Source organism: Burkholderia sp. Bp8992, assembly GCF_003853705.1.
GTDB lineage: Bacteria > Pseudomonadota > Gammaproteobacteria > Burkholderiales > Burkholderiaceae > Burkholderia.
This window is the reverse complement of sequence record NZ_QTQI01000004.1, coordinates 278,382-393,724: the sequence shown is the minus strand read 5'-3', so window position 1 is coordinate 393,724 and position 115,343 is coordinate 278,382. Positions and strand designations below refer to the sequence as shown.

At 66.1% G+C, this 115,343-nt stretch carries 91 protein-coding genes and 1 pseudogene (2 of these 92 cut by a window edge); 45 read left to right on the top strand and 47 right to left on the bottom strand.

All coding sequences use genetic code 11. The annotated features are described in order from the left end of the window. The 6 genes from DIE03_RS08975 to DIE03_RS08945 form a co-directional block, all read right to left on the bottom strand. Positions 1-759 carry the 5' portion of a class I SAM-dependent RNA methyltransferase gene (locus DIE03_RS08975; protein ID WP_124449448.1) on the bottom strand. It extends 543 nt beyond the left edge of the window, so the window shows 759 of its 1,302 coding nt (coding positions 1-759); its start codon is at positions 757-759; its stop codon lies off the left edge, out of view. Between the two features lie 154 nt (positions 760-913). Continuing rightward, complete coding sequence (locus tag DIE03_RS08970) at positions 914-3,037, bottom strand: site-specific recombinase (protein ID WP_124449446.1); 2,124 nt, start codon at positions 3,035-3,037, stop codon at positions 914-916. Positions 3,038-3,505: 468 nt separating this feature from the next. Next, on the bottom strand, positions 3,506-4,231 hold the full coding sequence (locus DIE03_RS08960) for a membrane integrity-associated transporter subunit PqiC (protein ID WP_124449444.1): 726 nt from the start codon (positions 4,229-4,231) through the stop codon (positions 3,506-3,508). Continuing rightward, positions 4,228-5,847, bottom strand: a complete 1,620-nt coding sequence (locus DIE03_RS08955) for an intermembrane transport protein PqiB (protein WP_124449442.1) — start codon at positions 5,845-5,847, stop codon at positions 4,228-4,230. Before DIE03_RS08955 ends, DIE03_RS08960 begins: the two co-directional genes overlap by 4 nt. Next, positions 5,840-6,469: a paraquat-inducible protein A gene (locus DIE03_RS08950; protein ID WP_124449440.1), complete on the bottom strand. Its 630-nt coding sequence runs from the start codon at positions 6,467-6,469 to the stop codon at positions 5,840-5,842. The genes DIE03_RS08955 and DIE03_RS08950 overlap by 8 nt, the downstream gene beginning before the upstream one ends. Continuing rightward, positions 6,466-7,131: a paraquat-inducible protein A gene (locus tag DIE03_RS08945; RefSeq protein ID WP_124449438.1), complete on the bottom strand. Its 666-nt coding sequence runs from the start codon at positions 7,129-7,131 to the stop codon at positions 6,466-6,468. The genes DIE03_RS08950 and DIE03_RS08945 overlap by 4 nt, the downstream gene beginning before the upstream one ends. A gap of 258 nt (positions 7,132-7,389) precedes the next feature. Here DIE03_RS08945 and DIE03_RS08940 point away from each other — a divergent pair, with 258 nt between their 5' ends. From DIE03_RS08940 to DIE03_RS08925, 4 genes are all read left to right on the top strand, one after another. Beyond that, on the top strand, positions 7,390-7,950 hold the full coding sequence (locus DIE03_RS08940; protein ID WP_124449436.1) for a cytochrome b: 561 nt from the start codon (positions 7,390-7,392) through the stop codon (positions 7,948-7,950). An 8-nt stretch (positions 7,951-7,958) separates the two neighbouring features. Then, positions 7,959-8,519: a YceI family protein gene (locus DIE03_RS08935; protein ID WP_124449434.1), complete on the top strand. Its 561-nt coding sequence runs from the start codon at positions 7,959-7,961 to the stop codon at positions 8,517-8,519. Between the two features lie 71 nt (positions 8,520-8,590). Continuing rightward, on the top strand, positions 8,591-9,172 hold the full coding sequence (locus DIE03_RS08930; protein WP_006476873.1) for a YceI family protein: 582 nt from the start codon (positions 8,591-8,593) through the stop codon (positions 9,170-9,172). Between the two features lie 194 nt (positions 9,173-9,366). Next, positions 9,367-10,644 (top strand): MFS transporter, encoded by a 1,278-nt coding sequence (locus tag DIE03_RS08925; protein ID WP_124449432.1) that lies wholly within the window; start codon positions 9,367-9,369, stop codon positions 10,642-10,644. A 12-nt stretch (positions 10,645-10,656) separates the two neighbouring features. Here DIE03_RS08925 and DIE03_RS08920 read toward each other — a convergent pair whose 3' ends face one another. The 6 genes from DIE03_RS08920 to queA form a co-directional block, all read right to left on the bottom strand. Next, positions 10,657-12,201, bottom strand: a complete 1,545-nt coding sequence (locus DIE03_RS08920) for a S41 family peptidase (RefSeq protein ID WP_260434833.1) — start codon at positions 12,199-12,201, stop codon at positions 10,657-10,659. A 218-nt stretch (positions 12,202-12,419) separates the two neighbouring features. After that, positions 12,420-13,370, bottom strand: coding sequence for a protein translocase subunit SecF (gene secF / locus DIE03_RS08915; protein ID WP_124449430.1), 951 nt, complete (start codon positions 13,368-13,370; stop codon positions 12,420-12,422). A gap of 18 nt (positions 13,371-13,388) precedes the next feature. Next, complete coding sequence (secD, locus tag DIE03_RS08910) at positions 13,389-15,410, bottom strand: protein translocase subunit SecD (protein ID WP_124449428.1); 2,022 nt, start codon at positions 15,408-15,410, stop codon at positions 13,389-13,391. A gap of 106 nt (positions 15,411-15,516) precedes the next feature. Beyond that, the gene (gene yajC, locus DIE03_RS08905) at positions 15,517-15,840 is read right to left on the bottom strand and encodes a preprotein translocase subunit YajC (protein WP_006476868.1); all 324 of its coding nucleotides are present in this window, start codon (positions 15,838-15,840) and stop codon (positions 15,517-15,519) included. Positions 15,841-16,081: 241 nt separating this feature from the next. After that, positions 16,082-17,269: a tRNA guanosine(34) transglycosylase Tgt gene (gene tgt, locus DIE03_RS08900; protein ID WP_124449426.1), complete on the bottom strand. Its 1,188-nt coding sequence runs from the start codon at positions 17,267-17,269 to the stop codon at positions 16,082-16,084. 222 nt (positions 17,270-17,491) lie between these two features. Further along, a complete protein-coding gene (gene queA, locus DIE03_RS08895) occupies positions 17,492-18,559 on the bottom strand; it encodes a tRNA preQ1(34) S-adenosylmethionine ribosyltransferase-isomerase QueA (protein ID WP_124449424.1) in 1,068 nt (355 codons plus the stop codon). A gap of 167 nt (positions 18,560-18,726) precedes the next feature. Between queA and recG the strand changes: the two genes are divergently transcribed. From recG to katG, 4 genes are all read left to right on the top strand, one after another. Next, on the top strand, positions 18,727-21,036 hold the full coding sequence (gene recG, locus DIE03_RS08890; protein ID WP_124449422.1) for an ATP-dependent DNA helicase RecG: 2,310 nt from the start codon (positions 18,727-18,729) through the stop codon (positions 21,034-21,036). Positions 21,037-21,163: 127 nt separating this feature from the next. Beyond that, positions 21,164-22,123, top strand: coding sequence for a hydrogen peroxide-inducible genes activator (locus tag DIE03_RS08885; protein WP_011351000.1), 960 nt, complete (start codon positions 21,164-21,166; stop codon positions 22,121-22,123). 395 nt (positions 22,124-22,518) lie between these two features. Further along, positions 22,519-22,647, top strand: a complete 129-nt coding sequence (locus tag DIE03_RS38685; protein ID WP_260434832.1) for a hypothetical protein — start codon at positions 22,519-22,521, stop codon at positions 22,645-22,647. 101 nt (positions 22,648-22,748) lie between these two features. Further along, positions 22,749-24,935: a catalase/peroxidase HPI gene (gene katG, locus DIE03_RS08875; protein WP_124449418.1), complete on the top strand. Its 2,187-nt coding sequence runs from the start codon at positions 22,749-22,751 to the stop codon at positions 24,933-24,935. A gap of 65 nt (positions 24,936-25,000) precedes the next feature. On the opposite strand, the gene DIE03_RS38195 is transcribed toward katG, so the two are convergent. Then, entirely contained in the window at positions 25,001-25,237 is a 237-nt protein-coding gene (locus DIE03_RS38195) for a hypothetical protein (RefSeq protein ID WP_185658129.1), read from the bottom strand. Between the two features lie 414 nt (positions 25,238-25,651). Here DIE03_RS38195 and ubiA point away from each other — a divergent pair, with 414 nt between their 5' ends. Beyond that, positions 25,652-26,515 (top strand): 4-hydroxybenzoate octaprenyltransferase, encoded by an 864-nt coding sequence (ubiA, locus tag DIE03_RS08870; RefSeq protein WP_124449416.1) that lies wholly within the window; start codon positions 25,652-25,654, stop codon positions 26,513-26,515. 100 nt (positions 26,516-26,615) lie between these two features. On the opposite strand, the gene proC is transcribed toward ubiA, so the two are convergent. The 6 genes from proC to DIE03_RS08840 form a co-directional block, all read right to left on the bottom strand. Beyond that, complete coding sequence (gene proC, locus DIE03_RS08865) at positions 26,616-27,428, bottom strand: pyrroline-5-carboxylate reductase (RefSeq protein ID WP_124449414.1); 813 nt, start codon at positions 27,426-27,428, stop codon at positions 26,616-26,618. Positions 27,429-27,480: 52 nt separating this feature from the next. After that, positions 27,481-28,179, bottom strand: coding sequence for a YggS family pyridoxal phosphate-dependent enzyme (locus DIE03_RS08860; RefSeq protein ID WP_124449412.1), 699 nt, complete (start codon positions 28,177-28,179; stop codon positions 27,481-27,483). A 130-nt stretch (positions 28,180-28,309) separates the two neighbouring features. Further along, complete coding sequence (gene glcF / locus DIE03_RS08855) at positions 28,310-29,536, bottom strand: glycolate oxidase subunit GlcF (RefSeq protein ID WP_124449410.1); 1,227 nt, start codon at positions 29,534-29,536, stop codon at positions 28,310-28,312. A gap of 7 nt (positions 29,537-29,543) precedes the next feature. Next, complete coding sequence (gene glcE, locus DIE03_RS08850; RefSeq protein ID WP_124449408.1) at positions 29,544-30,632, bottom strand: glycolate oxidase subunit GlcE; 1,089 nt, start codon at positions 30,630-30,632, stop codon at positions 29,544-29,546. Positions 30,633-30,817: 185 nt separating this feature from the next. Then, positions 30,818-32,311 (bottom strand): FAD-linked oxidase C-terminal domain-containing protein, encoded by a 1,494-nt coding sequence (locus DIE03_RS08845; protein WP_124449406.1) that lies wholly within the window; start codon positions 32,309-32,311, stop codon positions 30,818-30,820. 38 nt (positions 32,312-32,349) lie between these two features. Beyond that, a complete protein-coding gene (locus DIE03_RS08840) occupies positions 32,350-33,759 on the bottom strand; it encodes an FAD-binding oxidoreductase (RefSeq protein ID WP_124449403.1) in 1,410 nt (469 codons plus the stop codon). Between the two features lie 136 nt (positions 33,760-33,895). On the opposite strand from DIE03_RS08840, the gene DIE03_RS08835 reads away from it, so the two are divergent. Beyond that, on the top strand, positions 33,896-34,447 hold the full coding sequence (locus tag DIE03_RS08835) for a cob(I)yrinic acid a,c-diamide adenosyltransferase (protein ID WP_124449401.1): 552 nt from the start codon (positions 33,896-33,898) through the stop codon (positions 34,445-34,447). 95 nt (positions 34,448-34,542) lie between these two features. Then, positions 34,543-35,751 carry an NO-inducible flavohemoprotein gene (gene hmpA, locus DIE03_RS08830; RefSeq protein WP_124449399.1) on the top strand — a complete coding sequence of 403 codons (1,209 nt, stop codon included), beginning with the start codon at positions 34,543-34,545 and terminating at the stop codon, positions 35,749-35,751. Positions 35,752-35,828: 77 nt separating this feature from the next. Here hmpA and aroG read toward each other — a convergent pair whose 3' ends face one another. Beyond that, entirely contained in the window at positions 35,829-36,902 is a 1,074-nt protein-coding gene (gene aroG, locus DIE03_RS08825) for a 3-deoxy-7-phosphoheptulonate synthase AroG (protein ID WP_124449397.1), read from the bottom strand. Here aroG and DIE03_RS38190 point away from each other — a divergent pair. Continuing rightward, positions 36,901-37,191 carry a hypothetical protein gene (locus DIE03_RS38190; protein ID WP_185658128.1) on the top strand — a complete coding sequence of 97 codons (291 nt, stop codon included), beginning with the start codon at positions 36,901-36,903 and terminating at the stop codon, positions 37,189-37,191. The two genes, aroG and DIE03_RS38190, sit on opposite strands and share 2 nt — an antisense overlap. A gap of 110 nt (positions 37,192-37,301) precedes the next feature. Here DIE03_RS38190 and tldD read toward each other — a convergent pair whose 3' ends face one another. The 3 genes from tldD to DIE03_RS08810 form a co-directional block, all read right to left on the bottom strand. After that, complete coding sequence (gene tldD, locus DIE03_RS08820; RefSeq protein WP_059528967.1) at positions 37,302-38,768, bottom strand: metalloprotease TldD; 1,467 nt, start codon at positions 38,766-38,768, stop codon at positions 37,302-37,304. 85 nt (positions 38,769-38,853) lie between these two features. Then, a complete protein-coding gene (locus DIE03_RS08815; protein ID WP_124449395.1) occupies positions 38,854-39,681 on the bottom strand; it encodes a carbon-nitrogen hydrolase family protein in 828 nt (275 codons plus the stop codon). A 51-nt stretch (positions 39,682-39,732) separates the two neighbouring features. Beyond that, the gene (locus DIE03_RS08810; RefSeq protein WP_124449393.1) at positions 39,733-43,935 is read right to left on the bottom strand and encodes a YhdP family protein; all 4,203 of its coding nucleotides are present in this window, start codon (positions 43,933-43,935) and stop codon (positions 39,733-39,735) included. Positions 43,936-44,165: 230 nt separating this feature from the next. Between DIE03_RS08810 and glnE the strand changes: the two genes are divergently transcribed. After that, positions 44,166-46,970, top strand: coding sequence for a bifunctional [glutamate--ammonia ligase]-adenylyl-L-tyrosine phosphorylase/[glutamate--ammonia-ligase] adenylyltransferase (gene glnE, locus DIE03_RS08805; protein ID WP_124449391.1), 2,805 nt, complete (start codon positions 44,166-44,168; stop codon positions 46,968-46,970). A 92-nt stretch (positions 46,971-47,062) separates the two neighbouring features. Here glnE and recN read toward each other — a convergent pair whose 3' ends face one another. Both recN and DIE03_RS08795 read right to left on the bottom strand, forming a co-directional pair. Beyond that, positions 47,063-48,712, bottom strand: coding sequence for a DNA repair protein RecN (gene recN / locus DIE03_RS08800; RefSeq protein WP_124449389.1), 1,650 nt, complete (start codon positions 48,710-48,712; stop codon positions 47,063-47,065). A gap of 19 nt (positions 48,713-48,731) precedes the next feature. Further along, complete coding sequence (locus DIE03_RS08795) at positions 48,732-49,634, bottom strand: NAD kinase (protein ID WP_124449387.1); 903 nt, start codon at positions 49,632-49,634, stop codon at positions 48,732-48,734. A 131-nt stretch (positions 49,635-49,765) separates the two neighbouring features. On the opposite strand from DIE03_RS08795, the gene hrcA reads away from it, so the two are divergent. The 3 genes from hrcA to DIE03_RS08780 all read left to right on the top strand — a co-directional run bounded on the left by hrcA (position 49,766) and on the right by DIE03_RS08780 (position 52,398). Then, positions 49,766-50,788: a heat-inducible transcriptional repressor HrcA gene (hrcA, locus tag DIE03_RS08790; RefSeq protein ID WP_011544637.1), complete on the top strand. Its 1,023-nt coding sequence runs from the start codon at positions 49,766-49,768 to the stop codon at positions 50,786-50,788. A 135-nt stretch (positions 50,789-50,923) separates the two neighbouring features. Continuing rightward, a complete protein-coding gene (hemH, locus tag DIE03_RS08785) occupies positions 50,924-51,988 on the top strand; it encodes a ferrochelatase (protein WP_124449385.1) in 1,065 nt (354 codons plus the stop codon). Positions 51,989-51,990: 2 nt separating this feature from the next. Continuing rightward, a complete protein-coding gene (locus DIE03_RS08780; protein ID WP_124449383.1) occupies positions 51,991-52,398 on the top strand; it encodes an RNA-binding S4 domain-containing protein in 408 nt (135 codons plus the stop codon). On the opposite strand, the gene DIE03_RS38185 is transcribed toward DIE03_RS08780, so the two are convergent. Continuing rightward, complete coding sequence (locus DIE03_RS38185; protein WP_185658127.1) at positions 52,370-52,531, bottom strand: hypothetical protein; 162 nt, start codon at positions 52,529-52,531, stop codon at positions 52,370-52,372. The two genes, DIE03_RS08780 and DIE03_RS38185, sit on opposite strands and share 29 nt — an antisense overlap. A gap of 354 nt (positions 52,532-52,885) precedes the next feature. On the opposite strand from DIE03_RS38185, the gene grpE reads away from it, so the two are divergent. The 5 genes from grpE (at position 52,886) to pabB (ending at position 59,239) form a co-directional block, all read left to right on the top strand. Further along, positions 52,886-53,431, top strand: a complete 546-nt coding sequence (gene grpE, locus DIE03_RS08770) for a nucleotide exchange factor GrpE (protein ID WP_124449381.1) — start codon at positions 52,886-52,888, stop codon at positions 53,429-53,431. Between the two features lie 10 nt (positions 53,432-53,441). After that, complete coding sequence (locus DIE03_RS08765) at positions 53,442-53,867, top strand: co-chaperone YbbN (protein ID WP_124449379.1); 426 nt, start codon at positions 53,442-53,444, stop codon at positions 53,865-53,867. Between the two features lie 147 nt (positions 53,868-54,014). Further along, a complete protein-coding gene (dnaK, locus tag DIE03_RS08760) occupies positions 54,015-55,967 on the top strand; it encodes a molecular chaperone DnaK (protein WP_039361356.1) in 1,953 nt (650 codons plus the stop codon). A gap of 266 nt (positions 55,968-56,233) precedes the next feature. Continuing rightward, positions 56,234-57,370, top strand: a complete 1,137-nt coding sequence (gene dnaJ / locus DIE03_RS08755; protein WP_124449377.1) for a molecular chaperone DnaJ — start codon at positions 56,234-56,236, stop codon at positions 57,368-57,370. Between the two features lie 3 nt (positions 57,371-57,373). Beyond that, positions 57,374-59,239, top strand: coding sequence for an aminodeoxychorismate synthase component I (gene pabB, locus DIE03_RS08750; protein ID WP_124449375.1), 1,866 nt, complete (start codon positions 57,374-57,376; stop codon positions 59,237-59,239). A 115-nt stretch (positions 59,240-59,354) separates the two neighbouring features. Here the strand turns inward: pabB and panB are convergent, their stop codons facing one another. Genes panB through hda form a run of 6 tightly spaced genes read right to left on the bottom strand, consistent with a single transcriptional unit; the run spans position 59,355 to position 64,443 of the window. Next, positions 59,355-60,170, bottom strand: a complete 816-nt coding sequence (gene panB, locus DIE03_RS08745) for a 3-methyl-2-oxobutanoate hydroxymethyltransferase (RefSeq protein WP_124449373.1) — start codon at positions 60,168-60,170, stop codon at positions 59,355-59,357. 44 nt (positions 60,171-60,214) lie between these two features. Further along, positions 60,215-60,901: a deoxynucleoside kinase gene (locus DIE03_RS08740; RefSeq protein WP_124449371.1), complete on the bottom strand. Its 687-nt coding sequence runs from the start codon at positions 60,899-60,901 to the stop codon at positions 60,215-60,217. Beyond that, positions 60,898-61,440: a 2-amino-4-hydroxy-6-hydroxymethyldihydropteridine diphosphokinase gene (folK, locus tag DIE03_RS08735; protein ID WP_124449369.1), complete on the bottom strand. Its 543-nt coding sequence runs from the start codon at positions 61,438-61,440 to the stop codon at positions 60,898-60,900. The genes DIE03_RS08740 and folK overlap by 4 nt, the downstream gene beginning before the upstream one ends. Positions 61,441-61,475: 35 nt before the next feature. Next, the gene (pcnB, locus tag DIE03_RS08730) at positions 61,476-63,014 is read right to left on the bottom strand and encodes a polynucleotide adenylyltransferase PcnB (RefSeq protein ID WP_124449367.1); all 1,539 of its coding nucleotides are present in this window, start codon (positions 63,012-63,014) and stop codon (positions 61,476-61,478) included. 5 nt (positions 63,015-63,019) lie between these two features. Next, entirely contained in the window at positions 63,020-63,697 is a 678-nt protein-coding gene (locus DIE03_RS08725) for an HAD family phosphatase (protein ID WP_124449365.1), read from the bottom strand. A gap of 11 nt (positions 63,698-63,708) precedes the next feature. Continuing rightward, positions 63,709-64,443, bottom strand: coding sequence for a DnaA regulatory inactivator Hda (gene hda, locus DIE03_RS08720; protein ID WP_059235994.1), 735 nt, complete (start codon positions 64,441-64,443; stop codon positions 63,709-63,711). A gap of 250 nt (positions 64,444-64,693) precedes the next feature. Between hda and purM the strand changes: the two genes are divergently transcribed. After that, complete coding sequence (gene purM / locus DIE03_RS08715) at positions 64,694-65,749, top strand: phosphoribosylformylglycinamidine cyclo-ligase (protein ID WP_006484927.1); 1,056 nt, start codon at positions 64,694-64,696, stop codon at positions 65,747-65,749. Positions 65,750-65,858: 109 nt separating this feature from the next. After that, entirely contained in the window at positions 65,859-66,254 is a 396-nt protein-coding gene (locus tag DIE03_RS08710) for an SgcJ/EcaC family oxidoreductase (RefSeq protein WP_124449362.1), read from the top strand. Positions 66,255-66,291: 37 nt separating this feature from the next. Here DIE03_RS08710 and tet(64) read toward each other — a convergent pair whose 3' ends face one another. Then, positions 66,292-67,485 carry a tetracycline efflux MFS transporter Tet(64) gene (gene tet(64) / locus DIE03_RS08705; protein WP_124449360.1) on the bottom strand — a complete coding sequence of 398 codons (1,194 nt, stop codon included), beginning with the start codon at positions 67,483-67,485 and terminating at the stop codon, positions 66,292-66,294. Positions 67,486-67,547: 62 nt separating this feature from the next. On the opposite strand from tet(64), the gene tetR reads away from it, so the two are divergent. Continuing rightward, positions 67,548-68,180 (top strand): tetracycline resistance transcriptional repressor TetR, encoded by a 633-nt coding sequence (tetR, locus tag DIE03_RS08700; protein ID WP_124449358.1) that lies wholly within the window; start codon positions 67,548-67,550, stop codon positions 68,178-68,180. Between the two features lie 5 nt (positions 68,181-68,185). On the opposite strand, the gene miaA is transcribed toward tetR, so the two are convergent. Beyond that, a complete protein-coding gene (gene miaA, locus DIE03_RS08695) occupies positions 68,186-69,163 on the bottom strand; it encodes a tRNA (adenosine(37)-N6)-dimethylallyltransferase MiaA (RefSeq protein WP_124449356.1) in 978 nt (325 codons plus the stop codon). After that, entirely contained in the window at positions 69,160-71,163 is a 2,004-nt protein-coding gene (mutL, locus tag DIE03_RS08690) for a DNA mismatch repair endonuclease MutL (RefSeq protein ID WP_124449354.1), read from the bottom strand. The genes miaA and mutL overlap by 4 nt, the downstream gene beginning before the upstream one ends. Before the next feature lie 184 nt (positions 71,164-71,347). Between mutL and DIE03_RS08685 the strand changes: the two genes are divergently transcribed. After that, positions 71,348-72,031, top strand: coding sequence for a DedA family protein (locus DIE03_RS08685; protein ID WP_124449352.1), 684 nt, complete (start codon positions 71,348-71,350; stop codon positions 72,029-72,031). A 90-nt stretch (positions 72,032-72,121) separates the two neighbouring features. On the opposite strand, the gene DIE03_RS08680 is transcribed toward DIE03_RS08685, so the two are convergent. From DIE03_RS08680 to DIE03_RS08655, 6 genes are all read right to left on the bottom strand, one after another. After that, on the bottom strand, positions 72,122-72,934 hold the full coding sequence (locus DIE03_RS08680; RefSeq protein WP_124449350.1) for a mechanosensitive ion channel family protein: 813 nt from the start codon (positions 72,932-72,934) through the stop codon (positions 72,122-72,124). 428 nt (positions 72,935-73,362) lie between these two features. Further along, positions 73,363-74,370 carry a bifunctional 2-polyprenyl-6-hydroxyphenol methylase/3-demethylubiquinol 3-O-methyltransferase UbiG gene (locus tag DIE03_RS08675; protein WP_185658126.1) on the bottom strand — a complete coding sequence of 336 codons (1,008 nt, stop codon included), beginning with the start codon at positions 74,368-74,370 and terminating at the stop codon, positions 73,363-73,365. Positions 74,371-75,189: 819 nt separating this feature from the next. Further along, complete coding sequence (locus DIE03_RS08670) at positions 75,190-75,903, bottom strand: Stf0 family sulfotransferase (RefSeq protein WP_124449346.1); 714 nt, start codon at positions 75,901-75,903, stop codon at positions 75,190-75,192. A 220-nt stretch (positions 75,904-76,123) separates the two neighbouring features. Then, on the bottom strand, positions 76,124-77,554 hold the full coding sequence (locus DIE03_RS08665; protein ID WP_124449344.1) for a mannose-1-phosphate guanylyltransferase/mannose-6-phosphate isomerase: 1,431 nt from the start codon (positions 77,552-77,554) through the stop codon (positions 76,124-76,126). A gap of 41 nt (positions 77,555-77,595) precedes the next feature. Further along, positions 77,596-79,641 (bottom strand): capsular biosynthesis protein, encoded by a 2,046-nt coding sequence (locus DIE03_RS08660; protein WP_124449342.1) that lies wholly within the window; start codon positions 79,639-79,641, stop codon positions 77,596-77,598. Then, entirely contained in the window at positions 79,642-80,793 is a 1,152-nt protein-coding gene (locus tag DIE03_RS08655; RefSeq protein WP_124449340.1) for a glycosyltransferase family 1 protein, read from the bottom strand. 143 nt (positions 80,794-80,936) lie between these two features. On the opposite strand from DIE03_RS08655, the gene DIE03_RS08650 reads away from it, so the two are divergent. From DIE03_RS08650 to DIE03_RS08625, 7 genes and pseudogenes are all read left to right on the top strand, one after another. After that, positions 80,937-82,109, top strand: coding sequence for a polysaccharide biosynthesis/export family protein (locus DIE03_RS08650; RefSeq protein ID WP_124449520.1), 1,173 nt, complete (start codon positions 80,937-80,939; stop codon positions 82,107-82,109). A 365-nt stretch (positions 82,110-82,474) separates the two neighbouring features. Then, a pseudogene (locus tag DIE03_RS39055) lies at positions 82,475-82,651 on the top strand (DUF4214 domain-containing protein); the annotation flags it as partial. Between the two features lie 33 nt (positions 82,652-82,684). Then, positions 82,685-84,532, top strand: coding sequence for a hypothetical protein (locus DIE03_RS08645; protein WP_260434831.1), 1,848 nt, complete (start codon positions 82,685-82,687; stop codon positions 84,530-84,532). Between the two features lie 3 nt (positions 84,533-84,535). Beyond that, positions 84,536-86,770: a glycosyltransferase gene (locus DIE03_RS08640; protein WP_124449336.1), complete on the top strand. Its 2,235-nt coding sequence runs from the start codon at positions 84,536-84,538 to the stop codon at positions 86,768-86,770. A gap of 245 nt (positions 86,771-87,015) precedes the next feature. Further along, positions 87,016-88,050 (top strand): GDP-mannose 4,6-dehydratase, encoded by a 1,035-nt coding sequence (gmd, locus tag DIE03_RS08635; RefSeq protein ID WP_027807947.1) that lies wholly within the window; start codon positions 87,016-87,018, stop codon positions 88,048-88,050. Positions 88,051-88,053: 3 nt separating this feature from the next. Then, a complete protein-coding gene (locus DIE03_RS08630) occupies positions 88,054-88,947 on the top strand; it encodes an NAD-dependent epimerase/dehydratase family protein (RefSeq protein WP_124449334.1) in 894 nt (297 codons plus the stop codon). Continuing rightward, positions 88,944-90,065, top strand: a complete 1,122-nt coding sequence (locus DIE03_RS08625; protein ID WP_124449332.1) for a glycosyltransferase family 1 protein — start codon at positions 88,944-88,946, stop codon at positions 90,063-90,065. Before DIE03_RS08630 ends, DIE03_RS08625 begins: the two co-directional genes overlap by 4 nt. Positions 90,066-90,089: 24 nt before the next feature. On the opposite strand, the gene DIE03_RS08620 is transcribed toward DIE03_RS08625, so the two are convergent. The 4 genes from DIE03_RS08620 to DIE03_RS08605 all read right to left on the bottom strand — a co-directional run bounded on the left by DIE03_RS08620 (position 90,090) and on the right by DIE03_RS08605 (position 93,997). After that, positions 90,090-91,274, bottom strand: coding sequence for a glycosyltransferase family 1 protein (locus tag DIE03_RS08620; protein WP_260434830.1), 1,185 nt, complete (start codon positions 91,272-91,274; stop codon positions 90,090-90,092). A 112-nt stretch (positions 91,275-91,386) separates the two neighbouring features. Next, positions 91,387-92,040: an ABC transporter ATP-binding protein gene (locus DIE03_RS08615; RefSeq protein ID WP_124449328.1), complete on the bottom strand. Its 654-nt coding sequence runs from the start codon at positions 92,038-92,040 to the stop codon at positions 91,387-91,389. After that, the gene (locus tag DIE03_RS08610; RefSeq protein WP_260434835.1) at positions 92,037-92,831 is read right to left on the bottom strand and encodes an ABC transporter permease; all 795 of its coding nucleotides are present in this window, start codon (positions 92,829-92,831) and stop codon (positions 92,037-92,039) included. The genes DIE03_RS08615 and DIE03_RS08610 overlap by 4 nt, the downstream gene beginning before the upstream one ends. Positions 92,832-92,839: 8 nt before the next feature. Next, positions 92,840-93,997, bottom strand: coding sequence for a hypothetical protein (locus DIE03_RS08605; protein WP_124449325.1), 1,158 nt, complete (start codon positions 93,995-93,997; stop codon positions 92,840-92,842). 454 nt (positions 93,998-94,451) lie between these two features. Here DIE03_RS08605 and DIE03_RS08600 point away from each other — a divergent pair, with 454 nt between their 5' ends. The 7 genes from DIE03_RS08600 (at position 94,452) to DIE03_RS08570 (ending at position 108,573) form a co-directional block, all read left to right on the top strand. Continuing rightward, positions 94,452-95,657 carry a capsule biosynthesis protein gene (locus DIE03_RS08600; protein WP_124449323.1) on the top strand — a complete coding sequence of 402 codons (1,206 nt, stop codon included), beginning with the start codon at positions 94,452-94,454 and terminating at the stop codon, positions 95,655-95,657. After that, positions 95,650-96,435 (top strand): SDR family oxidoreductase, encoded by a 786-nt coding sequence (locus DIE03_RS08595; RefSeq protein WP_124449321.1) that lies wholly within the window; start codon positions 95,650-95,652, stop codon positions 96,433-96,435. The genes DIE03_RS08600 and DIE03_RS08595 overlap by 8 nt, the downstream gene beginning before the upstream one ends. Then, positions 96,389-97,954 carry an LTA synthase family protein gene (locus DIE03_RS08590; RefSeq protein ID WP_124449319.1) on the top strand — a complete coding sequence of 522 codons (1,566 nt, stop codon included), beginning with the start codon at positions 96,389-96,391 and terminating at the stop codon, positions 97,952-97,954. Before DIE03_RS08595 ends, DIE03_RS08590 begins: the two co-directional genes overlap by 47 nt. A gap of 3 nt (positions 97,955-97,957) precedes the next feature. Further along, complete coding sequence (locus DIE03_RS08585; protein ID WP_124449317.1) at positions 97,958-105,595, top strand: type I polyketide synthase; 7,638 nt, start codon at positions 97,958-97,960, stop codon at positions 105,593-105,595. After that, positions 105,592-106,509: a UDP-3-O-acyl N-acetylglycosamine deacetylase gene (locus DIE03_RS08580; RefSeq protein ID WP_124449315.1), complete on the top strand. Its 918-nt coding sequence runs from the start codon at positions 105,592-105,594 to the stop codon at positions 106,507-106,509. Before DIE03_RS08585 ends, DIE03_RS08580 begins: the two co-directional genes overlap by 4 nt. A 64-nt stretch (positions 106,510-106,573) precedes the next feature. Further along, entirely contained in the window at positions 106,574-107,902 is a 1,329-nt protein-coding gene (locus tag DIE03_RS08575; protein ID WP_124449313.1) for an aminotransferase class I/II-fold pyridoxal phosphate-dependent enzyme, read from the top strand. Then, on the top strand, positions 107,899-108,573 hold the full coding sequence (locus DIE03_RS08570) for an N-acetyltransferase (protein ID WP_124449311.1): 675 nt from the start codon (positions 107,899-107,901) through the stop codon (positions 108,571-108,573). Before DIE03_RS08575 ends, DIE03_RS08570 begins: the two co-directional genes overlap by 4 nt. A 21-nt stretch (positions 108,574-108,594) precedes the next feature. Here DIE03_RS08570 and DIE03_RS08565 read toward each other — a convergent pair whose 3' ends face one another. Both DIE03_RS08565 and DIE03_RS08560 read right to left on the bottom strand, forming a co-directional pair. Further along, positions 108,595-109,428: a class II glutamine amidotransferase gene (locus DIE03_RS08565; protein ID WP_124449517.1), complete on the bottom strand. Its 834-nt coding sequence runs from the start codon at positions 109,426-109,428 to the stop codon at positions 108,595-108,597. A gap of 191 nt (positions 109,429-109,619) precedes the next feature. Further along, positions 109,620-109,949 carry a carboxymuconolactone decarboxylase family protein gene (locus tag DIE03_RS08560; protein WP_043189451.1) on the bottom strand — a complete coding sequence of 110 codons (330 nt, stop codon included), beginning with the start codon at positions 109,947-109,949 and terminating at the stop codon, positions 109,620-109,622. 130 nt (positions 109,950-110,079) lie between these two features. Between DIE03_RS08560 and DIE03_RS08555 the strand changes: the two genes are divergently transcribed. The 6 genes from DIE03_RS08555 to DIE03_RS08530 form a co-directional block, all read left to right on the top strand. Beyond that, positions 110,080-111,027 (top strand): AraC family transcriptional regulator, encoded by a 948-nt coding sequence (locus DIE03_RS08555; protein ID WP_124449309.1) that lies wholly within the window; start codon positions 110,080-110,082, stop codon positions 111,025-111,027. A gap of 104 nt (positions 111,028-111,131) precedes the next feature. Then, a complete protein-coding gene (gene yiaA, locus DIE03_RS08550; RefSeq protein ID WP_124449307.1) occupies positions 111,132-111,575 on the top strand; it encodes an inner membrane protein YiaA in 444 nt (147 codons plus the stop codon). Between the two features lie 138 nt (positions 111,576-111,713). After that, positions 111,714-112,778, top strand: a complete 1,065-nt coding sequence (locus DIE03_RS08545) for a glycosyltransferase family 2 protein (RefSeq protein ID WP_124449305.1) — start codon at positions 111,714-111,716, stop codon at positions 112,776-112,778. A 50-nt stretch (positions 112,779-112,828) separates the two neighbouring features. Next, the gene (locus DIE03_RS08540; RefSeq protein WP_124449303.1) at positions 112,829-113,842 is read left to right on the top strand and encodes a hypothetical protein; all 1,014 of its coding nucleotides are present in this window, start codon (positions 112,829-112,831) and stop codon (positions 113,840-113,842) included. Beyond that, positions 113,839-114,588: a ferritin-like domain-containing protein gene (locus tag DIE03_RS08535; protein WP_124449301.1), complete on the top strand. Its 750-nt coding sequence runs from the start codon at positions 113,839-113,841 to the stop codon at positions 114,586-114,588. Before DIE03_RS08540 ends, DIE03_RS08535 begins: the two co-directional genes overlap by 4 nt. Beyond that, on the top strand, positions 114,585-115,343 hold the 5' portion of the coding sequence (locus DIE03_RS08530) for a hypothetical protein (RefSeq protein ID WP_124449299.1). It continues 399 nt past the right edge of the window; 759 of the gene's 1,158 nt are visible here — the first part of the coding sequence; its start codon is at positions 114,585-114,587; its stop codon lies beyond the right edge, outside the window. The genes DIE03_RS08535 and DIE03_RS08530 overlap by 4 nt, the downstream gene beginning before the upstream one ends.

Genomic DNA, 115,343 nt, shown 5'->3' with positions numbered 1-115,343 from the left:
AACCTTCAGGCCCTGCCACGCGGTGATGTCGTACTGCTTGAGCTTCTCGAAGCCGAACCGGCGTTCGACGCCGGGCGCCACGCCGAGCGCGATTTGCGCGGCTTCCGCGAGGAACGTGCCGCTGCCGCACATCGGGTCGTACAGCGCGGTGCCGGGCGTCCAGCCGGTCAGGCGCAGGATGCCGGCCGCGAGGTTCTCGCGCAGCGGTGCCGCACCCTTGTCGAGGCGCCAGCCGCGCTTGAACAGCGGCTCGCCCGACGTATCGAGGTACAGCGTGCACTCGTTGACGGTCAGGAACGCAAAAACGCGCACGTCCGGCGCACCGGTGTCGATGCTCGGGCGCGAGCCGGTTTTCTCGCGCATCCGGTCGCAGATCGCATCTTTCACGCGCAGCGTCGTGAATTCCAGGCTTTTCAGCGGCGACTTGATCGCGGTGATGTCGATGCGCAGCGTCTGCGTCGACGCGAACCAGCGTTCCCACGGCTGCTCGAGCGCGAGCGCGTAGACGTCCTGTTCGTTGCGGTACGCGCCGTGCGCGATCTTGAGCAGGATCCGGCTCGCGATCCGCGAATGGAGGTTCGCGGCCATGCCGGCGGCCCAGCCGCCGCTGAAATGGACGCCGCCCGGCACCTGCGCGCCCGCGGTGAACGGCGCGCCGTTCAGGTGGCGGCCGGCGATTTCGGCCAGCTCGGCGGCAAGCGCCGCTTCGAGGCCGCGCGGGCAGGGGGCGAAGAATTCGAACAGGGTGGGCGAGGACATAAGGCGGTGAGGACGTGCAAAAGTCCACTATTGTACGCGGCGCGGGCGGCCGGGGCCGGCGTTTCGGCGCAGCGACGCCGGCGCCGCGGCCGATTTCGCGCGCCGGGCGACGATGCGGCGGCGTCCGGCCAAGCACCGCCGCGCCGCCGCGGGCTCAGTGCGAGCCGGACTGGCCGGCGCGCGCGGGCTGGCCGCCGGCCGGCCAGAACAGCGCGAGCGGGTTCGACAGCACCGTGCGGACGATCGCGGCGACGAGCGCGCGCACCTTGGTCGGGCGCAGGCTGCGCGAGCGCACGGCCATCGTGAAGGCGAGCGCGAAGCTCACGAGCACGTTGAGGATCGCCATGCTGAGCACGCCGGCGGCGGCCCACCACAGTTCGGGCGTACTCAGCGCCCCCTTGCCGAGCACGCCGAGCGCGACCCCGATCGAGCCGGCCGACAGCGTCACGTGACGCACCTCGAACGGGAACATGAACACGCTGACGATCGCGGGGATCAGGCCGAGCATCAGGCCGAGGCCGACGTTCGCGACCACGCCGGCGACGTTCGACCGGCAGAAGTGCGCGAGCTTCGCGGCGCCGGCCGCGCCGAGCGTGATGCGCAGGCGGCGGTTGTACGTGAGCGCGTCGCCCACGCGGTGCAGCACGAACCAGTTGTCGGCCCAGCCCGCGAGCAGGCTCGACGCCCACAGCAGCACGCCCGTCAGCGCCGCGTAGAACGGCGTCGGGCCGAGCAGCGAGAACGAGTGCAGCGTCGCATGCGCCTTCTCGGGCGAGATCAGGTTCGCGTGCAGCACGTTGCCCGCGAACAGTTGCACGAGCAGGCACACGGGCAGCACGACGAGCACGTTGCCGGAAATCGCGGCCGCCTGCGTACGGATCAGCGCGATCACCGACGACACGAACGCCTTCACGCCTTCGTCGTGGCCGGTGTCGTCGAGTTCGCGCGCGAGCGTCGGCGCGGTCATCGCGGGCTGCTTGGTCGCGAGCGTGAAGTGCAGGAAGTGCATCAGCATGAAGCTGGCCGCGTAGTTGACGCCTGCGAGCAGCCCTTCGAGCATCGATTGCAGGTGCGCGCCCGTGATCGCGAACTTCACGCAGACGGTCACGACGGTGACGAGGCCGCCGCCCGCGGCCATCCGCAGCATCTTCAGGTACTCGGCGCGGCCGCGCGAGATGTAGTGCTCGCCGGTGTCCGCATTGGTCTCGACGAGCTTGCGCGCGAACAGCGAAAAGTTGCTGCGCACGAGGTGCGTGACGCTCTGGCTGTTCTGGTTCGCATCGACGAGCTCGGCCGTCAGGTGTGCCATCCCGCGCAGGTCGTCGCGCGCCATCCACGCGTTCAGCAGCGTTTCCGCACGCAGGATGCGCATGCGCATCCGCTCGACCTGGAACACGATGTCGACCGACACGCCGTTGCGGTACAGGTGCGAGAACACGTCGTCGACGGCGATCCGGCATTCGTCGAGCAGCACGCGCAGGTAGTTCACCTCGTGCAGCAGCTTGCTCGGGTCGCCGCCGTCCTCGACGGCCGCGTGCGCGGTCTCGACCGCGAGCATCGCGCGCGTGAGGCGGTAGAACGGCTGCGATTCGAGCGGCTTGCGCGCGTCGTCGTCGGACAGCCGGCTGCGCACCGTCTGCGACAGGCCGGTCGAGCTGACCTGGCAGGTCAGGTTGTGCAGTGCGGCCAGCAGGTCGCGCGAGAACGAGCCGGGCTCGTGACGCTCTTCCTCGGTGACGTCGAACGAGATCAGTTCGGCGAGGCGTGCGAGCAGGTCGTCGGGCAGCGCGTCGATCCACTTCGCGTCTTCCGGCGTCGGGAACATCAGCGTGAACAGCGCCGACAGCTCGCGGCGGTTCGGCGCGGGCGGGATCAGCGACGAATCGATCCGCTCGAACAGCGCGCCGAAGAAGCCCGAGTGCACGGGCATGCCGGCGTCGCACAGCAGCGAGATGCCGTCGCACTCGCGCAGGATGCCGCGCAGGATGCGCGCGGCGTGCGCTTTCCAGGCGGGGTTGCGGTCGAGCACGTGGAACAGGTAACGCAGCCGCGCATGGGCCGGATACGCGCGCGTGTCGGCGTCGCGCTCGGCCGGGGTGTCCTGCGCGGCCTGCATCGTGCCGTTGCGGCGCAGCCAGTGCGCGAGCTCGATCAGCCATTCGCTGCGCTCGGCGTACGACGCGTCGGCGTCGGCGTGCGCGAGCAGCGCATCGAGCTGGTGACCGGCATTGCGCGACGCGCGCCACTTCTTGATCAGGGTCGTCAGGGAACGAAACATAAACGGAATAGCGAAAGCCCTGGGCGGGCGGGTTCGGGATGCCGGCCGGGGAAGCGGCACGGCGCCGGGAGAACGGGTGAGACGGGGCCGGTAGCCGGACGATACGCGGCGACCCGCGATGCGGCTGCCCGCTGCGCTGCACGCCGATCGCGTGCGGGCGCCGGGAGGCACGGCGGTCGGGCCGAACGCGGCCCGGCGCCGCTGGCTGCGCGCATGACGAACGGCGCGGGCCGGAAAGTGCGTAGGATCGTCAATCGGGCCGGAAAACGCAAGCCGACCGCGTCGATTGGCGCCGGTTCCGGTCGACTTTGACAAACAATGCAAACTCGCCGTTCGGCCGATGACGGCGATGCACGGGGCCGGTCGCGGCGGCGCGATGCCGCCGGTAACGGCCGGCGATCGCGACCGGATGCGCCACGCAGGAGCGCGCTGCTTCGAACGCTCGCCTGCGCGCTGCCTGCTGCCCGCTTACGCGCCGGACTTGCCCGTCGCGCCGGCGTCGCCGCCCGACGTCGGGTTGGCCGGGCACGGCACGACCGGCGCAGCGGCCGCCTTGCTGCCGGATGCGGGCGTCGTCGCGGCTGCCGCGCCACGGCGCGCCGCCATCGCGCGCACGCCGGCCGCGGCCTGCGTCGCGATCACGTCGAGCGCGTGCCGGTGGCCGGCGACGAGCGCGTCGTAGCCGTCGGCGACCGGTTCCGCGACGCTCGTGCGGCAGGTCATCACGGCCTGCGTGGCGAGCGAGCGCACGCTCCACACGGCATCGACCGCCGCGCGCTTGCCGGGCCACGATTCGAAGCGCTGCACGTTCACGCTGATCCGATACACCGGCACGCCGGGCGGGTATGCGGAATTCGCGACGTCGATCGTGCCGAGCTGCGCGGCGAGATCGTCCGACAGCGCGCGGCGGATCTCGTCGGCGGGCGGTGCCGCCCAGCGTTCCTGCTCGAGCACGTCGACCTGCGCGGCGTTTTTCTGCACGACCAGCTGGTTCTTCGCGACCTGCTCGGGTACGCCGACCGGCGGCACCTCGATCAGGAACGCCGGGTTGGCCGGCGCGGTGCGCACGGGCGCCGCGGCGTCGGCCGGGCTGAGCGTGTAGAACCGCGCGGGCGGCGAGCTGCACGCGGCGAGCGCGAGTGCGGCGAAGGCCGCCGCCGCGCCGCTCGCGAAACCGTTCACGCGTGTCGTCATTGTTTATCTCCTGGCTTGCCCTTGAGCAGCGATTCGGGGTGGCGCTCCAGATAGTCGGCGAGCGCGTTCAGCGACTGCAGCGTGCGCGTGAGCTCCTTCAGCGCGCCGCGCACGTCGGACTGCAACGGCGAATCCTGCTGCAGCGTCGCCTCGGCGGTCGAGAAGGTCTGCTTCGCGGCCGACAGCGTGTCGCGCGCTTCCGGCGCGACCTGCGTGTCGAGCTGCTTGAACAGCTTGTCGGCGTTCGACAGCGCGCTGTTCAGGTTCGCGCCGATCTGGTCGAACGGCACCTTGTCGAGCTTCTTCGCGATGTCGGCGACCTGCAGCTGCAACTCGTCGAGCGTGTTCGGCACGGTCGGCAGCTCGAACGGCAGGTGGGCGGTGTCGATCTTCACGGGCGGCGCCTTCGGGAAGAAGTCGAGCGCGACGTACAGCTGGCTCGTCAGCAGGTTGCCGGTGCGCAGCTGGCCGCGCAGCCCGTGCTGGACGAGCCGCTCGACGATCTCGCGGCGCGCCGGTTCGCCCTTGCTTTCGATCGTCTCGCGGAAGCGGCGGCCGAGGCGTTCCGGATATACGTTCATCGTCACCGGCATCAGGAAGTTCTTCGTCTTCGGATCGAAGTCGATGCCGATGTTCGTCACTTCGCCGAGCACGATGCCGCGGAAGTCGACCGGCGCGCCGACGGCGAGCCCGCGCAGCGACTGGTTGAAGTTCATCACGACCTGCAGCGGCTGGCCGTCCGGGTCGCGCATCGCGTCGCCCTCGTCGGAGCCGAGGCGGAACGTCGTGTTGTTCGGCGCGGTCGTGCCGCTGCCCTGGTTCGGCGGCGTCTGGAACGCGATGCCGCCGAGGATCACCGTCGCGAGCGACTGCGTGTTCAGCTTCAGGCCGCTCGAATCGAGCCGCAGGTCGACGCCGCTCGCCTGCCACCAGCGCGTGTTCATGCCGACGTACTGGTCGTACGGCGCATTGACGAACACGTTGAACGTGACGCCCGTGCCGTCCTTGTCGAGCGAGAAGCCGACCACCTGGCCGACCTGGACGCGGCGGTAGTAGACCGGCGAGCCGATGTCGACCGAGCCGAGCGAATCGCCGCGCAGCACGTACTGCGTGCCTTTCTGGTCGCCCGTGACGGCCGGCGGCGTCTCGAGGCCCGTGAAGTCGGTCAGCGAGTCCTGACCGTGGCCGGCGTCGACGCCGATGTACGCGCCCGACAGCAGCGTGCCGAGCCCCGACACGCCGGTCGCGCCGATGCGCGGCCGCACGATCCAGAAGCGCGAGCCCTTGACCGCGAAATCCTCGGCTTCCTTCTTCAACTGCACCTGGACGAGCACGCGCGACAGGTCTTTCGACAGCTTGATCGTCTTGACCGTGCCGATCTCGACGTCCTTGTACTTGACCTGGGTCTTGCCGGGCTCGAGCCCTTCGGCGCTGTGGAAGCTGATCGTGATTTCCGGGCCGCGCTCGCGCACGGACTTGATCACGAGGCCGATGCCGATCAGCGCGGCAATCAGCGGCACGAGCCAGACGAGCGACGGCAGCCAGCCGCTTTTCGTCGAGATCGCCGGATCGGGCGGTCGGGGCGCGTCTTGCTGCGGGCCTTGTGGACTATTCATGGTGATTCCCTGAGGTTTCGACTGGATCCCAGATCAGGCGGGGATCGAACTGCATCGACGCGAGCATCGTCAGGATCACGACCGAACCGAACGCGAGTGCGCCGGGGCCGGCCGTGATGACGGCGAGCGAACGGAAATGGACGAGCGCGACGGTCAGCGTCACGACGAAGATGTCGAGCATCGACCAGCGGCCGATGCGTTCGACGATCCGGAACAGGCGCGTGCGCTGCAGCGGCCGCCATGTGGCGCGGCGCTGCGCGCTGATCACGAGGATCAGCAGCACGCCGAGCTTGAGCATCGGCACGAGGATGCTCGCGACGAACACGACGACGGCGAGCGGCCAGTCGCCGGAGATCCAGAAATAGATGACGCCGCTCATGATCGTGTCTTCCTGCGCGCCGACGATCGACGCCGTGCGCATGATCGGCAGCAGGTTCGCGGGAATGTACAGGATCGCGGCCGCGAGCAGCAGCGCCCACGTGCGCATCAGGCTGTTCGGCGTCCTGACATGGAGTGCGGCGCCGCAACGTGCGCAGTGCGCGTGCGGGTGGTCGAGCGTCTGCACGAGCCCGCACGTGTGGCAGCTGACATAGCCCTCGCGGGCGGCGGTCGGGATCGTCATCGGCGGGGGGCTTCCGGCAGCGGCGCGGCCGGGTCGGGCTGCCCGGGCGAGCGCCCGGCGCGCAGGTCGTCGGCGAGGTCCCACAGCGTACGGGGATCGAACATCAGCACGACGGCGATCATCAACGTGAGCGCGCCGAACGCGAACAGCGCAGCGTCGGGAACGACCCTTGCGAGACTCACCATCTTCACGATCGTGACGACGATCCCGAGCATGAACACCTCGATCATGCTCCACGGCCGCGCGAGCTCGATCGCGCGCAGCACGAGGTTGAACCCGGGCGGCACGACGCCGCGCCGCATCGGCAGCAGCAGGTACAGCAGCGCGGCCATCTCGACGAGCGGAAACAGCACGGTCGAGCAGAACACCATCACGCCGACGACGGCCATGTCCTGGCGCCACAGCGCGTCGATCGCGCCGATCAGCGTCGTCTGCACGCGGTTGCCGTTCAAGTCCATTTCGAGGATCGGAAACGCCTGCGCGATCGAAAACGTGATCAGCGCGGCGAGCGCGAGCGCGCAGATCCGCTCGATCTGAGCAGCGCTGTTGCGATACAGCAGCGCGTCGCAGCGCGGACAGCGCGCGATTTCGCGGCCGCTGAGGCGCGGTTTGTGCAACAGTGCGTCGCACTCGTGACAGGCAATCAGGTCGTTTCGTTGCATGGAAAAGGCGGTTGTGCGACGGCCGGGGGAACGCGTCGACGGGGCCGGAACCCGCGCCAATCTTACCAAAAGGCCTTTTTCGGTGCGTCAAGGATCGTGAGATTTGTGACCGGTCAGTAACATGACGGGAAGCCGTCAGCCCGCTGACGCGCCTGTTCTCGGAGTCCGCGCGCGTCAAAAGGTTGCGGTAGCATGGCGCCCTTGACAAGCGTCGGACGAATGCCCGGCGCAGCTGTTCGCTGAACTGAGGAATCCAAGATGGCATCGAAATCGCCGCCGGCCGCGCCGGCACGCTACGCGCATACCGCGATCGCGCTGCACTGGCTGATCGCGCTGCTGATCATCTGCGGCTTCGCGCTCGGCTGGGTGATGACCGACATCCCCGGCTTCACGCCGACGAAGCTGAAGTACTTCTCGTGGCACAAGTGGATCGGCGTGACGGTGTTCGCGCTGGCCGTCGTCCGTGTGCTGTGGCGCGCGACGCACGTGCCGCCGCCGCTGCCGGCCGATACGCCGGCCTGGCAGCGCGCGGTATCGCACGGCGTGCACATGCTGCTGTACGTGCTGATGATCGCGATCCCCGTGACGGGCTACCTGTACAGCTCAGCGTCGAACATCCCGGTCGTCTACCTGGGCATCGTGCCGCTGCCGCGGCTGATCGACCCCGATCCGGCGCTCAAGGAAACCTTCAAGACGCTCCACGTGTCCTTGAATTACATTCTGCTTGCACTCGTCGCGATGCACGTGCTCGCGGCGCTCAAGCACCAGTTGTTGGACCGCGACGGCCTGCTGTCGCGGATGCTTCCCTCTGCCAAATGAAGGATCCCATGAAAGTGTCTTTCTCCCGCTCCATGCTGACCGCGTTCGCCGCGGCGGCACTTGTCGCGTCGGGCGCGGCGCACGCCGATGTCGATCTCGCGAAGAGCAAGGTGTCTGCCGTGTCGAAGCAGATGAACGTGCCGACCGAAGGCGCGTTCAAGAAGTTTTCCGCGCAGGTGAAGTTCGACCCGGCGAAGGCCGCGCAGGGCAGCGCGCAAATGACGATCGACGTCGCGAGCTTCGACCTCGGCGACAAGATGTACAACGACCAGGTCGCCGGCAAGGACTGGTTCGACGCCAAGGCGTATCCGCAGGCGACGTTCGTGTCGTCGGCGATCGCGCCGGCCGGCGGCAACAAGTACAACGTGACCGGCAAGCTGACGATCAAGGGCAAGTCCGAGACCGTCACGGTGCCCGTCACGGTCGCGCAAAGCGGCGCGACGCAGACGTTCGACGGCGTGCTGCCGATCAAGCGTTCGGCCTTCAACGTCGGCACCGGCGAATGGAAGGACACGTCGATCGTCGCCGACGAAGTGCAGATCAAGTTCCATCTCGTTGCCACGAAGTAAGCGGCGGGTTGCCGCCTGAACTTCAACTGAATGCCGCGCGAGGGCGCGGCGCCGTTCCCAGGAGAAAAAGTTTGAAAAAGCATCTGATCATCGCCGCCGGCGCGCTGGCCGCTTCGCTGTCGTTCTCGGCCTTCGCCGAAAGCGCGACCTACCAGTTCGACCCGAGCCACACGTACCCGAGCTTCGAGGCCGACCATTTCGGCGGCCTGTCGGTCTGGCGCGGCAAGTTCGACAAGTCGAGCGGCACCGTGACGCTCGACCGCGCGGCGAAGACCGGCACGGTCGACGTGACGACCGACATCGCGTCGATCCACACGGGCAGCGCGAAGCTCGACGAGCACCTGCAGACGGCCGAGTTCTTCGATGCGGCGAAGTTCCCGCAGGCGAACTACAAGGGCACGATCAAGTTCGACGGCGACAAGCCGGTGTCGGTGGTCGGCAACCTGACGCTGCACGGCGTCACGAAGCCGCTCACGCTGAAGATCGATTCGTTCAAGTGCATGCCGCACCCGATGCTCAAGCGTGAAGTGTGCGGCGTCGACGCAGTCGGCGAATTCAGCCGCGACGACTTCGGTCTCGACTACGGCAAGCAGTACGGCTTCAAGATGAAGACGAAGCTGCTGATCACGGCCGAAGCGGTCAAGCAGCAGTAAGGCTCCCCGACGCGGCCGGCCATCGTGCCGGCCGCGCGGACACACCGCCGCGCTCCCGTTACCGGGGGGCGCGGCGGTTTTTTTTGCGCGCCTATAATCGCCCGAGCGCAGCATGCGGCCATGCGGCGCCGGGCAGGCCGACGGCGCGAGCACGGCCGCCTCGAACAGAACGTACAACGACAAGGAGATCGCCGATGCATGCCGCCACGCAGTCCCGTTCCATTGCCTCGTCGCCGCGCGTCTGGCGCGCGGTGGTCGCCGCGTCGATCGGCAATGCGCTCGAGTGGTTCGATCTCGTCGTCTACGGCTTCTTCGCGGTCACGATCGCGAAGCTGTTCTTCCCGGCCGGCAACGACACCGTGTCGCTGCTGCTCACGCTCGGCACGTTCGGCGTGTCGTTCTTCATGCGGCCGCTCGGCGCGATCGTGCTCGGCGCGTATGCCGACCGCGCGGGCCGCAAGGCCGCGCTCACGCTGTCGATCCTGCTGATGATGGCTGGCACGCTGATCATCGCGGTGCTGCCGACCTACGAGACGATCGGTGTCGCCGCGCCGGTGATCCTCGTCGCCGCGCGGCTGATGCAGGGCTTCTCGGCCGGCGGCGAGTTCGGCAGCGCGACCGCGTTCCTCGCCGAACACGTGCCGGGCCGGCGCGGCTTCTTCGCGAGCTGGCAGGTCGCGAGCCAGGGGCTCACGACGCTGCTCGCCGCCGGCTTCGGCACCGTGCTGAACGCGCAGCTCTCGGCCGCGCAGATGGCATCGTGGGGCTGGCGCGTGCCGTTCTTCTTCGGGCTGCTGCTCGGGCCCGTCGCCTATTACATCCGCACGAAGGTCGACGAGACGCCCGAATTCCTCGCGTCCGAAGGCACCGCGAACCCGCTGCGCGACACGTTCGCGTCGCACAAGGCGCGCCTGGTTGCCGCGATGGGCGTGGTCGTGCTCGGCACCGTCGCCACCTATCTCGTGCTGTTCATGCCGACCTACGGCGTGAAGCAGCTCGGCCTCGCGCCGTCGGCCGCGTTCGCGGCGATCCTCGTCGTCGGCGTGATCCAGATGGCGTTCGCGCCGCTCGTCGGCCACTGGTCGGATCAATACGGCCGCGTGCGCGTGATGATCGCGCCGGCCATCGGCATCCTCGTGCTGATCTACCCGGCGTTCGCGTACCTCGTCGCGCATCCGGGCTTCGGCGCGCTGATCGCGCTGCAGGTGCTGCTCGCCTTCCTGATGACCGGTTACTTCGCGGCGCTGCCGGGCCTGTTGTCGGAGGTGTTCCCGGTGCAGACGCGCACGACCGGGATGTCGCTCGCGTATAACGTCGCGGTGACGATCTTCGGCGGCTTCGGGCCGTTCATCATCGCGTGGCTGATCCGCGCGACCGGGATGAAGACCGCGCCGAGCTTCTACCTGATGTTCGCGGCCGTGCTGAGCCTCGCGGCGCTGGTCGTGCTGCGCAAGCGATTCGGTTTTCGATAGACAGGCGGCGCGTCAGCGGTCGGCGCGCTCGCATACCGGCTGCGCCGGCATCAGTTGCGCCGGCGCGTCGATGGTCCGCACCGGGCGCCCCGCGAGTGCGGCGAGCGCCTGCTGAAGCTGCCAGTCGGCGGCGGTGCCGAACGCGCGCTGCGGCAGTGCCGTGCTCCTCGCCGTATCGACCTTCGCGCGCACGCGCGCGTCGCGCAGCTTCTGCCGCGCCTTGCGCACCTGCGCGAACGGGTCGGGCGCCAGCCGGTCCGCATACGGCGCCCGCGCGAGATCGACTTCGCGGTACCACAGCAGCACGCCGTCGACGTCCGAGTCGCGGCGCGGCGGCACGAGCCAGTCCGGCACGACACCGTAGCCGTCCATCGGGCAGCCGTTCGGCCGCAGGTTGCGCGCGTACGTGAAGTTCAGGCGCGTGCCGTCGATCAGGTCGACGCCCGTCTGTGCGAGCCCCTTCCCGTAGGTCGGCATGCCGAGCAGTTTCGCGCGGCCGAGATCCTTCAGCGCGGCCGCGGTCGCCTCGGCGGCCGACGCGCTCTGTCCGTCGACGAGCACGACGAGCGGCACGGTGCGCCACCAGTCGTCGGCCTGCAGCGGCGCGAGCGGATCCTGCCCGTGCATGACGGGCAGTTCGTAGTCGGGCCAGTTGGTCGTGTAGCGGCGGCGGTGCGCGTCGCCGCGCTCGACCGTCACCATCGCGGTGCGGTCGCGTCCCGCGAACAGCGCGGTGATGCCGATCGCCGCATTGAGCGCGCCGCCGCCGTTGATGCGCAGGTCGAGGATCAGCCCTTTCACCGGCGGGCCCGCGCGGCGCGCGGCCTGCACGGCGTCGACATAGTCGCCGACCGCCGGTTCCGGAAAGCTCGACAGCCGCGTGTACAGGAGGTCGCCGTCGAGCCGCTTCGCGATCGCCGGATGCGGCTTGACGATCGCGCGCACCGGCGCGAAGGTCAGCACTTCGTGCTTCGCGCCGCGCTGCACCGTGAGCTTCAGCGGCACGCCCGCGTCACCCTTTGCCAGTTTCAGGAGTTCGCCGCTGTCGATGCCGACGACGCTCCTGTCGTTCATCGCGACGACGAGATCGTCCGGCCGCACGCCGGCCTTCTCGGCCGGTGCGTCGGGAATCACGTCGATGATGTGCAATCCGTCGGGCCGCGTCTCGAACACGATCCCGATGCCCGGCGTGCCGTCGCGCGCCCGCCGCTCGTCGTCGCGCCGTTCCTGCTCCTCCTTCGCGTTGAAGAAACGCGCGTACGGCAACGTCTTGATGCCGTCGTGGGTCGCGGCGTCGAGCAGCGCGCCGATGTCGACGTCGGTCAGGTGCTGTTTCTTCAGTACTTCGACGGCCGCCTTCAGTTCACAGAGCTGCGGTTCCCAGTCGGGCGGGCAGAGCGAGGGCGGTTGGGCGGCGGGTACCGAAGCGGCGGATGGCGAAGTGACGGGCAGCGAGGCGGCGGCTGGTGCAGACGCCGGTTGCGCACCGGCGAGCGGCGCATACGGGAACGCGGCCGCGGCGGCTGCGCAGACGGCAAGGCGACGAACGACATGCATGGGAGGCATCATCGGGACTGCACGTTCGGACGGGTGGCGACGGTGCCTGCCCGGCCGGCGCGCGGCCGGCATGGAGCGGGGCAGGGCGGTGACGATTGTAGCCGACACCCGCGACGGTGCAGGTCGGGCCGGCCGCGGGCCGCATCGCGGCGACGCGCGCACAAAAAAAGCCGGCCCAAACGGGCCGGCCTTGCTTTGATGCCGAAGCAGCGGGGCGCTTAAACCTGCGCGCCTGCGTTCGGATCGTCCGGGTCGTGCGCGGCCTTCTTGTCCTTGATCAGGTCTTCGCGCTTGATGCCGAGCCACATCGCGAGCGAGCCCGCGACGAACACCGACGAGTAGATGCCGAACATGATGCCGACCGTCAGCGCGAGCGCGAAGTAGTGCAGCGTCGGGCCGCCGAAGAAGAACATCGACAGCACCATCATTTCCGTCGACGTGTGCGTGATGATCGTCCGCGACATCGTGGTCGTGATCGCGTGGTTGATCACTTCCTGCACGCTCATCTTGCGTTCGCGGCGGAACGTCTCGCGGATCCGGTCGAAGATGACGACCGACTCGTTGACCGAGTAGCCGAGCACCGCGAGGATGGCCGCGAGCACCGCCAGCGAGAACTCCCACTGGAAGAACGCGAAGAAGCCGAGAATGATCACGACGTCGTGCAGGTTGGCGATGATGCCGGCCACCGCGTACTTCCACTCGAAGCGGAACGACAGGTAGATCACGATGCCGATCACGACGCACGCGAGTGCGAGCAGGCCATCGGTCGCGAGCTCCCGGCCCACCTGCGGGCCGACGAACTCGACGCGCTGCAGCGTGACGTCCGGGCTCTGCGCCTTCAGCGCGCCCATCACCTGGTCGCTCTGCTGCGCGGACGTGAGGCCTTCCTTCAGCTGCAGGCGGATCAGCACGTTGCGCGACGTGCCGAAATTCTGCACCTGCGCGTCGGCATAGCCGAGCTTGCCGAGCGTTGCCCGCACGGGTTCGAGCTCCGCGGCCTGCTGGTACTGCACCTCGATCACCGTACCGCCGGTGAATTCGACGGACAGGTGCAACCCGCGGTGGAACAGGAAGAACACGGCGGCGAGGAACGTGACCAGCGAGATCACGTTGAACACCAGCGCGTGCCGCATGAACGGAATGTCTTTACGGATGCGGAAAAATTCCATGGTCTCGTCTCCGGGGCCTTATTGGGTCGAGCCCGGTTTCTTCGGCGATACGCGTTGCTGCGCGCGGTTGCGCAGCTGCGGCTTGCCGGTGCGCGGCGCGTTGCCCTGCGCCGGGGCGGCGAGCTTCGCGGCGCGCGCGGTGTCGGTCGATTCGTCCACGTCGGTGAACGACGCGGCGGCTGCGGCGCCTTCCGGCTTCCACACCTGGCCGATCGCGAGCGACTTCAGCTTCTTGCGGCCGCCGTACCAGAGGTTGACGATCCCGCGGGAGAAGAACACCGCGGAGAACATCGACGTCAGGATACCGAGGCAGTGCACGATCGCGAACGCGCGGACCGGGCCCGAGCCGAACGCGAGCAGCGCGAGGCCGGCGATCAGCGTCGTGACGTTCGAGTCGAGAATCGTCGCCCACGCATGCGCGTAGCCGGCCTGGATCGCGAGCTGCGGCGGCTGGCCGGCGCGCAGTTCTTCACGCACGCGCTCGTTGATCAGCACGTTCGAGTCGATCGCCATGCCGAGCGCGAGCGCGATTGCGGCGATACCGGGCAGCGTCAGCGTCGCCTGCATCAGCGACAGCACGGCGACGAGCAGCAGCAGGTTCACCGACAGGCCGATCACCGACACCACGCCGAACAGCATGTAGTACGCGATCATGAACACGGCGATCGCGCAGAAGCCCCAGATCACCGAGTGGACGCCCATCTTGATGTTGTCGGCGCCGAGGCTCGGGCCGATCGTGCGTTCCTCGATGATGTCCATGGGAGCGGCGAGCGAACCGGCGCGCAGCAGCAGCGCGAGGTCGGCCGCAGCCTGCGGCGTCGGCTGGCCCGTGATCTGGAAGCGGTCGCCGAGTTCGGACTGGATCGTCGCGACCGTCAGCACTTCGCCCTTGCCCTTCTCGAACAGCACCATCGCCATCGGCTTGCCGATGTTCTCGCGCGACACCGCGCGCACCGAGCGGCCGCCGGCCGAATCGAGGCGGATGTTGACCGACGGACGCTGGTGCTCGTCGAAGCCGGCCGACGCATCGATGATGCGGTCGCCGGTGAAGATCACGTCCTTCTTCAGCAGCACGGGCGCCTGGTTGCCCTGCGTGAACAGCTCTTCGCCCGGCGGCACGGGGTCGTTCGGGTTCGGGTGCGTGTTGATCGGGTCGGCAAGGCGCGCCTCGAGCGTCGCGGTGCGGCCGATGATGTCCTTCGCCTTCGCGGTGTCCTGCACGCCCGGCAGTTCGACGACGATGCGGTCGCTGCCTTGCTGCTGCAGGATCGGCTCGGACACGCCGAGCTCGTTCACGCGGTTGTGGAGCGTCGTCAGGTTCTGCTTGAGCGCGGCGTCCTCGACGGACTTCTGCACGGCCGGCGTGAACGTGCCGACGACTTGCGTGCCGCCGCCGCCGGGCTGCGTCGCCCATTGCAGTTCGGTGATCGAAGCGGCGAGCACCTTGCGGGCGTCGTCCGCCGTCTGCGCATCGCTGAAGTTGACGACCACGGACTGGTCGACGCGGCTCACGCCGCCGTCGCGGATGTTCTTGTCGCGCAGCAGCGAGCGTGCGTCGGATGCGTCGGAGTCGAGCTTCTTCGTGAGCGCGCCCGTCATGTCGACCTGGAGCAGGAAGTGCACACCGCCGCGCAGGTCGAGGCCGAGATACATCGGCAGCGCGTGCAGGGCCGTCAGCCAGCGCGGCGACGCGCTCTGCAGGTTCAGCGCGACGACGTACTGCGGATCGTTCGGGTCGGCGTTCAGCGACTTCTGCAGCAGGTCCTTGACGCGCAGCTGCGTATCGGTGTCCTTCAGGCGCACGCGGATGTTCGCGTTGGTCGCCGTGTTCTCGAAGGTGACGTCGTCCGGCGTGATCTGCGCGGACGCGAGCGCCGATTCGACCTGGGTCAGCGTGGTCGAGTCGAGCTTGACCGTGGCCTTGCCGCTCGACACTTGCACCGCCGGCGCTTCGCCGAAGAAGTTGGGCAATGTGTACAGAAGGCCGATGGCGAGCGCCACGACCATCACGACATATTTCCAGAGTGGATAACGATTCATGAGGGGGCCGAACGGGTGGTTGGCGTGACAGCGTCGCGTCCGGCGCCGCGGCGGCCCGCTCTCTCAGGCGGGCACGGCGCGGGGAGCCGGACGCTCGGTGAAGGGCTTACAGCGACTTGATCGTGCCCTTCGGCAGAATGGTCGTGACGGCAGCCTTCTGCACGGTGATTTCGGTGCCTTCGGCGATTTCGACGCCGATGTAGCCTTCGGTGACCTTCGTCACCTTGCCGACGAGGCCACCGCTCGTGACGACTTCGTCGCCCTTGGCCATGGCCGCGAGCATGTTGCGGTGTTCCTTCTGGCGCTTCATCTGCGGACGGATCATGATGAAGTAGAGCACCGCGAACATCAGGATGAGCGGCAGGAAGCTCATCAGGCTCGATTCGGCGCCACCGGCACCTTGCGCGAAGGCATTGGAAATGAACGGCACGTTGGTCTCTCCGTAGGGGAAGATCGAAAAATAAGCCGGTTATTCTACCACCGGCCCCATCCGCAAACGGATCGGCAAATGCGCTTTCGGATCAAGCTGTTAAAGCGCGAACCGACACCGTTACGGCTTATATGGAAAGGCAATTGTAATATTTGGCGGTCGTGTCGGGTCGTCGGGGCGTGTCATTTAGTACTCGTCTTATGCGACGAACCGCCGCGCAAGCCATCGCGCGGCCGGCCGGTCAGTCGACCCCTCTCGCCCGATCCTCCGCGAAGCGCTGGCGGAATGCGTCGAACGTGTGGGTCTCGATCGCCTCGCGGATCTCGCTCATCAGCTGCAGGTAGTAGTGCAGGTTGTGGATCGTGTTGAGCTGCGCGCCGAGGATTTCGCCGACGCGGTGCAGGTGATGCAGGTAGCCGCGCGAGAAGTTCTGGCACGTGTAGCACGTGCAGCTCGCGTCGAGCGGCTTCAGCGAGTTCTTGTGCGTCGCGTTGCGGATCTTCACGTCGCCGAAGCGCGTGAACAGCCAGCCGTTGCGCGCGTTGCGGGTCGGCATCACGCAGTCGAACATGTCGATGCCGTTCGCGACGCCCTCGACCAGGTCCTCCGGCGTGCCGACGCCCATCAGGTAGTGCGGCTTGTCGGCCGGCAGCTTCGGGCCCACGTGCTGCAGCACGCGCATCATGTCTTCCTTCGGCTCGCCGACCGACAGCCCGCCGATCGCGAGGCCGTGGAAGCCGAGTTCCGCGAGGCCCGCGAGCGATTCGTCGCGCAGGTCCTCGAACATTCCGCCCTGCACGATCCCGAAGAGGGCATTCGGGTTGCCGAGCCGGTCGAATTCGTCGAGCGAGCGCTTCGCCCAGCGCAGCGACATGCGCATCGAGTCGGCCGCTTCCTTGTGCGTCGTCGGCACGCCGTCGGTCGCGTACGGCGTGCACTCGTCGAACTGCATCACGATGTCGGAGTTCAGCACCTTCTGGATCTGCATCGACACTTCCGGCGACAGGAACAGCTTGTCGCCGTTGATCGGCGACGCGAACGTGACGCCGTCCTCGGTGATCTTGCGCAGGTCGCCGAGCGAGAACACCTGGAAGCCGCCCGAGTCGGTCAGGATCGGCTTGTTCCAGCCCATGAAGCCGTGCAGGCCGCCGTGCGCGTCGATCGTGTCGAGGCCCGGGCGCAGCCACAGGTGGAACGTGTTGCCGAGGATGATCTGGGCCTTGATCTCGTGCAGCTCGCGCGGCTGGATCGCCTTCACGGTGCCGTACGTGCCGACCGGCATGAAGATCGGCGTCTCGACCGTGCCGTGGTTGAGCTTCACGCGGCCGCGTCGCGCGTGGCCGTCGGTCGTCAGCAGTTCGAATTCGAGCCCGTTTGCCGGGCGGTCCTGCACGGGGGCGTGCGTATCGTGGGATGAACCTTCGGTCATCGCGTCATTCTCCTTGCCACCGGGCTGCTCTGCATGGGACCAGAGTAACCGCTAAAGCGCTAACTCTGGATCGCAAGTCCGGCGCATGTTGGAAACGCCGCCGGGAATCCGGCGGCGGGGAAAGCGGGTGCGGGCGAGCATCGCACGCACAACGTGAAAGCGGAACCTGGCCGTTCGGTACGGTAGCCGTCGTCCGTGTCGCGCCAGTGGCGCCTGCCGCATTTACGCGCGCGGCGCCTCCGGCGTGTCGCGCCGCGTGAGCAGCATCGCGTCGCCGTAGCTGAAGAAGCGGTAGCGTTCGGTGATCGCGTGGCGGTACGCGGCACGAATCGTCTCGACGCCCGCGAACGCGGACACCAGCATCAGCAGCGTCGACTTCGGCAGGTGGAAGTTCGTGACGAGCCGGTCGACCACGCGGAACCGGTAGCCGGGCGTAATGAAGATGTCGGTCTCGGCCTGCGTCGCCGCGAGCGGGCGGCCCGCTTCGTCGGCCGAGCGCGCGGCGGCTTCGAGCGCGCGCATCGACGTCGTGCCGACCGCGATCACGTTGCCGCCGCGGGCGCGGGTCGCGGCGATCCGGTCGACCAGCGACTGCGGCAGGTCGTACCACTCGCTGTGCATCTTGTGCTCGGCGATGTTGTCGACGCGCACCGGCTGGAACGTGCCGGCGCCGACGTGCAGCGTCAGCGTCGCGCGCTCGACGCCCATCGCGTCCAGCTTGTCGAGCAGCGGCTGGTCGAAGTGCAGGCCGGCCGTAGGAGCTGCGACCGCGCCCGGATTGCTCGCGTAGACGGTCTGGTAGCGCGTCTCGTCGGTCGCGTCGGGATCGTGCTCGATATACGGCGGCAGCGGCAGGCGGCCGAACTGCTCGATCAGGTCGAGGCACGGCGCGGGGAAGTGCAGCGTGAAGAACGGCTCGACGCGCTCGCCGACCGTCACGTCGAAGGCGTCGGCGAGACGCAGCGTCGTGCCGGCGCCCGGCGACTTGCTCGCGCGGATCTGCGCGAGCGCCGTGTGCGTGCCCGTCACGCGCTCGATCAGCACCTCGATCTTGCCGCCGCTGGCCTTCTGGCCGAAGAACCGCGCCTTCAGCACCTTGGTATCGTTGAAGACGAGCAGGTCGCCGGGCGCGATGCACGACGGCAGCTCGGCGAAATGGCGGTCGACGAAGCGTGCGGGCTCGACGCTGCGGTCGACCTCGAGCAGGCGGCTCGCGGTGCGATCGGGCAGCGCGGTTTGTGCGATCAGCTCGGGCGGCAGATTGAAATCGAAATCGGAAAGCGTGAACATGCGGGCTGGTTCGAAGCGGCCGGCGGGCGTCGCCGGCAGGGCGGAAACGCGTAATTGGGGCGCGCGAGCCGCTATGATGACGGGATGCGCGGCCTGGCCGGCGTCGTTCGTTCGGACGACGTGAAAGCCGCTATTGTACTTGCCTTGCGAAGCACCCAGACGATCCGATGCCTGTGTCACCACGCCGTTCCTCCGCTGCCGTTGCCGATTCCGCCGATCCGTTCGACGCGGAGGACGTCGCGCCGCCCGCCCAAAGTGCGGGAGAGCGTGCGGCGCCGCGCCGCGCCGGCCCGAAGCGCGGCGCCGACGGGCGGCTCGCGCAGCCGGCCGCCGCCGCGCCCGATGCCGAAGGCGCCGCCAGCGACGAAGCGGGCGCGGCCGGCGCGAAGCGCAAGAAGAAGGCGGCCGACAAACCGGTGAAGACCGTCGACAAGCTCGCGAAGCTCGGCCTCACGCGCTCGATCGATCTCGTGCTGCACCTGCCGATGCGCTACGAGGACGAAACCACGCTCACGCCGATCGGCGAGCTGCTGCCGGGCGGCATCGCGCAGACCGAAGGCGTCGTGTTCGACAACGAGGTCACATTCCGTCCGCGCCGCCAGCTCGTCGTGAAGATCCAGGACGACGACGGCGAGCACCTGGTGCTGCGCTTCCTGAATTTCTACGGGTCGCAGGTGAAGCAGATGGCCGTCGGCCAGCGGCTGCGCGTGCGCGGCGACGTGCGCGGCGGCTTCTTCGGGATGGAGATGGTGCACCCGGCCGTGCGCGTCGTCGAAGCCGATGCGCCGCTGCCGCAGGTGCTCACGCCCGTCTACCCGAGCACGGCCGGCGTGTCGCAGGCCTACCTGCGCAAGGCGATCGAGAATGCGGTCGAGCGCACGCCGCTGCCGGAGCTGCTGCCGCCCGAGATCCAGCGCGACTACCTGAAGCCGCTCGACGTGCCGACGCTCGAGCAGGCCGTGCGCATCCTGCACCACCCGCGTGTCGACTCCGACGAAGCCGCGCTGATGGACGGCTCGCATCCGGCGTGGACGCGCATCAAGTTCGAGGAGCTGCTCGCGCAGCAGCTGTCGCTCAAGCGTGCGCACGAGGAGCGCCGCACGCGCGCGGCGCCCGCGATGCCGCGCCGCACCGCGACCGATGCCGATGCGCTGACGACGCGGCTCTACGCGGCGCTGCCGTTCACGCTGACGGGCGCGCAGGCGCGCGTCGTCGACGAGATCGCGCACGACCTCACGCTCGCGCACCCGATGCAGCGCCTGCTGCAGGGCGACGTCGGCAGCGGCAAGACGGTCGTCGCGGCGCTGGCCGCCACGCAGGCGATCGACGCAGGCTACCAGGCCGCGCTGATGGCGCCGACCGAAATTCTCGCGGAGCAGCACGCGCGCAAGCTGCGCGCGTGGCTCGAGCCGCTCGGCGTCACGGTCGCTTGGCTCGCGGGCAGCCTGAAGGCGAAGGAGAAGCGTGCGGCGATCGAGGCGGCCGCGCTCGGCACCGCGCAGCTCGTGATCGGCACGCACGCGATCATCCAGGACACGGTCGAATTCGCGCGGCTCGGCCTGGTGATCGTCGACGAACAGCACCGTTTCGGCGTCGAGCAGCGCCTCGCGCTGCGCGCGAAGGCCGCGAACGCGGCCAACGGCGCGCGCGACTTCCAGCCGCACCAGCTAATGATGTCGGCCACGCCGATCCCGCGCACGCTCGCGATGACGTACTACGCGGATCTCGAGGTCTCGACGATCGACGAGTTGCCGCCGGGCCGCACGCCCGTGCTGACGCGCCTCGTCGGCGACGCGCGGCGCGAGGAGGTGATCGCCCGCGTGCGCGAGGCCGCGTTGACCGGGCGGCAGGTGTACTGGGTGTGCCCGCTGATCGAGGAAAGCGAGACGCTGCAGCTGCAGACGGCCGTCGAGACCTACGAGACGCTGGCGGCGGCGCTGCCCGAGCTGAAGGTCGGGCTCGTGCACGGCCGGTTGTCGCCGGCCGACAAGGCCGCCGTGATGGAAGCGTTCACGCGCAACGAAGTCCAGCTGCTCGTCGCGACGACCGTGATCGAGGTCGGCGTCGACGTGCCGAACGCGTCGCTGATGGTGATCGAGCACGCGGAGCGTTTCGGCCTCGCGCAACTGCACCAGCTGCGCGGCCGCGTCGGGCGCGGCACCGCGGCGTCGGTGTGCGTGCTGCTGTACACGGGGCCGCTGTCGCTGACGGGCCGCGAGCGGCTGAAGACGATGCGCGAGACGACCGACGGCTTCGAGATCGCGCGGCGCGACCTCGAAATCCGCGGCCCCGGCGAATTCCTCGGCGCGCGCCAGTCGGGCGCGGCGATGCTGCGTTTCGCGAACCTCGAGACCGATGGCTGGCTGATCGACCCGGCCCGCGAAGCCGCGACGCGGCTGATTGCCGCGTATCCCGAGGTCGTCACGCAGCATCTCGCACGCTGGCTCGGCGCGCGGGAGCAGTACCTGAAAGCCTGATTTGCCGGCCCGGGGCCGGATCGAAAGAACGTCGATCGATGCATCGCGATGCCGAGAAACTTGGCGAACCGGTGCCAGAGGGTGTATAAATTAAACCTATCGCCTGTATATCTCTGATTGACCCACAATGACGCTGACTGAATTGAAATACATCGTCGCGGTCGCGCGCGAACGGCATTTCGGCCGCGCGGCCGAAGCCTGCTTCGTGAGCCAGCCGACGCTGTCGGTGGCGATCAAGAAGCTTGAAGACGAGCTCAACGTGCAGATTTTCGAGCGCGGCGCGAGTGAAGTGAGCGTGACGCCGATCGGTGACCAGATCGTCACGCAGGCGCAGCGCGTGCTCGAGCAGACCTTCGCGATCAAGGAGATCGCGAAGCAGGGCAAGGACCCGCTGGTCGGTCCGTTCCGTCTCGGCGTGATCTACACGATCGGGCCGTACCTGCTGCCGACGCTCGTCAAGCAAATGATCCAGCGTGTTCCGCAGATGCCGCTGATGCTGCAGGAGAACTACACGCTGAAGCTGCTCGAACTGCTGAAGCAGGGCGAGATCGACGCCGCGATCATGGCGCTTCCGTTCCCGGAAACCGGCCTGATGGTGCGCCCGCTGTACGACGAGCCGTTCGTCGTCGCATTGCCGGCCGGCCATCCGTGGGAGAAACGCGAGGAAATCGACGCCGAGGACCTGAAGCAGGAAACCATGCTGCTGCTCGGCAACGGCCATTGCTTCCGCGATCACGTGCTCGGCGTGTGCCCGGAGCTGATGCGCTTCTCGCAAACGGCCGACGGCATCCAGAAGACCTTCGAGGGCTCGTCGCTCGAGACCATTCGCCACATGGTCGCGAGCGGCGTCGGCATCACCGTGCTGCCGCGGATGTCGGTGGCCGAGGTCGGCCCGCGCGCGAACGGCCCCGACGCCGAGCTGCTGTCGTACGTGCCGTTCAACGAACCGGTGCCCGACCGCCGCGTGGTGCTCGTGTGGCGCAAGAGCTTCACGCGGATGCCGGCGATCGACGCGATCAGCGACGCGATTGCCGCATGCGAGCTGCCGGGCGTGGCGAAGCTCGACATGCCGGCCACGATGAACTGAGCGCGCATCGCGCACATACCTGTGGCGGCATGATGAACGGGGTCTTGCGACCCCGTTTATTTTTCCCTATCGCATAGATGAAATTTATTAAATTCAATTAATCGATAGATGTAGATAGAATCTTCTACATGGATCGGCGTCATGCCGGCGTACGGTCCGCACGCTCGATGCAAGCGTCAAAGGAGGATGTCATGATGCGGTCGGTATTGCAGCACGCGCAGCGGAACATGCCGTCGCGCGACGCGGTCGTATATCGCGCCAGGGCGGCGGTCCGCAGCCTGCGTCCGATTGCGTTCGCGTACCTGGCGGACCGTGTGTATGGCGGATGAGTGCCGCCGCACGCCGGTCCTGTGTTCCCCCGATTTACCCGCCGTCGAGTCATGAGGGAGCATTGCATGCCCGAAAGCTGGAACACCACGCGCATCGCCGGCACGACGACTGCCGGCAGCCGCTTCCCCGGGCGCCTCGCCTGCGGCGCGTCGCGGCGGGAACGCGTGCCGAATGCCGCGCACGACATCCCGTAGTACGACAGGAGGACCTGCCTGTTCAGTTTCTTATCCCCCGCAATGCTCCACGAACCGCGCCCGGCACGTGGGGGCCTACGAGCAAGTAAAGGAGAAAACGCATGTCGAACGAAACGAAGTGCCCGTTCAACCACACCGCAGGCAGCGGCACGACGAACAAGGACTGGTGGCCGAATCAGCTGAACCTCAACGTCCTGCATCGGCATTCGGCGCTGTCCGATCCGATGGACAAGGATTTCGACTACGCCGAGGCGTTCAAGAAGCTGGATCTCGCGGCGGTCAAGAAAGACCTGCACGCGCTGATGACGGCGTCGCAGGACTGGTGGCCGGCCGACTTCGGCCACTACGGCGGCCTGTTCATCCGGATGGCATGGCATAGCGCCGGCACGTACCGCACGGCCGACGGCCGCGGCGGCGCAGGCGGCGGGCAGCAGCGCTTCGCGCCGCTCAACAGCTGGCCGGACAACGTGAGCCTCGACAAGGCGCGCCGGCTGCTGTGGCCGATCAAGCAGAAGTACGGCCGCAACATCTCGTGGGCCGACCTGCTGATCCTGACCGGCAACGTCGCGCTCGAATCGATGGGCTTCAAGACGTTCGGTTACGCGGGCGGCCGCGTCGACACGTGGGAACCGGACGACGTCTACTGGGGCTCGGAAAAGATCTGGCTGGAACTGAGCGGCGGCCCGAACAGCCGCTACACGGGCAAGCGCGAACTCGAGAGCCCGCTCGCCGCGGTGCAGATGGGCCTCATCTACGTGAACCCGGAAGGCCCGGACGGCAATCCCGACCCGGTCGCCGCCGCGCACGACATCCGCGAGACGTTCGCGCGGATGGCGATGAACGACGAGGAAACGGTCGCGCTGATCGCGGGCGGCCACACGTTCGGCAAGACCCACGGCGCCGGTCCGGCGTCGAACGTCGGCCCCGAGCCGGAGGCCGCGGGCCTCGAAGAGCAGGGGCTCGGCTGGAAGAGCACGTTCGGCACGGGCAAGGGCAAGGACGCGATCACGAGCGGCCTCGAGGTCACGTGGACGTCGACGCCGACCCGGTGGAGCAACGATTTCTTCAAGCACCTGTTCAGCTACGAGTGGGAGCTGACGAAGAGCCCGGCCGGCGCGCACCAGTGGGTCGCGAAGGATGCCGGTGAAGTGATTCCGGATGCGTTCGACCCGTCGAAGAAGCATCGCCCGACGATGCTGACGACCGACCTGTCGCTGCGTTTCGACCCGGCCTACGAAAAGATCTCGCGCCGCTTCTACGAGAACCCGGCCGAGTTCGCCGACGCGTTTGCGCGTGCCTGGTTCAAGCTCACGCACCGCGACATGGGGCCGCGCGCGCGCTATCTCGGCCCGGAAGTGCCGGCCGAACACCTGCTGTGGCAGGACCCGATCCCGGCCGTCGATCACCCGCTGATCGACGACGCCGACGTCGCCGCGCTGAAGGCGAAGGTGCTGGCGACGGGCCTGACGGTGTCGCAGCTCGTGTCGACCGCCTGGGCGTCGGCAGCGACGTTCCGCGGGTCGGACAAGCGCGGCGGCGCGAACGGTGCACGCATCCGCCTGGCGCCGCAGAAGGACTGGGAAGTGAACCGTCCGGCCGAGCTCGCGAAGGTGCTCGAGACGCTCGAAGGCGTGCAGAAGGCGTTCAACGACGCGCAGACGGGCGGCAAGAAGGTGTCGCTCGCCGACCTGATCGTGCTGGCCGGTGCGGCCGGCGTCGAGCAGGCGGCGAAGAACGCGGGCGTCACGGTGACGGTGCCGTTCGCACCGGGCCGCGCGGATGCGACGCAGGAAGAGACCGACGTCGAGGCAATGGCCGTGCTCGAGCCGCTCGCCGACGGTTTCCGCAACTTCCTGAAGCACGCATACAAGACGCCGGCCGAGGCGCTGCTGGTCGACAAGGCGCAACTGCTGACGCTGAGCGCGCCGGAGATGACGGTGCTGGTCGGTGGCCTGCGTGTGCTCGGCGCGAATGCGGGCGATGCGAAGCACGGCGTGTTCACCGAGCGTCCGGAAGCGCTGACGAACGACTTCTTCGTGAACCTGCTCGACATGGGTACCGAATGGAAGCCGGTGTCGGCCGCGAACGACGTGTTCGAAGGGCGCGATCGCGCGACGGGCAAGGTCAAGTGGACGGGCACGCGTGTCGACCTGATCTTCGGCTCGCATGCGCAGCTGCGTGCGGTGGCCGAGGTGTACGGCAGCGCGGACGCGAAGGAGAAGTTCGCACGCGACTTCGTCGCGGCCTGGAACAAGGTGATGAACCTCGACCGCTTCGACCTCGCATGAACGTCGCCGTGCGGTAGCGCGGCGAGGCAGTAACGGGAAACGGCCGGTCGTCCGACCGGCCGTTTCTACTGGACCACGGGTTTCGTTGAAGGAGTGACGATCATGACGCAAATGATATTGAACATGCGCGCCGCATTGGCGGCGCCGAAGGTGCGGGCGCCGGCCGAGATCGCGCGGTACGTAGTCGGATTCGCGATCGTCATCGGCGGTGTGGCCGAACTGGTGTCGCAAGCGCTGCGCGCGATCGCGGCCGCCTGAACGCGGCGCGCGATCGACAGCCAGGTAGTCGGATTCGTTTTCATGGCCTTGGTTCATTGAATAAGGAGTCCGTACCATGGCCGGAAAGATTCGTCCCGCGCCGATCGACGTCGGCATCAGCGACACGCACTGCAAGACGATCGCGGAAGGCCTGCGGCGAGCGACGAACCGACCGCCGACCTGCTGACGCAGCGCGCTGCAGGCGCATGAAAAGACCGCCTGGATGCTACGGTCGCTACTCGCGCCAAGCGCGGCACGGCCGGGGCAGGGTGCCCGTCGGCCCAATCCGCCGACGTGGCGAATCTGTCCCTTGATTGATGCGCGTTGCGGCACAGCCGCGTATGGCGGGCCCAGGCCGCGTATGCGCACCCGTCGGCAGCCGGCTGCGGGTCGTTCCGACATGACGCGAAGCGCCGCTCGGCTCTAAAATGCCGGGGTTATCTTCCCGGTGCTTCGCCATGCTTGCCCGCTTTCCCCTGTATCTGCGGCTCGTCCGGATGGACAAGCCGATCGGCAGCCTGCTGCTGCTGTGGCCGACGCTCAACGCGCTGTGGATCGCGTCGGACGGCCATCCGCGCTGGCCGCTGCTCGTAATCTTCACGCTCGGCACGCTGCTGATGCGTTCGGCCGGCTGCGCGATGAACGACTACGCCGACCGAGATTTCGACCGTCACGTGAAGCGCACGGCCGACCGGCCGCTGACGTCGGGCAAGATCCACGCATGGGAGGCCGTCGCGATCGCGGTCGGGCTGTCGTTCATCGCGTTCCTGCTGATCCTGCCGCTGAACGCGCTGACGAAGGAGCTGTCCGTCGTCGCGCTGTTCGTCGCGGGCTCGTATCCGTTCATGAAGCGCTTCTTCGCGATTCCGCAGGCCTATCTCGGCATCGCGTTCGGCTTCGGCATCCCGATGGCGTTCGCGGCCGTGCAGGACACGGTGCCGACGATCGCGTGGGTGATGCTGGTCGCGAACATCTTCTGGTCGGTCGCGTACGACACCGAATATGCGATGGTCGATCGCGACGACGACATCAAGATCGGCATCCGCACGTCCGCGCTGACGTTCGGCCGCTTCGACGTCGCGGCCGTGATGGCGTGCTACGCGGTGACGCTCGGTATCTACGTGTGGATCGGCGCGACGCTCGGCTTCGGTCTCGTGTACTGGGCCGGCTGGGCCGCCGCGGCCGGCTGCGCGCTGTATCACTACACGCTGATCAAGGATCGCGAACGGATGCCGTGCTTCGCGGCATTCCGGCACAACAACTGGCTCGGCGGCGTGCTGTTCGCGGGGATCGCCGCGCATTACCTGCTGGCCGGCAACTGAACGACACACCGCGCGTCCTTGTGCGCGGCGCCAACGAAAAAGCGACCTGCCGGTCGCTTTTTTACGTCCGGCGCCGGCAAAACCGGCGCCGCGGTCGCGCTTACGCGCGGCCGAGCTCGTCGCCCATTTCCTTCGCGCGCGCTTCGGCCGCGAGCGCGCCGCGCACGATCGCTTCCTTCACGCCCTGCGCATCGAATGCCGCGAGCGCGGCGGCCGTCGTGCCGCCCTTCGACGTCACGCGTTCGCGCAGCACGCTCGCCGGCTCGCCCGATTGCGCGGCCAGTTGCGCGGCGCCCGTGAACGTCGCGACCGCGAGCGCGCGGCCCTGTTCGTCGTTCATGCCAAGGCGGCGCGCGGCTTCCTGCAGCGCCTCGATGAAATAGAAGACGTACGCGGGGCCGCTGCCCGAAATGGCCGTGACGGCGTCGAGCTGCGATTCGTCGTCGAACCACACGATCTCGCCGACCGCGCCGAGCACGTTCGACGCGAGTTCGCGGCCCGCCGCATCGACGCCCGGCAGTGCGGCGAGGCCCGTCACGCCCATGCCGACCAGCGCGGGCGTGTTCGGCATCGTGCGCACGACGCGCACGTAGTCGCCGAGCCAGCGCGCGATATCCGTGCCGCGGATGCCGGCCGCGATGCTGATCACGAGCTGCGACGTCAGGTGCGGCGCGAGCGCCTGCGCGACGTCCTTCAGCACCTGCGGCTTCACCGCGAGCACGATCGCGTCGTAACCGGCGAGCGTCGCGTCGATGGCCGCGCCGGTGCGCACGCCGAATTGCTGCGCGGCGCGCGCGCGAACGTCTTCGTTGACGTCGATGGCATACAGGCCGTCGGCGGCGACGCCGCGCTTGATCAGGCCGCCGATCAGGGCCGCGGCCATGTTGCCGCCGCCGATGAATGCGATTTTCATGATGTCCGAATGAGCAAGTGAGTGAACGGAAAGGCGGAAGCGGGCGCGGCGCTCAGTGCGAGTAATCGCGCGCGCCGAAGATCGCGGTGCCGACGCGCACGATCGTCGCACCTTCGAGCACGGCCGCGTCGAGATCGGCGGACATGCCCATCGACAGCGTGTCGAGCGGCAGGCCGTCGGCGCGCAACGTGTCGAACAGCGCGCGCAGCGCGCGATGCGGCACGCGTTGCGCATCGGTGTCGCCGGCCGGTTCGGGAATCGCCATCAGGCCGCGCAGCCGCAGCGACGGCAGCGCGGCGACCGCGCGTGCGACCTCGGCGACGTCGGCCGGCGCGACGCCGCTCTTCGACGCCTCGCCGCTGATGTTCACCTGTACGCACACATTGAGCGGCGGCAGGTGCGCGGGGCGCTGTTCCGACAGGCGCTGCGCGATCTTCAGCCGGTCGACCGAATGGACCCAGTCGAAACGCTCGGCGACAGGGCGCGTCTTGTTCGATTGCAACGGCCCGATGAAATGCCATTCGAGGCTCGAGCGCAGGTCGGCGAGCGCGTCGATCTTGTCGATCGATTCCTGCACGTAGTTTTCGCCGAATGCGCGTTGCCCGGCCGCATGTGCGGCGCGCACGTCGTCGGCGGGAAACGTCTTCGACACGGCGAGCAGCGCAATGGCGGCGGGATCGCGGCCGGCCGCGCGGGCGGCGTCGGCAATGCGGCGATGAACGGATGCGAGACGGGCGGCAAGATCGGACATGACGGGCACGAAAGCAGGCACGGAAGCAGCCACGGAAGCGGGCATGAAGCCGATGCGCCGCGACACGCGCCGCATCGATCCGCTCATTATACGGACGCTGCGCGCCAGCCCGTCATTGGGGGAGCAGCGCTCAGCCGTACAGCAGATGCTCGACGAGCTGGACCCAGTGGGCGACCGGAATCTGCGTGCCGCTCTGCAGGTGGGCGATGCAGCCGATGTTGCCGGACACGATCATCTGCGGCTCGAGCGCCTGCAGCTTCAGCAGCTTCTGCTTGCGCAACCGGTACGACAGCGACGGCTGCGTCAGCGAATAGGTGCCGGCCGAGCCGCAGCACAGATGGCTGTCGGCCGGCAGCCGCACGTCGATGCCGAGCGTCTCGAGCAGCCGTTCGACCTTGCCGCGCGACTGCTGGCCGTGCTGCAGCGTGCACGGCGGGTGGTACGCGACCGTATGGATCGCGCGGCGCCGCGCGAGCGTCGCGAGTTCGGCCTCGAACGCGAGCAGCACGTCGGAGATGTCGCGCGTCAGCGACACGATGCGCTGCGCCTTCTCCGCGTAAGCCGGATCGTCGCGCAACAGGTGCGCATATTCGAGCACCGTCGCGCCGCAGCCCGACGCATTCATCACGATCGCCTCGGCACCCTGTTCGACGTGCGGCCACCACGCGTCGATGTTGCGGCGCGCGTCGTCGAGCGCTTCGTCGTGATAGTTCAGGTGCAGGCGGATCGCGCCGCAACAGCCGGCGTCGGGCGCGACGACCGTCTCGATGCCGAGCGCGTCGAGCACGCGTGCGGTCGCGATGTTGATGTTGGGCAGCATCGACGGCTGCACGCAGCCGCCCAGCATCAGCATCTTGCGTGTGTGGGTGCGGTGCGGCCATTCGAGCAGCCGCGTGCGCGGCGGCACCTTGTCGCGCAGCCGCTTCGGCAGCAGCGGCCGCACGTGCTGGCCGAGCCGCATCACGGGCGAGAACAGCGCCGCATTCGGCACGAGGCTCGCGAGCAGGCGGCGCACGAGGCGTTGCTGCACGGGGCGCTGCACCTGTGCTTCGACGTGCTTGCGGCCGATCTCGACGAGCCGGCCGTACTGGACGCCGGACGGGCAGGTCGTCTCGCAGCTGCGGCACGTGAGGCAGCGGTCGAGGTGCTGCTGCGTGCTGCGCGTGACGGGCGCGCCTTCGACCATCTGCTTGATCAGGTAGATGCGGCCGCGCGGGCCGTCGAGTTCGTCGCCGAGGAGCTGGTAGGTCGGGCAGGTCGCGGTACAGAACCCGCAGTGCACGCACTTGCGCAGGATCGCGTCGGCCTCGTCGCCGTCTGGCGTGTTGCGGATGAAATCGGCGAGATTCGTTTGCATCGATCCCTCAGAGATCGGGGTAGAGCCGGCCGCGGTTGAAGATGCGCGCGGGATCGAACGCGCTCTTCAGTCCGCGGTGGATTTTCATCATCGGGGCGGGAAGCGGCGTGAACACGCCCGCGCTGCGGTCGTACGCGTCACCTGCGCGGAACAGCGTCGCGTGGCCGCCGGCCTGCTTCGCGCTCATGCGCACGGTCTGCGCGTCGGCATCGGTGATCCACCAGCGCTGCGCGCCGCCCCATTCCATCAGCTGGGTGCCGGGCAGGTGCATCGGTTCGGTGATCGACGGCAGCGACAGGCGCCACAGCGCATAGCCGGGCGGGATGCCGTTGAAGAACGGGTCGGTATGCTCGCGCAGGCCGGCCCAGAAGCGCTCGGCTTCGACCGCATCGACGACTTCGCCGCCGAGCAGCGTCTTCGCGGATTTCACGGCCGCTTCGGCGCCCGACAGGCGCAGCACGAGCGTGCCGTTGCGCCAGGCGCTTGCGCTGACGGGCAGCGGATGGCCGCCCCATTCGTTAAGCTTGCGCACCGCGTCGGTCGCGGTCATCTCGAACTTCAGCGTGACCTCGGCGACGGGCATGGGCAGCACCTTGATCGACAGGTCGAGCATCAGCCCGAGCGTGCCGAGCGCGCCGGCCATCAGCCGCGATACGTCGTAACCGGCGACGTTCTTCACGACCTGCCCGCCGAAGCGCAGCATGTCGCCGCGGCCGTTCATCAGCGTCACGCCGAGCACGAAATCGCGCGGGGCGCCGCAGGCGGCGCGGCGCGGGCCCGCGAGGCCGGCCGCGATGCAGCCGCCGACGGTGGCCGCGCGGCCGAAGTGCGGCGGCTCGAACGGCAGCATCTGGCCGCACTCGGCGAGGACGGTTTCAAGCTGCGCGAGCGGCGTGCCCGCGCGGACCGTGACGACGAGTTCCGCCGGGTCGTACGACACGACGCCCTGGAACGCCCGCGTGTCCAGTATTTCGCCCTCGAGCGCCTGGCCGTACCAGTCCTTGGTGCCGCCGCCGCGAATTCGCAGCGGCCGGCCGTCGGCACTGGCCGCGCGTATGCGCTCGGCCCATCCGGCGACGATGTCGTCCTCTTCCATGTTCGGTTGCTGCCTCGGCTTGTTGTTCGGTCGATTGTACCGGGGTGGCGCGATTCCACATCGCGACTATCCCTAAGCCCCGTATTGCAGATCGCATGCCCGCGTCGCCGCGCGAACGGGTCGCGCGCGCACGGCCGACCGCCACGGCCCGGCCGCGGGCACGGAGCGCCGCCCGCGCGCGCCGCTCAGAAGCGCGGCAGGTCGGGGTGCGGCAGCAGCCCGCCGCGCACGTGCTGGCGACCGTACTCGGCGCAGCGCGCGCGAGTCGGGATGCCCTTGTCCGGGTTCAGCAGGCCGGCCGGATCGAAGGCACGCTTGACCGCGAAGAACGCGTCGCGCTCCTGCGGCGAGAACTGGACGCACATCGAATTGAGCTTCTCGATGCCGACGCCGTGCTCGCCCGTCACGCTGCCGCCGAATTCCACGCAGCATTCGAGGATTTCCGCGCCGAACTGCTCGGCGCGGTGCAGCTCGTCCGGATCGTTCGCGTTGTACAGGATCAGCGGATGCATGTTGCCGTCGCCCGCATGGAACACGTTGATGCAGCGCAGCCCGTAGCGCGTCTCGAGCTGTTCGATGCGCGCGAGCAGCGGGCCGATCGCGCGGCGCGGCACGGTGCCGTCCATGCAGTAATAATCCGCGGAAATGCGGCCGGCGGCCGGGAACGCATTCTTGCGGCCCGACCAGTAGCGCAGCCGCTCCTGTTCGTTGCGCGACACCTGGATGCGCGTCGCGCCGTGTTCGCGCAGCACGGCCGTCATCCGCACGATCTCCTCGGCGACTTCTTCCGGCGTGCCGTCCGATTCGCACAGCAGGATCGCCTTCGCGTCGAGGTCGTAGCCCGCGTGCGTGAACGCCTCGACCGCCTGGGTGGCCGGCTTGTCCATCATCTCGAGCCCGGCCGGGATGATGCCCGACGCGATGATCGCCGCGACGGCCTCGCCGCCCTTGACGACGTCGTCGAAGCTCGCCATCACGAGCTGCGCGGTCTGCGGCTTCGGGATCAGGCGTACCGTCACCTCGGTGACGATCGCGAACATCCCTTCGCTGCCGATCATCACCGCGAGCAGGTCGAGGCCCGGCACGTCGAGCGCGAGCGAGCCGAATTCGACGATCTCGCCGTCGATCGTCACCGCGCGCACGCGCATCACGTTGTGCACGGTCAGCCCGTATTTCAGGCAATGGACGCCGCCGGAGTTTTCCGCGACGTTGCCGCCGATCGTGCACGCGATCTGAGACGACGGATCGGGCGCGTAATACAGGCCGTACGGCGCGGCGGCTTCCGAGATCGCGAGATTGCGCACGCCGGGCTGCACGGTTGCCGTACGCGCGTACGGGTCGACTTCGACGATGCGCGTGAAGCGCGCGAGCGACAGCACGACGCCGAGCGCGATCGGCAGCGCGCCGCCCGACAGGCTCGTGCCGGCGCCGCGCGGCACGATCGGCACTTCCATGCGGCGGCAGATCTGCACGATCCGCTGCACCTGCGATTCGGTTTCCGGCAGCGCGACCGCGAGCGGCAGGCGGCGGTACGCGGACAGGCCGTCGCATTCGTACGGCGCGGTGTCTTCGTCGCGGTACAGCAGGCAGTGCGTCGGCAGCACGGCCATCAGCGCCTGCACGACTTCGCGCTGGCGCTGCGCGCGCGCCGCGCTCGACAGTTCGACGGGAGCGTTCATGGGATCTCCTGCGTGGGGCGCGAGCTCGCGCCGCCGGATCAGCACGTAAAAATCTTGCCCGGATTCATCAGGTTGCGCGGATCGAGCGCGAGCTTGATCGCGCGCATCGTGTCGATCGCGTTGTCGCCGTGCTCCTTCGGCAGGAAGCGCATCTTGTGCAGCCCGACACCGTGCTCGCCCGTGCAGGTGCCACCCAGCCGCAGCGCGCGCGCGACGATCCGGTCGTTGATGTGCTCGGCTTCGGCGAGCTCCTCGGGCTTGTCGGGGTCGATCAGGATCGCGACGTGGAAATTGCCGTCGCCGACATGACCGACGATCGGGCAGGGCAGCGACGATGCGCGCAGGTCGACCTCGGTTTCCTCGACGCACGCGGCGAGCTGCGAGATCGGCACGCACACGTCGGTCGTCACCGCACGGCAGCCCGGCTTCAGCTGCAGCATCGCGAAGTACGCGTTGTGGCGCGCGGCCCAGAGCCGCGTACGGTCCTCGGGGCGCGTCGCCCATTCGAAGCCCTGGCCGTTGTTCTGGCCGGCCAGTGCCTGCACGAGTTCGGCCTGTTCCTTCACGCCGGCGTCGGTGCCGTGGAATTCGAAGAACAGCGTCGGCGCTTCGGTGAGCGTCAGGTTCGAATGGCGGTTGATCGAGCGCACCGCGAGCGCATCGACGAATTCGACGCGCGCGATCGGCACGCCGATCTGGATCGTCTCGATCACCGTGCGGACCGCGTCGCCCATCGTCGGGAACGTGCAGGTCGCGGCCGACACGGCTTCGGGCAGCGGGTGCAGGCGCAGCGTGATCTCGGTGATCACGCCGAGCGTGCCTTCGGAGCCGACGAACAGGCGCGTGAGGTCGTAGCCGGCCGACGACTTGCGCGCGCGCGAGCCGGTTTTCACGATGCGGCCGTCGGCGAGCACCGCGGTCAGGCCGAGCACGTTCTCGCGCATCGTGCCGTAGCGCACGGCGTTGGTGCCCGATGCGCGCGTCGCGCTCATCCCGCCGATGCTGGCGTCGGCGCCCGGATCGATCGGGAAGAACAGGCCGGTGTCGCGCAGCGCTTCGTTGAGCGCCTTGCGCGTGATGCCCGGCTCGACCGTCACGGTCAGGTCTTCGGCGTTGATCGACAGCACGCGGTTCATTTCCGACAGGTCGAGCGACACGCCGCCGCGCACCGCGAGCAGGTGGCCTTCGAGCGACGAGCCCGCGCCGTACGGGATCAGCGGTACGCTGTAGAGCGAGCACAGCGACACGACTTCGCGCACGTCGTCGGTGCTGTGCGCGAACACGACGGCGTCGGGCAGTTGCGGATCGAAAGGCGATTCGTCACGGCCGTGGTGCGCGCGGACCGCGTCGGCGGTCGACACGCGCTCGCCGAAGGCGGCGCGCAGCGCATCGAGCATGGCGGGAGGCAGCGGACGGCGCGTGGTGGCCGGCGGGGCAGGGTGATTCACGAATGTCTCCTGGCGGCTTGTCGAACTTTCGGTCCATTCTACGCTGTAACGTCCGCTGCGCCCGCCGCCGCGGGCTGCGATAATCGCGTTCCAGCCAACCGGGCCGCATCACGGCCGCGCACGAGAGGACATCCGCATGGGCAACCGCTTGAGCAAGATCGCCACGCGCACCGGCGACGACGGCACCACCGGCCTCGGCGACGGACGGCGCATCGGCAAGGACGACGAGCGGATCGCGGCGATCGGCGACGTCGACGAACTGAATTCGAACCTCGGCGTGCTGCTCGCCGAGACGCTGCCGGACGACGTGCGCACGGCGCTCGTCACGATCCAGCACGACCTGTTCGATCTCGGCGGCGAGCTGTGCATTCCCGGCCACACGGTACTCGACGACACGCATCTCGCACGCCTCGACCGGTGGCTCGCCGACTACAACGCGACGCTGCCGCCGCTGAAGGAATTCATCCTGCCGGCCGGCTCGCGCGCGGCGTCGCTCGCGCACGTGTGCCGGACGGTGTGCCGTCGTGCCGAGCGCTCGATCGTCGCGCTCGGGCGCCACGACACGCTCAACGATGCGCCGCGGCGCTACGTGAACCGGCTGTCCGACCTGCTGTTCGTGCTGGCGCGCGTGCTGAACCGCGCCGACGGCGGAGCGGACGTGCTGTGGGAGCGCGGCCGCGTTCGGTAGCCCGTCGCAGCACGTTTGCGCACTGCGACAATTTGCCCGGGTGATGCTGATTTTTTAAACATGTATTGTGTGTGCATGTTTAACGGAGAACGAACATGACCCCCATCACCGCTGACCAGATGGCTCGCGTGAAGGCCACTGCCCCTGTCCTCGCCGTTCATGGCGCGACGATCACGAAGCACTTCTACCAGCGCATGTTCGCGCGCCATCCGGAACTGAAGAACCTGTTCAACCAGACGCACCAGAAGACCGGCAGCCAGCCGGAGACGCTCGCGAAGGCCGTCTATGCGTACGCGGCGAACATCGACAATCTCGGTGCACTGGGCGGGGCCGTGTCGCACATCGCGCACAAGCACGCGAGCCTGAACATCCGTCCCGAGCATTACCCGATCGTCGGCGAGAACCTGCTCGCATCGATCGTCGAAGTGCTCGGCGACGCGGTCGACGCCGACACGCTCGAGGCATGGCGCGTCGCATACGGCCAGCTCGCGCACATCCTGATCGGCGCCGAGGCCGACCTGTACGCAGGCGCCGCGTGGAGCGGCTTCCGCCCGTTCAAGGTCGCACGCAAGGTGCGCGAGAGCGGCGAGATCACGTCGTTCTACCTGACCCCCGCCGACGGCGGCGCGGCGCCGACCTTCGAGCCGGGCCAGTACATCACGGTAAAGCGCTTCGTCGGCGATCTCGGCGTCGACCAGCCGCGCCAGTACAGCCTGTCCGATGCACCGCACGGCAAGTGGCTGCGCATCTCGGTGAAGCGCGAGGCCGGCCAGCCGGAGGCGATCCCGGCCGGCAAGGTGTCGACGCTGATGCACGACGGCGTGGAAGAGGGCGCGATCGTCGAGGTGACCGCGCCGATGGGCGAATTCTCGCTGAAGCGCGGCGTCGAGACGCCGGTCGTGCTGATCTCCGGCGGGGTCGGCCTGACGCCGATGGTGTCGATGGCGTCGACGTTGGCCGGCGAAGGCAGCCCGCGTGCAGTGCGGTTCGTCCATGCATGCCGTTCGGGCGCGGTGCACGCGTTCCGCGACTGGCTGAACGATATCGTCGGCGGGCATGCGAACGTCAAGCGCACGGTGCTGTACGAACTCGTCGGCCCGAACGATCGCGCCGGCATCGACCACGACCTCGAAGGGCGCCTCACGCCGGAACGCGTGCAGCAGTACGCGCTGGTGCCGGACGCCGATTACTACATCTGCGGCCCGATCGCGTTCATGAAGGCGCAGCGCGACGCGCTGGTCGCGCTCGGCGTCGCGCCGGAGCGCATCCATACCGAGATCTTCGGTTCAGGCGCGCTCGAATGAGGTGCCGACCGGCAATCGGCAGTCGATGAAAAAGCCCGGCGCGAGCCGGGCTGTTTCGTTGCGCCGCAGGCAGACGATCAGTTGCCGCTGCCGCGCGCGACGCGGCGTGCCTTGACCGATTCCGCGAGGCCTTCGAGCACCTTCACGCTGTCGTCCCACGCGATGCACGCGTCGGTGATGCTCTGGCCGTAGGTCAGCGCGCAGCCTTCCTTCAGGTCCTGGCGGCCCTCGACGAGGTGCGACTCGATCATCACGCCGACGATGCGCTCGTCGCCGGCCGCGATCTGGCGGCCGATGTCCGCGCAGACGGGGATCTGGTTCTCGTGCTTCTTCGAGCTGTTCGCGTGGCTCGCGTCGATCATCAGGCGCGCGGCGAGGCCGGCCTTGCCGATGTCCGCGCAGGCGGCATTCACGCTGTCCGCGTCGTAGTTCGGCGTCTTGCCGCCGCGCAGGATCACGTGGCAGTCCTCGTTGCCGGCCGTCGACACGATCGCCGAGTGGCCGCCCTTCGTCACCGACAGGAAATGGTGCGGCTGCGATGCGGCCTTGATCGCGTCGACCGCGATCTTCACGTTGCCGTCGGTGCCGTTCTTGAAGCCGACCGGGCACGACAGCCCCGACGCGAGCTCGCGGTGCACCTGCGACTCGGTCGTCCGCGCGCCGATCGCGCCCCACGAGATCAGGTCGGCGATGTATTGCGGGCTGATCATGTCGAGGTATTCGGTCGCGGCCGGCAGCCCCATTTCGTTGATCTGCAGCAGCAGCTCGCGCGCGGTGCGCAGCCCTTCGTTGATCTTGAAGCTGTTGTCGAGGTGCGGATCGTTGATGAGGCCCTTCCAGCCGACCGTCGTGCGCGGCTTCTCGAAGTACACGCGCATCACGATTTCCAGTTCGCCCTTGAAGCGCTCGCGCTCCTTCACGAGCCGGCCCGCATACTCGATCGCCGCCTTCGTGTCATGGATCGAGCACGGCCCGATGACGACGATCAGCCGGTCGTCCATCCCGTGCAGGATGCGGTGCATCGACTGGCGCGAGTTGTAGATCAGCTCGGACGCGGCTTCGGAGCACGCGAATTCGCGGATCAGGTGGGCGGGCGGCGTCAGTTCCTTGAGTTCGCGAATGCGGACGTCGTCGGTATTGTGCGGGGGCATGCTGTTTCTCCTTGGTTCCGGGCGCCGTTCGATCAGTGGGTGGCGTGCGGCAGATTCATCAATTCAAGCGATTCAGTGGTTTCGGTCGGGGCCGCGGGACCGCTGCGGCGGCAACCGGGTGGCGAAGGGCGAAAAAAAACCGCCGGGTTCGCCGGCGGTTTTTTCGGGAATTTCGGTTGCGCTTTACGCGCCATCAACCCTCTCGATCCGCCAGCGGTCTGAGATACCAAAAAAAGTAAAAGTAAAACTTGGCGGACATGACGGAGATTCGGTTCGTCAAAAAAGTTGATTCGGAATTTATACCCGGTCCCCGCGCGGCTGGCAACCGGGGGCGTTCAAAAATGCGGACAATCCGCGCGTTTTCTTCAAAATGCGCGGATTGTCTGCGCCGCGATGCGGTTATGCCGTACCGCCGACCGTCATCTTGTCGATCCGCAGGGTCGGCTGGCCGACGCCGACCGGCACGCTCTGGCCTTCCTTGCCGCACACGCCGACGCCCGTGTCGAGCGACATGTCGTTGCCGATCATGCTCACGTATTTCAGCGATTCGGGGCCGCTGCCGATCAGCGTTGCGCCCTTCACCGGGTAGGTGATCTTGCCGTTCTCGATCATGTACGCCTCGGACGCCGAGAACACGAACTTGCCGTTCGTGATGTCGACCTGGCCGCCGCCGAAGTTCACCGCGTACAGGCCGTTCTTCACCGATGCGATGATTTCCTGCGGATCCTTGTCGCCGTTCAGCATGTACGTGTTCGTCATGCGCGGCATCGGCAGCGCCGCGTACGACTCGCGCCGCGCGTTGCCCGTGACCGGCATCTTCATCAGGCGCGCGTTCAGCGTGTCCTGGATGTAGCCCTTCAGGATGCCGTCCTCGATCAGCGTCGTGCACTGCGTCGGGTTGCCTTCGTCGTCGATGTTCAGCGAGCCGCGGCGGTTCGGCAGCGTACCGTCGTCGACCACCGTCACGCCCTTGGCCGCAACCTGCTCGCCGATCCGGCCCGCGAACGCGGACGAGCCCTTGCGGTTGAAGTCGCCTTCGAGGCCGTGGCCGATCGCCTCGTGCAGCAGCACGCCCGGCCAGCCCGGCCCGAGCACGACCGTCATCGCGCCGGCCGGCGCGGGGCGCGCGTCGAGGTTGACGAGCGCCGCGTGCACGGCGTCGTCGACGTAGCGCGACAGCACGTCGTCGGTGAAGTAGCCGTAGTCGAAGCGGCCGCCGCCGCCCCCGGAGCCGATCTCGCGGCGGCCGTTCTGCTCGGCGATCACCGTGACCGACACGCGCACGAGCGGGCGGATGTCGGCCGCGAGCGCGCCGTCGCTGCGGGCGACCAGCACGACGTCGTATTCGCCGGCGAGGCCGGCCATCACCTGCGTGATGCGCGGGTCGCGCCCGCGCGCCATCTGCTCGATGCGCTCGAGCAGCTTGACCTTGGCCGTCGCGTCGAGCGACGCGAGCGGGTCGGACGGCAGGTACAGGTCGCGGCCCGAGATGCCCTTCAGCGACGTCGCGGCCTTGATCTTCTGGCGGCCGCCGCCGGCTGCCGCGATCGCCTTGGTGGCCGCGGCGGCTTGCGCGATCGCTTCCGGCGACAGGTCGTCCGAGTACGCGAACGCGGTGCGGTCGCCCGCGACCGCGCGCACGCCGACGCCCTGGTCGATGCTGAAGCTGCCCGATTTCACGATGCCTTCCTCGAGGCTCCACGCTTCGCTGCGGGTCGCCTGGAAGTACAGGTCCGCGTAGTCGACGCGGTGCGTGAAGATGTCGGCGATCGTGCGCGTGAGCAGGCTTTCGTCGAGGCCGTACGGCGTGAGCAGGATGTCCTTCGCCAGCGCGAGGTTGCGGATGCCGGGTTCGATGATGTTCATGCGGATATCGGGGTTTCTCAAAAAGTTGTCGGGTGCTGCTGGGCAGATGGGTTGGCCGCGCGGCGTTTCAAGCGGCGCGGCGGATTCAGGTCAGGACGCGGTGCCGCCACGCGGGCAGGCTCTGGCGCACGTCGGCCATGCGTTGCGGATCGATCGCGCCGAGCACGACGCTGGCGCCCACGTCGCGGACCGCGACGATCTCGCCCCACGGATCGATCAGCATGCTGTGGCCCCAGGTGCGCCGGCCGTTCTCGTGCTTGCCGCCCTGCGCGGCCGCGAGCACGTAGCACTGGTTCTCGACGGCCCGCGCGCGCAGCAGCGTTTCCCAGTGTGCGCGGCCCGTCGTATACGTAAACGCCGACGGGACGACGATCAGCGCGCAGTCGCCCATCCGGCGATACAGCTCCGGAAAGCGAAGATCGTAACAGACCGACAGGCCGACCCGCCCGAACGGCGCGTCGAACGCGACGACCGTATCGCCCGCGCGGATCGTGCGCGCCTCGTCGAACGATTCGTCGCCTTTCTCGAAGTTGAACAGGTGGATCTTGTCGTAGCGCGCGGCCTCGTTGCCGGACGGGTCGAACACGAGCGTCGTGTTCAGCACGCGGTCGGGCTCGGGCGCCTTCAGCGGCAGCGTGCCGCCGATCACCCAGATGCCGTGGCGGCGCGCGGCGTCCGCGAGGAAGCGCTGGATCGGGCCGTCCTGGTACGGCTCGGCGAGCGCGAGCTTGTCGGTGTCGCGATGGCCCATAAAGCAGAAATACTCGGGCAGCAGCACGAGCTGTGCGCCTTCGCCGGCGGCTTCCGCGATCAGGCGGCGCGCTTCGGCGAGATTGCGTGTGACGTCCGGCGTGCTCACCATCTGCAGCGCGGCGACCCGGAAGGGTGTGGCGGAACGGGTGTGGTCGGTCATCGCGGGATCGGTTGCTTCATAAATGGGGTGCGGCCCGGCGCCGTGCACGGCTCAATGACTCTGGTTCGCTGCATCGGCCGGACCGTGATTCATCTTACCCTGATCGCCCCGCACCCGCTCGATGTGCGGGTGCGCCCACGAGCCGGTGATCGCGTAGTCGAGCGCGAACGCGTGCGACAGCGTCTCCGACAGCGCGTAGTTCGCGGCCAGCACGCCGATGCCGAGCAGCGGATTGATGACGGCCGCCCCGATCGCGGCTGCGCCCGCGCTGATTTTCGGCGCGACGTGCGCATGCAGATCCTGCGTCTCGGTGCCGAGATCGACCGCGCCGCGCACGGTGACGTTCGCGGGCCCCGTCATCATCGAGAAATCGTCGGTGCGCGCGATCCCGTTCGAGATCCGGCCGGTACCGGTGATCTTGTCGAATGGCAGCCCCTTGCCGACCACGTCGCGGAAATTCAGCGTCAGGAAGCGCGCGAGGCTCTGCAGGCTCAGCACGCCGAGGAGTTTCGCCGCACCCGGATCGACCTTCAGGATCTTCCCGTGTTCGAGATCGACCGCGACCTGGCCGCCGAGCGACGGGAAGTCGAGCGCCGTCGGGCCGCCGCGCCAGCCGACCTTGCCCGTCACCGTCCCGTGGCCGTCCGCGAGCGTGCGCGGCAGGCCGACGCGATCGAGCAGCGCGCCGGCGTTGTCGATGTCGAGCTTGAAGTCGAACACGGTGCGGCGCGGCGCGTCGTTCTCGTCGGCGCCGCGGGCGAGCGCGCGGCGCGACGTGCGCCAGTTGCCGGTTGCCGTCAGCTTCGCGGCCGGGTTCGACAGTTCCAGCTTGTCGAGCTGCCATACGGGCGTGCCGTCTTCGTCGATGTTGCGCGCGTTGACGACGAGGCGGCCGATGTCGTGGTTGCGCTCGACGACCTGGTCGACGATCAGGTCGATCGACGGCATCGGGCGGTCGGTCGGCGTCGGCAGGTTCATCGCACGGCCGACGAGATCGTGCTGCGCGCTGTCCGGGATCACGAGCTTCGCGAGCCGCGCGTTCAGCACGCCCGCGCCGTTGTGGCCGCCGCCGGGCGCCCACGACAGGTAGCCCGACACCTGGTTCGACGCGATGTTCGCCTGCCACAGCTCGTCGACGTGCGACGCGCCGACGATCACGTTTTCCCAGTTGCGCTTGAGCAGCTTCAGCGTGCCGAAGTGGAACGCGAAACGCTTCGGCGCGAAGCTCGCGAAATCGACGCGCGGCGCAGCCTGCTCCGGTGCGCGCGGCGTGTCGGGCTTCAGCGTGTGGGCGAGTGCGAGCCACGCGTCGGCGTCCAGTTCGTTGACGTCCACGGCCGCGCTCACGCCGTCCTGCGGCATGTCGGGCATCCGGTGGATGCCCATCGCGCCGCGCACCGCGCGCAGCGGCTGGCCGCGCGTCGCGTCGAGCAGGTAGGTGGCCGATACGGGGCCGAGGGTCAGGTCGGCATGCTCGAGGCGCTTGCCGTCCGCCTGCGGCGCCGGCTGCAGCGTGAAGCTGAACGGCATCGGCGTGCCGGCCGGTTTCGCGAACGGCGCGGGGAAGTTCAGTGCCACGCCGGTCAGGTCGGAATGCGTGCTGATGTCGGGCAGGCGGCCCGGCGCGCCGCGCACGGCGATCTTGTACGGCGCGTCGCCGACCACGTGTTCGAGCAGCGCGGCCGCCGGGCCGTGCAGGTTCAGGCCGCGCGCGGCGTCGAGCGCGAGCCGGCCGTCGACGTCCACCGTGTACGGGCCGTGCGACTGGAAGTTGCCGTTCGCGCGCACGGGGCCGCCGAGGAAGCGCGCCGACAGGTCGTGCAGCGACGCGCCGGCCTCGGTGAAGCGGACGCTGCCGCGCAGCGCCGACAGCGGCGGCACGCCGCTGGTCGTCAGCGTGTTGCCGCCGAATGCGAGCGCGCCTTCGACGTGCGTGTGCGGATGCGCGACGTGCTGTGGAATCGTGATCTTGAGCGCGAGCGACGCGGGCCCCTGCGCGTCGATCCGCTGGCCGATGTGGCCGCTCATCGTGCCGAGCGAACTGTTGTCCGCGTAGTCGACCAGGTCGGCGAGCGGGCCCTGCGCATGGCCGTCGATGACGAGCGGCGAATGCGACGGATTGCCGAGATCGTCGATGCGCCCCGTGACCTTCGTCAGCGCGACGCGCTTGTAGTGCGCGCGGTGGATGTCGAAGTGCAGCTTGTTCTGCGCGAGCTCGAACACGCCGTCGATCCCGTCGAGCGCCGGCCAGACGCTCGGCGTGCCGTTCGCGAGCTTGCGCGGCGGGTAGGGCGTCGGCTCGAAGCGGCCGCCGGTGAACGGCGCGACGATGTGGAACACGCCGGCGTCCGGCTCGTGTTCGAACGGGAATTTCTCGAGCGGGCCGCGCGCGACGATCGACGCGCCCTTGCTCACCGTGCCGTCCTGCAGTGCGTGGCCGAGATAGTCGCGCAGGTGTTCGGACATCCCGGTCGGCAGGTAGCGCGGAATGCGCGCCACCGATGCGCGTGCGAAATCGGCGCGCAGGTCGAGCGAGCCGCGGCCGTGGCCGGGGTTCGTGTACGAGCCCGACACCGCGATTTCGGCATCGGGGTTCGACACGAGCAGGTCGGGCAGCGATACGTCGACGCGCGCGTGCTTGTCGCCGGGCTGGGGCGTGATCGTCCATTTCGCATTGCCGCGCAGCCGGTCGAACGTCAGGCGCGGCTCGTCGAACTCGCCGGGCACGGTGACCGCCGCGTTGACCGTGTCGAAATGCGCGGTGCCGCCCGTTTCGTTCGCGTCGACGCGGCCCCACAGGTTCTCGATGCCCGGCCAGCCGGCGCGCGGGTGGCCGCGCGGCGAGAGCCCGGGCGGCGGCTCCTGGGCCGCGAAGCTGATGCCCTGCAGGTCGCCGAGGAAGCGGTAGCGGACGATCGGCGCGGCGCCCATGCGCCGCTCCTCGTCGGCGAGGTCGGCCCGCGCGGGTTTCGCGCGCTCGACCTCGATGTGATAGTTCTGCACCATCCCGCGCGGGTCGATCTTGACCAGCTCGTTGCGCAGGCGCGCCGGCAGCGGCAGGCCGCGGATGAACTCGCTGAGGATGCCGAGATCGACGCGGTCGCCGACGACGCTGATCAACTGCCCCTGCGTCGCGGTCGGCACGCGGTAGCGCGCCGTCAGCGTCGACAGCGCGAGCGAACGCGCGAGCGGCGTGCCGTCCGGCAGCGGCGGCTGGCCGAGCTCCGCGTTGAAGTGCGTCAGGTGCAGCGTGTAGTCGTGACCGGCGTCGAGCACCATGTCCCAGCCGAAGCCGGCCGTCGGCACGTCGAGCCGCGGTTGCGTCGGGCGCACGCGCAGCGCGACGTCGGCGCCTTGCAGGTCGCCGCCCGCCGAGCGCAGGTGGCCGTCGCCGAAGGTCGCCCAGATCGCGTTGTCGATCCGGCCCGCGTGGATCGTCAGCGGCACGTCGAGGTAGCGCGTCAGCGTCTGCAGGTCGACCGGGCCCGTCGACAGGTATGCGTCGCCCGTCCAGTTCGACGGCTTGCCGATCGGGGCGAGCGGCTTGTGCCTGAAGCGTGCGCGGAAATCGAGCGGGCCGAGCAGCAGCGTGCCGTTCGCGGGCGCCTGCAGCGCGGCCTTGTGCACGCGGCCGTCGTTGAGCACCGCAAGCCGGATGCCCGACAGCACGAGCTCCGGCGCGTCGTGCTGCGCGTCGCGCCAGCGCAGCGTGCCGCCGCGCAGCACGATCGCTTCCTGCTTCAGCAGCCACGTGCCGAACGTGTCGTTGCCGCCGTGCGTGGTCGCGACGCCGACGCCCGCGACGCTCAGCGAGCCGTCGGCCGCGCGTGCAACGACGAGGTCGGGCTGGTCGACGATCAGGCTCGACAGCGCCGGCGACAGCCGCAGCAGCGACATCCACGACAGCGCAGCCGTCGCGTGCGGGACCGACAGCGCGACCTTGCCGTCACGGCCGCGGATCGTCAGGTTCGTGAGTTCGACGCCCGGCTGCATGCCGGACCAGTTCGGGGAAAGCTTGCCGATCGAAAGCTGCGCGTGGAGCTTGTCGGACACCGCGCGCTCGATGCGCGGGCGGAATTCGTCGATGCGGGGCAGCAGGACGTAGCGCAGCCCGAGGAACGTGCCGGCCGCGATGAAGTAGGTGCCGATCCCGACTGCCAGCGTCACCCTGAACACGCGACGCAGGACCGGATGATCGTGCTTCGGAGGTCCCGCTTCGGGCGCAGCTACGGCGGATTCCTGACGGTCGGACATGCGGCGGACGGGCGGCGATATGGTAGTTTTGCAGATTGACGTTGAAATGTATCACACGGGTTCGTGCCGGCGGCCGTTGCGGCAGCGCGGCACGGGCTTTCCGGCGCGCGGTTTCGCGGCGGCGCACGAGCGTCCCGCGATGCCGCGCCGAGTTCATGAGGCCGGTCGGCAGCGGGGCGCGCACGGCGCCGGCCCGCGCCGGCCGGCCTTTCCGCCAGGCCCGCTTCTCGATGACCGACGCTTCCGCCCTGATCAGCACGTCCTATTCCCGATACCTCGCCCGCGCGGCTGCCGCGCGGCCCGCGCTCGCCGAGCAGGTCGCCGCATGGGCGGCCGCGCCGCTCGGTCGCGCGCAGCTCGACGCGCGTCTCACCGAATTGCTCGCGACGCCGGCCGGCGCGGCCGCGCCGACCGAGGAGCAGTTGAAGCGCGCGCTGCGGCAACTGCGCGTCGAGGCGTTCGGCGCGGTCGCGGAGCGCGATTTGCGCGGGCTGGCCGACGTCGCCGAGGTGACCGGCGCGATGACCGACCTCGCCGAAGTGGCCGTGCAGCGCTCGCTCGCGCTGCTGTCGGCCGAGCTCGAGGCGATGTACGGCGAGCCGCGCGGTGCCGACGGCCAGCCCGTCGTGCTCGGCGTGGTCGGGATGGGCAAGCTCGGCGGCCGCGAGCTCAACGTGTCGTCGGACATCGACCTGATCTTCGTCTACGAAGACGACGGCGAGACGACCGGCGGCACGCGTTCGCCGCTGTCCACGCAGGAATACTTCACGCGGCTCGGCCGGCGCCTGATCGGCGTGCTGTCCGAGGTCACGGCCGACGGCTACGTGTTTCGCGTCGACATGCGGCTGCGCCCGAACGGCGATTCGGGGCCGCTCGCGTGCAGCCTCGGGATGCTCGAGGAATATTTCTACGTGCAGGGGCGCGAGTGGGAGCGCTATGCGTGGATCAAGGGGCGGCTCGTGTCGGAAAGCGACAGCGACGCCGCGCGGCGGCTCCAGTCGCAGCTCGAGTCGCTCGTCAAGCCGTTCGTCTACCGTCGCTATCTCGATTTCGGCGTGATCGGCGCGATCCGTTCGCTGCACCAGCAGATCCGGCAGGAAGCCGCACGCCGCGCGTCGATGCGGCCCGACAAGGCCGACGACATCAAGCTCGGGCGCGGCGGGATCCGCGAGATCGAGTTCAGCGCGCAGGTGTTCCAGCTGATCCGCGGCGGCCAGGATGCCGAATTCCGCGTGCGGCCGACGCTCGCGGTGCTGCGCCATGCGCAGGCGCGCGGGCTGATCGGCGAGGACGTGCGTGCGCGCCTGTCCGATGCTTACAACTTCCTGCGCACGCTCGAGCACCGGCTGCAGTACCGCAACGACGCGCAGACGCACGCGATGCCGGTCGAGCCCGACGAACGCGCGGCGCTGGCCGCGTCGCTCGGCTTTGCCGACTATGCGGCGCTGATGACGGTGCTGGACGAGCACCGGAACTTCGTCGAGGCGCAGTTCGACCAGATCTTCGCGGACAAGGTGAAGGGCGGCGGCCCTTGTACGGCCGGCGACGACACGGCCGCTGCGTGGATCTGGAGCGGCGCGCTGGCCGACGACGGCGAGGACGACGCGCTGGTCGCGCGCCTCGACGGCCTCGGTTTCGCCGATCCGGCCACCGTGCTCGCGCGGCTGCGCGCGGTCTGGCAATCGTCGCGCTATACGGGCCTGCCGGAAAAGAGCCGGCAGCGCTTCGACAGCGTCGCGCAGCGGGCGCTCGACGCCGCGCCGACGATCGATGCCGCGCGCCGCGACGACACGATCGTGCGCCTGTTCGACCTGCTCGAGACGGTCAGCCGCCGTGGCGTCTATCTCGCGCTGCTGACCGAATATCCGGCCGCGCTCGACCGCGTGCTGTCGGTGCTCGGCGCGACGCGCTGGGGCGGCGGCTACCTGATCCGCCACCCGCAACTGCTCGACGAACTGCTCGACGACGAGGTGATCGCGAGCCCGTTCGACTGGCCCGCGTTCAAGGACGCGCTGCGCGCGCGCCTCGCGGCGGCCGACGGCCCCGAGCAGCAGATGGACCTGCTGCGGCACGCGCAGCACGCGGAGGTGTTCCGGATCCTGCTGATCGACCTGGCCGGACAACTGTCGGTCGAGCATGTGAGCGACCGGCTGTCCGAGCTGGCCGACGCGGTGCTCGACGTGACCATCGAAGTCGTCTGGTCGCAGCTGGCGAAGCGCCATCGCGACGTGCCGAAGTTCGCGGTGATCGCATACGGCAAGCTGGGCGGCAAGGAACTCGGCTACGCGTCGGATCTCGACCTGATCTTCCTGTACGACGATCCCGACGAGCGCTCGGCGGACGTCTACACGACCTTCACGCGGCGGCTCATCACGTGGCTCACGACCGCGACCGGTGCCGGCGCGTTGTTCGACATCGACCTGCGGCTGCGGCCGAACGGCGAGGCCGGGCTGCTCGTCACCGATCTCGATGCGTTCCGCCGCTACCAGCTGCGCGAGGGCGATGCCGCGAATACCGCGTGGGTGTGGGAGCACCAGGCGCTGACGCGCGCCCGCTACAGCGCGGGCGATGCGCAGATCGGCGACGACTTCGAGGCGATCCGCCAGCAGGTGCTGACGACGCCGCGCGACGGCGCGGTGCTCGCGAAGGAGATCGTCGACATGCGCGGCAAGGTGTTTGCCGGCCATCCGAACCAGACCGAGCTGTTCGACCTGAAGCACGATCGCGGCGGGATGGTCGACATCGAGTTCATCGTCCAGTACTGGGTGCTGCTGCATGCATCGAGCGACGCCGAGCTGATCCGCAACACCGGCAACATCGCGCTGCTGCGCGAGGTCGCGCGCTTCGGGCTGATGGGGGAGGACGAAGCCGAGCGCGTCGGCGCCGCGTACCGCAAGTACCGGAAGCTGCAGCACAAGCTGCGGCTCGACGGGATGGAGAAGGCGCGCGTCGATCCGGCCGTGGTGACCGACGAGCGGGCGGCCGTGACGGCGCTGTGGGAGCGCGTGTTCGGCGCGGTTGAAACGGGTGTTTGAATGAAGGCCGGGCGGGCGCGGTATCGATCCGCGCACCGCCCCGAGCGGTTTGTGAGCGTGCCTGGTTCGGCCGGCGCAGGCCGGCGGCGGCGTCAGGCCGCCAGCATTTCCTTCGCGTGCTTGCGCGTCGTGGCCGTGATCTCGAGCCCGCCGAGCATCCGCGCGACTTCCTCGATGCGGTTGGCGCGGTCGAGCGCGACGACCGTCGAAACCGTGCCGCCGCGATCGTCGGCGCCTTTCGCGACCTGGAAGTGATGGTCGCCGCGGGCGGCGACCTGCGGCAGGTGCGTCACGCACAGCACCTGGCGCTCTCGCCCGAGCTGGTGCAGCAGGCGGCCGACCACTTCGGCGACGCCACCGCCGATCCCCGTATCGACTTCGTCGAAGATCAGTGTGGGCGTCGGGCTTGCCGCGCTGGCAATGACCGCGAGCGCGAGGCTGATCCGCGCGAGTTCGCCGCCCGACGCGACCTTCGCGAGCGGCCGCAGCGGCACGCCCGGGTGCCCCGCGACGCGGAATTCGACCTGCTCGAGCCCGTGCGGGCCGCCGTCGGCGAGCGGGACGAGCGCGACTTCGAAGCTGCCGCCCGCCATCGACAACTCCTGCATGCCGGCGGTGACGGCCGTGCCGAGCGCCTTCGCGGCCTGCGCGCGCGCTTTGGACAGGTGCCGGGCATCGGCGAGATAGGCTTCGCGCGCCTTGGCCTGCGCCGCCTCGAGCGCGCCGAGATCGGCGGCCGCGTCGAGCGCGGCGAGCTGCGCACGGCGCGCCGCATGTTCCTCGTGCAGCGTGTCGGGCGGCAGCCAGAACTTGCGGGCGGTCGAGTGCAGCGCATCGAGGCGCGTCTCGACCTGCGCGAGCCGCTCGGGATCGAGGTCGACGCGCTGCGCGTAGTGCGACAGCGAATAGACGGCTTCCTGCAGCTGGATCTCGGCCGGTTCGAGCGACGCGAGCGCGTCGCCGAGCGCCGTGTCGTAGTCGGCCAGGCTGCGCAGCTTCGACACGATCGCGCCGAGCTGCGCGAGCATCGCGTCGTCGGACTCGGACAGCGCGTTGAGCGCGCCGCGCACGCCTTCGATCAGGTTCGCCGAATGCGACAGCCGCTTGTGCTCGTTGCTGACTTCGTCCCATTCGCCGGGCTGCGGTGCAAGCTTGTCGAGCTCGGCGAGCTGCCACGCGAGCTTTTCGCGTTCGAGCTGCAGCTCGCGCTCGTGCGCCTTCGCGGCGTCGATCGCTTGCGTCGCGTCGCGCCACACGCGCCAGGCGCGCGCGACGTTCGCGGCGTCGGCGACGAGCCCCGCGTGCGTGTCGAACAGCTCGCGCTGCGCGTCGGGCCGCATCAGCAGCTGGTGCGCGTGCTGGCCGTGGATGTCGACGAGCATTTCGCCGAGTTCGCGCAGCTGCGCGAGCGTCGCGCTGGTGCCGTTGATGAACGCACGCGAACGGCCGTTTGCGTCGATCACGCGGCGCAGCATCACGGTGTCCTCGGTGTCGAACGCGTGTTCGTCGAGCCAGCGCGCGACGCGGTCGTGCGGCGTGAATTCGGCCGTGATGTCGGCGCGGCCGCAGCCGGTGCGCACGACGCTCGCGTCGGCGCGTTCGCCGAGCGCGAGGGCGAGGGCGTCGATCAGGATCGATTTCCCGGCGCCGGTTTCGCCGGAGAAGACGGAAAAGCCGCTGTCGAATTCGAGATCGAGCGCGGCGACGATGACGAAGTCGCGGATCGAGAGGTGGCGGAGCATGGTGTCGGGCGGAGCGGCGTCAGGACGCCTTGTCGTCTTCGTTCGAGGCGTGTTCGTTCCAGTGCAGCTTCTTGCGCAGCGTCGCGTAGTAGCTGTAGCCGATCGGGTGCAGGAACGGCACCGTGTGCTTCGAGCGGCGCACCTCGATCGTGTCGTTCAGTTCGAGCGACGTGAACGACTGCATGTCGAAGTTCACGTTGACGTCGCGCCCGCCGACGATCTGGATCGCGATTTTCGAATCGTCGGGCAGCACGATCGGCCGGTTCGACAGCGCGTGCGGCGCGATCGGCACGAGCACGATGCCCGCCAGCTGCGGATGGAGGATCGGGCCGGCCGACGACAGCGCGTAGGCGGTCGAGCCGGTCGGCGTCGCGACGATCAGGCCGTCCGAACGCTGGTTGTACATGTACCGGCCGTCGACCGACGCGCGCAGCTCGACCATCCCGGAGAAGCCGCTGCGGTTCACGACGACGTCGTTGAACGCAATCGCGTGGTAGATCGGTTCGCCGTCGCGCATGATCCGCGCCTCGAGCAGCGCGCGTTCCTCGCGCTCGAACTTGCCCGACAGGATCACCGGGACGAGCGCCTGCATGTCGGCCGCCGCGATGTCGGTGATGAAGCCGAGCCGCCCGTGGTTGATCCCGATCAGCGGCGTCTTGTACGGCGCGAGCTGACGGCCGATGCCGAGCATCGTCCCGTCGCCGCCCAGCACGACCGCCACGTCGGCGCGCGCCCCGATTTCGGCCGGCGTCAGCGCCGGGTAGCCGGTGATGCCGATCTCGCGCGCGGTCTCGGCTTCGAAGACGACCTCGAAGCCCTGCCCGGCGACGCAGGCGGCCAGCGTGGCGAGCGGCTCGGCGATGTTGGGCGTGTTGCTTCGGCCGACGAGCGCGACGGTGTTGAACTGATTACCGGTTTTCATGCCGGCATTACACCATAGCTCGTTGACGAAAAGAACCGGTTGTGCCCCGGCGGGGCCGGATCGGGCCGGCCCGCGCAACGGTGGGCGACGCCACTCGCCGCGGTCGCGCGGTTGCGCTAAAATTTTCCACCATGCTAGATCCTCGCGCACGAACCCTCCTGAAAACCCTGATCGAACGGTATATCGCCGACGGTCAGCCAGTCGGATCGCGCACGTTGTCCCGTTACTCCGGGCTCGAGCTGAGCCCGGCGACGATCCGCAACGTGATGTCCGACCTGGAGGAGCTCGGCCTCGTGTCGAGCCCGCACACGTCGGCCGGGCGCGTGCCGACGCCGCGCGGCTACCGGCTGTTCGTCGACACGATGCTGACGGTCGAGGCGCCGATCGACGCCGAGGCCGTCGCGCGGCAGGTGCAGAACACGCTGCAGGCCGGCGAGCCGCAGCAGCGGGTGGTCGCGGCCGCCGCGAGCGTGCTGTCGAACCTGTCGCAGTTCGCGGGCGTCGTGCTGACGCCGCGCCGCAGCCACGTGTTCAAGCAGATCGAGTTCATGCGCCTGTCCGACAAGCGCATCCTGCTGATCATCGTCACGCCCGAAGGCGACGTGCAGAACCGGATGCTCGCGACGCCGCGCGACTATTCGCCGTCGCAGCTGACCGAGGCGTCCAACTACATCAATGCGCATTTCGCCGGCCTGTCGTTCGACGAGGTGCGCCGCCGCCTGCGCGACGAGATCGACCAGCTGCGCGGCGACATGACCACGCTGATGCACGCGGCCGTGACGGCCAGTACCGAGGTGCCCGACACCGAGGACACCGTGCTGATTTCCGGCGAGCGCAACCTGCTCGAAGTGGCGGATCTGTCGTCCGACATGGCGCGGCTGCGCAAGCTGTTCGACGTGTTCGACCAAAAGACGGGCCTCCTGCAACTGCTCGACGTGTCGAGCCACGCCCAGGGCGTGCAGATCTTCATCGGCGGCGAATCGACGCTCGTGCCGATCGAGGAAATGAGCGTCGTCACCGCGCCGTACGAGGTGAACGGGCAGATCGTCGGCACGCTCGGCGTGATCGGCCCGACCCGCATGGCCTACAACCGCGTGATACCGATCGTCGACATCACCGCGCGCCTGCTGTCGCTCACGCTGAGCCAGCAATAGCCTGCGATCGGCCGCCTGATCCCGCCCCGTCATCGTGTCGCATTGCCGCACGCGCCGACAGTCGGCCGAACGGCATGGGGCGGCCCGCTATAATTGAGAGCCGTCCGGTCCCGTGCCTCGAGCACGTTCTTGCCCATGCGTTTCGATCTTGAGCCGCCTTCGAGCATCGCGGCCGCCCACCGCATCGGTGTGCTGCTGATCAATCTCGGCACGCCCGACGCACCCACGCCGCGCGCGGTGCGGCGCTACCTGGCCGAATTCCTGTCGGATCCGCGCGTCGTCGAGATTCCGCAGGCCGTCTGGCAGGTGCTGCTGCGCACGCTGATCCTGCCGCTGCGCGGCCGCGCGTCCGCGAAGAAATACGCGGCCGTCTGGATGCCCGAGGGTTCGCCGCTGCGCGTGTACACCGAGCGCCAGACCGACAGCGTGCGGCACCTGCTCACGTCGAACGGCTATCACGTGACGGTCGACTACGCGATGCGCTACGGCAGCCCGAACATTTCGCACGCGCTCGCGCAGTTCAAGCGCGCGGGCGTCGAGCGCGTGCTGCTGATGCCGATGTATCCGCAATACTCGGCGTCGACCACGGCCACCGCCTTCGATGCCGCGTTCGACGCACTCGCGCGCATGCGCAACCAGCCGGAAGTGCGCACGGTGCGGCATTACGCCGACCATCCGGCCTATATCCACGCGCTGGCCGAACAGGTGCGCCAATACTGGGCGCAGTACGGCCGGCCCGATTTCGCGGCCGGCGACAAGCTCGTGCTGAGTTTCCACGGCGTGCCGAAGCGCACGCTCGACCTCGGCGACCCGTATCACGACCAGTGCCAGCAGACGGGCGCGTTGCTGATGGCCGCGCTCGGGCTGTCGACGACCGAATGCCGCGTCACGTTCCAGTCGCGCTTCGGCAAGGCCGAATGGCTGCAGCCGTACACCGCGCCGACGCTGCGCGAGTTCGGCGAGGCCGGCGTGCGGCGGGCCGACGTGTTCTGTCCCGGTTTCACGGCCGATTGCCTGGAGACGATCGAGGAAATCGGCATGGAAGTGCGCGACGAGTTCCTGGCCGGCGGCGGCAAGACCTTCCACCGCATTCCGTGCCTGAACGGCGCGCCCGCATGGATCGGCGCGCTCGGCGAGATCGTCGCCGAGAATCTGCAGGGCTGGCCCGTCAGGGCCGCGCAGCCCGAAACGGTGAACTGATCATGAACTACAAGATTTCCACGGACCCCGGTGCGAAGCTGCGCATCGACAAATGGCTATGGGCGGCCCGCTTCTTCAAGACGCGCTCGCTCGCGACCGATGCGGTCGACAAGGGGCACGTGAAGATCGGCGGTGCGGCGGTCAAGCCGGCCAAGGACGTGCGGGTCGGCGACGAGGTCGAGATTGCGATCGATGGCGTCGTCTGGCACATTGCCGTGCTGGGCGTGTGCGACGTGCGCGGGCCTGCGAGCGTCGCGCAGACGCTTTACGAGGAAACGGAAGCGGGGCGGGCCGCGCGGCTCGCCGAACTGGAGCGGCGCCGCACGTATCGCGAGCCGGCGGCCGAACTGCACGGCCGGCCGACGAAGCGCGACCGGCGCATCATCGACAGATTTTCTGGTGGGAGCTGAACATCTGGTCGAAGGTCGCCCGCGCGCTTCCGTATTCGGTCGTGCGGTCGGTGACGGCTCCGGACAGGCAGATGGTGGTGGTGCCGGCAACGAGTACCAGCGCGACCACCGATATCGCAAAGGTCAGTTTCACGGTACTCCCCTCGGGATCAAGGGTGAAAACGGCGCCAGGTGGATGTCAGGCGGCGGTCAGCTAGGGGTAAACACGCTTTTCCGACGCTTGAGTGGAGTGTAGTGCAGCGGACCTGTGCCAAGCTAGTACTTGCCAGGTAAGCGTTGTTACAGCCGGTTTCGCCCGGACTGGTGGACTATGCGGGCCACGCACCGCCGGGCAGCGCGGTTGTTTCGCGGCGTTGGAGAATGCCGGCGAATAACCCTCTTGAAATTGCAGTTTCCACCCTTATCTGCACCACGAATGTGCGGTGCCGCCGGGTATACGGCCGGCGGTTGCCGATTTGGCTTCAACCTCTAATCGACTTTCAGCGACATGGAAAACACGCAAGAGAACCCGGCTACCCCATCGGCCGAAGACATCGGCAGCGAGAAGCAGGCGGCGCAAGGCGCTGCTCCCGCCGCCGAAGCAGCCGACGCGGCGCTCGCGGAGGCTCAAGCCAAGGTCGCCGAGCTGCAGGAGAGCTACCTGCGGGCGAAGGCCGAGACCGAGAACGTCCGCCGCCGCGCGCAGGACGACGTGTCGAAGGCACACAAGTTTGCGATCGAGAGCTTCGCGGAACACCTGCTGCCGGTGCTGGACAGCCTGGAAGCGGCCGTCAACGATACGTCCGGCGACATCGCGAAGGTGCGCGAGGGCGTCGAGCTGACGCTGCGCCAGCTGACGAGCGCGCTCGAGAAGGGCCGCGTCGTCGCGCTCAACCCGGTTGGCGAGAAGTTCGATCCGCATCAGCACCAGGCGATTTCGATGGTGCCGGCCGACCAGGAGCCGAACACCGTCGTCACCGTGCTGCAAAAGGGTTACACGATCGCCGACCGCGTGCTGCGTCCGGCGCTCGTCACCGTCGCCCAGCCGAAGTAAGGCTGCCGGGATGGTGCCCGCCGGCGTCGATCCGGCCGCATTTGATGCGTTCTACATGCAGGCGCTCGACGCCGGCACGTTCGACGCGGCCATCGACGGCGCGGGCGATGCGCTCGCGGTGGTGTTCTTCTGGGGTGTCGACTGCTTCAACTGCGAGATCGCGAAGAAGGCGATGCTCGCCCAGCCCGACGCAATCCGCGCGCTGGGTTTGAAGTGGTTCCATTGCAACGTGTACGAACACCCTCAGCTGGGGCGCCGCTTCGGGCTGCACGGCGTGCCGACGTGGTTCTTTTTCCACCGCGGCAAGCGGCTGGGCCGCGCGACGGGCTGGCATGGCCTCGCGCAGTTCCAGGCGGCCGTGTCGGCGGCGCGCGCGAAGGTCGCGGCGGCCGGTGGCGATCCGCCGGGCGGCGATCCGCTAGCCGGCGGCGATTGAAAAAATTTAATATCCGCATCGCTCGTCGGGTCTTGAAAACGGATCGGACGGACGCATTTCGGGAACAGAGTTGAATTCTGGCGCGCGAAACCGCCCCAAAACGCAGCGTTTCGCGCAGCAAACAGGCATTTCTGGAGATTAGGAAAAATGGGAAAGATCATCGGTATTGACCTTGGCACCACGAACTCGTGCGTCGCCATCATGGAAGGCAACCAGGTCAAGGTCATCGAGAACTCGGAAGGCACGCGCACCACGCCGTCGATCATCGCCTACATGGACGACAACGAAGTGCTCGTCGGCGCGCCGGCGAAGCGCCAGTCGGTGACCAACCCGAAGAACACGCTGTTCGCGGTGAAGCGCCTGATCGGCCGTCGCTTCGAAGAGAAGGAAGTCCAGAAGGACATCGGCCTGATGCCGTACACCATCATCAAGGCCGACAACGGCGATGCATGGGTCGAGGCACACGGCGAAAAGCTCGCACCGCCGCAGGTTTCGGCGGAAGTGCTGCGCAAGATGAAGAAGACGGCCGAAGACTACCTCGGCGAGCCGGTCACGGAAGCCGTGATCACGGTGCCGGCCTACTTCAACGACAGCCAGCGCCAGGCGACCAAGGACGCCGGCCGCATCGCGGGCCTCGAAGTCAAGCGGATCATCAACGAGCCGACCGCAGCCGCGCTCGCGTTCGGCCTGGACAAGGCAGAGAAGGGCGACCGCAAGATCGCCGTGTATGACCTCGGCGGCGGTACGTTCGACGTGTCGATCATCGAGATCGCGGACGTCGACGGCGAAATGCAGTTCGAAGTGCTGTCGACCAACGGCGACACGTTCCTCGGCGGCGAAGACTTCGACCAGCGCATCATCGATTACATCATCGGCGAGTTCAAGAAGGAGCAGGGCGTCGACCTGTCGAAGGACGTGCTCGCACTGCAGCGCCTGAAGGAAGCTGCCGAAAAGGCGAAGATCGAGCTGTCGTCGAGCCAGCAGACCGAAATCAACCTGCCGTACATCACGGCAGACGCGTCGGGCCCGAAGCACTTGAACCTGAAGATCACCCGCGCGAAGCTGGAAGCGCTGGTGGAAGACCTGGTCGAGCGCACGATCGAACCGTGCCGCATCGCGATCAAGGACGCAGGCGTCAAGGTGTCGGACATCGACGACGTGATCCTGGTCGGCGGCCAGACGCGCATGCCGAAGGTGCTGGAAAAGGTGAAGGAGTTCTTCGGCAAGGATCCGCGCCGTGACGTGAACCCGGACGAAGCCGTCGCAGTCGGCGCGGCGATCCAGGGCCAGGTCCTGTCGGGCGATCGCAAGGACGTGCTGCTGCTCGACGTGACCCCGCTGTCGCTCGGTATCGAGACGCTCGGCGGCGTGATGACGAAGATGATCAGCAAGAACACGACGATCCCGACGAAGCACGCCCAGGTGTACTCGACGGCCGACGACAACCAGGGCGCCGTGACGATCAAGGTGTTCCAGGGCGAACGCGAAATGGCAGCGGGCAACAAGCTGCTCGGCGAGTTCAACCTCGAAGGCATCCCGCCCGCACCGCGCGGCGTGCCGCAGATCGAAGTGACCTTCGACATCGACGCGAACGGCATCCTGCACGTCGGCGCGAAGGACAAGGCGACCGGCAAGGAAAACAAGATCACGATCAAGGCGAACTCGGGCCTGTCCGAAGCTGAAATCGACCAGATGATCAAGGACGCGGAAGCGAACGCAGCGGAAGACCACAAGCTGCGCGAGCTGGCCGATTCGCGCAACCAGGGCGACGCGCTGGTCCACAGCACGAAGAAGGCGCTGACCGAGTACGGCGACAAGCTGGACGCGGGCGAGAAGGAAGCGATCGAAGCGTCGCTGAAGTCCCTCGAAGAAGTGCTGAAGGACACGTCGGCCGACAAGGCCGCGATCGACGCGAAGGTCGAGGAGCTCGGCAAGGTGTCGCAGAAGCTCGGCGAGAAGATGTACGCCGACATGCAGGCGCAGCAGGCGGGTGCGGCCGGCGCGGCCGGTGCAGCTGAAGGCGCGGCCCATGCAGGTGGTGCGCAACAGGCTGCCGACGACGTCGTCGACGCCGAGTTCAAGGAAGTGAAGAAGGACTAAGCCGGGTTCCAATGGCACCGCACGCCGCGCGCGCAAAACGCGCGCGGCGCGACTGACCAGCGGCTGAAAAGCGGTCTGTCTTTCCTTCCGGATGGCCGGATCGACTCCACGCCTGGCGGGCTTCGCGGCCCTCCGGGCACATTTGTTTTTTGGCGGGTGCTGCGCGAGCCGTCCGCGGACGGTGCAGCGCCAGACGAGTCGAGAGACTTTACTGCGGGCGAAAGGAGCCGCCGCGTGCGCGATGCGTGGCGGCACAGTGAATCGATATGGCGAAACGGGATTACTACGAGGTTCTGGGCGTCGCGAAGAATGCGAGCGACGACGAAATCAAGAAGGCATATCGCAAGCTTGCGATGAAGTATCACCCTGACCGCAATCCGGACAGCAAGGATGCGGAAGAGCATTTCAAGGAGGTGAAGGAAGCCTATGAAATGCTGTCGGATGGCCAGAAGCGGGCCGCGTACGACCAGTACGGCCACGCGGGCGTCGATCCGAACATGGGCGGTGCGGGCGCACAGGGCTTCGGCGGCTTCGCGGATGCGTTCGGCGACATCTTCGGCGACATCTTCGGCCAGGCTGCGGGCGGCGCCGCACGCGGCGGCCGCGGCGGCCCGCAGGTGTACCGCGGCGCGGACCTGCGCTACAGCATGGAAATCACGCTCGAGCAGGCCGCGCACGGCTACGACACGCAGATCCGCGTGCCGAGCTGGGTATCGTGCGAGGTCTGCCACGGGTCGGGCGCGAAGCCCGGCACGAAGCCGGAAACCTGCCCGACCTGTCATGGCCAGGGCACGGTGCGCATGTCGCAGGGCTTCTTCAGCATCCAGCAGACCTGCCCGAAGTGTCACGGCACCGGCACCTACATCCCCGAGCCGTGCGTGCATTGCCACGGGTCGGGCAAGGTGAAGGAAACCAAGACGCTCGAAGTGAAGATCCCTGCCGGGATCGATGACGGGATGCGGATCCGCTCGGCCGGCAACGGCGAGCCGGGCATCAACGGCGGGCCGCCGGGCGACCTGTACGTCGAGATCCACATCAAGCCGCACGCGGTGTTCGAGCGCGACGGCGACGATCTGCACTGCCAGATGCCGATCCCGTTCACGACCGCCGCGCTCGGCGGCGAGATCGAGGTGCCGACGCTGGCCGGCCGTGCATCGTTCCCGGTGCCGGAAGGCACGCAGTCGGGCAAGACGTTCCGTCTGCGCGGCAAGGGCATCAAGGGGCTGCGTTCGAGCATTGCGGGCGATCTGTACGTGCACGTGCAGGTCGAGACGCCCGTGAAGCTGACCGACAACCAGCGCGACCTGCTCAAGCAGTTCGAGAAATCGCTGGCCGAGGGCGGCGCGCGTCACAGCCCGCAGAGCAAGAGCTGGTTTGACCGTGTGAAGAGCTTCTTCGAGTAAAGCATGACTGAAGGCAACGAGAGCGCGTCGTTCGCGCTCTTGGACGATTGCGACTCGACCGCGTCCGCGCGGTCGAGTCGTTTGTATTCGGGATTCGTGCGCGAACGCGTGTGCACGGATCCGGCACGGCTCGACGAAATCGATGCGGCGCTCGCGCAGGATCTGCGCGACGGGCTGCATGCGGTCGTCGTCGGCGATTATGAATTCGGACGCAACCTGCAACGAGCGCAGCCGGGCCATGCCCCGCTGCGCTTTTTGCTGTATGCGCGCTGCGAGCGCTTGTCCTGCGACGAGGTCGACGCATGGCTCGCGCAGCAGGACGGCGGCGGTGCGCCGTCGATCGCGGGCGTCGCGCATGTCGCGAAGAGCGTGTCGCGCGACGCGTTCGACGCGGCGATCGCCACGGTGCACGATGCCCTGCGCGCGGGCGATTCGTACCAGGTCAACTACACGTACCGGCTGAATTTCGATGTGTTCGGCACGCCGCTCGCGCTGTACCGGCGGCTGCGCGCACGCCAGCCCGTGCGGTACGGCGCGCTGATCGCGCTGCCCGGCGGCGCGTGGATCGTGTCGTGCTCGCCCGAGCTGTTCGTCGAGAAGCACGGCGACGTACTGCGTGCGCGGCCGATGAAGGGCACCGCGCCGCGCTCGGCCGATCCGCGCGACGATGCGGCGGCTGCCGCGTTTCTCGCGAACGATCCGAAGAACCGCGCGGAAAACGTGATGATCGTCGACCTGCTGCGCAACGATGTGTCGCGGATCGCGCGCACGGGCACCGTCAAGGTGCCGGCGCTGTTTTCCGTCGAACCGTATGCGTCGGTGTGGCAGATGACGTCGACGGTCGAGGCCGGCTGGCGCGACGGCACGACGTTCGCGCAGATGCTGCGAGCGCTGTTTCCATGCGGGTCGATCACGGGCGCGCCGAAGTACCAGACGATGCAGCTGATCGATGCGATCGAATCGACGCCGCGCGGGCTTTATACGGGCGCGATCGGCTGGCTCGACGCGCCCGGCGATCCTGCGGACGGCTGCGGCGACTTCTGCCTGTCGGTTGCGATCCGCACGCTGACGCTCGACGTGGCCGATACCGATATCGACATGGCCGGTTCGGCTACGCGGCACCTTGGGACGATGGGCGTCGGCGCGGGCATCGTGCTCGACAGCGTCGCGGCCGACGAATATGCGGAGTGCGAATTGAAAGCGCGATTCCTGACGGACGCCGACCCCGGCTTCCAGTTGTTCGAAACGACCGCGGCCACGCGTGCGGACGGCGTCCGGCATCTCGACCGCCATCTCGCGCGGCTGCAGCGCAGCGCGGACGCGTTCGGCTTCCGCTTCGACGCCGATGCGTTGCGGCGCGAGATCGACGCGCGCTGCGCAGCGCTCGACGGCGACGACGCGTACCGGATGAAACTCGCGCTCGCGAAGGACGGCACGATCGAGATCACCGCGGCGCCGCTCAAGCCGCTGCCGGCCGGACCGGTCGGCGTGATGCTGGCGTCCGAGCACGGCTTCGCGCCGACCCGTGCGGGCGACGCGCTGCTGCTGCACAAGACCACGCGCCGCGCCGAATACGACCGCGCGTGGCAGGCGGCCGAGGCGCTCGGCGGTTTCGACATGCTGTTCGTCAACGAGCGCGGCGAGGTGACGGAAGGCGGGCGCTCGAACCTGTTCGTGAAGCTCGACGGCCAGTGGGTGACGCCGCCGCTGGCGTCCGGCGTGCTGCCGGGCGTGATGCGCGGCGTGCTGCTCGACGATCGTGCGTTCGGTGCGATGGAGCGCGTCGTGACGCAGGACGATCTTGCGCGCGCGGAAGGGCTGCTGTTGACCAACGCATTGCGCGGTGCGCTCGACGCGGTGCTGAAGTGACGCTGTAACGGAGCGGGCACCGCGCTCGCGCCGGCCGCTGGACTTTCAACGCACCAACAAAAAAGCGCGGCGCCCCGCAAAGGGCGCCGCGCTTTTTCACATCCGACGCGTTACTTCAGAACGAGTGTTCCGGGCCCGGAAACGAGCGATCCTTCACCGCGCTCACGTAGGCTTCGACGGCCGCCTGGATGTTCGGCTGGCCCTGCATGAAATCCTTCACGAAACGCGGCCGCTTGCCGGGGAACACGCCGAGCATGTCGTGCAGCACGAGCACCTGCCCCGAGCAGTCGACGCCCGCGCCGATGCCGATCGTCGGAATCTTCAGCATGTGCGTGACTTCCGACGCGACGAGCGTCGGCACGGCTTCGAGCACGACGAGCTGCGCGCCCGCGTCCTCGACCGCGCGCGCATCGCGCAGCAGCTGCGCCGCGCCGGCTTCGGTCTTGCCCTGCACCTTGAAGCCGCCGAACGCGTGCACCGATTGCGGCGTGAGGCCGATGTGCGCGCACACCGGCACCGCGCGCTCGACGAGGAAGCGGATCGTTTCGGCGAGCCATTCGCCGCCTTCGAGCTTGACCATCTGCGCGCCCGCGCGCATCAGCTTGACCGAGTTCGCGAACGCCTCGGCCGGCGTGCCGTACGTGCCGAACGGCAAATCGGCGACGACGAGCGCACGCGGCTGCGCGCGTGCGACACAGGCCGTGTGATACGCGATGTCGTCGATCGACACGGGCAGCGTGGTCGTGTGGCCCTGCAGCACGTTGCCGAGCGAATCGCCGATCAGCAGCACGTCGGTGCCTGCGCGGTCGAGCAGCGCGGAGAAGCTCGCGTCGTAGCAGGTGAGCATCGCGATCTTCTCGCCGGCGTCGCGCATTGCCTGCAGCTTGGGGACCGTCACGGCAGGCCGGCTCGATTCCTGGAGATAGGTCATGGGGAAATCCGGGTCGATGGGGGAAGAACGACAGGCGGGACGCGTCAGCGCGTCGTCTCGCCCTTGACGAAGAATTCCTTGCGGCCGCGCATCGTCTCGATGCGCTCGACCAGCAGGGCGAGATCTTCGGGGGAATCCAGCGGGTTCAGGTGTTCGGCTGCGACCGTCAGCACCGGCGTGCGGTCGTAGTGGTAGAAGAATTCGTTGTATGCGTCGACGAGCGAGCGCAGGTACGCATCGCTGATCTGCAGTTCCATCGGCAGCCCGCGCTTCTGGATGCGCGAGAACAGCACTTCGGGGCTGGCCTGCAGATAGACGACGAGGTCGGGCGACGGCGCCTGCGGCACGTCGACGTGCGTCGCGACCGAGCGATACAGCTGCCACTCGTCCTCCGGCAGGTTCAGCCGCGCGAAGATGTCGTTCTTCTGCGGCATGAAATCGGCGATGACGGGGCGGCCCGTTTCGAGCGCGCCGATCAGCTCGCGCGCCTGCTGCGCGCGCTGCAGCGCGAACGACAGCTGCACGGGCAGCGCGTAGCGCGCGGTGTCGCGATAGAAGCGTTCGAGGAACGGGTTGTCCTGCGGGCGTTCGAGCAGCGTCTGCATCGACCAGCGCTCGGCGAGCAGGCGCGCGAGCGACGTCTTGCCGACGCCGATCGGGCCTTCGATCACGAGATAGCGGTGCGGGGCGCGCAGGTCGGGGGCGGTGACGGTCAGCGGAGTCGAGTTCATCGGCAGCGGGTCTTGTCGGCGTCTTCGCCGGCAGCGAGTGCCTTCTGCATCAGGCACTGGCAGGTTTGCACCTTCTCGACGCGCTGATCTGCCACGGCGGCGAGGAAGGTGTCGGCGCGGCCGCGCGCGGGAATGTCGAGCAGCGGCTCGATCTCGACGAGCGGCACGAGCGCGAATGCACGGTCGGTGAGGCGCGGGTGAGGGACGATCAGGTCGGGTTCTTCGATCGAATCGGCGCCGAACAGCAGGATGTCGAGGTCGAGCGTGCGCGGCGCATTGCGATAGGGGCGCTCGCGCCCGAAGTGATGTTCGATCTTCTGGCAAAGCGCGAGCAGCTCGCGCGCCGACAGCGTCGTGTCGAGCTTGACGACGCAGTTGTAGTAGTCGTCGCCGCCCGCTTCGAAGGGCGCCGTGCGATACAGGCTCGACTTGCCGAGGATCGAGATGGTGCGCTGCTGCGCGAGGCACACCACCGCGTCCTTCAGGGTCTGGCGCGCATCGCCGAGATTCGCCCCCAGTCCGATATATGCAACCGTCATGGCATCACTTCCTACGTCGTTCGCCGGCGCGCGCGTCAGTCGTCGGAACCGCCCGAGGTATCGGGTGCCTGTTCGGCGGCACCTTCACCCGGCTGGCGGTTTCGCGCACCACCGCGGCGGCGCCGCTTGCGGGGCGATTTTTCCTTCGAACCGCCCTGCGTGAGCAATGCCTCGCGAGCAGCCGCGTCGCCTTCGATGAAATCCGTCCACCACTGTCCGACTTCCGCATCGAGCTCGCCGGATTCGCAGCGTAACAGGACGAAATCATACCCCGCTCTAAACCTTTGGTGTTCCAGCAGCCGCATCGCGCTGCGGCCCGAGCGCTTCTCGAGGCGCAGCTGCAGGCCCCAGATCTCGCGCATGTCGGCCGAATAACGCTTGTGGATCGCGAGTTTCTCGGTCTGCATGTCGAGCACGTCGTCCATCGCGCGATGGAGCGCCGGCACCGGAATCTCGCCTTCGGCCGTGTATTGCTCGAAGCGCTGGCGCATGTCGTGCCACAGCAGCGTCGCGAACAGGAAGCCCGGCGACACCGTCTTGCCGGCGCGCACGCGCGCGTCGGTGTTGTTCAGCGCGAGCGTGATGAACTTCTCGCCCTGCGGCTGTTCGAGCACGACGTCGAGGAGCGGCAGCAGCCCGTGGTGCAGGCCCTCCCTGCGCAGCCGCTGCAGGCACGCGAGCGCATGGCCCGACAGCAGCAGCTTCAGCATTTCGTCGAACAGGCGCGCGGCCGGCACGTTGTTGATCAGGTCGGCGAGCGCGTTGATCGGCTCGCGCGTATGCGGCTCGATCTCGAAACCGAGCTTCGCCGCGAAGCGCACGACGCGCAGCATCCGCACCGGATCCTCGCGGAAGCGCGTGGCCGGATCGCCGATCATCCGCAGCAGGCGGGCGCGCACGTCGGCCATCCCGTCGTGGTAGTCGAGCACCGTCTGCGTCGACGGGTCGTAGTACATCGCGTTGATCGTGAAGTCGCGGCGCGCGGCATCTTCATGCTGCTCGCCCCACACGTTGTCGCGCAGCACGCGGCCGCTCGCGTCGACCGCATGCGTGCGGCGATCGAGTTCGTCGCGCTTCAGGCGCTTCGGCGGCTCGGCTGCGGCCGCCTCGGGCGGCGCATCGACCAGCGCGCGGAACGTCGACACCTCGATCAGTTCCTGGCCGAACTGCACGTGGACGATCTGGAAGCGGCGGCCGATCAGGCGCGCGCGGCGGAACAGGCGCTGGACTTCGGTCGGCGTCGCGTCGGTCGCGACGTCGAAGTCCTTCGGTGCGATGCCGAGCAGCAGGTCGCGTACCGCGCCGCCGACGATGAACGCACGAAAGCCCGCCTGCTGCAGCGTGTCGGTCACGCGCACGGCGTTCCTCGAGATCAGCGCCGGATTGATGCCGTGCACGCTGGCCGGCACGACGGTCGGCTCATGGTTGCTGCGCGGCTTTTTCGCGGCGCCGCCGCGGGCGCCCTTCGGCGCGCGCGGGGCAGCAGGGGCCGCTTCGTCGGCCGGGGCCGTTGCGGGAGACGTTTGCTCGGTTTCGTCCTGGCCGAGCAGCTTGCGGATGAATTTTTTGATCACGACGTTCAGAAGAGATCGAGGATACGCCAGCCGCGGGTGCTTGCATGCGCACGCAGCGTGTCGTCAGGGTTGGTCGCGATCGGGTCGGTGACTTTCTCGAGCAGCGGGATGTCGTTGTGCGAGTCGCTGTAGAAATAGCTGTGCGCGAAGTCGTCCCAGTGCTTGCCGAGCGACGCGAGCCATGCTTCGGTCCGCACGATCTTGCCTTCGCGGTAGCTCGGCGTGCCGGTCGGCCGGCCCGTGTACGGCGAGTCGGGATGCCCGTCGGTCGTCTCGACCTCGCACGCGATCAGCGTATCGACGCCGAACGCGGTCGCGATCGGGCGCGTGATGAATTCGTTGGTCGCCGTCACGACGCAGCACAGGTCGCCCGCATCGAGGTGCTTGCGCACCAGTTCGAGCGCGGCGGGCGTCATTGCGGGCCGGATCACCTCGTGCATGTACTGCTCGTGCCATTCGGCGAGCTGCGCGCGCGAATACTTCGCGAGCGGCGTGAGCATCGCCGTCAGGTATGCGTGGATGTCGAGCCGGCCGGCCTTGTAGTCGGCGAAGAACTGGTCGTTTTGACGCGAAAAGCTTTCCGCGTCGACGATGCCGAGCTTCACCATGAAGCGGCCCCATTCGTGGTCGCTATCGGTCGGGATCAGCGTGTGATCGAGGTCAAAGAGTGCCAGATTAGTCATGGAAGCGCATTTTACTCGAAGCGGTTCGGGCCCGTGCCCGGTGGTGTGATGTCGTCGCCGGGACGCGCGAGCATCCGGCGCAGCAGCGGCAGCGTGACCGCGCGTTTCTGCTCGAGCGAGAAGCGGTCGAGCGCGTCGAGCAGTGCCATCAGGCTCGGCATGTCACGGCGGAAATGGGTCAGCAGGTAGGCGGCGATATCGTCGGTGAGCGCGATCCCGCGCTCCTTCGCGGCGAGCTTGAGCACCGCGATCTTGCCGGCGTCGGACGGCGGCGACAGGTGGAACACGAGCCCCCAGCCGAGGCGCGTGCGGAGATCCTCGCGCACGTCGAGCGCGAGCGGCGCCGCGGGGCCCGCCGCGACGAACGCGCTCGACGGGTGCGCGCGCACTTCGTTGAACAGGTTGAACAGCGCGACCTGCTGCGTATCGCTCATCCGGTCGCAGTCGTCGATCGCGTAGATGCCGATGCGCGGGTCGAACGTGAACGCACCAAGCGGGCTCTGCGGCGTCAGGTAGCGCGCATAGCCGTACGACGCGTCGCTCACGAGCGCCTGCAGCAGGTGGGTGCGGCCGCTGCCGGGCTCGCCCCAGATGTAGAACGACCGGTCCGGCACGGGGCCCGCCGCGAGCGCGAGGTCGAGCTTCTGCAGGCGCGAGATGAGCTCGTCGTTCTCCTCGTTCATGATGAAGTTGTCGAACGTGGCGGGCGGCGGCGTGCCGAGATCGAGCGTCAGTTGACGGGACACAACAGTCACAATGCAGGTCGGTTGAAAATACGCGCGCCGTACGCCGGGCGCGCGCCGGGGGCTGCGGATCCGTGGGCTACACGCGCGGCCGCACGCACGGCGCCGCGCGGGTTTCGGCGCGGTTCGCTCGGCGAGGAAAACGGGGACGTGTCGACCAAGATGCAATCCCTGACGATTCGATACTGGGAATTCCGGCCAACCGGCCGGCTTCGGGTAAAATCGCATTTTACCGACCTTCTCGCATTCCCCCATGAATCCTCCGAAATCCGCTCCCGACGCTCAGGGTCTGTCCTATCGTGACGCAGGTGTCGACATCGACGCAGGCGACGCGCTCATCGACAAGATCAAGCCTTTTGCGAAGAAAACCCTGCGCGACGGCGTGCTCGGCGGCATCGGCGGGTTCGGCGCACTGTTCGAAGTGCCGAAGAAGTACAAGGAGCCCGTCCTCGTATCGGGCACCGACGGCGTCGGCACCAAGCTCAAGCTGGCCTTTCATCTGAACAAACACGACACCGTCGGCCAGGATCTGGTCGCGATGAGCGTGAACGACATCCTCGTGCAGGGCGCCGAGCCGCTGTTCTTCCTCGACTACTTCGCGTGCGGCAAGCTCGACGTCGATACGGCCGCCACGGTCGTCAAGGGCATCGCGCAAGGGTGTGAACTGTCGGGCTGCGCGCTGATCGGCGGTGAAACGGCCGAAATGCCGGGCATGTACCCCGATGGCGAATACGACCTGGCCGGCTTCGCGGTCGGTGCGGTCGAGAAGAGCAAGATCATCGACGGCAGCACGATCGCCGAAGGCGACGTGGTGCTGGGCCTTGCGTCGAGCGGCATCCACTCGAACGGCTTCTCGCTCGTGCGCAAGATCATCGAGCGCGCGAACCCCGATCTGTCGGCTGATTTCCACGGCCGCTCGCTCGCCGACGCGCTGATGGCGCCCACCCGCATCTACGTGAAGCCGCTGCTCGCGCTGATGCAGAAGCTGTCGGTGAAGGGCATGGCGCACATCACGGGCGGCGGTCTCGTCGAGAACATCCCGCGCGTGCTGCGCGAAGGCCTCACCGCCGAGCTCGACCAGAACGCCTGGCCGCTGCCGCCGCTGTTCAAGTGGCTGCAGGAGCACGGCGGCGTCGCCGATGCGGAAATGCACCGCGTGTTCAACTGCGGCATCGGCATGGCCGTGATCGTCTCGGCGGCCGATGCGGACGCAGCGATCGCCGACCTGACCGCCGCCGGCGAACAGGTGTGGAAGATCGGCACCGTGCGTGCGACCCGCGAAGGCGAGGCGCAGACGGTCGTGGTCTGACCGCCGCCCAGCAGATGCAGCAAGGAAAGCCGCCCGGAGTCGATCCGGGCGGTTTTTTTTTCGGGTGCCGCGTGGCATGGGCGCGCGCGCCGATGAAGGAGGGACGACGATGACCGAAGACGAACATGCGATCCGCGCGCTCGTGGAAAACTGGTTCGTGTCGAGCCGGCGCGGCGATCTGGCCACCGTACTCGACCTGATCGCCGACGACGCGATCTTCATGGTGGCCGGCAAACCGCCGTTCGACAAGGCGGCGTTCGCGGCTGCGTCGCGCGACGCGAACGCGGGCGGCGAGCACGCGCCGAAGGTCGACGGCCGCTACCGGATCGACGAGCTGCGCGTGCTCGGCGACTGGGCCTACATGCGCAATTTCATCGAGATCGAGGCGACGCCGCCGGGTGGCGACACGATTCGCCGGTCGGGCCACACGCTGACGATTTTCCGCAAGACCGACGGCCGCTGGCAGCTCGTGCGCGACGCGAATCTCGTGACGCTCGTGCATTGAGCACGGCGGCACGGAGGGCGGTGGCGTTCGCGGATGCTCATGCCGACGGCCGCGGTGCGCCAGCCGGACGCGTGCCGGCCAGCAATGGCGGCACCAGCAGGTAGAGCAGCGCGGCGGCGGCCCATACGAGCCCCGGCCATGTCGTGCGCGTCGCCGCGTAGGTTGCGGTGACGACCAGCGGCCCCGCGACGCCGATCAGGCTGGCGACGCTCGCGAGCGTGCCTTGCAGCTCGCCCTGGCGCGCATCGTCGACCTGCCGTGCGAGCATCGCCTGCAACGCCGGCAGCGTCATGCCGCCGGCCGCGAACAGCGGCAGCAGCGCGAACGGCACCCAGGCGGCGGTCGCGAACGCGATCACCGCGAGCCCGAGCGCGTCGCCCGCGAGGCCCAGCGCGAGCGCGCGGCGCTCGCCGAGCCGCGCGATCAGCGGCCCGATCGCGAACGCCTGCGCAAGCGCGTGGCACGCGCCGTAGCCGGCGAGCGACAGCCCCGCGACGGGCGTCGACCAGCCGAAATGTTCCTGGCCGTACAGGATCCACAGCGTCGCGGGCGCTTGCGACACGAGCGCCACGATCACGTAGATGCCGATCAGCGGCACGAGCGCGGGCGCGCCGCTAAGCCGGCGCAGGCTCGCGAACGGGTTGAGTGCGCCGACCGCGCGACCTTCGCGGGCCGAACGCGGCCGCGATTCCGGCAGCGCGCGCCACACGAGCACGAGATTCAGCGCATTGAGCAGCGCGGCCGCGACGAACGGCGCGCGCAGGTGCAGCGCGCCGAGCAGCCCGCCGATCAGCGGGCCGGCGATGAAGCCGATGCCCATCATCGCGCCGAGCTGGCCGAAGCGCCGCGCGCGGTCGGGCTCGGCCGTCACGTCGGTCACATAGGCGGTCGCGACCGCGACGTTCGCACCGGTGATGCCGGCGAGCAGCCGCCCGACGTAAAGCCATGCGAGTGTCGGCGCGAGCGCCATCAACAGGTAGTCGAGCGCGGCGCCCGCGAGCGACGCGAGCAGCACGGGGCGGCGGCCGAAGCGGTCGCTCAGCGCGCCGAGCAGCGGCGCGCACAGGAACTGCGCGAACGCGTACAGCGCGAGCAGGATCCCGTAGTGGGTATCGGTGCTGCCCGCGCCGGCGAGCGAGCGCAGCAGCCCGGGCAGGATCGGCATCACGATCCCGACGCCGATCGCGTCGAGCAGGACCGTGGCCAGGATGGCAATCTGGGATGGATTCAAGAGTTTCTCTCTATCGATGATAGAGTGCAGAGTATTCCACAGTTTCCCTATCGGTGATAGAGATGAAGGACACAAGCGCGCGGCTGACGCGCGACACGGTATTGCGCGCGGCGCTCGAATTGCTGGACGAGGTGGGGATCGACGGACTGTCGACGCGGCGGCTCGCGGAGCGGCTCGGCGTGCAGTCGCCGACGCTGTACTGGCATTTCAGGAGCAAGGGCGAGCTGCTCGACGCGATGGCCGAGGCGATCATGCTCGAACGCCACGACGGGTCGCTGCCTCGGCCGGGTGACGTATGGGATGCGTGGCTCGCGGAGAACGCGCGCAGTTTTCGTCGCGCGTTGCTGGCCTATCGCGACGGCGCACGCCTGCATGCCGGGACGCGGCCGCGCGCACTGCATTTCAGTTCGATCGAGCGCAAGGTCGCGCTGCTGGGTGAGGCCGGCTTTACGCCGGACGAAGCGGTCGACGTGATGGTGGCGATCGGCCGCTTCGTGGTCGGCTGGGTGCTGGAGGAGCAGGCGGCACCGGACGGCGACGCCGACGCGTCGCTGCCGGATGCGGCCGAGTATCCGCTGCTCGCGAAGGGCTGGGCCGTGCTGCGCGAATGCAGCGGCGACGAAGCCTTCGAGCGCGGCATCGCGTGGATCGTCGACGGCGCGCGAGCGCGCCTCGCGGCGCGTCACGCGGGCTGACGCGTTCAGCCTCCCGGCGTGCCGCCGTCGAGAACGCGTTCGAGCGCGTCGAGCGCGCGGGCCGTCGAGTCGGGCGCGATGCAGTCGACTACGATCCGCTCGGGCATCGCGCGCAGCCACGTGATCTGGCGCTTGCAGAGCTGGCGCGTCGCGAAGATGCCCTTGTCGCGCATCGTCCGGTAGTCGGTGTCGCCGTCGAGGAATTCCCACGCCTGCCGGTAGCCGACGCAGCGCATCGACGGCAGGTCGGGATGGAGATCCTCGCGGCGCCGCAGCCGTTCGACTTCGTCGATGAAGCCCGCGTCGAGCATCGCGTCGAAGCGCTGCGCGATCCGGGCGTGAAGCACCGCGCGATCCGACGGTTCGAGCGCGACCGGCACGAAGCGGTACGTGGCGGCCGCGTCGTCGATGCGGCGCGGCGCGGCGAGCAGCACCGACATCGGTTGCCCGCTCAGCATGAAGATCTCGAGCGCACGCTGGATCCGCTGCGAATCGTTCGGCGCGAGCCGCGCGGCCGTGTCGGGATCGACCTGCGCGAGCCGTGCATGCAGCGCGGGCCAGCCGTCGCGCGCGGCTTCGGCATCGAGTGTCGCGCGCACGTCCGGATCGGCGCCGGGCAGGTCGTTGAGCCCCTGCGTCAGCGCCTTGTAGTACAGCATCGTGCCGCCGGCGAGCAGCGGCGTGCGGCCGCGCGCGATGATCTCGCCGACCAGGCGCAGCGTGTCCGAGCGGAATTCCGCGGCCGAATACGCGTCGGCCGGGTCGATGATGTCGATCAGGTGGTGCGGCACGCTCGCGCGCTCTTCGCGCGACGGTTTCGCGGTACCGATATCCATGTCGCGGTAGACGAGCGCCGAATCGACGCTGACGATCTCGATCGGGCGGCGCGCGGCGAGCGCCAGCGCCGCGGCCGTCTTGCCCGAAGCGGTGGGGCCGAGCAGGCAGGCGATCGTCGTCGGGCTGGACTGCGAAGAAGCGCTCATTGCCCGCGCATGAAGAGACGGTCGAGATCGTTCAGCGTGAGCTGATACCAGGTCGGCCGGCCGTGATTGCACTGGTCCGCGCGTTCGGTCGCCTCCATCTGGCGCAGCAGCGCGTTCATCTCGTCGAGCGTCAGGCGCCGGTTCGCGCGCACCGCATGATGGCAAGCAAGCGTGCCGAGCAGTTCGTGCTGGCGCTCGGTGAGCACGCGCGAGCCGCCGAACGCATGCAGGTCGGCGAGCACCGCGCGCGCGAGCGACTGCAGATCGGCGTCCTTCAGCAGCGCCGGCACCGCGCGGATCGCGAGCGTCGTCGGCGACAGCACCGCGAGGTCGAAGCCGAGCGATTCGAGCGTGTCGCGTTCTTCCTCGACCGTGCCGATCTCGACCGGCGTGGCCGTCATCGACACCGGCAGCAACAGCGACTGCACGGCGACCGTGCGATCCGCGAGCGCGTTCTTGAACTGCTCGTACAGGATCCGCTCGTGCGCCGCGTGCATGTCGACGATCACGAGGCCGTGCGCGTTCTGCGCGAGCACGTAGATGCCGTGGATCTGGCCGAGCGCGAAGCCGAGCGGCTGCTCGTCGTGCGCGGTGGCCGCGATCGCCGATGCGGTGAAGCCCGGCAGCGGCGCGATCGGCGCGTCAAACCCGTCGCGGGCGAGGGTCGTCGTGCCGTCCGGCGTGCCGGCGCCCGTATCCTTGCGGCCGAACAGCGCGTCGTAGAGCGCGAGCGGCTGCGCGACCGGCAGCGTGCCCTGCGTCATCCGCGCCTGGCGCATCCAGGTGTTGCCCGACGACGAGGACGACGACGGCGACGAGAAGCCGCCGCCCATGCCGCCGGTCCCGGTCCCGGACGCGTGCCCCTGGCTCTGCCCGAGCGGCGTGTCCAGGAACGACGACGGCCCGCGCGGCGCGGGTTCGATATGCGCGGCATGGCCGCCCGCCGTGGTTTCCGGCGACGCGCCCGCGTGGCGCGCGAGCGCGCGCTGGACCGCATGGAACACGTACTGGTGGATCGAGCGCGAATCGCGGAAGCGCACCTCGATCTTCGACGGATGCACGTTCACGTCGACGGCTTCGGGCGGCAGGTCGAGGAACAGCACGTACGACGGGTAGCGGTCGCCGTGCAGCACGTCCTCGTAGGCTGCGCGCACCGCGTGCGTCAGCAGCTTGTCGCGCACGAAGCGGCCGTTGACGAAGAAATACTGCTGGTCGGCGCGCCCGCGGCTCGCGGTCGGCAGCCCGGCGCAGCCGTAGACGGCCAGCGGGCCGGCCTGTTCGTCGAGCGGCAGGTGTGCGGTCGCGAAGCTGTCGCCGAGGATCTTCGCGACGCGCTGCGCGGGCTCGGTCGCGTTCCAATGCTCGACGGCCTTGCCGTTGTGCAGCACCGAGATCGCGACGTCCGGCCGCGCGAGCGCCGCCCGGCGGATCATTTCCAGGCAGTGGCCGAACTCCGTCTGCTCGCTCTTCAGGAACTTGCGCCGCGCGGGCGTGTTGAAGTACAGCTCGCGCACCTCGATCGTCGTGCCGGTCGAGCCGGCGGCGGGCGACAGCACGCCCGTCTGCGCATCGATCTTCATCGCGTGCGCGGCATCGGCCGTCCGGCTCGTGATCGACATCTCGGCGACCGACGCGATCGACGCGAGCGCTTCGCCGCGAAAACCCAGCGTCGCGACCGCTTCGAGCTCCTCGAGCGAGCGGATCTTGCTGGTCGCGTGGCGCATCAGCGCGAGCGCCAGCTCGTCGGGCGGGATCCCGCAGCCGTCGTCGGTGATCGAGATGCGCTTCACGCCGCCTTCTTCCAGCACGATGCGCAGCGACGTCGCGCCGGCGTCCATCGCGTTCTCGAGCAGCTCCTTCACGACCGACGCCGGGCGTTCGACGACCTCGCCGGCGGCGATCTGGCTGATCAGCTGGTCGGGCAGGGGCTGGATCGCGCGCAGCGGGCGCGCAGCGGGGGCGGGCGCGGCGCCCGCGGCCGTTTCGGTGATATCGGACATGGCCGAATTATAGCGAGGCCGCGCCCGCGTGCCGGGGCGGCGAACCGTTACGTTTTTTCACGGAGCCTTAAGGTAGTTTCGGTATCATCACGCCAGTGCGCGCGCCGCCTTGGCTGGCGGGCGCCTCCGCCATCTCTGGCCTGTTCCGGCCGTTCCGGCCCTATCGCCTTCGAGGGAATCGCATTTGGATACGCTGCTTCATTTCGTCAACCTTGTCCTGCATATCGACGCCTTCCTCGGCGATTTCATCCGGCAGTATGGCGCGTGGGTCTATCTCGTGCTGTTCCTGATCGTGTTCTGCGAGACGGGGCTCGTCGTGTTCCCGTTCCTGCCGGGCGATTCGCTGCTGTTCATCGGCGGCGCGTTCGCGGCGAGCGGCGAAATGAACGTCGGCGCGCTGATCGTCCTGCTGCTCGTCGCGGCGATTTCCGGCAACACCGTGAACTACCTGATCGGCCGCTGGGTCGGCCCGAAGGTGTTCAATACGCATATCCCGGTGCTCGAGCGCTTCCTCGACCGCGCCGCGCTGCAGAAGACTCACTCGTTCTACGACAAGCACGGCGGCAAGACGATCGTGCTCGCACGCTTCATCCCGGTCGTGCGCACGTTCGCGCCGTTCGTCGCGGGCGCGTCGTCGATGAGCGCCGTGCGCTTCCAGCTCTTCAACGTGATCGGTGCGCTGGTCTGGGTGCTGCTGCTCGTGCTGCTCGGCTATTTCTTCGGCAACATCCCGTTCATCCGCCAGTACCTGAACGTGATCGTGCTGGTCGGGATCGGCGCGGCGATCGTGCCGGTCGCGCTCGGCGCGGCGTGGAAGCTGGTGCGCCGGAAGCAGTCGGACAATGTGCCGAAGGCGGGTGGGCGCTGAGCACGGGCGGTTCCGTTTTTTCGATTCAATAAAAAAGCGTGGCGGGTGCCACGCTTTTTTTTCGTCCGTGCGGTTCGGCTGCTGCTTGCGTTACGCGGTGCGATGCGCGACCGGCGTTTCGGGCGTCGGGTATTGCGCGTCGCGGAACGTCTCGAGGATCACGCGGTTGGTGTCGCAGTACACCTGCCAGTAGTGCTCGGGCGCCGTGGACGGGCGCACGAACAGCAGCGGGCCTTCCGGCGTGAACTGCAGCACGCCGACGTCCGGCGCCGGGGTGGTCAGTACGTTCGGGATCTGCTGGATCGACGACTTCAGGCGGTTGATCGCGTCCACCGCGTCGACGCCGTTCGCGATCTTCGCGGTCAGGTCGACACGGCGGTACGACGTCGCGCTGTAGTTGGCGATGTTGTCCGAGAAGATCTTGTTGTTGCCGACGATCGTGACGATGTTGTCGGCGGTGACGATCGTCGTGCCGAACAGGCCGAGTTCCTTCACCGTGCCGGTGACGCCGCCCGCGTTGATCACGTCGCCGATCTTGAACGGGCGCAGCACCTGCATGAACACGCCGGCGGCGAAATGCGCGAGCAGGCCGCCCCAGGCGGTACCGATCGCGAGGCCGAGGCCGGCGAGCAGTGCCGCGAACGAGGTGGTCTGCACGCCGAAGATCTGCAGGATCGCGAGGATCAGCAGGATCGTCAGCAGCACGCCGACGACGGAGGTCAGGTAGTCGGTGAGCGTCGGGTCGACCTTGCCGCTGCGGCGGACGACCTTGCCGAGCAGGCGGGTAGCGATGCGGATCGCCCAGCGGCCGACGAACCACAATGCAATCGCGGCGAGGAGGTTGAGGCCGAAGTCGAGGCCGCGGGTCATCAGGAATTGCTGGGCGGTGGCGAGATCGATCATGGGGGCTCTTAGTCGGGCAGTATCAATAAATACAGATCATTATAGAAACTTCGTCGTCCTTGGCGCGAGGAACGACGGACGGGAAGGCATTGTTCGAGGTATATCGGGTGCGTTCATACATAGCCCTTGAACAGAAAAATTGCGAATGAGAGGGGCTATTGCGAAGGGCGAGTGCTGCCAATTCCACGTAACAGGGTCGAGTTGCTGACGGTACATTCGAAGCCCGGACGTGTAAGCGAGCGGCAGCAGTCGCCGCATCGTTTCGTTGCGAGGCCCGAATGGTCCGTACGGTCCCGAGCAGATGCCACGCGGAGTGCTGCTACACCGGTGCGCCACGGGTCCGAACTCATCACCATGTGGCGCTGGTGCGTTGCCTCGACGATGTCTGTGTTGCACAGAATTCAATGCCGATTGATGGGTGCGGCAGGTTAGCGGTACATGAACCCATAGACCACGGCTTCCATCGCGCGACTCGCAGGATTCTTGCCGCAAGGATGAATTATCAGTTCACGATCCTTGTTCCTTGGGGCGGTAATGAGGTGGCGCGCCGGCTGCACGGTGGGGAACCATGAGAAGAGGTCGTGGTGCGAAATCTGGGCGCCTCCGGTGATCTGCACGATACCCGACCATCCGTGGTTGTGAAAGATGGGTAGTACCTCGACTGCGTCCGGGAAATTTACCCGGATAGCCCAGTTGCTGCCACGCAGGTGCCAACCATCTTGTCGGGTAGTCAGCGAATGATTTCCTACGTAGCGCACGGCTGCATCATCGTAATTGACGAACGTGTAGGATTCCTTTCGGTAATCGTCGGGCTTGATGCGCCAGTCGAGACTCGGTTCGCTGATCTTGCGAGCCGCGATGAAGAAGTCATGACCTACCTCGGGGTATTCGCTTCCCACCTGCGCGACTCGTATCTCGAATCCTGCATCTTCAACTAGGGCCACCCAGTGATTCGGCCCGAAAAAGTACGGATGCTCCGGGTTGACTTCCCAACCCAATGGCACGGCCATCAACAGATTGCCACCCATTCTGATGATGCGGTTCAGTTCGCGGAATGTGCTGAACAGATCGAAGCTGTGTTCGATGCAGTGCGACGAAAAAACGGCATCGAAGGTCGAATCCGGGAACGAGTACTGATCGTTGTAGCCGAACGCAAAGTGATCGCCAGGAATGCCATAAGTCGCCGCGCTTGCGCGCGAGCCATCTACGGCGCGCTGGTCCACGTCGAGATACCAGTAATCGAATTTGCGACCCGTCAGGTAGTCGAGCAACTTCGGAAAGAGATTGCCGCCGCCGACATCCAGCACTTTCGATCCGTCGCAAATGAACCGGGCAGCCTCTTTCCATCGATCGAGGTAGGCATCGTGTCGCTTCGCGATGTAGGCATCCACATCCCCCTCGCGTTGCTTGACTCCCTCGTACCAGTTGGACGTCATGTCTGCCTGACGTTGGGCGAATGTTTCTCGAGCTAACGCGACTTTGCCTGGGTTGCCAGTCCGTGTGTCTGATCTCATCCGGGGTTTCCTCGTTGTCTTCAGCGTTGGCCAGGAGCTGCTTACTTCCCCATCCAGAATGCGTGTTTACATCCTGTCATTCGTGCGAGTGAGGCATAGTGATTCTGACGTTGTCGGGTGACAGTATATGAAGAAAGTACGAAGCACACCTGCGAAATGACGACGCTCGGGGGCGACCGTCGGCCGACTTTCGCTGCTCCCACATGGCGGTGCTGTGGATGAGCGTGACCTACGCTGGAGGCTCAACTCGATGAGGGCTACGCAAAGTGCCTGGCAGCGCGTCGTGCCTGGAATGGCGGGCAGGAAAAGCGAAGATATGCTGATCGAACCGATCAGCATGCGAGCACACCAGCATTCATTCCTGGCACAAAAAACGGACCGTAAGCGCTTGAATTTTTGCTGGGGGGTAAAGGTACCAGGCCACATCCAACCGCGAGCGCGGTAGTACCAGAATCGAGGATGTGGCTGTGCTCCTGCCGTTTATCAACAACACAGTTTTAGTACCGGTCAGAAGTAAAGTGATCGGCGATATGTGAGGTGGGGTAGCGATTGGGCGGCCACTGACTTCACTGTCCGGGTTCCCGTTTTCGGTCGTCGATGTTGCGTCGTATGTTGGTTTGGTGGTGGAGCATCGTCTGAAAATGCGGAGCGGTGCGAGTTCATTGAATTTTTTTTGCCATGCAATTCGAACTCGCATAAAACTGGCGGCTGCAGCTGGTGTGCTATTGGCGGTAGGGGTGTTTAGTAATAATTTTCCAGGAACCAGTCGACGAATTTGACGCGCGCAGCCTGTTTTTCGCTTTGTGATGTTTGCTTTATCTTTGCCAGATTGATTTCATTTGTTGTTTCCTGGTCGATCGGGAGGCCGCATAGCGTATTTATCTTGTTTATGTTTTCAATTTTGTGGTTGAGAAATTCCTCGTAGCCTATCTCGATGTGGCGATCCTGCGGGAGGGCGCTGGCAAATGATTCGAGGTAGATATCGGATAGCAAAATCGATTTCAGTGCTTCCTCGATTTCTACCGAATCCGGGCTGATGTTATTGTCCGGGGCGTTATTGGGGTCGTCGTAGTAATGATAGAGTCCGGATTTTCTCGCCATTGCAAGGCTAATGGCTTGTTGTATTTTGTTTTTCCTTCTTATTACAATCCAATAGGCGTTCTCGCCAAAGAAGGCGTCTTTTACGGCTTCGGACTTTGCAGACTCTCGTTTTATGATGGAAAGGGCTTTGCACATGATTTTCGATGAAGCCCATCCTTCGGGGTTTAGATATAGATTACTCTGAATCCCGATTATTTCGTCTGCGGTCGATTCCGCGTGCAAGCCGGAGAATTTCTCCTGCGCCAAATCCCAGAATTCATATCCGAATCGCTCGTTAAGATAGTACGAGATGGATTCTGCAATAAATGTTGATCCGGAGCGAACTTCGCTGGCAATGTAAAGGGTTTTTCTCACGGCGTCCTCTTGGGTTGCTTGATGCCGTTGCAGTGCGTGACTGTTGGCATCTTGCTGGTATTGTTATTGATGATTTTTATAAATTGATTTCGGCGTAGCTTGCGGATTTGGCTGGTTATCCTGCGGCTGGACGATAGTGGCGACAGGAGGCCGGCGGGGCGCGCGGCTTTTCGCGTGGCCCCTGGGTGCGGCGGCTTCGATCTCGGCTACCGTCGCGCTTTCACCGTGCGGACTCTCGGCCATACGTATCCTGAAAGCGGACGATATCGTCTTCTCCAAGGTATGCGCCTGATTGCACCTCGATCAACTCGAGCGGGATCTTGCCGGGATTGCTCAAGCGGTGTGTCGCGCCGAGCGGGATATAGGTCGACTGGTTTTCGGTCAGCATGATTTCATTGCCGCCGTTCGTGACCATTGCCGTACCCTTGACGACGATCCAGTGTTCGGCGCGATGATGGTGCATCTGCAGGCTCAGTTGCGCGCCGGGGTTCACGATGATGCGCTTGACCTGGAAACGGTCGCCCTGGTCGATGCCTTCGTAGGAGCCCCACGGACGGACAACGCGGCGATGCGTGACCGATTCGTGGCGGCCGGAGGCGTTCAGCCATTCGACGATTTTCTTGACGTCCTGGGTCTTGTCGCGGTGGGCGACCAGCACGGCATCGGCGGTTTCCACGATAACTATGTCGTCGAGGCCAATTGCCGCAACCATTCGGTGTTCGGCGCGGATATACGAATTCTTCACCGAGTCGGTGAAGATGTCGCCAATCAGAGCATTGCCGTGCTCGTTGGCGTCTGCGATGTCTGCGAGTGCGCTCCACGACCCAATGTCATTCCAGCCGAGGTCTGCCGCCGCGACGACGGCGGCCCGTTCGGTCTTTTCCATGACCGCATAGTCGATCGAAACGTTAGGGCATGCTGCGAACGCGTCGGCGTCGAGACGGAGGAAGTCGTTGTCTCGTTTGGCGGATTCGAACGCGAGTTCTGCCTGGCGGGCGATTTCCGGTGCATGGCGATGCAACTCTTCCATGTACGTGGACGCCTTCAGCATGAACATGCCGCTGTTCCAGTAGTAGTTGCCGTCGCTGAGGAAACGCTCGGCTGTCGGTGCGTCGGGTTTTTCGACGAACGCGTCGACCTTGTAGACCTGCTTGCCGTCCGCGATGGCCGGGCCGCGACGGATATAGCCGAAACCGGTGTGCGCTTCCGTCGGCGTGATGCCGAACGTGACGAGATGCTGGTCTGCTGCGATTGCCGCTGCCTCGGTGGCCGCAGCGATGAATGCGGGCTCGTTGAGGATGACGTGGTCGGACGGCAGCACCAGCAGCAGTGCGTCAGGCGATTCGTGCAGGGCGAGCAGGGCGGCGATCGCGATCGCGGGCGCGGTGTTGCGGCCCACCGGCTCGAGCACGATCGACGACGGCGTGATGTTGACCTGACGGAGTTGTTCCGCGACCAGGAAGCGCTGTTCGTTATTGGTGACGACGATGGGGGCCGTGGCGCCCGGAATATGCTGAAGGCGAGCCGCCGTCTGCTGGACGAGCGTTTGATCGCCCGTCAACTTCAGATATTGTTTTGGATAGCCGCCGCGCGACATAGGCCAAAGTCGGGTGCCGCTGCCGCCGCACAGAATTACCGGATAGATGTTCATGGTTGCAATCCCCGAGTCGAGTTTCCAATTTTGTGACTGGTTCACGATGCTTCGCGAGCCTGTTTCTTCATGATTTGTTGCCAGCGCCAAGCCAGGTGATGCGTTGCATTGCGAATCCAGCGCATGATCTTCAGGAAGGTTCGCGCATGATCGGCGTTTATTCGGCCAAGCGGGCGCGCTGCGAGCGGTGCAAGCCATTGAATCACGGCTTCTGGTGTCGTGAATAGCTGCAGGCGCCAGTCCCAATAGACAGGATAGCGTAGCATTACACCCGCCGTGAGCATGTCGAGCGACAGATTGCGGTTTCTCCAGGGCAAGGGGGCAAGTGCATCGTGTGTGAGGCCCCAGCCTGCGTAAAAGGGCAGTCCGTACGTGAATACGGCCTTGCCGCGCAGCAACGCGTCAAAGCCGGCGAGTGACGACAGCGTATGTACTTCGTCCGCGGCGTCGATCAGTGAGACGAGATCCGAGTCGACGTCGACAACGTCGGCTAGCCGCTCGGCATTGACGAGGCCGCTCCGGTTGCCGGAAAGGACATCGGGATGGGGCTTGTAAACGATAAAAGCCTCGGGGCGGCGTGCACGCACTTCACGTAGCAGCGCGTCTGCGGTGGAAATTGCACGCGTTCCCAGGCGGATGGAAGCGTCATCGGCCACCTGTCCCGGGACCAGCAAAACTGGTTTTCCGTGCGGTGCCAGCCATGTCGGTTTGCGCCGACCCAGATTGTATTTTGTCAAACCGAATTGAACGATCCGCGCACGCAGCTTGGCGGCTCGTGCCAGTTCCATTTCGCTGAATATCGTTCCATTCAGCAGGGTCGTGAGGTCGTTCGGGCGGCTTGCGTCGAAATACAGGCCGCTCATGTCCACCACCTGGCTGCAGGGGGCAATCATGTCCGACCCGAGTCCGGTCGAGTGGAGAAATCCGTCCTCGATTCTCACGTGACGCACGCCTTCGGGCACACCGTCCGAACTGCGTGCACCCCAAAGTACCGCGCATTCGCCACGGCGCAGCGAGCCTGGCTCACGTGTCCAGCGCAACGTACCACCGCCGGCCGTGAGGAATGGCGTGGCGAACGGGCGCTTCCACCACTGAAAGCGCACACCGACCACCTCACGCAGATCTGCGAACCGGGTTGAAACTGAGCGCTGTAATTCGATGCTGTCGAGCAACGCATCAAGGCTGCCCGGCGCGTGCGTCGCCGGGTCCAGGTAATTCGCCAGACGCAGGAACACGACATCGAAAAATGCTGCCAAGGTTGGCCGCGTTGCGCGGCCGCCCGTCATGCCGTGATCGTTTGTCAGCCCCCAGCCCGAGTAGTAGGGCGCGCCGAATGTGTGGACCGGGACGCCCGCGAGCAATGCATACATACCCTCCGGTGCCGCTACCGTATAGACATGATCGACGTGGCGAAGCGCGGCGCAGGTCGAATATTCGTCGCCGATATGTTGTGTACCGGGCGGCAAGGCGCGGACCAGTGACGATAGCCAGTGACCGGTACCATGGTCACCGCTGCGCGCCAGCCAGAACTGAGCGTTAGGATGCGAGGCGAGCGCGTTTTCGATCATTTGTTCGAACGCCTGTCGACGCTTTTTGGGCGATTCGTCCGTGCAAGCGGATCGCAGACGTTCGTCGAACAGCAACACTCGCGTGGCGTCGGGCGGTGCCAGCAGGGCGGGCGGGCAGCGGGGCACACGGTGTTCCGGATCCAGTGCGTAGCTGTCGAGCACGCGCTCCATCAATTTTGTGACGTCGGGTGATTTGCCTGCGTCGTCGGTGGTAGCAAATGCGCGGCTGATCGCTTCGGAGAGCGTTTGTGGTCCGGTTTCGGTGCGATGCACGACGAACCAGGAAAGCAGCGGCATGCGTCGACCATTGCGTGCCAATAGCGGCCCCGGTGAGGCTGCGTGGACGGCGAACCCGGCGGCGCGAGCAATGCGCAGCATGAGTCGTCCCGGACGAGTGTCCGTCCAGATGCAATTCGACCGCCGCATCAGCCAACTGATGAAACGCGATCCGCGCGTGACGCTGCGAAGATCGAATACCGGATCACGCAGATTCGGGTAATGGCGTGCCGGATCGCTCATCTATTGCAGTGTTTCCAGGAAATTGTCGACGCGGGCAAAGTGTTCGGACCACGTGGGTTCGCGAAAGTCCTCAATACGCGCGAGTTGAGCGTCGCGTTCCATGCACGCTGGCTGGCTGTATGCTTCGATGTGAGCGAGCCAGTTGAGGCCGTCCAATGGGTCGAGATAGTCGGGAATGCCGCCGGCAATTTCGCGAAATACGCCGAGATCGCTGGCGAGCACAGGCACCCTTAGTGCGAGTGCTTCGACGAGAGGCATTCCGTAGCCTTCGACAAACGACGGGAAAAGAAGCGCGCGCGCGTGCTGCAGCCACATATGAAGCTGATCATCGGAGCAATCGGCCTCTTCTATGACCACGCCGCGGAGGCTCGAGCAACGATCGAGCATATCGACAACGTTCTCGCATTCCCACCCGCGACGTCCGATGACGATGAGCTTCGGTGCGGCCGCACCGTGCCGTTCGACGAGCCTGCGCCACACATGCAACATGAACCAGTGGTTCTTGCGCGGCTCAATGGTGCCGAGCATGACGAAATACGGATGATTCAGAGGGCTGGGCCCGTGAGGGCGGGTGGCGACGCCGGACGCCAGGGGCGCAACCACGGTGGGCGGCAGGGGGAACCCTGCGAGGTCGGCCTCGCTGGCAAGCGAGTCAAGCGTGGCCTGCGAGTTGGCAATCAGACCATTGGCGTGCTGCAGCGCAGTATGAATGCGTAGCCGGTGAGCATCGTCGACGCCGGGCCGGCAGTATTCCGCGTGCGTAAGCGGAATCAGATCATGCACCATGAATACGGAGCGGGCGTTCCGGCGCGCCATGGCGTGGTAATAGCGCTGAAACTCCATTCCATTGTGGCTCGTATGCAACAAAATGCTGCGTGCGAAATTTTTAAAACGTAGCTGGTTCATGACGGATCGCACCACCAGCTTTTGAATCGCACGACGATTACGAGCGGACGACAGCAGCATTTCAAATACTTGCCGAGAATCTCTGTCAGTCAAAACGACGGAAAATCCACGCTCGCTCAGTACCGCGTTTGCCTGGGCACCATACCGTTCCACATAGGCCAGCCCCACGCGGTCCACGCCAGTTGGCCGCAAGCCATCGGAGAGGCGGGACAGCAGGCGGGTGACGTCCAACAAGATATGTGACACGCGAATACAAGATTTTTGTGGTAATGGATGTGCGGCAGGGACGCACAGTCCCGCTGACGTGGTTTTTTTGCTCGCAACATTCTATTTGATTCTGTAACGTGCGACAATTTGCGCCGACCATAATTTACCAAGACTACCAAGCAATGTCGCGTGTTCGGATGAATGCTCTTTGGGTTTCGATTATCGGGGGAGCAGCCTTGCTGGCTGGTTGTGCGGGGGCAATTCCGACATCCGGACCGAGCCGGTCGCAGATTGATGATGCTGGTCAGGCACCAAATACTACGGGTATCCAGGTCGTCGATGTCACGGACGATGTCGCACGCAAGCTTCTGGCTGAACGAACCCATTCCGACTTCTCTGCTGCGCTCGGCAACGGCACGGCATTCCAGCGGCAATTGGGTGTAGGTGACACGATCGAAGTGTCGATCTGGGAGGCGCCACCTGCAACGCTGTTTGGCGCCGCACAGTCTGATGCGAAGACCGGTGTCGGCAGCGGTGCGCACGCGACAGTTCTGCCTGATCAGATGATCGATGGCGATGGGAACGTCAGCGTGCCGTTCATCGGTCTCGTGCGGGCTGCCGGGCGCACGCCGACTCAACTGCAGCGTGAAATCATGGAGCGCCTGAAGTATATGGCGCACGATCCACAGGTGTTGGTCAAGCTGTCGCGAAACGTCACGTCATATGTGACCGTAGTCGGGGATGTGGCAAACAGCAATCGCATGCAGCTTACGGCTCGCGGAGAGCGGGTGCTCGATGCCCTGGCGAGCGCTGGTGGGGTGCGTCAGGCGATAGACAAAATTACGATTCAGGTTACGCGCGGCGATAAAGTAGTGTCGTTGCCGCTGGAAACCGTCATTCGTGATCCGCGCCAGAATGTTCCGCTGCATGCAGGAGATGTGGTAACGGCGCTGTTTCAGCCGTACAGCTTCACATCCCTTGGTGCGACAGGCAAGAACCAAGAATTCAATTTTGAGGCGCAGGGTATTACGCTTGCGCAGGCGTTAGCACGAGCTGGCGGGCTGCAGGATTCGCGCTCCGACCCGCGCGGGGTGTTCATTTTTCGGCTTGAAAATGCATCCGCGCTGCAATGGCCAAATGTCCCTGTTCGTACCACGGCTGATGGTAAGGTACCGGTCGTGTATCGTGTGAATCTCAAGGACCCGAATTCGTTCTTTGTTGCCCAGAGCTTCATGATCGACAACAAGGATCTGTTGTATGTGTCGAACGCGCCGGTCACCGAGATCCAGAAGGTATTGAATCTGGTGTTCTCGGTGGCGTATCCGGTAGTAACGGGCGTGCAAACATTCAAGTGATGCTCCAGGTGATGGAGCTAAGTTAGTGTGGCCGCTCGCTTGAAGTTCTTTCAAATTTATTGTCGTTGGCAAACGTGGATAGGGCATGCGTCGATACCGTTCCACACCGGGGAAGCGATATCGACGAATCGGGCCAACGGTATCTGGCTCAACCTGTAGAGTTTGTGCGCGGGCACGGCGACGTTCACGCGTGCAATCCAAGGCAGGTTGAGCCTTTTGTCAGTTCAGGTTTTTATTAAACAGCAGCTTGAATTAATCGCATCCGTTTTCCTCGATTTGGTTTGATTTGAGAAATGTTGGTGCGAGTTAAATTCAGTCGGCGTCGGCTTCTGTTTTCGTAACAATCCGCGTTCCGAGTCAAGAATATGCAGACCGTAATCCTATCCGAGCTTTTGCCATATAACGGCGAACAACTCATCGAACAATGCTACCAAAGGATTTTGCTGAGAGAGCCCGATCCGGAGGGGCGGCAGCACTATCGCAGGATGCTTGGCAGCGGGAGGAGCAAGTTCGCGGTCGTACGGAGCATTGCACGAAGCGCAGAGGCGCGAAAGCTCGGGACTCGAGTGCATGGCATGAAGTTCGCCGCCATTGGCGAGCGCGTCATGGAAATTCCAGTCTTGGGAACGATCGTCGCTGCCTTCTGGCTCGTAGGCGACGCGCCTGCAGTGTTGCGCGATATTCGAGCAGGACGCGAACTGGCTTCCGAAGGCCACCTCAGAATCGGGGCCCTGGAGACGCAGCTCGAGCGGCAGCGCGATCTCGACCCTATCTTCAATACCGTGAATTCAAGTCACCAGTACATGCGCGATGTCGAGCGTCGACTGGCGGTATTGGAGAGTAAGGTCGCAAATGGGCAAGTGCATTCGTCGCAAAGCGAATCGTCCGAAATCCATGCGATCCGGGCTACGCTGGCGGCTGACGTTCAGCGGCTCGCCGAGGAACTGGATTCGCTCCGGAATTTCGCTTCGTCGATTCCTGCGACAATGCGCGCCATTGAGCGGCGGATGGCGGAGTTGGAGGTCAATGCGCTCAACGAACGGGAGCGGGCTTCGCAACGTGATGCGTCCGAACTCGGCTCGACTGTCTCTGTTCTGGCGGCAGAAATTCAGCGGATTGCACATGAACTGGAAGCTTTCAAGAACTTCGCTTCGTCGATCCCTGCGACGATGCGTGACCAGTTGACGCGGCTGATTGCCCTTAAGCAAGAAATCGGACAAATCGGGACGCCGGGCTGGAAGTCGAGTATCTCTGGCAGACTCGAGCATGCAATCACGACGCTCGAGGCGCACGACGCAAAATTCGCGAAACTGTTTGTCGACGCGACACAGAAGGACGAAGAACGGGAGCGTGCACTTGCAAAAGTCGAAGAATGCGCCGTTCTGGCTCAGGCGGTGGATTCGCGTGTCAGCATGCTTGAGCAACTGGTAGACCACTCGACGTTGCGTGCGGCAAGTGAAGTGCAGCGCCTGGACCAATCGGTACATCGGATCGCACAGCAGGGGGCGCGCCTCGACATCGTCGACGGTGCACTTGGAACGCTTCGCACCGAATGTGCACGGCTGGCCCAAGAGTTCGACCGTGAGAGTCTTGAACGAGGTCAGTTGGCGTCAAGGATTGATGGCGCTTGTGAATTGATCGACAGGCAAGATAGTGAGTCCGCCGCCATTCAACATGCATTGAATGTCGTGCGGGCAGAGTTTGCCGCACGCGCAGGAGACCATGCTTCCAGCGTGGAGCAGCTTGCTGCTGGCGCGGCTGCATTGAACGAAAGTGTCGACGAAATCCGTGCTTCGATTCAGCGCGCGTATAACCGAATCGAGTTTGTTCGACGGGAAACTCTGTTCGAATTGAAGTACGGTGCCGCTGCCGCATTTGCAAATAAGCCTGACGTTGTGTCGGCGCGAATCATCAATACAGCAAAAGTTGAAGAAGCACGTGTTACGGGGTTGAAACTGAACGTCGGCTGCGGACACATTCCTTTGGCTGATCATGTCAATGTCGATTCCCGCGAATTGCCTGGTGTAGATATTGTCGCCGAGGCTACTGGTCTTCCGTTCGGCAATGGTGAGGTATCGGTTCTACGCGCGGCACATCTGATCGAGCACTTTCCGCAAGAGCAGTTGCGAAGAGAGGTTCTGCCTTATTGGCGCTCGATCTTGAAGTCTGGCGGAACGCTACACGTGATCGTGCCCGATGCCGAGCACATGTTTGCCGAGTATTACCGTGGAACCTATCCATACGAACACTTCCGCACGGTTCTTTTCGGTGGGCAGGATTACGGTGGCGATTTTCACTACAACATGCTGATGCCTGATCAGTTAAGCATGTTGTTGCGCGAAGCAGGTTTCGAAACCGTCCGATGGCTGGCGCGTGGTCGCAAGAATGGCCTGTGCTTTGAAATGGAACTGGAAGCCGAGTAAAACATGCGGGCAAATCCGAAGACACTCTCTGTCGTTATTAATACGTGTAACCGTGCAACAAGCCTGGATAAGACGATCAGCTCGCTTTTTCAGCAGGCTTGTCCGCAGATGGAAATCGTCGTGGTGAATGGGCCGTCTACGGACAACACGGAGCAGATTCTTTCGAAATATGCGGGTCGAATCAAGACTTTGCGTTGCTCCGAATTCAATTTGTCGGTGTCCAGAAACATCGGCATTGCTGCGTCTTCCGGTGATGTAGTGGCCTTTATCGATGACGACGCCTTTCCGGAGCCCTTCTGGGCGGAGCGATTGCTTGCGGCTTACACGAGCAACGATGTCGGGGCAGTAGGCGGTCATGTTTTCGACCAGACCGGTATCGACTATCAGGCTACCAATATTATTTGTGACCGATACGGCAGCGCATGGCCTAAGGAGAAGCATGATCCGTCGGATCTCTACAGTTTTCCTCATGCGTTCAAATTCAGCGCATTGATCGGAACGAATAGTTCGTTCCGGCGTGATGTCTTGCTCGAAGTTGGCGGTTTTGACGAGGAGTATGAGTACTTCCTCGACGAGACCGATGTATGCGTTCGGGTAATCGATGCAGGGTACAAGGTCGTACAGATTGATCATGCGCTGGTGCATCACAAGTTCTTGCCGAGTCATATGCGAAATGCGCGCAAGGCAACGGTGCATCACTATCCGATCCTGAAAAACACATTGTATTTCGCGTTACGCTATGCGAGCCCCCAGGTCGGTATAGACGCCGCTCTGACGCATGGTGAGAACGTTTATCAGGCTCATCTTCGAGACGCAAAGTGGTTTGTCGAGCACGGCGAACTTCCTGCGGAGAAGCTTGCGAGCCTTCCGGCTGTTTACGTGAAGGCCCGCAATGACGCGCTTGAGCGGTACCAGGCGCCTGCGAAATATCTAACCGCGGATTTGCTGGAAAGTCATGCGTCGGACTTTTTGCCAGCCAGCGCGACACGTTCAGCCGGAGAGACGCAGCTGTGTGTCGTGCTGCTGTGCCGTCAGTACGACGCGGTGGATTCCGGCATTGCTCGCTTCATTGGCGTTCAGGCCAGAGCGCTTGCGGCTCTTGGTCATATCGTCCATGTTCTGACGCTTGTGCAAAGCGATGCCCGGATCGACTGGGAGGATGGGGTGTGGGTACATCGTCTCACGGCAGGTTGGTATGACGACCAACCGGCAGATCTTCCGTTTAAAGTACACGCGAGCCAATGGTGCTATTCGCGGGCGATGCTCGACGAGGTTCGGAACATCAACTCGCGACACAAGGTCGATGTCGTGGAAGCCCCGGTTTGGGATAACGAGGCAATTGCATTTACCACTTCCGGAGAGTTCCCGGTGGTGGTGAGTCTTCAGACTTCACTTGGTATTGCGTTGGAATCGCATCCAGAGTGGCGCGATGACAAGGAGCACATGGAGAACTTCGTTCTGCCGGCGTTGGAGGCGGAGAATTTCATCCTGGCCCAATGTGACTCCATTCGCGCTATCAGCCGTGCGATCGTTGACGAAATCGAGACGCGGAACGAGATTGTAATGAATCCGTCGAGTGTCGAAATTTGCAATCTTTCACTTGAAGATCGCTCAAGCGGATTGCCTGCGCGCGAGCAGCCGAAGCTTGAAGTGTTCTTCCTGGGGCGTTTGGAGCTTCGTAAGGGCATTGATGTTCTTCTGGACGCAATTCCGAAGGTGCTTAAGCGTTTGCCGAATGTGCACTTCAATCTGGCAGGTGATGACCAAATAGCAGCACCTGGTTCGAAAGAAACGTTCCGCCAGATTTTCACACGACGGTATCCGGAATTGACGAAGCAGGTCCACTTTCTCGGAAAGATCTCGGACTCGGAGGTGGATGCCCTTTTCGAGAGTGCATCGCTGTTTGTCGCACCCTCGCGATTCGAGTCGTTCGGCTTGATTTACGTCGAGGCGATGATGTTCGGTGTCCCGTGTGTGGGTTGCAAAGTCGGTGGTGTGCCTGAAATCCTCGGCGAAAGCAACGGCGGATTGCTTGTCGAGCCCGGAAATTCGGACGAGCTCGCAAGTTCCATTGTGAAATTGCTTCAGAACCCCAAGCAGAGACTTACTCTCGGCCGCGAAGGTCGGCGTGCCTATGAGCGACGCTTCTCGCCGCCTGTGATCTCGGGGCAACTTGTCGATTTATATTTGCGAGCGATGCACAAGCACGCCGAACAGCGTCGCGGTAAGCCCCAATGACGCGGTCGACAGAATCTGATGGCCGAATGCTGAGCGACGCATTTGCGCGACTTGCTCGACTGCAATTGTGATGGCCATTGTGTCGAGGTCCTTGAATTGTAAGCATGCAAAATGCGTCTTACATGATCGGCGGAATGGGCCGCGAGGGTTGTACATAAATTCCGCATGTCATCTGATGTAGAGAATTTATAAGTCGCAGGCAAACGTCGGTATAAACCAATTGAATTATAGAGGTCTGAATAATCATGAAGAAGGCGATCATTACCGGGGTAACTGGGCAGGATGGGGCCTATCTGGCGAAGCTTCTCCTGGAACAAGGCTACACGGTATTTGGAACTTATCGCCGCACCAGCTCGGTTAATTTTTGGCGTGTCGAAGAGCTCGGGATCGCTCAACATCCGGATTTTCATGTGGTCGAGTATGACCTCACGGACCTCGGTTCGAGCATAAGATTGTTGCAGCAGACGGAGGCCACCGAAGTTTATAACCTCGCGGCGCAAAGTTTTGTTGGGGTATCGTTTGATCAACCCGCAACTACCGCTGAGATAACCGGGATCGGTGCGCTCCACCTTCTTGAAGCAATCCGGATCGTCAACCCCGGGATCCGCTTCTATCAAGCCAGCACCTCGGAAATGTTCGGCAAGGTGCAAGCCGTTCCGCAAACCGAAGATACGCCTTTCTATCCGCGCAGCCCGTATGGGGTGGCGAAGCTGTATGCACACTGGATGACGGTGAACTACCGCGAGAGCTACAACATATTCGCCAGCAGCGGAATTCTCTTCAATCACGAGTCACCGCTGCGCGGCCGTGAGTTTGTAACGAGAAAGATCACCGACAGCATTGCGAAGATTCGCCTCGGCAAGCTTGACACCCTCGAGCTCGGGAATCTGGATGCGAAACGCGACTGGGGATATGCGAAGGAGTACGTCGAAGGAATGTGGCGCATGCTTCAGGCGGACAAGCCGGACACATACGTGCTGGCCACCAACCGGACGGAGACCGTTCGTGATTTCGTCAGCATGGCCGGGAAGGCGGCCGGTTTTGACATCATGTGGGAAGGCAAGGACGAGAACGAGGTGGGTGTCGACGTTGCGACTGGCAAGGCGATCGTGAAGATCAACCCGAAGTTCTACCGGCCTGCAGAAGTTGATTTGCTGATTGGCGATCCCGCAAAAGCGCGCACGGAGCTTGGTTGGGAACCCCGCACCACGCTCGAGCAGCTTTGCGAAATGATGGTCGAGGCGGATATTCGCCGCAACGAAATTGGCTTTTCATTCTGACGCATGGCCAGGATTCTGATCACTGGTATCTCCGGCTTCACGGCGCGCCACCTTGCTGGCGCGCTGCTTCGCGCAGGGCATGATGTTTGTGGTGTCGCCCATCGCCCCTTGCCGTCAGCCAGCGTGCGTACGCATGTGTGCGACTTGCTCGACAAATCGAAGCTGACCGACATTCTTGCCGAGGAACGGCCCGACGCCATCGTTCACCTCGCCGCGATCGCATTCGTTGCGCATGGCGATGTCAATGCGATCTACCAGACCAACGTGCTAGGTACGCGTACGCTGCTTGATGCGGTAGCTGCGTCCGGTTGCTCGCCGCGATCGCTGCTGGTCGCTAGCAGTGCGAATGTTTATGGTAACGCTGACGTCGAAGTGATTGACGAGTCGGTCGGTGCGCAACCGGCCAACGATTATGCGGTTAGCAAGCTTGCGATGGAATATGTCGCCCGCCTGTGGGAGGGGCGGTTGCCCATTACCATCGTGCGACCATTCAACTATACGGGCGTTGGTCAAAGCATCGATTTTCTATTGCCGAAAATCGTTTCGCATTTCCGCGACCGCGCACCGGTGATCGAGCTCGGGAATCTTCATGTGGTGCGGGATTTCTCCGATGTCCGGGTGGTCGTCAATGCATATATGAGGCTCCTCGATGGTGATTTCGCTGGCCAGACGTTTAATGTCTGCAGCGGGGTGGGGAGCGCTTTGCAGGACATTCTTGAGATCATGCGCGAACTGGCCGGGTATAGCCCGGAAATCCGGGTTAATCCTTCCTTCGTACGTGCAAATGAGGTGAAAAGGCTGATCGGCTCAAAAATCAAACTTGAGCAGGCGATCGGCCCGTTGGAGGCGATTCCGTTACGCGATACGCTTCGCTGGATGCTGGAGACTCCCGCATGAGATTGGCGCTCGCCGTAGACGCTATCGCACCTCCACTTACCGGAATCGGTCGATATGCATGGGAGCTCGCGAGCCGCTACCAGGCGATGCACGGGGAGTTTGATGCGTTGCGCTTCTTCTGCGCCGACCGCTGGGTCAAAGATCCGACCCATCTGCTGGATTCCGTGTCCGGCAAGACCTCCGGGCGCAAAGGAAGATTCCGTCTTCCGCGAACGCCGAGGAGTTGGCGGCAGTGGCGGTTACGGCGCGAAATGCGGGGTCACGTATTTCATTCCCCCAATTACTTCCTGCCCGATCAGGTTGACGGTGGCATCGTGACGGTGCACGATCTTTCCGTGTTCAAGTATCCCGAGACTCATCCCGTTGAACGTATCCGGCACTTCGAGCGTAGCTTTGCGTCGACATTGCGTCGCGCGACACACTTGATCACGGACTCGGATGCTACGCGTGCCGAAGTGATCGACTATTTCGGATGGCCATCTGAACGCGTGACGGCGATTGGCCTTGGAGTCCATGATAAATTTCGCGTGCGCGATGCGTCAGAAGTGGGGGCGCAATTGCTTGAACATGGCCTCGTGCATGGCGGCTATTCGCTTTGCGTTTCCACGCTCGAACCGCGCAAGCGAATCGACCGGCTGCTTGATGCTTACCGCGATATTCCGCTGGCGCTGCGCTCCTCCTACCCGTTGGTGCTCGCTGGCAGCAAGGGGTGGCTAAGTGATGCATTGCAGGAACAAATCCGCGCAGGCGTAAGGGAAGGGTGGTTGAAGTATCTCGGCTTTGCCGATGAGGCGTTCCTGCCGCTGCTTTATTCGGGTGCCAAGGCGTTTCTATTTCCGTCGATCTATGAGGGATTCGGCCTGCCCGTGCTTGAGGCGCTGGCAAGCGGAGTACCTACCTTGACCTCGAACCATTCGTCACTGCCGGAAGTGGCAAATGGCGCTGCGTGGCTGGTCGAGCCAAACGATCACGACGCTCTACGAGACGGGATCGAACGAGTCTTGTGCGACAACGCGTGGCGTATCGACGCAATCGGCCGCGGCCTCGATGTTGCGCGTGTAACCACATGGGACCAATGTGCGAAACGCACACTTGATGTCTGCCGCCGTTTCGCCTGAGCATGGCAGGCGGCGACTCACCGACTAGCCTAACGACGTCAGCAACGTTCGAAGCTGATTTGCACTGGCATTCCAGGTCTGGACATTCATCGCGTTGCTCGCGATTGCCGTGCCACTCTGGATTTTGGTCAGCCACGTAGACAACTGCGGAGCAAGTTCGCTGCCGTTGTCCGCGGTGAAAAACGATGCATGCGCGCCGGCGATCTCCCGGAACACCGGGAGATCGCGAGCGAATATCGGCATACCGTACCGTGCGGCCTCGACGAGCGGCAAGCCGAAGCCCTCGGCCTCCGACGCCATCAACAGTCCATCGAGCTGCGTGTATAGTCGCCCCAACTCATCGTCATCGACTTCGGAGAGCCAGAAGAGCCGTTTTCCGGCTTCCGCATGTTGCGTCAAGCGTTCAGCCAATGAATCAATTTGCCAACCTGGCTTGCCGGCGATGACCAGCGAACCTTCGAAGCCGTCGCGCCATAATCGATCGAACGCGTCAAGGACCTGGGCATGGCCTTTGCGCGGCTCGATCGTTCCGACCATGAGCGTGGTGGGAGCGCCACCGGAGCTGTAGATCTGCGGCTCTATCGATTTCACCGCGCGTCTCGGCGACGAATCAACGGGGGCGGCGGAACCGAGGTGAAACCAGTGCGTCGCTATTTCATTCTGCGCGAATCTGAATCGGCGATTCAAACAATCGCGCACTTCGTCGGACACCGATTTCGAGATGCAAAACAGCGCGTCCGCGTGTACCGCGAGTGTTGATAGCCAGTGGCGATACGAACGGCGCGCGCGAGGTGTGAACCACTCGGGATGAAGAATCGGCAGCAGGTCGTAAACAATGAACGCGCAGCGAACACCTTGCGTGCGCCATTGAAGTAGTTCTGCCTGACGGCGGGGCAAGATGCGGCTGGTCAGGTCAAGACCGAGAAAGATATCCCCGTTCGAGATGCGAAGGTGCTCATCTTCTTTTGCGACCCTGGATCCGGTAAGCGATGCTTGCCACGCACTGGCGTAGCGATAGGGCTGTGTCCTTGTAGCCCGGACGAGGCGAACCTCGAAACCGGGTGGCGGAGATTCGAGCAGATCGAGCGCCAGTGACTTCACGACACGCTGGATGCCGGTCCCGGCGTCGTGCGATGCAATGATCGACACGTCGATCAGCAGCGTCCTTTTTGACGAGGCATTTGGGCCTTCGGCCGGGGCGAGTGCCATGACGGCACGCCTTGCGAGACTCGCGAATCGCGGTGCGCACCATATCGCTGCACACTGCAGAGTTGCGGCATTTAGCGTGCTGATTGTGCGATGCATTCGAAAACGACCGGTTTCAAACCACGGTTTCTTGATAGAAGGTGTAGGCGTCTTCGATGTCGTCGAATGTGTGTAGCTTACCCTGAACCAGGACCGCAGCACGGTCACAGTGCTCGCGAATATATCCCGAGTCATGGCTCACAATGATGAGGGACCTGTCTCGCCGTCGCTCGAAAAGCTCGTGGTGGCACTTGTCATGAAAGCGACTGTCGCCCACCGCCACAATTTCGTCGATCAGAAAACAATCAAACTCGATCGCCATCGATATCGCGAACGCCAGTCTCGCACGCATACCGGCCGAATAACTCTTCACGGGTTCGCGCAGATAATAGCCAAGCTCAGAGAATTCCTGGACGAATGGCTCGGCTGCTTTGGGATCCGCGCCGTACACACGGCAAATGAACCGCAGGTTGTCCATGCCGGTCAGGCTGCCCTGGAACGCGCCACCAAATGCAAGGGGCCACGAAACGCTCATGTTGCGGCGAATCTTGCCTTCGGTCGGCAATTCGGCGCCACTGATCATGCGGATCATGGTTGATTTTCCTGCGCCGTTGCGGCCGAGAATGCCGATTTTCTCGCCGGTTCGCACCTGCAGGTTGATCGTATCCAGCACACGGCGACGACCCTGTCGGGTGTGGTAATCCTTACTGACGTCGACGAGCTCGATCATTCCGGTTCAACCCGCTTGCTTGCATCTTTTACGAGAGAAAGGCCGATGAACAGCAGCGCCAAATCGCACCAGACCATATAACGGATATCGTAGTGCGCTTTTACGAGTGTGCCGAAATATCCTGCACGTAGCATTTCCGCGCCGTGAACCATGGGTAACAGCAAGACGACTTTCTGAAAGGCGGGCGGCAACCACTCCACCATGAAGAGTGCGCCGGATAGCGGGAAGAGCAGGTAAGCGACCGTATGCCAGACCCGGTCAGCAGCCTCGCTGCGCTCGCTTAACGCGCCGATAATGAATCCGAGCGAGCTGCCGAAGATTGCCAAATGTATCCAGCCACCGATGATAAGCGTCAGATCTTGAGGTGCCGACATCATCCCCAGCGTCATGAAGACGATGGTTAGAAATACAAAGGAAATCGTAGTGCCAGTGATTTCGAGCGCTACTCGCGCAATGAAAAGATCAATTACACGCACGTTCCGGTGATAGAGCAGCGCCTGGTTTGGCTCGATTGCGAGCGCACACCGGTTTGCACAATTGCGCCACAATAGCACTGATGAATATCCGGTTACTGCAAAGGCAGTAATCGGGAGGTTGGACCCATGGGTTGCTTTCGTGGCGGTCCAAAGTCCAAGAATCCCCAGCGTGAACATCATCGGCTCGAAGAAAATCCACAAGAAGCCGACGTTGTGCCTCCCGTACCGTGTGAGAATCTCGCGCATTAACAGCGCACCGACCACGCGCAACTGAATTTGCAGCGACCTCAGCAAGGGGGTGTCGTGATGCAAGATGCCTGTCCTTAATCGTGGTGTTCCCGCACGCCGGCGAGCAGCAGGCTCAGGACGCCCCAGGCGATCATTCCCAATGCGAACACCTCGAATACGGACTTAAGTCGCTTGGGCTCTATTGCCACATCCGGTGCATTCGGTTGCACCAATCTTTCCAGATAAAGCTGTTTCCGTTCCGCTTCGCCTCGAGCGCTTTCCAATGCAGTCATCGCCGAAGCAAGTTGCTTGTCCGCGAATTGCGCATCGAGCTGCAATCGCGCATAGTTCGCGGCCTTCTGTGAAAGCGAATCCTTGCCACCAGTTACCCCACCGGTTGCAATCTGAATCTGTTTCTGCATCGATTCGATGTTCGTCTTTAACACCGGAATTTGCGGGTTTTGCGGTGAAATGGACTGCAGTTGCATGAGCTGCGTTTGCGCGGCGAACATCTGCGATTGCAGGCTGGTTACCTGCTGGAGCTGTAGCGCGGATTGCTTCTCTGGATCGAACACAGTGTATGAGTTTCGGTAGGCTGCCAGTGCCGCTGCAGCATCCTTTGCCTTTGCCGCGGCCTGGTTGACCTCACGCTGGGCAAACTCTACGGTATCCGCCGCTGCCCGCTGGTTCATCCGGTTTACGAGGCGCTCGCTGATTTCCAGAAGCGTCTGGTTTATCTTTTCAGCGTCTTTCGACGTAAACGCTCGAACTTGCAGCGTAGTAATTGCAGACGTGGAATCAAACTCCACCGATACGACGTGCTTGCCGTAGTATTTCCACAAGGCTTCGAAGCTATCGTCGAAGCTTGTGTTGAATCGGCTAATAATGTCGCCCCGATTCGAGTAGGAATTAAGGATATAGTTACCGCGATTCAACTCGGCAAGTGCATCGCGTGACTGAATATAGTCGACTACGGGGTAAGTGTCATCTTGGGCCCGTGAGAACCCGGTGCCTTGAAGCAGAGCGCCGACTACGCTTGTCTGGTTTTGTCGTTGGGGGCTGCGGACTACGAAACGCGATTCCGAAACATAGACATCAGATGCCACAAGCCCATAATAGACCGTTGCGATCGTGGTGGGCACGAGCACCGTTAGCGCAAAGAGCCGATTGATCTTCTTGATCTGCTCTATCAGGCCTTTCTTGGTTCCTGTTGGCGATCCCGATGTCGCCGTCCTGCTAGATACGTTATCCAACTCTTTTCCAGGCTGTTTGGTCCCTTTGCACGGTTCACCACTTTGTGGCGTTCTCGTGACGAAGGGCAAAAAATATCCGTAAAAATGTGTCGCCAACTCTACGGAGAACGTTTCAAACGGGTTGGCAGCCTGCTGGTGCGCTCAGGGACGCCTCGTCGCAGTAGGGTGCCGCCGTGCTCGGTTGGCACATATCTCTGCGGCAGATACGCGCAGATCATGCCAAGGCCGCTGATTATAGCCACCGGATGTGCAAGACGCCATCGTGTTGTGATTGTGACCACATCTTGCCGCATTTTTCGCCATTCCTATATTGATTTCAGCTGTAATGAGGTATTCTTCGATCCTTGCCGGGACCACGAACCTCATATAACCATTACAGGCTTATTGCATCGAAGCATCGCGGGCGTCACCGCTGTATTTCGAGGGGGCCTTATGCGCCGTTTGACCAGACCAGATGCCTCGCTCATTCCTTGTCCTGCAAGGGACGGCCTCGCCGTTTTTCAGTCACCTTTCTGCGGCTTTGCGGGAACGCGGACATGCGGTACGCAAGGTGAATTTTTGTGGCGGGGATCTCCTGTACAGCGGAGCGAAACATGCGTGGGACTACGACGGCAAGCCGAACGACTTGTCCGACTGGTACACGGAGATCACGCGAGCAGGTGAATTCACAGACGTCATCATGTTCGGCGATTGTCGTGAAATTCACCGCCATATGCATCCGGTTTCGCAGACGTTCGGCCTGCGGGTCCATGTTTTTGAAGAGGGCTATGTCCGTCCTCATTGGCTCACTCTCGAGAGAGGCGGGGTTAACGGACGTTCGTCGCTGCCGCGCGATCCGGCCTGGTACCTCGACCAGCGGGGCATGATTCCGCCAAGCCCGGTCGGCGAGTCCACCGGTTACAACCTCAGCGAGCGCGCGTATCACGATATCCGTTATCGCGCGGCGAACATGCTTTACGCGGCACGGTTCCCACATTACCGCAGCCACCGCCCGAGAAACGGCATCATGGAATACGCTGGTCTTGCCACGCGCGCACTTTGCCAGGGCCGCCATCATCGTGACGCCGAGCACGTGACGCGCGAGCTCCTCAACGTCGGCCAACGGTACTATCTCTTCCCGCTCCAGTTGAATTCGGATGCGCAGATAATTGTTCATTCACCGTTTGACGGTGTCCGCGACGCGATCGCCAAGGTAATTCGATCATTCGCCCGCCACGCGCCGGCGGATACGTGGCTCGTCATCAAGAACCACCCGCTCGACACGGGGCTCGTCGATTATCGCCAATACGCGATGAAACTTGCGCACGAGTTCGCCGTGGCCGACCGTTTGCGGTTCATCAACGCCGGTCACTTGCCCACCCTGCTCGAACATGCACGTGCGGTCGTCGTCGTTAACAGCACCGTCGGGCTTTCGGCCCTGCATCATCGCCGCCCGTTGATCGCGCTCGGTACGGCGATCTACAACATGCCGGGACTGACATGGCAGGGTGAGCTCGACGACTTCTGGCCAGACGCGCCTCCGCCCGACATGAACCTGTACCAGGCGTTTCTGGACTACGTGGTCCATCACACACAGATCAACGGCGACTTCTATACACGCACGGGCATCGAAATGGCGGTTGCCGGAGCAGTTGTTCGTCTCGAGGCCGCGCATGGGTAGTGCGGCGCCTCGTCACGTTGTCATTACCGGCGCAAGTGCCGGCATCGGGCGTTCGCTCGCGACCGTCTATGCGGCGCCCGGTGTGGTATTGGGGCTCGTTGGTCGGGACGTACGACGACTCGATGCCTGCGCCGATGCCTGTCGCGCGCTCGGCGCGAGGGTTGTCACGGCACAGGTCGACGTGCGAGACGCCGAGGCGATGCGAGCGTGGTTATGGCAGTTCGACGACACTTATCCGATAGACCTGCTGATTGCTAACGCCGGGGTGGCCAGTACGCTCGATTCGGATAGCGATTGGGAGGAGCTTGATCGCATGGCGGCAGTCGTCGACACCAATTTCTACGGGGCGATGCATGCGGTACTGCCGGTGATCGCGCGCATGCGGGAGCGTCGGAGCGGACAGATCGGGCTGGTGAGTTCCATTGCTGCGATACGCGGCATGGCGATTTCGCCCGCTTATTGCGCAAGCAAGGCCGCACTCAAGGCGTACGGCGATTCGGTGCGGCCCCTGCTGGCGCGGAAAGGCGTGCATCTTGCGATCGTGTTGCCCGGTTTCGTCAGGACCGCGATGAGTGACGTCTTTCCAGGGGGCAAGCCGTTCATGTGGTCGGCAGACAGGGCCGCTGGCCATATTCGCCGGAAACTGGCTGCGCGGCGGGCCGTCATTGCGTTTCCGGGGATGCTCGCGCTCGGCATGAGCTTGTTGACGCTGCTGCCGGCGCGGCTGGGCGATGCGATACTTGGCCGACTGTCTTATCTGCCGGGACGGGAGCGCTAGCTTGAGCGTTAGCCTGTCGCTCGCGGCCGCGCTCGGCGCGTCGTTCGCGCTGGACGCGGTTGCGCTACCCCGTGCGCGACGACGTTCCGGTATTGCACTCATGTTGCATGTCTTCGCGCTCATGCTTTTGACCGGTGCGATGCTGATCGTGACCCGGCGTCTCCTGTTTTCCGCCTGCATTGCGGTCGCGCTGGTCGGCCTGTTGGCAACGGTGAGCAATGCAAAGTATGAGTCGCTGCGTGAGCCGTTTGTTTTTACCGATCTGAGTCTGTTCAGCCAGTTGTTCGCCCATCCCCGCTTATACCTGCCGTTTCTGAGCGTCGGCAAGGTGATCGGAATCGTAATTGGCGTCGCGGCGCTGCTGAGCGGCTTCTTCGCTGAGCGGCCGTTCGACGGGGGGCTCCGGCCGGTTATGGCGCTCCTCGTGGCGTCCGCGGTCATGACCTGTTGGTTGGCGAAACGCTTGCCGCTTACGCTGGATGCCGGCGCGGACCAACAGCGGCATGGATTTTTTGCCGTATTCGTTGCGTATCTGCTGAACGGCCTGCGTCCCGCGACGCTGCGCGCATTCGAAGAGGCTGCCCGGACAGGTCCGTTCGCATCGGGCGCGCCGACTGCGGGCCCTGATGTGATCGTGATCCAGAGCGAATCGTATTTCGACGCGAGGCGTCTTGGCTCGGCGATCGATTCGGCGAACTACCGCAATCTGGACATTGCGCGCCGGGAATCCAGCTACCACGGTGAACTGCTCGTGCCGGCCTGGGGAGCGAACACGATGCGTACAGAGTTTGCGATGCTGAGCGGAGTGACGTCTGCGCGTCTCGGCTACGCCCGTTTCTACCCCTACGCTTTCGTACGGCGCGCGTGTACAACGATTGCAGCCTGGTTTTGGCGCGGCGGTTATACGACTGTCGCGATTCATCCGTACTATGCGGACTTCTTCGGAAGGAATCGGGTCTTTCCGCTGCTCGGATTCGACATATTTCGGGATATTGAAAGCTTTGCCGACGCCCCGCGAGCCGGACCCTATATTGCCGATTCGGCCGTACTGGATGCCGTCATCGATGTACTGGACGAACCGCGGAGCGAGCCGCGCTTCATCTTCGCAATGACGATGGAAAACCACGGCCCATTGCATCTCGAGCAGGTTTTGCCTGGAGAATCGTCTTCGAGGCATACTCTTGGCGAAGATGCCTGCTGGCGCGACCTGACTGCATATCTGCGGCACATTGAAAATGCAGACGCAATGATCGGGCGCTTGCTCGATTATTTGCGTACCCGCGATCGTGAAACAGTCGTTTGTTTTTACGGCGACCATGTTCCCGCATTGCCTCATGTTTTCCAGAAGCTGGGCGTTACCCCGCAACACAGCGACTACTTCATTTGGCGAAATTACGGCACAGACACTCCCGAATGCCGGAATCTGGCAGCCGAAGAGCTCGGTTCGGTACTTTTGCATGTGGTACAAGATGACGGAAATCGCGCGGAAGAACCGCACGCATCCGAGAAAGCGACATAAAAGATGAACAGTAAGATTGCAATAATTGGGGTGGCTTGTCGGTTTCCCGGGAGCGCTAACAATCTTGGCGACTTCTGGCAACTCCTGCGCGACGAACGCGACGCAGTGACCGAAATCCCCGCCGACCGCTTCGGCACCGATTTCTACCAGCACCCGTCCAAGCGCGAACCGGGCAAGAGCTATACGTTCGCGGCCGGCGTGGTCGACAACGTCGCCGGCTTCGACGCCGCGTTCTTCGGCATTTCCCCGCGCGAAGCGGCCCAGATGGACCCTCAGCAGCGCCTGCTGCTCGAACTCGCGTGGGAAGCGTTCGAAGACGCGGGCGTGCGCCCGGCCGACATGCGCGGCAGCAACTGCGGCGTCTTCGTCGGCGCCGCCAGCATGGATTACGGCAACCGCAACATGGACGATCTGAACGTGATCGATCCGTATTCGGCGACCGGCAACACCCTGAGCATCGCGTCGAACCGCGTGTCCTACTTGTTCGACCTGCGCGGCCCGAGCATGTCCGTCGACACGGCCTGCTCGTCGTCGCTCGTCGCACTCCACCAGGCCGTCAAGGCGTTGCAGTCCGGCGAAGCCGAGATGGCGCTCGCGGGCGGCGTCAACCTGCTGCTGCATCCGTTCGGTTTCGTCAGCTTCTCCAAGGCGTCGATGCTGTCGCCGCGCGGCCGTTGCCGCGCGTTCGATGCGACCGGCGACGGCTATGTGCGCTCGGAAGGCGGCGCATTCGTGCTGCTCAAGCCGCTGGATCGCGCACTCGCCGACGGCGACACGATCCATGCAGTCATCGCCGGCTCCGGCGTGAACTCCGTGGGCCATTCGCCGGGCGGCATCAGCGTGCCGGGCGCGGCCGCGCAAGCGTCGCTGCTGCGCAGCGTGTACGCGCGCGCCGGCATCGATCCGCAGTCGCTCGCCTACCTCGAGGCGCACGGCACCGGCACGGCAGTCGGCGATCCGATCGAGGCGCGCGCGCTGATCGACGTCGTGTCGGGCGAGCGCCCGGCGGACCGTCCGCTGCTCATCGGTTCGGTGAAGACCAACATCGGCCACCTCGAAACGGCTTCCGGCATGGCCGGCCTGCTGAAGGCCGTGCTGTGCCTGAAGCATCGCGCGGTGCCGCGCTCGCTGCACTTCGTCACGCCCAATCCCGGCATCGATTTCGACGGCGGGCGCCTGCGCGTCGTCGATCGCTACATGCCGCTCGACGCGGGCGACGCGCCGCTGACGGTTGGCGTCAACTCGTTCGGCTTCGGCGGCACGAATGCACACGTCGTGCTGACCGAGGCGCCGGTCGCAAACGACGTGTCGACGGCAGCGCCCGAGCCGGTTCAAACGCAATTGTCTCCGCTCGCGCTGACCGCGCGCAGCGCGACTGCGCTCGGCGCACTCGCGGGCCGCTATCTGGCGATGCTCGACAACGGCGGCGACTGGCAGGCGCTTGCCGCCGCGGCCGCGCGTCGCCGCCAATGGCTCGAACATCGCGCGATCGTCGCACCGGCCGACGTGGCCGAAGGCCGCGCGGCGCTTGCCGCACTGGCCCAACCGGCACAGGAAGGCCTGCCGGCCTGCGTGGCAACCGGCCAGGCACCCGCCGACGCGCTGCGCACCGCGCTCGTGTTCTCGGGCAACGGTTGCCAGTGGGTCGGAATGGGCAACGAACTCTATGCGGAGAACGCCGTCTTCCGCGCGGCGCTCGACGAAGTCGATGCGCTGTGGTGTGCCGACGGCAGCCCGTCGCTCGTCGACGTAATGCGCGGCGGCCCGAGCGCGGAATGGCTGGCCGGCGCGGGCGCCGAATGGCTCGCCGCGACGGAGAACGCGCAACCGCTGCTGTTCGCGATCCAGGTCGGCATGATCCGCGTGATCGATGCGCGCGGGATGCGTTACGACGCGGCGATCGGCCATAGCGTCGGCGAAATCGCCGCGGCGTGGGTGACGGGCGCGCTGTCGCTCGCCGACGCGGTGCGCGTGATCAAGATCCGCAGCCGCGCGCAGGCGATGACACGCGGCAGCGGCCGGATGGCGGCCGTCGGCATCGGCGATGCGGCGGCACGCGAGCTGATCGCGCGCCACGGGCTCGCGCGCCGGGTCGAGATCGCCGGCATCAACAGTCCCGATGCCGTCACGCTCGCGGGCGAACTGCAGGGTTTGCAGGCGCTGGAGGCGGCGCTGCGCGGCAGCGGCAAGTTCTTCCAGATGCTGGATCTCGACTATGCGTTCCACAGCAGCCACATGGATCGCATCGAGCCGGTCGTGCTGGCCGAACTGGCCAGCCTGCGACCGCAACCGGGCAACGGCGCGTTCGTGTCGACCGTGACCGGCGGCGCGCTTTCCGGCACCAAGCTCGACGCGCGTTACTGGTGGCGCAATATCCGCGAGCCCGTGCGCTTCGGCGACGGCATCGCATACCTGATCGAGCAGGGCGTCCGGCTGTTCGTCGAAGTGTCGCCGCATTCGATCCTGCGCACGTACGTGAAGCAGGCGTTCGCCGTAGCCGGCGCGACCGGCGCGGTGCTGCCGACGCTCAAGCGCGATCACGGCAGCGCGGCGACGCTGCGGCAGGCGATTCTCGCGGCGATCGCGCACGGCGCGAGCGTCGATCCCGACCGCTTTGCACCGGGCACGTCGCGTGCGGCATTGCCGTCCTATCCGTGGCAGCGCGACCGCTTCTGGCTGACGCCGACCGTCGAAGGCTACGGCCTCGTCAATCGCCGCCGCGAACATCCGCTGCTCGGCTATCGCCTGCACGAACATGCGTTCGGCTGGGAAAACCAGCTCGATCCGGCGAAGCTGCCGATGCTGGCCGATCACGTGGTCGATGGCGGCGTGGCATTCCCGGGCGCGGGTTATGTGGAAATGGCGCTCGCCGCGGCGCGCACGTTCTTCGACACGACGGACGCGGCACTCGAAAACGTCGAGATCCGCACACCGGTCGTGTTCCAGCCGCAGCAGGCGAAGCTGTTCCGGCTCGTGATCGAGCCGCGCACCGCGACCTTCACGATCGAGACGCGCGACCGGATGTCCGACGGCGCATGGACGCTGAACGTGACGGGGCGGATGCTGGAAAGCGGCAGCGCGCTCGGCGCGGCGCGCGTCGTGCCGTCCGGCACGCTGGAGCGCCTGCTCGCGCTGCCGGCCGCCGACGGCGACACGCTGTACGCGAACACCGCGGCGATCGGCCTCACGTACGGGCCGGCGTTCCGCTGGGTCCGCACCGTGCGGGTCGCCGCGGGCGACGATGCGGCGCTGGCCGACGTCTCGGCACCCGCCGCATGCGGCGATGCACGGGCGCTGTCCGCCTATCTGCTGCATCCGGCGCTGATGGACAGCGGGTTTCATCCGCTGTTCGCGCTGCTTGCCGCGCACGCGCGCGACGGTGAACATCCGGCTTATGTGCCGGTGCAGATCGGCCGGGTCGACTATCTGCGCGGCGATACGGTCGCGCGCGTGCTCGCGCGGATCGACCGGCGCAGCCCGCATTCGGTCGTCGCGCATTTCGAATTCCTCGACGCGCAGGGCGCGATCGTCGCGCGGCTCGGCGCTTGCCGGTTCCGGCGCGTCGATCTCGTCGGCCGCCGGCAGAACCTGCCCGCGCGCTTCGTGTACCGCCTCGAAGAGGTGCCGCTGCCGGGCGACGTCGATGCCGCGGGCCTGCCGGCGCCCGACGCGCTGCTCGCGCAAGCGGTCGCCCGGCTCGATACGGCCGAAGACGATGGCCGCCGCACACAGCATCTGACCGAAATCCTGCCGCTGCTCGATGTGCTCGCGAGCCTCTACGTGCTGCGTGCATTCGATGCGCTCGGCGCATTCGCTGCTGCATGGCAGCCGGCGCCCGGGCGCGCGGCGCTGGCGGCACGTCTTGCCGACATGCTCGTCGAAGACGGCTTGGCTCATCGCGACGGCGCGCACCTCGTGCGCGACGACGCGGCGTGCGCGGCGTTGCCGCCGCTCGACGAGCTGTGGCGCGGGCTGCTGGCCGAATCGCCGGGGCACGTGGCCGAGCTGACGTTGCTTGCGCATTGCGGCGCGGCGTTGCGCGACGTGCTGAGCGGCGCGAAGGACGGCACCCGCTGGCTGTCGCCGACCGGGCACAGCCTGGTCGAGCAACTCCTTGCCGCATCGCCGACCTGGCAGCACGTGCACGCACTGCTGACGGCCGGCGTCGAGCAGGCGGTGGACGCGTGGCAGCCGGCGCGCCGGCTGCGCGTGCTCGAACTGGGCGCGACGGACGGCGACGTGCTGCAGACGCTCGGCATGCATCTCGCGGCCGCGCGCTGCGATCACACGATCGCCGCGACGGCCGGCCAGCTGGCCGGGTTCGATACGGACGCGGAAGTGGCGGTGCGCACGGTGGCACTGCAATCGGGCGAGCGGCTGTCGCTGTCGGCCGACGATGCCGGGCCTTACGACCTGATCGTCGCGAACCGTGCGTTGAGCGGCCGTCACGATGTGATTGATGCGCTGAATGCGATGCGGTCATGGCTGGCGCCGGGCGGATTGCTGCTGCTGGCCGAATCGCGCCGCGGCCGCTTCTCCGACATCGTGTTCGCCCCGCAGGCGGCGTCGACGGAAGTCGATGCGCCCGCGCCGCTGGCACCGGCTGATCTCGAGGCGGCACTCGCACGCGCGGGCTACGTCGACGTCGTGCGGCATGTCGAGCAGTCGCTCGATCTGGACGGCACGCCGACGTTCGTCGTCGCGCGCAATCCCGCGAGCACGATCGCCGCTCAACGTGGCGGCGACCCGAGCGATCTCGATACGCTGGCACGCAACGAACAATGGCTCGTGATGCACGCGCCGGATGCGCTCAACGGTTTCGCCGGGCAACTGGCCGATGCGCTTGCGCTGGCGGGCTATCCGGCCGATATCGTGGACATCACGCATGCGGCCGACGCGATCGCGTCGCTGCCGTCCGGGCAGCCGGCGCACGTCGTGTTCTGCGCACCGGAGACGCCGCTCGCGGAAGCCGCGACGGGCGACGGCCTGATGGCCGCGCAACGTTACGGCGCGATCGCGCTGGCGGCACTCGTCCGCGCGCTCGGTGCGCAGCCGCACGCGGCCACGCGATTGACCGTCGTCACGCGCGGCGGCGCGCCGTTTGCCGGGGCCGCGAATGCGCACCCGGAGCAGGCGACGCTGTGGGGCCTCGGTCGCGTACTCGCGAACGAGCATCCCGAACTCGCGTGCCGCCTGATCGACGTCGATCGCGCGGCGGCCGGGATTCCCGATGCGCTGATTCGCGAGCTGACCGGCTCGGCGGTCGAGGAAGAAGTCGTCCTGAGCGCACGCGGGCGGCTGGTGCCGCGCATGCTGACGGCTGCACAGGCGGCGGCTCGCGACGATGGCGCGATCGCACGCGCGTCGGTGCTCGCGTTCGACGCACCGGGCTCGTTGCGCAATCTCGAATGGTTTGCGTTGCCCGAAAGCGCGCTGGGCGAGGACGAGGTGGAAATCGAGCCGGTTGCCACCGGGCTGAATTTCCGCGACGTGATGTATGCGATGGGGCTCCTGTCCGATGAAGCGGTCGAGACCGGCTTCGCGGGCGCGACGATCGGCATGGAGCTGTCCGGCCGCGTCGTGCGGGTCGGCCCCGCCGTGACCGCATTTGCGCCGGGCGACGCGGTGCTCGGCTTCGCGCCGGCATCGTTCGCGACGCGCGTCAGGACGCGCGCGCAGGCGATCGCGCTGAAGCCCGAACGCCTGTCGTTCGAGGAAGCGGCGACCGTGCCGACCACGTTCTTCACTGCGTATTACGCGCTCGTCGAACTCGCGCGGCTGCGCCGCGGCGAACGCGTGCTCGTGCACGGCGGCGCGGGCGGCGTCGGGATCGCCGCGATCCAGCTCGCGCGCCACTTCGGCGCGGAAGTGTTCGCGACGGCCGGCAGCGACGAGAAGCGCGAGTTCGTGCGCCTGCTCGGCGCCGACCACGTGCTCGATTCGCGCAGCCTCGCGTTCGCGGACGAGATCCGCGCGATGACTGGCGGGCAGGGCATCGACATCGTGCTGAACTCGCTGGCCGGTGAAGCGATGGTGCGCAGCATCGACACGCTGCGTCCGTTCGGCCGTTTCCTCGAGCTCGGCAAGCGGGATTTCTACGAGAACAGCCATATCGGGCTGCGGCCGTTCCGCAACAACATCAGCTATTTCGGCATCGATGCCGACCAGTTGATGGGCGCGTTGCCGGAGCTGACCGAACGCCTGTTCGGCGAAGTGATGGCGCTGTTCGCGGCAGGCGTGCTGCATCCGCTGCCGTATCGCGCGTTCCCCGCCGAACGGGCCGAGGATGCATTCCGCTACATGCAGCAGGCGCGCCAGATCGGCAAGGTGCTCGTGACCTATCCGTCCGGCACGCCGGCGCCGACGCGCGGCGTCGCGGGCGCGGGTTCGCTCGTGCTCGATCCGCACGGCGCGTACCTGGTGGTCGGCGGCACGGGCGGGCTCGGTTTCGCGAGCGCGCGCTGGATGGTCGAGCGCGGCGCACGCCGGCTGACGCTGGCGAGCCGCTCCGGCGAACTCGCCGCCGCGGCATGCGACGAAGTCGCATGCTGGCGCGACGTGCTGGGCGTCACCGTCGACGTCGTGTCGTGCGACGTGACCGATGCCGCGGCGGTCGACGCGATGATTGCCGCGATCGTCCGGCGTGGCGCGCCGCTGAAGGGCGTGCTGCATTCCGCGATGGCGATCGACGACGGCCTCGTGCGCAATCTCGACGATGCACGCATGGCCGCGGTGCTCGCACCGAAGGTGGCCGGCGCATGGAACCTGCATCGCGCGACGCGCGGGCTGCCGCTCGACCTGTTCGTGGTCTATTCGTCGGCGACGACCTATCTCGGCAATCCGGGGCAGTCGAACTACGTCGCGGCCAACACGTTCCTGGAAGCGCTCGTCGAACATCGCCGCGCGGCAGGGTTGCCGGGCACGTTCATGGCCTGGGGGCCGCTCGAGGACGTCGGTTTCCTCGCGCGCCACGCCGATACACGTGAAGCGCTGCAGTCGCGGATCGGCGGTGCGTCGATCACGTCCGACGAGGCGATGGTTGCACTCGAGCGCACGCTGGTCGCGGGCGCGGCCGGCGAAGCCGTGGTCCGGCTCGACTGGCACGCGGTCGCGCGCGGCATGCCGGCCGCGAAGGCGCGCCGGTATTCGCTGCTGCAATCGAACGCGAGCGGCGGCGATGCGCGCGACGGCGGCACGCAGCTGCGCGAAGAGGTGCTCGCGTTGCCGCGCGACGAAGCGGTCGCGCTGGTGGCGCGGACGCTGCAGGCGCAGATCGCGCGGATCCTGCACATGACGCCCGATCGCATCGCGCTCGACAAGTCGGTGCTCGACATGGGCATGGATTCGCTGATGGGGATGGAACTCGGTCTCGCGGTCGAGGAAGCGTTCGAGGTCAAGCTGTCGGTGATGGCGATTGCCGAGGGCGCGTCGGTGACGACGCTGGCCGCGCGCATCGTCGATTCGATCGGCGCGTCGGCCGATGCGGGTTGCGATGGCGCGTCGGCAACCGATGCCGCGCACGAGGCCGTCGCGGCGCTCGCCGCGAAGCATGCGATCGACGGCGAAGCGCGCGCGATGCTCGATACACCGCAGGCGCCTGTCGCCGGGCATGCGTCGCCGACGCTCGAGGTCGCGCGGTGAGCGCGCCGGCCGGCTGGGCGGCGCGTCAGGGCACGCTGGCACGTCCGCTGACGATCGACGGGCACGGGTTGCACACGGGGCGCCGGGTCGGTGTGCGGATTCTGCCCGCGCGTCCGGAAGACGGCGTGACGGGCATCGCGTTCCGTCGCATCGAGCACGGGCGCACGCTTGCGACGCTGCCGGTCGATCCCGCGCTGCGCCGCGCGCAGCCGCTCTGCACGATGCTGCGCAATGCCGATGGCGTCGGCGTGCGCACGATCGAGCATCTGCTCGCGTCGCTGCTCGCGTGCGAGATCGATCATGCGATCGTCGAACTCGATGCGGAGGAAGTGCCGATTCTCGATGGCAGCGCAACGCCGTGGGTCGACGCGATCCGCGCGTGCGGCCGCGTCGCGCTCGATGCGCCGAAGCGCTTCATCCGCGTGCTGCGGCCCGTCGTCGTCACGGACGGTGACGGCGACCAGCGGCGCGAGATGCGGATCGAGCCGGCGCCGCGTTACGAGCTGAGCGTGCGCAACGACCTGCGCGGCTTCGGCGACATGCATTGGGACGGCGCGCTCACGCCGGCTGCGTTCGAAACCGAAATCGCGCCGTCGCGCTCGTACGGGCGTGTGAAGTGGGCCGTGCCGGCGATCGTCGCAGGCTATCTGCGCGGTGTGCCGATCCTGCGCGGCGCGCGGCCGTCGTGCACCGCGTCCATCGTCGGCAATCGCGTGCTGGGCGGGATGCGGCTGCCGGAGGAATTCGTCCGGCACCGCGTGCTCGACCTGGTCGGCGATCTCGCGCTGGCGGGCGCGCCGCTGCTGGCGCGCGTGAGCGCGTTGCGGCCGAGCCACGAGATGAATTTCCGGCTGGTCGATGCGCTGCTGGCTGCGCCGGACGCATGGCAGTGGGCCGAGTTTTCCGACGCGTGACACCACGCTTTTTAAAAATACGCGGCGTAACATAGCGCCTTTTCGAGATACAGCGAAGGAAGCAATGGCACTGGGAGAGCATCTTCGCCAGCAATTGGCGGCGAAAGCGCTGAAACGGCAACTGGAGCGCGCGACCGACGCCGCGGCGGCGCCGGGCGTGCCCGGCACGCCGGCTGCGCAGACCGCGTCGGCGCGCAGCCGCTTCGAGTCGATGCCGCAGTATCAGCAGGTCCGGATCATGCGCGAGATGGGCGAGAAGCTGCGTGTCGACTCGCCGTTTTTCCGTGTGCACGACGGCGTCGCCGGCGCGACGACGCAGATCGGCGGCCGCGAATACCTGAACTTCGCGAACTACAACTATCTCGGCCTGGCCGGCGATCCGGACGTGTCCGCGCGCGCGAAAGCCGCAATCGACCGCTACGGCACGTCGGCATCGGCGAGCCGGATGGTCGCGGGCGAACGCCCGGTGCAGCGCGATCTCGAACGCGCGCTGGCCACGTTCTACGAAACCGACGACTGCGTCGCGTTCGTGAGCGGCCACGCGACCAACGTGACCGTGATCGGCGCGCTGTTCGGCCCGGGCGACCTGGTCGTCCACGATGCGCTCGCGCACAACAGCATCGTGCAGGGTGCGCAGCTGAGCGGCGCGAAGCGGCTGAGCTTCGCGCACAACGACTGGCAGGCGCTCGACGAATTGCTGTCGCGCGTGCGCCGCGAATACCGGCACGTGCTGATTGCGATCGAGGGGCTGTACAGCATGGACGGCGACTTCCCCGACTTGCAGCGCTTCGTCGACGTGAAGACGCGCCACGGCGCGTTCCTGCTGGTCGACGAGGCGCATTCGCTCGGCGTGCTCGGCGCGACCGGCAAGGGTATCCGCGAGCATTGCGGCGTCGCGCCCGACCAGGTCGACATGTGGATGGGCACGATGAGCAAGACGCTGGCCGGCTGCGGTGGTTTCATCGCCGGCTGCCAGCCGCTCGTCGACATGCTGCGCCATCTGGCGCCGGGCTTCCTGTACAGCGTCGGGCTCGCGCCGACGCTCGCCGAGGCGTCGCTGGCCGCGCTCGAACGCCTGCAGGCCGAGCCGGCGCGCGTCGCGCAGCTGCAGGCGCGCGGGCGGCAGTTCCTGACCGAAGCGCGTGCTGCCGGGCTGAATACGGGCACGAGCGCGGGCTATGCGGTCGTGCCGGTGATCACCGGGAGTTCGCTGAAGGCCGCGCAGTGGGCGAATGCGATGTTCGACGAAGGGATCAACGTGCAGCCGATCTTCTATCCGGCCGTCGAGGAAAAGGCAGCGCGGCTGCGCTTCTTCATCTGCTCGACGCACGAGCCGGAGCAGATCAGCCGGACGGTTAATGTGTTGTCGCGGCTGGCGGGACGCAGCGCATGACGCAGGCCGCCGCGTTTGCGCGGGCGGTCCCGCGCGCTGGTGGGGCCGCGCGGTTTCGCGCGGCCGATGCGGATGATGCGGCTGCGTGCGGGCCGCTCGTATTTGCGTCCGGCGTGGCCGAATTCGGCTTCTTTCTCGGCGAAAGCGACGCGCGCTGCATCGCGTTTCTGCAGCAGGCATTCCGGTCGCGTCACGGGCGCTTCTCGTGGCGCCGGCATCGCGTCGCGGTTGACGACGATGGCACCGTGCTTGCCTTGATGGCGATTCACGACGGGCGGCGGACGATGTTCGACGACGTGCATGTCGTGTGGGCACTCGCGCGCTTCTTCGGCGTGCGCCGCACGATCGGCCAGTTGCTGCGCGGGCTGATCCTCGAAACGGAACTCCCGGCGCCGAAGCGTTCGCAGATCCTCGTCGCGCATTGCGCGACCGACGAACGGCAGCGCGGCACGGGTATCTTCAGTGCGCTGTTCCGCGATGCGCTCGATTCCGGCGCGTTGCCGGCCGACGGCAGCCGCGAAGTTGTGCTCGACGTGCTGACCCGCAACGTGCGCGCCCGCGCGCTGTACGAACGGCTCGGGTTTGCCGCGTTGCCGCGGCGGCGCGCCCGATCGCGCCGGCTGCCCGCCCAACTCGATTCGATCCGGATGCGGTTTTTGCGCCGCGCCTGACGGCGCGTACGGCGCCGCCCGCTACTTATGCCGCGGCGCGAACGGCCGCTGCTGCACATCCGCGCCATGCGCGACGATCGCCATCCCTTCCGGCACTTCCTCCCACGCGCCGCGCAAGTCGACGAGCGGTTCGGACACGACCATGAACGCGTCGTCGCCGGCTTCGGCGATGCGCGGGTTATGCGGATACAACTCGTGCAGGTGCTTGAACGACGTGCTGTGGAACAGCGAGCGCGATTGCCGTTCGCTCGAATAGCGCACCGCGATGATCCGGTCGCCGTCGGTCGCGCAGATCGTCATGTTGAGCGGATCGGCCACGCGATGCCGCGCGGCGGTTTCCTCGACCATGCCAACCATCCGTTCGAGCGCCGGCAGCGGCGTCTGTTCGAGGCCGTAGGTCAGCGCCAGACGGAACATCAGCTCGGAATCGGTCGAGCCTTCAAGCGTCGGGAACAGCGCGGGATCGACCTTCATCGTCAGGTCGCGGCGCAGCTTGTGGAAGTCGCGGATCAGCCCGTTGTGCGCGAACAGCCAGCGACCGTGGCGGAACGGGTGGCAGTTGGTTTCCTGCACCGGCGTGTCGGTCGCCGCGCGGATATGCGCGATGAACATCCGCGAGCGGATCGCGCGCGCGGCTTCGCGCAGGTTGCGGTCGTTCCATGCGGGATGCACGGAGCGATAGCGGAACGGGAGTTCGTCGGGGCGCCCGTACCAGCCGATCCCGAAGCCGTCGCCGTTGGTGGTCGTGGCGCCGAGCTCCGAATGCAGGCTCTGGTCGATCAGCGAATGCTTCGCGCGGAACAGCACGGTTTCCAGATGGATCGGATTACCCGTATAGGCGAGCCAGCGGCACATGGAGCGCTCCTTCACGATGGATCGTTCGCGCATGGTAGCCGACTTCGCAGCGTGTCCGCGTCCGTGCGTGGCGCACGGCTGCCGGCGCGAGCACGCCGGCCAATCTTCATACATCGCGAGGCGGATGGCCGCCCGGCCAGGCGGCCGGGCGCCGCGCAGCAGGGCGGCCCGCGACGGCGCCGTGGTGACGGTCAGTCGCCGAGCGCGTCCATCACGCGCGCCGAATAGACGAGCGCCGCGCCCGCATTCAGCGCAATCGCGACGCCAAGCGCTTCCGCCACTTCCTCCTTGGTTGCACCGTGCTTCGCCGCTTCGGCGGTGTGAACGGCGATACAGCCGTCGCAGCGCGTCGTGACGGCCACCGCGAGCGCGATCAGTTCGCGCGTCTTCGCGTCGAGATGGCCGGTCTTGGCGCCGGCGCCTGACAGCGCCTTGTATCCGGCCAGCGTATCGGGCGACAGCTTGGCAATTTCGCCGATGCGCGTCGAGAGTTCCTTCCGGTATTCGTTCCAGTTCAGCATGATGCGTCCTTTTCGAGAAGAGGTGAGGAGGGCGGCGGGCGCCGCGATCTCGGGCGATGCAGAGCTATTCTGATCGCTCGCGCTGAGGGTTTCGATACGCTAGAGTGTCAATTTTTAGCGCAATCGTCTCATGGATGCATTGAGTCAACTGCTGTCGCTGGGGCGCAGCCACGTCGAACTCGACGTGCGCTGCCTGCTCGATGGGCCATTCGCGATGCCGCACGATCCGCTGCCGCCCGGCGAGGCGGCGTTCCACCTGGTGCTGGCAGGCACGTGCCGGCTGCGCACGGTCGACGGCCGCACGCTGCAGCTCGCCGCAGGCGATTTCGTGCTGCTGCCCGCGGGCGGCGCGCACGACCTGCTCGATACGGGGAGCGGCCGGTCGCAGCCGGCCGTGCCGCTGCGCGACGTCGGCGCCGGCGGCGGCGCGGTGCTGCCGGTCAAGTCGAATCTCGATCCGGCCGAACCGGGCGGCGCAAGCGTGGATCTGCTGTGCGGACGGTTCGTCTATGCGCGCGGCGCGGGCGAGCTGTTGATGCGCACGCTGCCGCAGGTGCTGCACGTCGAATTGCGCGAAACATCGGGGGCCGAGCCGCTGCAACTGCTGACGAGCGTGCTGCGCACCGAGGCGTCGAACGTGCAGCCGGGCGCAGGCGCGATCGTGAACGCGCTCGGCCAGGCGCTGCTCGCGTATGCGCTGCGGGCCTATGGCCGCGGCGCGCGCGTGCCGTCCGGCTGGCTCGCGCTGGCGGCCGATGCGCGGCTCGGCCCGTCGGTCCAGGCCGTGCTGCAGGCGCCGGAGCAGCCGTGGACGGTCGAGTCGCTCGGCAACGCGGCGGCCATGTCGCGTGCGACGTATGCACGGCATTTCCGCGAGAAGGCCGGGATGAGCGTCGGCGCGTTCGTCGCGCAGATCCGGATGATGCACGCGTGCGCATTGCTGCAGGACACGCAGCGCGGGCAGGCGGAGATCGGGCAGGCGGTCGGCTACCAGTCCGAGGCCGCCTTCGGCAAGGCGTTTCGCGCGGTACTCGGCACGACGCCGGGGCGCTGGCGGCGCGCGCAGCGCGGCATGTAAGGCTGCAAGTGAGACTGTCGTGGCGCAGCACCAAAGCTGCTACCATGCGCAAAACGCAGTTCAACGAAAACGATTTCGAACAAGAAGAAAGAGAGGGCAAAGCAATGAACCAGACCACCATCCAGCAGCCGTCGTTCGCGTTCGTGGCCGCGTCGTGGGCCGCGCTGCTCGCCGGCTTCGCGGCCTTCCTGATCGGCCTCTGGAATGCCGGCATGCAACTCAACGAGAAGGGCTACTACTTCACAGTGCTGGTGTTCGGCCTTTACGCGGCGATCTCGTTGCAGAAGAGCGTGCGCGACCGCGCGGAAGGCATTCCCGTCACGGGCATCTACTACGGCCTCAGCTGGATCGCGCTGCTGCTGTCGATCGCGCTGCTGGTCGTCGGCCTTTTCAACGCCACGCTGCAACTGAGCGAAAAGGGCTTCTACGCGATGTCGTTCGTGCTCGCGCTGTTCGGCTCGGTGGCCGTGCAGAAGAACACGCGCGACCTGCAGAACGCGAAGCCGCGCTTCACCGACGCAGACTCCGCGCCGTCGATCCAGGAGTGACGTCGCGCAAGGCGGGCGCCTGACCAGGCGGTCCGCCGGGCGACGTGATCCGCGGCGGCCGGCTTTCGCCGGCGCGCCGCTGGCCACCTTCCTGCCGTTTCATCCATGCCGTCGCGCACGACGGTGGAGATATTCCGGATGCCGAACTTCAATGAAACCGCACCGCGTACGCGTGCGGCCGCTCGTTCCGTGGCAGCGAGGGCCGCGCTCGTGCTGGAGACGAACAACCTGCGCGGCGGCGCGGGTCTCGCGCAGGCCGTCGACAGCCTGAAGCGCCTCGTGTCGGCGCTGTCGAGGCAGACCGTGCCGCCGGCGGCACTCGCGCAATGGATCATCACGCACGACGGCCTGCCGGCCGACGCGCGCACGGAAATCACTGCGCTGGCCGGCCGTCCGATCGATTTCGTCGAGATCGGCGCGAGCACCGGCTACTACGATGCGAAAAACGACGGCTTCGATCGCGTCGACGCGGACCGCTGCGACATCGTCGTGTTCGGCGATGCAGATTGCCGCCCGGCCGACGACTGGCTCGAACACCTGCTCGCGCCATTCGCGCGGGAGGCGGGCGACGCACCCGTCGCCGTGGCGGGGCGCACCAGCTACGCGCCGAACGTGCTCGGCACCGCGCTGACGTCGATCGATTTCATGTATTTCCCGAGTCCGCTGCGCGCCGGTGCGACGCGCAACTTCTATGCGAACAACGTTGCGTTCCGGCGCGATGTATTCGCGCAATTCCGCTACGAGCCGCTCGATGGCGTCTATCGCGCGCATTGCCAGGTGATGGGGTTGCGGATGCAGGCAGCCGGCGTGGCCGTCGAGTTCGCGCCGGATGCACACACCGAGCACCGGCTGCCGGACACGCATTTCGAGTCGCTGAAGCTGCGCTGGATGCGCGGCGAGGACAGCGTCGGGCTGACGCCGTATCTCGTGAACGCGTACCTGCCGCGCCGGTGGCAATGGCTCGGCCGCAGCGGCCCGCTCGGCCCGTTCTGCGTGATGGCGATGCGGCTCGGCTACAGCCTGCGGGCGCTCGATCATCAGCAGTTGCCGCAATTGGGTGCGATTCGCTATCTCGCGGCCGTCGGCGTCACGATCGCCGCGTCCGCCGTCGATACGCTCGGCGCACTGGCGCGCGGGTTCGGGCTCGCAGGGCGAGCGTCGGCCCGGCGCGATCTCGATGCGCTGTCCTATCACCGTCATTGAAGCGGCGCCCCACGTTACTTCGACATCCTGAATCCATTCCGACGACGACCATGCCCTCATTCGCCACCCGTGTTGCCTGCCTCACCCTGTTTGCCGCCAGCACCGGCGCCCATGCCGCGCCGATCGATCACTCGGGGCGCGGGATCTATCACTTCGCGTCGCAAAGCGGCTGCCCGTTCGCGAGTGCGGCCGCGACGGACTGCAATCGCATCGCGCTCGATGCGTCCGACGTTCACGCGAGCATCGATACCGATGCGCACGCGATCGTCTTCTCGAGCGATGCGAACCGCCGCACGAAGGACGTGCTCGGCGACGTGCTGCTGCAGGGCACGGGTGTCGACGGCGACGGACGGCGCGTGCCGCTGAGCGTGCACGTGCTGCTGCGCCGCGACGGCGCGAAATGGGACCGCGACGTGTATGTCCACGCGCCCGTGCGCGGCAAGTTCACCGATGTGCGGATCGATCCGTACCGTGTGCGCGTGAAGGAGGGCGACGGCGAGCGCGACGTGCTGACGCCGGACGAAACGCTCGCGCTGTTCGCGCATCCGTCGCTGGCGTCGCGGCTCGCGCGGCATCTCGTGAAGGTGAGCGCGACCGATCCGAAGCAGCCGTCCGCGGACGACATCACGATCGCGCTCGGCGTCGGCGGCCTGACGAAGTCGGTCGCACGTGCGAGCTTCACGTCGAATGCACCGCGCGATGCGGACGTCGATCGCGCATTGGCGTCGGGCACGTGGTCGATCCGTTTCGACGCACTGAGCAATCACATTCCGGTGTGGGTCGCGCAGCGCGAGCTGTTCCTGTTCGGTCTCGACGGCAGTGCGCTGCTGAAAGACGTGCGCGAGCGCGGTTTCAAAAAGAACGACCGGATCGAATTCGGCGCGCGCGACGGCAACGGCTATCTGCGCGTGAACGGCCATGAGGAAGCGTTCGCGGGCGCCGCAGCGTCCGCGCATGCGTTCTTGCAGGAAAGCTTCGTCGGCCTGATCCTCGGCTGGCGTCGCGATCCGGCCGCGGCTGCTGCGGCGACGAAATCCGTGTCCGCACGGAGTGTGCCGGCATGAGTGCGGCAGGCGAACTGCACGCGTCGCCGCAAACGGCGGACGGCGCGTGCTTCGACTGTCTCGATGTACCCGTGCCGCAGGGTGCGGCGCGGGTGCGTGCGTATCTCGTCGATCGCATCAAGCGGGCGGCGATCCGGCGGCTGCATCGCAGCGCGCACGGCGAGCGCTGGATGCTGCGCATGTACCTGATCGGCGAAGAGGCGACCGAGTGCGCGTTGCATGAAGACTGGACCGGACAGCCGCCGGCCTGGCTCGCGCCGCGGATCGAGCAGCATCTCGCGGACGAGCGCCGTCACGCAGTTGCATTTGCCGATGCGCTGCGCCGGCGCGGCGCCGAGGCGTCGGCCGGGCCGCACGAACCCGACTGGCTGAGCCGGCGCAAGATCATGCGATGGCGAAGGCTCGCGCAGCGCCATGCGCCGCATTTCGCGCAAGGCGTGCTCGTGCCGGCCTATGCGACGGGCCTGTGCGCGGAACAGATGGCGATGCGCGTGCTCGCACGCCACTGCGCGACGATCGGCGACACGCATCCGCTGCGTCCGTTGCTCTCGCGCGTGCTCGCCGACGAGACGCGGCACGTGCGGCTCTGTTCGGATACGTTGCGTCGTCTCGTTGCGCCATCGGAGGCCGCGCATCTCGCCGCGTTGCTGCGCGAAATCCGCGCGATCGAAGCCGGGTTCGGCGTGACGGGCGCGCTGGCGATGTACGCAGCCGGCTGGATCCATTCGCTTCGTCCGCGCGCATGATGCTGCGGATCGTCTATCTCGCGACAGCCGATGCGCGCGGCCACCTGATGCGCGCGCAATTGCTCGTGCATGCGTTGCGTGCGGCCGGCGCGCAGGTCGACGTGTTGACGACGTCCGATGCGGGACAGGCGTTCCTGGCCGCATTCGGCATCGATGCGCCGGTGCTGTCCCGTCACTACGCGGTGCAGTTCGACGAGCGGCAGAACATGCTGCGCGACGCGACTGATCGCAACGTCGCGCACTACGTGTTCAGGCCGACGCGGATGCTGCGCGACATCGTGCGGCTGCGTGCGATCGTTCGCGATGCGGATCTCGTGATCAACGATTCGTTTCATCCGGCGCTGCTGTTCATGGGCGCGGTACCGGGCTGGCGCCGCCGCGTCGTTCACGTGTATGGCGGCAGCCTGCGCCGTGCGTTGACCGGGAATTTCGATGCGCGGCTGCCGCGCATGCTGGCGCGTGCGTTCGCACGGATTGTCGACTGGCAGATCGATTCGGCGCTGGGCTGCATCGAACACGATTTTGCGTACGACGCGGCCGACGATGTGCCGCCATCGCGCGGACACTACCGGCTGCCGACGCCGTTGCCGGTTGTCGCCGAACTGCCGGCGCCCGAACAGGCTGCCGCGGCCGTTTATCTGAATCCGCACTTCCGCGACGTCGCGCTCGCCGATGCGCTGTCGGCCGGCATGCGCGACGCGGGGCTTGCCGCGCATCGCGTGGGCGAGGGCTACGCCGGGCACGACGGCTGGACC

What these genes read in the sequence shown, in the direction of transcription:
- DIE03_RS08725 (WP_124449365.1), bottom strand. Translation starts at nt 63,697, where the DNA reads ATGACTAATCTGGCACTCTTTGACCTCGATCACACGCTGATCCCGACC.
- DIE03_RS08970 (WP_124449446.1), bottom strand. Translation starts at nt 3,037, where the DNA reads ATGTTTCGTTCCCTGACGACCCTGATCAAGAAGTGGCGCGCGTCGCGC.
- DIE03_RS08860 (WP_124449412.1), bottom strand. Translation starts at nt 28,179, where the DNA reads ATGTCCGATCTTGCCGCCCGTCTCGCATCCGTTCATCGCCGCATTGCC.
- DIE03_RS08620 (WP_260434830.1), bottom strand. Translation starts at nt 91,274, where the DNA reads ATGGCACTCGCCCCGGCCGAAGGCCCAAATGCCTCGTCAAAAAGGACG.
- DIE03_RS08815 (WP_124449395.1), bottom strand. Translation starts at nt 39,681, where the DNA reads ATGACCGACCACACCCGTTCCGCCACACCCTTCCGGGTCGCCGCGCTG.
- panB (WP_124449373.1), bottom strand. Translation starts at nt 60,170, where the DNA reads ATGACCTATCTCCAGGAATCGAGCCGGCCTGCCGTGACGGTCCCCAAG.
- purM (WP_006484927.1), top strand. Translation starts at nt 64,694, where the DNA reads ATGAATCCTCCGAAATCCGCTCCCGACGCTCAGGGTCTGTCCTATCGT.
- DIE03_RS08540 (WP_124449303.1), top strand. Translation starts at nt 112,829, where the DNA reads ATGCCCTCATTCGCCACCCGTGTTGCCTGCCTCACCCTGTTTGCCGCC.
- DIE03_RS08600 (WP_124449323.1), top strand. Translation starts at nt 94,452, where the DNA reads ATGCCTCGCTCATTCCTTGTCCTGCAAGGGACGGCCTCGCCGTTTTTC.
- DIE03_RS08950 (WP_124449440.1), bottom strand. Translation starts at nt 6,469, where the DNA reads ATGACGATCCCGACCGCCGCCCGCGAGGGCTATGTCAGCTGCCACACG.
- recN (WP_124449389.1), bottom strand. Translation starts at nt 48,712, where the DNA reads ATGCTCCGCCACCTCTCGATCCGCGACTTCGTCATCGTCGCCGCGCTC.
- DIE03_RS08885 (WP_011351000.1), top strand. Translation starts at nt 21,164, where the DNA reads ATGACGCTGACTGAATTGAAATACATCGTCGCGGTCGCGCGCGAACGG.
- tgt (WP_124449426.1), bottom strand. Translation starts at nt 17,269, where the DNA reads ATGACCGAAGGTTCATCCCACGATACGCACGCCCCCGTGCAGGACCGC.
- ubiA (WP_124449416.1), top strand. Translation starts at nt 25,652, where the DNA reads ATGCTTGCCCGCTTTCCCCTGTATCTGCGGCTCGTCCGGATGGACAAG.
- tldD (WP_059528967.1), bottom strand. Translation starts at nt 38,768, where the DNA reads ATGAACATCATCGAACCCGGCATCCGCAACCTCGCGCTGGCGAAGGAC.
- DIE03_RS08535 (WP_124449301.1), top strand. Translation starts at nt 113,839, where the DNA reads ATGAGTGCGGCAGGCGAACTGCACGCGTCGCCGCAAACGGCGGACGGC.
- dnaK (WP_039361356.1), top strand. Translation starts at nt 54,015, where the DNA reads ATGGGAAAGATCATCGGTATTGACCTTGGCACCACGAACTCGTGCGTC.
- miaA (WP_124449356.1), bottom strand. Translation starts at nt 69,163, where the DNA reads ATGAGCGCTTCTTCGCAGTCCAGCCCGACGACGATCGCCTGCCTGCTC.
- hmpA (WP_124449399.1), top strand. Translation starts at nt 34,543, where the DNA reads ATGACCCCCATCACCGCTGACCAGATGGCTCGCGTGAAGGCCACTGCC.
- DIE03_RS08765 (WP_124449379.1), top strand. Translation starts at nt 53,442, where the DNA reads ATGGTGCCCGCCGGCGTCGATCCGGCCGCATTTGATGCGTTCTACATG.
- DIE03_RS08615 (WP_124449328.1), bottom strand. Translation starts at nt 92,040, where the DNA reads ATGATCGAGCTCGTCGACGTCAGTAAGGATTACCACACCCGACAGGGT.
- DIE03_RS08675 (WP_185658126.1), bottom strand. Translation starts at nt 74,370, where the DNA reads ATGACGTCCAACTGGTACGAGGGAGTCAAGCAACGCGAGGGGGATGTG.
- aroG (WP_124449397.1), bottom strand. Translation starts at nt 36,902, where the DNA reads ATGCCCCCGCACAATACCGACGACGTCCGCATTCGCGAACTCAAGGAA.
- DIE03_RS08795 (WP_124449387.1), bottom strand. Translation starts at nt 49,634, where the DNA reads ATGAAAACCGGTAATCAGTTCAACACCGTCGCGCTCGTCGGCCGAAGC.
- DIE03_RS08920 (WP_260434833.1), bottom strand. Translation starts at nt 12,201, where the DNA reads ATGCATGTCGTTCGTCGCCTTGCCGTCTGCGCAGCCGCCGCGGCCGCG.
- grpE (WP_124449381.1), top strand. Translation starts at nt 52,886, where the DNA reads ATGGAAAACACGCAAGAGAACCCGGCTACCCCATCGGCCGAAGACATC.
- tetR (WP_124449358.1), top strand. Translation starts at nt 67,548, where the DNA reads ATGAAGGACACAAGCGCGCGGCTGACGCGCGACACGGTATTGCGCGCG.
- DIE03_RS08575 (WP_124449313.1), top strand. Translation starts at nt 106,574, where the DNA reads ATGGCACTGGGAGAGCATCTTCGCCAGCAATTGGCGGCGAAAGCGCTG.
- yiaA (WP_124449307.1), top strand. Translation starts at nt 111,132, where the DNA reads ATGAACCAGACCACCATCCAGCAGCCGTCGTTCGCGTTCGTGGCCGCG.
- DIE03_RS08590 (WP_124449319.1), top strand. Translation starts at nt 96,389, where the DNA reads ATGCGATACTTGGCCGACTGTCTTATCTGCCGGGACGGGAGCGCTAGC.
- DIE03_RS08845 (WP_124449406.1), bottom strand. Translation starts at nt 32,311, where the DNA reads ATGAACGCTCCCGTCGAACTGTCGAGCGCGGCGCGCGCGCAGCGCCAG.
- DIE03_RS08780 (WP_124449383.1), top strand. Translation starts at nt 51,991, where the DNA reads ATGAACTACAAGATTTCCACGGACCCCGGTGCGAAGCTGCGCATCGAC.
- DIE03_RS08665 (WP_124449344.1), bottom strand. Translation starts at nt 77,554, where the DNA reads ATGAACATCTATCCGGTAATTCTGTGCGGCGGCAGCGGCACCCGACTT.
- DIE03_RS08660 (WP_124449342.1), bottom strand. Translation starts at nt 79,641, where the DNA reads ATGAGCGATCCGGCACGCCATTACCCGAATCTGCGTGATCCGGTATTC.
- DIE03_RS08545 (WP_124449305.1), top strand. Translation starts at nt 111,714, where the DNA reads ATGCCGAACTTCAATGAAACCGCACCGCGTACGCGTGCGGCCGCTCGT.
- DIE03_RS08680 (WP_124449350.1), bottom strand. Translation starts at nt 72,934, where the DNA reads ATGATCGATCTCGCCACCGCCCAGCAATTCCTGATGACCCGCGGCCTC.
- DIE03_RS08925 (WP_124449432.1), top strand. Translation starts at nt 9,367, where the DNA reads ATGCATGCCGCCACGCAGTCCCGTTCCATTGCCTCGTCGCCGCGCGTC.
- DIE03_RS08650 (WP_124449520.1), top strand. Translation starts at nt 80,937, where the DNA reads ATGTCGCGTGTTCGGATGAATGCTCTTTGGGTTTCGATTATCGGGGGA.
- pabB (WP_124449375.1), top strand. Translation starts at nt 57,374, where the DNA reads ATGACTGAAGGCAACGAGAGCGCGTCGTTCGCGCTCTTGGACGATTGC.
- DIE03_RS08555 (WP_124449309.1), top strand. Translation starts at nt 110,080, where the DNA reads ATGGATGCATTGAGTCAACTGCTGTCGCTGGGGCGCAGCCACGTCGAA.
- DIE03_RS08570 (WP_124449311.1), top strand. Translation starts at nt 107,899, where the DNA reads ATGACGCAGGCCGCCGCGTTTGCGCGGGCGGTCCCGCGCGCTGGTGGG.
- DIE03_RS08565 (WP_124449517.1), bottom strand. Translation starts at nt 109,428, where the DNA reads ATGTGCCGCTGGCTCGCCTATACGGGTAATCCGATCCATCTGGAAACC.
- folK (WP_124449369.1), bottom strand. Translation starts at nt 61,440, where the DNA reads ATGACGGTTGCATATATCGGACTGGGGGCGAATCTCGGCGATGCGCGC.
- queA (WP_124449424.1), bottom strand. Translation starts at nt 18,559, where the DNA reads ATGTTCACGCTTTCCGATTTCGATTTCAATCTGCCGCCCGAGCTGATC.
- hemH (WP_124449385.1), top strand. Translation starts at nt 50,924, where the DNA reads ATGCGTTTCGATCTTGAGCCGCCTTCGAGCATCGCGGCCGCCCACCGC.
- gmd (WP_027807947.1), top strand. Translation starts at nt 87,016, where the DNA reads ATGAAGAAGGCGATCATTACCGGGGTAACTGGGCAGGATGGGGCCTAT.
- DIE03_RS38195 (WP_185658129.1), bottom strand. Translation starts at nt 25,237, where the DNA reads ATGAAAACGAATCCGACTACCTGGCTGTCGATCGCGCGCCGCGTTCAG.
- recG (WP_124449422.1), top strand. Translation starts at nt 18,727, where the DNA reads ATGCCTGTGTCACCACGCCGTTCCTCCGCTGCCGTTGCCGATTCCGCC.
- DIE03_RS38685 (WP_260434832.1), top strand. Translation starts at nt 22,519, where the DNA reads ATGCCCGAAAGCTGGAACACCACGCGCATCGCCGGCACGACGACTGCC.
- katG (WP_124449418.1), top strand. Translation starts at nt 22,749, where the DNA reads ATGTCGAACGAAACGAAGTGCCCGTTCAACCACACCGCAGGCAGCGGC.
- glcF (WP_124449410.1), bottom strand. Translation starts at nt 29,536, where the DNA reads ATGCAAACGAATCTCGCCGATTTCATCCGCAACACGCCAGACGGCGAC.
- DIE03_RS08935 (WP_124449434.1), top strand. Translation starts at nt 7,959, where the DNA reads ATGAAAGTGTCTTTCTCCCGCTCCATGCTGACCGCGTTCGCCGCGGCG.
- DIE03_RS08595 (WP_124449321.1), top strand. Translation starts at nt 95,650, where the DNA reads ATGGGTAGTGCGGCGCCTCGTCACGTTGTCATTACCGGCGCAAGTGCC.
- DIE03_RS08645 (WP_260434831.1), top strand. Translation starts at nt 82,685, where the DNA reads ATGAAGTTCGCCGCCATTGGCGAGCGCGTCATGGAAATTCCAGTCTTG.
- mutL (WP_124449354.1), bottom strand. Translation starts at nt 71,163, where the DNA reads ATGTCCGATATCACCGAAACGGCCGCGGGCGCCGCGCCCGCCCCCGCT.
- DIE03_RS08560 (WP_043189451.1), bottom strand. Translation starts at nt 109,949, where the DNA reads ATGCTGAACTGGAACGAATACCGGAAGGAACTCTCGACGCGCATCGGC.
- secD (WP_124449428.1), bottom strand. Translation starts at nt 15,410, where the DNA reads ATGAATCGTTATCCACTCTGGAAATATGTCGTGATGGTCGTGGCGCTC.
- DIE03_RS08740 (WP_124449371.1), bottom strand. Translation starts at nt 60,901, where the DNA reads ATGAACTCGACTCCGCTGACCGTCACCGCCCCCGACCTGCGCGCCCCG.
- hrcA (WP_011544637.1), top strand. Translation starts at nt 49,766, where the DNA reads ATGCTAGATCCTCGCGCACGAACCCTCCTGAAAACCCTGATCGAACGG.
- glnE (WP_124449391.1), top strand. Translation starts at nt 44,166, where the DNA reads ATGACCGACGCTTCCGCCCTGATCAGCACGTCCTATTCCCGATACCTC.
- DIE03_RS08630 (WP_124449334.1), top strand. Translation starts at nt 88,054, where the DNA reads ATGGCCAGGATTCTGATCACTGGTATCTCCGGCTTCACGGCGCGCCAC.
- dnaJ (WP_124449377.1), top strand. Translation starts at nt 56,234, where the DNA reads ATGGCGAAACGGGATTACTACGAGGTTCTGGGCGTCGCGAAGAATGCG.
- DIE03_RS08955 (WP_124449442.1), bottom strand. Translation starts at nt 5,847, where the DNA reads ATGAATAGTCCACAAGGCCCGCAGCAAGACGCGCCCCGACCGCCCGAT.
- glcE (WP_124449408.1), bottom strand. Translation starts at nt 30,632, where the DNA reads ATGGAAGAGGACGACATCGTCGCCGGATGGGCCGAGCGCATACGCGCG.
- DIE03_RS08810 (WP_124449393.1), bottom strand. Translation starts at nt 43,935, where the DNA reads ATGTCCGACCGTCAGGAATCCGCCGTAGCTGCGCCCGAAGCGGGACCT.
- DIE03_RS08710 (WP_124449362.1), top strand. Translation starts at nt 65,859, where the DNA reads ATGACCGAAGACGAACATGCGATCCGCGCGCTCGTGGAAAACTGGTTC.
- proC (WP_124449414.1), bottom strand. Translation starts at nt 27,428, where the DNA reads ATGAAAATCGCATTCATCGGCGGCGGCAACATGGCCGCGGCCCTGATC.
- DIE03_RS08940 (WP_124449436.1), top strand. Translation starts at nt 7,390, where the DNA reads ATGGCATCGAAATCGCCGCCGGCCGCGCCGGCACGCTACGCGCATACC.
- DIE03_RS08960 (WP_124449444.1), bottom strand. Translation starts at nt 4,231, where the DNA reads ATGACGACACGCGTGAACGGTTTCGCGAGCGGCGCGGCGGCGGCCTTC.
- DIE03_RS08835 (WP_124449401.1), top strand. Translation starts at nt 33,896, where the DNA reads ATGGGCAACCGCTTGAGCAAGATCGCCACGCGCACCGGCGACGACGGC.
- DIE03_RS08625 (WP_124449332.1), top strand. Translation starts at nt 88,944, where the DNA reads ATGAGATTGGCGCTCGCCGTAGACGCTATCGCACCTCCACTTACCGGA.
- secF (WP_124449430.1), bottom strand. Translation starts at nt 13,370, where the DNA reads ATGGAATTTTTCCGCATCCGTAAAGACATTCCGTTCATGCGGCACGCG.
- DIE03_RS08585 (WP_124449317.1), top strand. Translation starts at nt 97,958, where the DNA reads ATGAACAGTAAGATTGCAATAATTGGGGTGGCTTGTCGGTTTCCCGGG.
- DIE03_RS38190 (WP_185658128.1), top strand. Translation starts at nt 36,901, where the DNA reads ATGCTGTTTCTCCTTGGTTCCGGGCGCCGTTCGATCAGTGGGTGGCGT.
- DIE03_RS08945 (WP_124449438.1), bottom strand. Translation starts at nt 7,131, where the DNA reads ATGCAACGAAACGACCTGATTGCCTGTCACGAGTGCGACGCACTGTTG.
- DIE03_RS08640 (WP_124449336.1), top strand. Translation starts at nt 84,536, where the DNA reads ATGCGGGCAAATCCGAAGACACTCTCTGTCGTTATTAATACGTGTAAC.